98 protein-coding genes and 3 pseudogenes (1 of these 101 cut by a window edge) are annotated in these 115,343 nt (G+C 71.6%); 48 read left to right on the forward strand and 53 right to left on the reverse strand.

The window, feature by feature from the left end; genetic code table 11:
- Window positions 1-182 precede the first annotated feature (182 nt).
- Window positions 183-1,586, forward strand: a complete 1,404-nt coding sequence (gene sthA / locus ABZ823_RS19285; protein ID WP_361661337.1) for a Si-specific NAD(P)(+) transhydrogenase — start codon at window positions 183-185, stop codon at window positions 1,584-1,586.
- A gap of 176 nt (window positions 1,587-1,762) precedes the next feature.
- The gene (locus ABZ823_RS19290) at window positions 1,763-2,383 is read left to right on the forward strand and encodes an L-threonylcarbamoyladenylate synthase (RefSeq protein WP_361661340.1); all 621 of its coding nucleotides are present in this window, start codon (window positions 1,763-1,765) and stop codon (window positions 2,381-2,383) included.
- Window positions 2,384-2,430: 47 nt separating this feature from the next.
- On the opposite strand, the gene ABZ823_RS19295 is transcribed toward ABZ823_RS19290, so the two are convergent.
- Window positions 2,431-2,988 (reverse strand): hypothetical protein, encoded by a 558-nt coding sequence (locus ABZ823_RS19295; RefSeq protein ID WP_361661343.1) that lies wholly within the window; start codon window positions 2,986-2,988, stop codon window positions 2,431-2,433.
- A 174-nt stretch (window positions 2,989-3,162) separates the two neighbouring features.
- The gene (locus ABZ823_RS19300; RefSeq protein WP_361661346.1) at window positions 3,163-4,023 is read right to left on the reverse strand and encodes a universal stress protein; all 861 of its coding nucleotides are present in this window, start codon (window positions 4,021-4,023) and stop codon (window positions 3,163-3,165) included.
- 490 nt (window positions 4,024-4,513) lie between these two features.
- Between ABZ823_RS19300 and ABZ823_RS19305 the strand changes: the two genes are divergently transcribed.
- Both ABZ823_RS19305 and ABZ823_RS19310 read left to right on the forward strand, forming a co-directional pair.
- Complete coding sequence (locus ABZ823_RS19305) at window positions 4,514-4,969, forward strand: cyclic nucleotide-binding domain-containing protein (protein WP_361661349.1); 456 nt, start codon at window positions 4,514-4,516, stop codon at window positions 4,967-4,969.
- Window positions 4,970-4,979: 10 nt separating this feature from the next.
- On the forward strand, window positions 4,980-5,633 hold the full coding sequence (locus ABZ823_RS19310; RefSeq protein WP_361661352.1) for a CBS domain-containing protein: 654 nt from the start codon (window positions 4,980-4,982) through the stop codon (window positions 5,631-5,633).
- Window positions 5,634-5,701: 68 nt separating this feature from the next.
- On the opposite strand, the gene ABZ823_RS19315 is transcribed toward ABZ823_RS19310, so the two are convergent.
- From ABZ823_RS19315 to ABZ823_RS19340, 6 genes are all read right to left on the reverse strand, one after another.
- Entirely contained in the window at window positions 5,702-6,307 is a 606-nt protein-coding gene (locus tag ABZ823_RS19315; RefSeq protein WP_361661355.1) for a hypothetical protein, read from the reverse strand.
- 95 nt (window positions 6,308-6,402) lie between these two features.
- Entirely contained in the window at window positions 6,403-7,125 is a 723-nt protein-coding gene (locus ABZ823_RS19320) for a CBS domain-containing protein (protein ID WP_361661358.1), read from the reverse strand.
- Window positions 7,126-7,177: 52 nt separating this feature from the next.
- Window positions 7,178-7,852 carry a pyridoxamine 5'-phosphate oxidase family protein gene (locus ABZ823_RS19325; RefSeq protein ID WP_361661361.1) on the reverse strand — a complete coding sequence of 225 codons (675 nt, stop codon included), beginning with the start codon at window positions 7,850-7,852 and terminating at the stop codon, window positions 7,178-7,180.
- An 18-nt stretch (window positions 7,853-7,870) separates the two neighbouring features.
- On the reverse strand, window positions 7,871-8,938 hold the full coding sequence (locus ABZ823_RS19330; protein ID WP_361661364.1) for a zinc-dependent alcohol dehydrogenase family protein: 1,068 nt from the start codon (window positions 8,936-8,938) through the stop codon (window positions 7,871-7,873).
- A gap of 327 nt (window positions 8,939-9,265) precedes the next feature.
- Window positions 9,266-10,171, reverse strand: coding sequence for a universal stress protein (locus ABZ823_RS19335; protein WP_361661367.1), 906 nt, complete (start codon window positions 10,169-10,171; stop codon window positions 9,266-9,268).
- Window positions 10,172-10,195: 24 nt separating this feature from the next.
- Window positions 10,196-11,104, reverse strand: a complete 909-nt coding sequence (locus tag ABZ823_RS19340; RefSeq protein ID WP_361661370.1) for a universal stress protein — start codon at window positions 11,102-11,104, stop codon at window positions 10,196-10,198.
- A gap of 490 nt (window positions 11,105-11,594) precedes the next feature.
- On the opposite strand from ABZ823_RS19340, the gene ABZ823_RS19345 reads away from it, so the two are divergent.
- A complete protein-coding gene (locus ABZ823_RS19345; protein WP_361661373.1) occupies window positions 11,595-12,773 on the forward strand; it encodes an AI-2E family transporter in 1,179 nt (392 codons plus the stop codon).
- A 110-nt stretch (window positions 12,774-12,883) separates the two neighbouring features.
- Here the strand turns inward: ABZ823_RS19345 and ABZ823_RS19350 are convergent, their stop codons facing one another.
- The 10 genes from ABZ823_RS19350 to ABZ823_RS19395 form a co-directional block, all read right to left on the reverse strand.
- Window positions 12,884-15,004: a chorismate-binding protein gene (locus ABZ823_RS19350; protein ID WP_361661376.1), complete on the reverse strand. Its 2,121-nt coding sequence runs from the start codon at window positions 15,002-15,004 to the stop codon at window positions 12,884-12,886.
- Window positions 15,005-15,333: 329 nt separating this feature from the next.
- Window positions 15,334-16,413, reverse strand: coding sequence for a hydrogenase expression/formation protein HypE (gene hypE / locus ABZ823_RS19355; protein WP_361661378.1), 1,080 nt, complete (start codon window positions 16,411-16,413; stop codon window positions 15,334-15,336).
- A complete protein-coding gene (hypD, locus tag ABZ823_RS19360; RefSeq protein WP_361661381.1) occupies window positions 16,406-17,530 on the reverse strand; it encodes a hydrogenase formation protein HypD in 1,125 nt (374 codons plus the stop codon). Before hypD ends, hypE begins: the two co-directional genes overlap by 8 nt.
- Window positions 17,527-17,835 (reverse strand): HypC/HybG/HupF family hydrogenase formation chaperone, encoded by a 309-nt coding sequence (locus ABZ823_RS19365; protein WP_361661383.1) that lies wholly within the window; start codon window positions 17,833-17,835, stop codon window positions 17,527-17,529. The genes hypD and ABZ823_RS19365 overlap by 4 nt, the downstream gene beginning before the upstream one ends.
- A gap of 53 nt (window positions 17,836-17,888) precedes the next feature.
- Window positions 17,889-20,288 (reverse strand): carbamoyltransferase HypF, encoded by a 2,400-nt coding sequence (gene hypF, locus ABZ823_RS19370; protein WP_361661386.1) that lies wholly within the window; start codon window positions 20,286-20,288, stop codon window positions 17,889-17,891.
- Window positions 20,285-21,148 (reverse strand): hydrogenase nickel incorporation protein HypB, encoded by an 864-nt coding sequence (gene hypB / locus ABZ823_RS19375; RefSeq protein WP_361661389.1) that lies wholly within the window; start codon window positions 21,146-21,148, stop codon window positions 20,285-20,287. Before hypB ends, hypF begins: the two co-directional genes overlap by 4 nt.
- Before the next feature lie 3 nt (window positions 21,149-21,151).
- A complete protein-coding gene (locus ABZ823_RS19380; protein WP_361661392.1) occupies window positions 21,152-21,547 on the reverse strand; it encodes a hydrogenase maturation nickel metallochaperone HypA in 396 nt (131 codons plus the stop codon).
- 207 nt (window positions 21,548-21,754) lie between these two features.
- Window positions 21,755-22,300, reverse strand: a complete 546-nt coding sequence (locus ABZ823_RS19385; protein WP_361661395.1) for a hydrogenase maturation protease — start codon at window positions 22,298-22,300, stop codon at window positions 21,755-21,757.
- Window positions 22,297-23,592, reverse strand: coding sequence for a hypothetical protein (locus ABZ823_RS19390; RefSeq protein WP_361661398.1), 1,296 nt, complete (start codon window positions 23,590-23,592; stop codon window positions 22,297-22,299). The genes ABZ823_RS19385 and ABZ823_RS19390 overlap by 4 nt, the downstream gene beginning before the upstream one ends.
- Window positions 23,593-23,745: 153 nt before the next feature.
- On the reverse strand, window positions 23,746-25,506 hold the full coding sequence (locus tag ABZ823_RS19395) for an enoyl-CoA hydratase-related protein (RefSeq protein WP_361661736.1): 1,761 nt from the start codon (window positions 25,504-25,506) through the stop codon (window positions 23,746-23,748).
- 266 nt (window positions 25,507-25,772) lie between these two features.
- Between ABZ823_RS19395 and ABZ823_RS19400 the strand changes: the two genes are divergently transcribed.
- Window positions 25,773-28,586, forward strand: a complete 2,814-nt coding sequence (locus tag ABZ823_RS19400) for a SpoIIE family protein phosphatase (protein ID WP_361661400.1) — start codon at window positions 25,773-25,775, stop codon at window positions 28,584-28,586.
- A 117-nt stretch (window positions 28,587-28,703) separates the two neighbouring features.
- On the forward strand, window positions 28,704-29,552 hold the full coding sequence (locus ABZ823_RS19405; RefSeq protein WP_361661403.1) for a chitosanase: 849 nt from the start codon (window positions 28,704-28,706) through the stop codon (window positions 29,550-29,552).
- Window positions 29,553-29,561: 9 nt separating this feature from the next.
- On the opposite strand, the gene ABZ823_RS19410 is transcribed toward ABZ823_RS19405, so the two are convergent.
- The 3 genes and pseudogenes from ABZ823_RS19410 to ABZ823_RS19420 form a co-directional block, all read right to left on the reverse strand.
- Window positions 29,562-31,454 (reverse strand): DUF2264 domain-containing protein, encoded by a 1,893-nt coding sequence (locus ABZ823_RS19410; RefSeq protein WP_361661406.1) that lies wholly within the window; start codon window positions 31,452-31,454, stop codon window positions 29,562-29,564.
- Window positions 31,451-32,482 (reverse strand): hydroxyacid dehydrogenase, encoded by a 1,032-nt coding sequence (locus tag ABZ823_RS19415; RefSeq protein WP_361661739.1) that lies wholly within the window; start codon window positions 32,480-32,482, stop codon window positions 31,451-31,453. The genes ABZ823_RS19410 and ABZ823_RS19415 overlap by 4 nt, the downstream gene beginning before the upstream one ends.
- Window positions 32,483-32,658: 176 nt before the next feature.
- Window positions 32,659-32,808: pseudogene (locus tag ABZ823_RS19420) on the reverse strand (dehydrogenase); the annotation flags it as partial.
- A 225-nt stretch (window positions 32,809-33,033) separates the two neighbouring features.
- On the opposite strand from ABZ823_RS19420, the gene ABZ823_RS19425 reads away from it, so the two are divergent.
- The gene (locus ABZ823_RS19425) at window positions 33,034-33,774 is read left to right on the forward strand and encodes a DUF2071 domain-containing protein (protein WP_361661409.1); all 741 of its coding nucleotides are present in this window, start codon (window positions 33,034-33,036) and stop codon (window positions 33,772-33,774) included.
- A 30-nt stretch (window positions 33,775-33,804) separates the two neighbouring features.
- On the opposite strand, the gene ABZ823_RS19430 is transcribed toward ABZ823_RS19425, so the two are convergent.
- Window positions 33,805-34,245: a GNAT family N-acetyltransferase gene (locus ABZ823_RS19430; RefSeq protein ID WP_361661412.1), complete on the reverse strand. Its 441-nt coding sequence runs from the start codon at window positions 34,243-34,245 to the stop codon at window positions 33,805-33,807.
- Between the two features lie 44 nt (window positions 34,246-34,289).
- Window positions 34,290-34,712 (reverse strand): phage holin family protein, encoded by a 423-nt coding sequence (locus ABZ823_RS19435; protein WP_361661415.1) that lies wholly within the window; start codon window positions 34,710-34,712, stop codon window positions 34,290-34,292.
- Between the two features lie 259 nt (window positions 34,713-34,971).
- On the opposite strand from ABZ823_RS19435, the gene ABZ823_RS19440 reads away from it, so the two are divergent.
- The 9 genes from ABZ823_RS19440 to ABZ823_RS19480 all read left to right on the forward strand — a co-directional run bounded on the left by ABZ823_RS19440 (window position 34,972) and on the right by ABZ823_RS19480 (window position 41,711).
- The gene (locus ABZ823_RS19440) at window positions 34,972-36,195 is read left to right on the forward strand and encodes a hypothetical protein (RefSeq protein WP_361661419.1); all 1,224 of its coding nucleotides are present in this window, start codon (window positions 34,972-34,974) and stop codon (window positions 36,193-36,195) included.
- Entirely contained in the window at window positions 36,174-36,719 is a 546-nt protein-coding gene (locus ABZ823_RS19445; RefSeq protein WP_361661422.1) for a hemerythrin domain-containing protein, read from the forward strand. The genes ABZ823_RS19440 and ABZ823_RS19445 overlap by 22 nt, the downstream gene beginning before the upstream one ends.
- Entirely contained in the window at window positions 36,716-37,804 is a 1,089-nt protein-coding gene (locus ABZ823_RS19450) for a hydrogenase expression protein HypE (RefSeq protein WP_361661425.1), read from the forward strand. Before ABZ823_RS19445 ends, ABZ823_RS19450 begins: the two co-directional genes overlap by 4 nt.
- Window positions 37,805-37,839: 35 nt before the next feature.
- The gene (locus ABZ823_RS19455; RefSeq protein ID WP_361661428.1) at window positions 37,840-39,633 is read left to right on the forward strand and encodes a nickel-dependent hydrogenase large subunit; all 1,794 of its coding nucleotides are present in this window, start codon (window positions 37,840-37,842) and stop codon (window positions 39,631-39,633) included.
- A complete protein-coding gene (locus tag ABZ823_RS19460) occupies window positions 39,626-40,186 on the forward strand; it encodes a NifU family protein (RefSeq protein WP_361661430.1) in 561 nt (186 codons plus the stop codon). The genes ABZ823_RS19455 and ABZ823_RS19460 overlap by 8 nt, the downstream gene beginning before the upstream one ends.
- Window positions 40,183-40,773, forward strand: a complete 591-nt coding sequence (locus ABZ823_RS19465) for a DUF5947 family protein (protein ID WP_361661433.1) — start codon at window positions 40,183-40,185, stop codon at window positions 40,771-40,773. The genes ABZ823_RS19460 and ABZ823_RS19465 overlap by 4 nt, the downstream gene beginning before the upstream one ends.
- A 17-nt stretch (window positions 40,774-40,790) precedes the next feature.
- Window positions 40,791-40,997: a hypothetical protein gene (locus tag ABZ823_RS19470; protein ID WP_361661436.1), complete on the forward strand. Its 207-nt coding sequence runs from the start codon at window positions 40,791-40,793 to the stop codon at window positions 40,995-40,997.
- Window positions 40,998-41,056: 59 nt separating this feature from the next.
- Entirely contained in the window at window positions 41,057-41,200 is a 144-nt protein-coding gene (locus ABZ823_RS19475) for a hypothetical protein (protein WP_361661439.1), read from the forward strand.
- A gap of 289 nt (window positions 41,201-41,489) precedes the next feature.
- The gene (locus tag ABZ823_RS19480; RefSeq protein WP_361661442.1) at window positions 41,490-41,711 is read left to right on the forward strand and encodes a hypothetical protein; all 222 of its coding nucleotides are present in this window, start codon (window positions 41,490-41,492) and stop codon (window positions 41,709-41,711) included.
- A gap of 276 nt (window positions 41,712-41,987) precedes the next feature.
- On the opposite strand, the gene glpK is transcribed toward ABZ823_RS19480, so the two are convergent.
- Together glpK and ABZ823_RS19490 are read right to left on the reverse strand one after the other, a co-directional pair.
- The gene (gene glpK, locus ABZ823_RS19485; protein ID WP_361661445.1) at window positions 41,988-43,502 is read right to left on the reverse strand and encodes a glycerol kinase GlpK; all 1,515 of its coding nucleotides are present in this window, start codon (window positions 43,500-43,502) and stop codon (window positions 41,988-41,990) included.
- 40 nt (window positions 43,503-43,542) lie between these two features.
- Window positions 43,543-44,310, reverse strand: a complete 768-nt coding sequence (locus ABZ823_RS19490) for an IclR family transcriptional regulator (protein ID WP_361661448.1) — start codon at window positions 44,308-44,310, stop codon at window positions 43,543-43,545.
- A 142-nt stretch (window positions 44,311-44,452) separates the two neighbouring features.
- Between ABZ823_RS19490 and ABZ823_RS19495 the strand changes: the two genes are divergently transcribed.
- Window positions 44,453-44,881, forward strand: a complete 429-nt coding sequence (locus ABZ823_RS19495) for an ATP-binding protein (protein WP_361661451.1) — start codon at window positions 44,453-44,455, stop codon at window positions 44,879-44,881.
- Between the two features lie 47 nt (window positions 44,882-44,928).
- Here the strand turns inward: ABZ823_RS19495 and ABZ823_RS19500 are convergent, their stop codons facing one another.
- Both ABZ823_RS19500 and ABZ823_RS19505 read right to left on the reverse strand, forming a co-directional pair.
- A complete protein-coding gene (locus ABZ823_RS19500) occupies window positions 44,929-45,972 on the reverse strand; it encodes an amidohydrolase family protein (RefSeq protein WP_361661454.1) in 1,044 nt (347 codons plus the stop codon).
- A gap of 59 nt (window positions 45,973-46,031) precedes the next feature.
- A complete protein-coding gene (locus ABZ823_RS19505; RefSeq protein WP_361661457.1) occupies window positions 46,032-47,651 on the reverse strand; it encodes an FAD-dependent monooxygenase in 1,620 nt (539 codons plus the stop codon).
- A 263-nt stretch (window positions 47,652-47,914) separates the two neighbouring features.
- Between ABZ823_RS19505 and ABZ823_RS19510 the strand changes: the two genes are divergently transcribed.
- Complete coding sequence (locus ABZ823_RS19510) at window positions 47,915-49,192, forward strand: cytochrome P450 (protein ID WP_361661460.1); 1,278 nt, start codon at window positions 47,915-47,917, stop codon at window positions 49,190-49,192.
- 498 nt (window positions 49,193-49,690) lie between these two features.
- Here the strand turns inward: ABZ823_RS19510 and ABZ823_RS19515 are convergent, their stop codons facing one another.
- On the reverse strand, window positions 49,691-50,380 hold the full coding sequence (locus ABZ823_RS19515) for a TMEM175 family protein (RefSeq protein ID WP_361661463.1): 690 nt from the start codon (window positions 50,378-50,380) through the stop codon (window positions 49,691-49,693).
- A 262-nt stretch (window positions 50,381-50,642) separates the two neighbouring features.
- Window positions 50,643-51,050 (reverse strand): STAS domain-containing protein, encoded by a 408-nt coding sequence (locus tag ABZ823_RS19520; RefSeq protein ID WP_361661465.1) that lies wholly within the window; start codon window positions 51,048-51,050, stop codon window positions 50,643-50,645.
- Window positions 51,051-51,312: 262 nt separating this feature from the next.
- Between ABZ823_RS19520 and ABZ823_RS19525 the strand changes: the two genes are divergently transcribed.
- The 5 genes and pseudogenes from ABZ823_RS19525 (at window position 51,313) to ABZ823_RS19545 (ending at window position 54,760) form a co-directional block, all read left to right on the forward strand.
- The gene (locus ABZ823_RS19525) at window positions 51,313-51,618 is read left to right on the forward strand and encodes an alpha/beta hydrolase (RefSeq protein WP_361661468.1); all 306 of its coding nucleotides are present in this window, start codon (window positions 51,313-51,315) and stop codon (window positions 51,616-51,618) included.
- Between the two features lie 17 nt (window positions 51,619-51,635).
- A pseudogene (locus ABZ823_RS19530) lies at window positions 51,636-51,779 on the forward strand (alpha/beta hydrolase fold domain-containing protein); the annotation flags it as partial.
- A 216-nt stretch (window positions 51,780-51,995) separates the two neighbouring features.
- Window positions 51,996-52,793, forward strand: coding sequence for a LysR family transcriptional regulator (locus ABZ823_RS19535; protein WP_361661471.1), 798 nt, complete (start codon window positions 51,996-51,998; stop codon window positions 52,791-52,793).
- Window positions 52,790-53,725 (forward strand): serine hydrolase, encoded by a 936-nt coding sequence (locus ABZ823_RS19540; protein WP_361661474.1) that lies wholly within the window; start codon window positions 52,790-52,792, stop codon window positions 53,723-53,725. Before ABZ823_RS19535 ends, ABZ823_RS19540 begins: the two co-directional genes overlap by 4 nt.
- Before the next feature lie 282 nt (window positions 53,726-54,007).
- Complete coding sequence (locus ABZ823_RS19545; protein WP_361661742.1) at window positions 54,008-54,760, forward strand: NPP1 family protein; 753 nt, start codon at window positions 54,008-54,010, stop codon at window positions 54,758-54,760.
- A gap of 74 nt (window positions 54,761-54,834) precedes the next feature.
- On the opposite strand, the gene ABZ823_RS19550 is transcribed toward ABZ823_RS19545, so the two are convergent.
- The 3 genes from ABZ823_RS19550 to ABZ823_RS19560 form a co-directional block, all read right to left on the reverse strand.
- Entirely contained in the window at window positions 54,835-56,196 is a 1,362-nt protein-coding gene (locus ABZ823_RS19550; RefSeq protein ID WP_361661477.1) for an MFS transporter, read from the reverse strand.
- 130 nt (window positions 56,197-56,326) lie between these two features.
- Complete coding sequence (locus tag ABZ823_RS19555; RefSeq protein WP_361661480.1) at window positions 56,327-57,805, reverse strand: NAD-dependent succinate-semialdehyde dehydrogenase; 1,479 nt, start codon at window positions 57,803-57,805, stop codon at window positions 56,327-56,329.
- 209 nt (window positions 57,806-58,014) lie between these two features.
- Window positions 58,015-58,812, reverse strand: coding sequence for an IclR family transcriptional regulator (locus tag ABZ823_RS19560; RefSeq protein ID WP_361661482.1), 798 nt, complete (start codon window positions 58,810-58,812; stop codon window positions 58,015-58,017).
- Between the two features lie 224 nt (window positions 58,813-59,036).
- Here ABZ823_RS19560 and fae point away from each other — a divergent pair, with 224 nt between their 5' ends.
- From fae to ABZ823_RS19585, 5 genes are all read left to right on the forward strand, one after another.
- Window positions 59,037-59,600, forward strand: coding sequence for a formaldehyde-activating enzyme (fae, locus tag ABZ823_RS19565; protein ID WP_361661485.1), 564 nt, complete (start codon window positions 59,037-59,039; stop codon window positions 59,598-59,600).
- Window positions 59,597-60,709, forward strand: coding sequence for a mandelate racemase/muconate lactonizing enzyme family protein (locus ABZ823_RS19570; protein WP_361661488.1), 1,113 nt, complete (start codon window positions 59,597-59,599; stop codon window positions 60,707-60,709). The genes fae and ABZ823_RS19570 overlap by 4 nt, the downstream gene beginning before the upstream one ends.
- The gene (locus tag ABZ823_RS19575; protein ID WP_361661490.1) at window positions 60,706-62,226 is read left to right on the forward strand and encodes an aldehyde dehydrogenase; all 1,521 of its coding nucleotides are present in this window, start codon (window positions 60,706-60,708) and stop codon (window positions 62,224-62,226) included. Before ABZ823_RS19570 ends, ABZ823_RS19575 begins: the two co-directional genes overlap by 4 nt.
- A 74-nt stretch (window positions 62,227-62,300) precedes the next feature.
- Window positions 62,301-63,239 carry an NAD(P)-dependent oxidoreductase gene (locus ABZ823_RS19580; protein WP_361661493.1) on the forward strand — a complete coding sequence of 313 codons (939 nt, stop codon included), beginning with the start codon at window positions 62,301-62,303 and terminating at the stop codon, window positions 63,237-63,239.
- A gap of 31 nt (window positions 63,240-63,270) precedes the next feature.
- Window positions 63,271-64,455, forward strand: coding sequence for an iron-containing alcohol dehydrogenase (locus ABZ823_RS19585; RefSeq protein ID WP_361661496.1), 1,185 nt, complete (start codon window positions 63,271-63,273; stop codon window positions 64,453-64,455).
- A 99-nt stretch (window positions 64,456-64,554) separates the two neighbouring features.
- On the opposite strand, the gene ABZ823_RS19590 is transcribed toward ABZ823_RS19585, so the two are convergent.
- From ABZ823_RS19590 to ABZ823_RS19600, 3 genes are all read right to left on the reverse strand, one after another.
- Window positions 64,555-65,964: a M1 family metallopeptidase gene (locus tag ABZ823_RS19590; protein ID WP_361661499.1), complete on the reverse strand. Its 1,410-nt coding sequence runs from the start codon at window positions 65,962-65,964 to the stop codon at window positions 64,555-64,557.
- A 34-nt stretch (window positions 65,965-65,998) separates the two neighbouring features.
- Window positions 65,999-69,883: a Pls/PosA family non-ribosomal peptide synthetase gene (locus tag ABZ823_RS19595; RefSeq protein ID WP_361661502.1), complete on the reverse strand. Its 3,885-nt coding sequence runs from the start codon at window positions 69,881-69,883 to the stop codon at window positions 65,999-66,001.
- A 549-nt stretch (window positions 69,884-70,432) separates the two neighbouring features.
- Window positions 70,433-70,810 carry a helix-turn-helix domain-containing protein gene (locus ABZ823_RS19600; RefSeq protein WP_361661505.1) on the reverse strand — a complete coding sequence of 126 codons (378 nt, stop codon included), beginning with the start codon at window positions 70,808-70,810 and terminating at the stop codon, window positions 70,433-70,435.
- Between the two features lie 148 nt (window positions 70,811-70,958).
- On the opposite strand from ABZ823_RS19600, the gene ABZ823_RS19605 reads away from it, so the two are divergent.
- Window positions 70,959-71,609 carry an NAD(P)H-dependent oxidoreductase gene (locus tag ABZ823_RS19605; protein WP_361661508.1) on the forward strand — a complete coding sequence of 217 codons (651 nt, stop codon included), beginning with the start codon at window positions 70,959-70,961 and terminating at the stop codon, window positions 71,607-71,609.
- Window positions 71,610-71,641: 32 nt separating this feature from the next.
- Here ABZ823_RS19605 and ABZ823_RS19610 read toward each other — a convergent pair whose 3' ends face one another.
- From ABZ823_RS19610 to ABZ823_RS19620, 3 genes are all read right to left on the reverse strand, one after another.
- Complete coding sequence (locus ABZ823_RS19610) at window positions 71,642-72,550, reverse strand: DMT family transporter (RefSeq protein WP_361661511.1); 909 nt, start codon at window positions 72,548-72,550, stop codon at window positions 71,642-71,644.
- A gap of 452 nt (window positions 72,551-73,002) precedes the next feature.
- The gene (locus ABZ823_RS19615) at window positions 73,003-73,611 is read right to left on the reverse strand and encodes a hypothetical protein (RefSeq protein WP_361661514.1); all 609 of its coding nucleotides are present in this window, start codon (window positions 73,609-73,611) and stop codon (window positions 73,003-73,005) included.
- Between the two features lie 504 nt (window positions 73,612-74,115).
- On the reverse strand, window positions 74,116-77,493 hold the full coding sequence (locus ABZ823_RS19620; RefSeq protein WP_361661517.1) for a pyruvate carboxylase: 3,378 nt from the start codon (window positions 77,491-77,493) through the stop codon (window positions 74,116-74,118).
- Between the two features lie 145 nt (window positions 77,494-77,638).
- On the opposite strand from ABZ823_RS19620, the gene ABZ823_RS19625 reads away from it, so the two are divergent.
- Together ABZ823_RS19625 and ABZ823_RS19630 are read left to right on the forward strand one after the other, a co-directional pair.
- The gene (locus tag ABZ823_RS19625; RefSeq protein WP_361661520.1) at window positions 77,639-77,953 is read left to right on the forward strand and encodes a hypothetical protein; all 315 of its coding nucleotides are present in this window, start codon (window positions 77,639-77,641) and stop codon (window positions 77,951-77,953) included.
- 104 nt (window positions 77,954-78,057) lie between these two features.
- A complete protein-coding gene (locus ABZ823_RS19630) occupies window positions 78,058-78,798 on the forward strand; it encodes a DUF4142 domain-containing protein (RefSeq protein WP_361661523.1) in 741 nt (246 codons plus the stop codon).
- A 115-nt stretch (window positions 78,799-78,913) separates the two neighbouring features.
- On the opposite strand, the gene ABZ823_RS19635 is transcribed toward ABZ823_RS19630, so the two are convergent.
- The 4 genes from ABZ823_RS19635 to ABZ823_RS19650 form a co-directional block, all read right to left on the reverse strand.
- Window positions 78,914-80,383 carry a glycosyltransferase 87 family protein gene (locus tag ABZ823_RS19635; RefSeq protein ID WP_361661526.1) on the reverse strand — a complete coding sequence of 490 codons (1,470 nt, stop codon included), beginning with the start codon at window positions 80,381-80,383 and terminating at the stop codon, window positions 78,914-78,916.
- Window positions 80,380-81,138 carry a class I SAM-dependent methyltransferase gene (locus tag ABZ823_RS19640; RefSeq protein WP_361661746.1) on the reverse strand — a complete coding sequence of 253 codons (759 nt, stop codon included), beginning with the start codon at window positions 81,136-81,138 and terminating at the stop codon, window positions 80,380-80,382. Before ABZ823_RS19640 ends, ABZ823_RS19635 begins: the two co-directional genes overlap by 4 nt.
- A gap of 110 nt (window positions 81,139-81,248) precedes the next feature.
- On the reverse strand, window positions 81,249-81,932 hold the full coding sequence (locus tag ABZ823_RS19645) for a DUF2064 domain-containing protein (RefSeq protein ID WP_361661528.1): 684 nt from the start codon (window positions 81,930-81,932) through the stop codon (window positions 81,249-81,251).
- Window positions 81,929-82,657: a glycosyltransferase family 2 protein gene (locus ABZ823_RS19650; RefSeq protein WP_361661531.1), complete on the reverse strand. Its 729-nt coding sequence runs from the start codon at window positions 82,655-82,657 to the stop codon at window positions 81,929-81,931. Before ABZ823_RS19650 ends, ABZ823_RS19645 begins: the two co-directional genes overlap by 4 nt.
- Window positions 82,658-82,770: 113 nt before the next feature.
- Here ABZ823_RS19650 and ABZ823_RS19655 point away from each other — a divergent pair, with 113 nt between their 5' ends.
- Entirely contained in the window at window positions 82,771-83,490 is a 720-nt protein-coding gene (locus tag ABZ823_RS19655; protein WP_361661534.1) for a response regulator transcription factor, read from the forward strand.
- Window positions 83,480-84,592 (forward strand): HAMP domain-containing sensor histidine kinase, encoded by a 1,113-nt coding sequence (locus tag ABZ823_RS19660; RefSeq protein ID WP_361661536.1) that lies wholly within the window; start codon window positions 83,480-83,482, stop codon window positions 84,590-84,592. The genes ABZ823_RS19655 and ABZ823_RS19660 overlap by 11 nt, the downstream gene beginning before the upstream one ends.
- 200 nt (window positions 84,593-84,792) lie before the next feature.
- On the opposite strand, the gene ABZ823_RS19665 is transcribed toward ABZ823_RS19660, so the two are convergent.
- Window positions 84,793-85,845, reverse strand: a complete 1,053-nt coding sequence (locus ABZ823_RS19665) for an NAD-dependent epimerase/dehydratase family protein (RefSeq protein ID WP_361661539.1) — start codon at window positions 85,843-85,845, stop codon at window positions 84,793-84,795.
- A gap of 554 nt (window positions 85,846-86,399) precedes the next feature.
- On the opposite strand from ABZ823_RS19665, the gene ABZ823_RS19670 reads away from it, so the two are divergent.
- Complete coding sequence (locus tag ABZ823_RS19670) at window positions 86,400-87,200, forward strand: CAP domain-containing protein (RefSeq protein WP_361661542.1); 801 nt, start codon at window positions 86,400-86,402, stop codon at window positions 87,198-87,200.
- 164 nt (window positions 87,201-87,364) lie between these two features.
- Window positions 87,365-88,162: an SAM-dependent methyltransferase gene (locus ABZ823_RS19675; RefSeq protein WP_361661545.1), complete on the forward strand. Its 798-nt coding sequence runs from the start codon at window positions 87,365-87,367 to the stop codon at window positions 88,160-88,162.
- 1,547 nt (window positions 88,163-89,709) lie between these two features.
- Here ABZ823_RS19675 and ABZ823_RS19680 read toward each other — a convergent pair.
- Complete coding sequence (locus ABZ823_RS19680; protein WP_361661548.1) at window positions 89,710-90,087, reverse strand: DUF2267 domain-containing protein; 378 nt, start codon at window positions 90,085-90,087, stop codon at window positions 89,710-89,712.
- 508 nt (window positions 90,088-90,595) lie between these two features.
- Window positions 90,596-91,594, reverse strand: coding sequence for a hypothetical protein (locus tag ABZ823_RS19685; RefSeq protein ID WP_361661551.1), 999 nt, complete (start codon window positions 91,592-91,594; stop codon window positions 90,596-90,598).
- Between the two features lie 778 nt (window positions 91,595-92,372).
- Between ABZ823_RS19685 and ABZ823_RS19690 the strand changes: the two genes are divergently transcribed.
- Window positions 92,373-93,593 (forward strand): metallophosphoesterase, encoded by a 1,221-nt coding sequence (locus ABZ823_RS19690; RefSeq protein ID WP_361661554.1) that lies wholly within the window; start codon window positions 92,373-92,375, stop codon window positions 93,591-93,593.
- Between the two features lie 288 nt (window positions 93,594-93,881).
- On the opposite strand, the pseudogene ABZ823_RS19695 reads toward ABZ823_RS19690, so the two are convergent.
- Together ABZ823_RS19695 and ABZ823_RS19700 are read right to left on the reverse strand one after the other, a co-directional pair.
- Window positions 93,882-94,926: pseudogene (locus ABZ823_RS19695) on the reverse strand (zinc-binding dehydrogenase).
- A 130-nt stretch (window positions 94,927-95,056) separates the two neighbouring features.
- Window positions 95,057-98,203 (reverse strand): cytochrome P450, encoded by a 3,147-nt coding sequence (locus tag ABZ823_RS19700; protein ID WP_361661749.1) that lies wholly within the window; start codon window positions 98,201-98,203, stop codon window positions 95,057-95,059.
- A 297-nt stretch (window positions 98,204-98,500) separates the two neighbouring features.
- Here ABZ823_RS19700 and ABZ823_RS19705 point away from each other — a divergent pair, with 297 nt between their 5' ends.
- The 9 genes from ABZ823_RS19705 to ABZ823_RS19745 all read left to right on the forward strand — a co-directional run bounded on the left by ABZ823_RS19705 (window position 98,501) and on the right by ABZ823_RS19745 (window position 106,250).
- A complete protein-coding gene (locus ABZ823_RS19705; protein WP_361661557.1) occupies window positions 98,501-99,220 on the forward strand; it encodes a TetR family transcriptional regulator in 720 nt (239 codons plus the stop codon).
- 358 nt (window positions 99,221-99,578) lie between these two features.
- Window positions 99,579-100,199 carry a TetR family transcriptional regulator gene (locus tag ABZ823_RS19710; protein ID WP_361661560.1) on the forward strand — a complete coding sequence of 207 codons (621 nt, stop codon included), beginning with the start codon at window positions 99,579-99,581 and terminating at the stop codon, window positions 100,197-100,199.
- Window positions 100,200-100,376: 177 nt separating this feature from the next.
- On the forward strand, window positions 100,377-100,676 hold the full coding sequence (locus ABZ823_RS19715) for a hypothetical protein (protein WP_361661563.1): 300 nt from the start codon (window positions 100,377-100,379) through the stop codon (window positions 100,674-100,676).
- 57 nt (window positions 100,677-100,733) lie between these two features.
- On the forward strand, window positions 100,734-100,865 hold the full coding sequence (locus ABZ823_RS19720; protein WP_361661565.1) for a hypothetical protein: 132 nt from the start codon (window positions 100,734-100,736) through the stop codon (window positions 100,863-100,865).
- An 86-nt stretch (window positions 100,866-100,951) separates the two neighbouring features.
- Window positions 100,952-101,092 (forward strand): hypothetical protein, encoded by a 141-nt coding sequence (locus ABZ823_RS19725; protein WP_361661567.1) that lies wholly within the window; start codon window positions 100,952-100,954, stop codon window positions 101,090-101,092.
- A complete protein-coding gene (gene istB, locus ABZ823_RS19730) occupies window positions 101,089-101,913 on the forward strand; it encodes an IS21-like element helper ATPase IstB (protein WP_361661570.1) in 825 nt (274 codons plus the stop codon). The genes ABZ823_RS19725 and istB overlap by 4 nt, the downstream gene beginning before the upstream one ends.
- Window positions 101,913-103,274, forward strand: a complete 1,362-nt coding sequence (locus tag ABZ823_RS19735; protein WP_361661573.1) for a GAF domain-containing SpoIIE family protein phosphatase — start codon at window positions 101,913-101,915, stop codon at window positions 103,272-103,274. Before istB ends, ABZ823_RS19735 begins: the two co-directional genes overlap by 1 nt.
- 155 nt (window positions 103,275-103,429) lie before the next feature.
- Entirely contained in the window at window positions 103,430-104,422 is a 993-nt protein-coding gene (locus ABZ823_RS19740; RefSeq protein WP_361661576.1) for an MASE1 domain-containing protein, read from the forward strand.
- A gap of 442 nt (window positions 104,423-104,864) precedes the next feature.
- A complete protein-coding gene (locus tag ABZ823_RS19745) occupies window positions 104,865-106,250 on the forward strand; it encodes an MFS transporter (protein WP_361661579.1) in 1,386 nt (461 codons plus the stop codon).
- 126 nt (window positions 106,251-106,376) lie between these two features.
- Here the strand turns inward: ABZ823_RS19745 and ABZ823_RS19750 are convergent, their stop codons facing one another.
- The 4 genes from ABZ823_RS19750 to lnt all read right to left on the reverse strand — a co-directional run bounded on the left by ABZ823_RS19750 (window position 106,377) and on the right by lnt (window position 111,367).
- Window positions 106,377-108,302 (reverse strand): GAF domain-containing protein, encoded by a 1,926-nt coding sequence (locus ABZ823_RS19750; protein ID WP_361661582.1) that lies wholly within the window; start codon window positions 108,300-108,302, stop codon window positions 106,377-106,379.
- 68 nt (window positions 108,303-108,370) lie between these two features.
- Window positions 108,371-109,171 (reverse strand): 3-hydroxybutyrate dehydrogenase, encoded by an 801-nt coding sequence (locus ABZ823_RS19755; RefSeq protein WP_361661585.1) that lies wholly within the window; start codon window positions 109,169-109,171, stop codon window positions 108,371-108,373.
- A 54-nt stretch (window positions 109,172-109,225) separates the two neighbouring features.
- A complete protein-coding gene (locus tag ABZ823_RS19760) occupies window positions 109,226-109,705 on the reverse strand; it encodes an NUDIX domain-containing protein (RefSeq protein ID WP_361661588.1) in 480 nt (159 codons plus the stop codon).
- Between the two features lie 9 nt (window positions 109,706-109,714).
- Window positions 109,715-111,367, reverse strand: a complete 1,653-nt coding sequence (lnt, locus tag ABZ823_RS19765) for an apolipoprotein N-acyltransferase (RefSeq protein ID WP_361661591.1) — start codon at window positions 111,365-111,367, stop codon at window positions 109,715-109,717.
- Between the two features lie 218 nt (window positions 111,368-111,585).
- Here lnt and ABZ823_RS19770 point away from each other — a divergent pair, with 218 nt between their 5' ends.
- Window positions 111,586-112,659 (forward strand): O-antigen ligase family protein, encoded by a 1,074-nt coding sequence (locus ABZ823_RS19770; RefSeq protein ID WP_361661594.1) that lies wholly within the window; start codon window positions 111,586-111,588, stop codon window positions 112,657-112,659.
- A gap of 21 nt (window positions 112,660-112,680) precedes the next feature.
- Here the strand turns inward: ABZ823_RS19770 and ABZ823_RS19775 are convergent, their stop codons facing one another.
- Together ABZ823_RS19775 and ABZ823_RS19780 are read right to left on the reverse strand one after the other, a co-directional pair.
- The gene (locus tag ABZ823_RS19775) at window positions 112,681-113,226 is read right to left on the reverse strand and encodes a hypothetical protein (RefSeq protein ID WP_361661597.1); all 546 of its coding nucleotides are present in this window, start codon (window positions 113,224-113,226) and stop codon (window positions 112,681-112,683) included.
- Between the two features lie 99 nt (window positions 113,227-113,325).
- On the reverse strand, window positions 113,326-114,111 hold the full coding sequence (locus tag ABZ823_RS19780; RefSeq protein WP_361661600.1) for an aspartate/glutamate racemase family protein: 786 nt from the start codon (window positions 114,109-114,111) through the stop codon (window positions 113,326-113,328).
- A 57-nt stretch (window positions 114,112-114,168) separates the two neighbouring features.
- Here ABZ823_RS19780 and ABZ823_RS19785 point away from each other — a divergent pair, with 57 nt between their 5' ends.
- On the forward strand, window positions 114,169-115,343 hold the 5' portion of the coding sequence (locus ABZ823_RS19785) for a glycosyltransferase (protein WP_361661603.1). The gene runs 1 nt beyond the window's last position; the window shows 1,175 of its 1,176 coding nt (coding positions 1-1,175); its start codon is at window positions 114,169-114,171; the stop codon is cut by the window's right edge — 2 of its three bases fall inside, at window positions 115,342-115,343.

The following is a 115,343-nucleotide window of genomic DNA, read 5'->3' on the forward strand; positions in this document are numbered from 1 at the left end:
GGCCGCGGCGGGCGCCCGCCCCCCCCCCCCCCCCCGCTCCCGCTCCCCAGCCGGAGTGCCGCGGGCACGGCGCCCTCCGCCGGACAACCACCTCCCTGGAGGGCCAGTTCGGCAGATGTCAGGGCGGTCTGCCGTCAACTCCGCTCTTTCGGCCAGGGGGTCGGTGCTGTCAGACTCCGGACGTGCCCGACTTCGACATGCTCGTCATCGGATCCGGACCGGGTGGTCAGAAGGCCGCCATCGCCGCGGCCAAGCTCGGCCGCCGGGTCGCCGTCATCGATCACCCGGACATGGTCGGCGGGGTCTCCCTCCACACCGGCACCGTCCCCTCCAAGACCCTGCGCGAGGCCGTCCTCTACCTCACCGGTCTCACCCAGCGGGATCTGTACGGGCAGAGCTACCGGCTCAAGGAGGACATCACCGTCGCCGACCTGACCGCGCGCACCCGCCACGTGGTCGGCCGCGAGGTCGACGTCATCCGCAGCCAGCTCTCCCGCAACCATGTCTCCCTCGTCACCGGAACCGGCCGGTTCACCGACCCCCACACCGTCGCCGTACGAGAAGCGACCGGCGAGGAACGGCTGTTGACCGCGGAGCACATCGTCATCGCCACGGGCACCCGGCCCGCCCGGCCCTCGAGCGTCGAATTCGACGGTCGCTCGATCATGGACTCCGACAACGTCCTGGACCTGGAGCGGGTGCCCCGTTCGATGGTCATCGTGGGAGCGGGTGTGATCGGCATGGAGTACGCCTCCATGTTCGCCGCCCTCGGCAGCAAGGTCACCGTGGTCGAGAAGCGCCCCGGGATGCTCGATTTCTGCGACGTCGAGGTGATCGAGTCGCTGAAGTACCACCTGCGGGACCTGGCCGTCACCTTCCGCTTCGGCGAGACCGTCGCGGCGGTCGAACGACACCCCAAGGGCACCCTCACCGTCCTGGAGAGCGGTAAGAAAATCCCCGCCGACGCCGTGATGTACTCGGCCGGGCGCCAGGGCATGACCGACGGACTCGACCTCGGCAAGGCGGGGCTGACCGCCGACGCGCGCGGCCGGATCAAGGTCGACGAGCACTACCGCACCGAGGTGGCGCACATATACGCCGTCGGTGATGTGATCGGCTTCCCGGCGCTCGCCGCCACCTCGATGGAGCAGGGCCGCATAGCGGCGTACCACGCCTGTGGCGAGCCCGTGCACGAGATGACCGGCCTACAGCCGATCGGGATCTACACCATCCCGGAGATCAGCTTCATCGGACGGACGGAGGATCAGCTCACCGAGGACCGTGTGCCGTTCGAGGTCGGCATCTCCCGCTACCGGGAACTGGCCCGCGGGCAGATCATCGGCGACTCGCACGGCATGCTGAAGCTGCTGGTCTCTCCGGAGGACCGCACCCTGCTCGGGGTGCACTGCTTCGGCACCGGGGCCACCGAGCTGATCCACATAGGCCAGTCGGTCATGGGGTGCGGCGGCACGGTCGACTACCTCGTCAACGCCGTCTTCAACTATCCGACACTCGCGGAGTCGTACAAGGTCGCCGCGCTGGATGCGACCAACAAGATCCGGCAGATCGACCGGCTCAAGGACTGACGGCTCGCGGACCGGCGCCTCGCGGACCGGCCGCTGGAGGACCGGCGACTCGCGGGCCGACCTGTGGACCGGCGCAACGGCGGGAGCCGGGTCCGTTGCGCCGCGCGGATGACCTGTGCACCGGCCGATGGGCCCCCGCGTGGACAGCACGGCCCCTTCTGATCGAGACTCGGCGGGTGGCCAGGTACTTCGACGTTCACCCAGACAACCCGCAACCGCGCACGATCGGTCAGGTCGCCGACAGCATCCGCGACGGTGCGCTCGTGGTCTATCCGACGGACTCCTGTTTCGCACTGGGGTGCCGACTGGGCAGTCGCGACGGCATTGACCGTATCCGCTCGATCCGCCATCTCGACGACCGTCATCACTTCACGCTCGTGTGCCGGGACTTCGCTCAGCTCGGTCAGTTCGTGCACGTCGACAAGGACGTGTTCCGTGCGATCAAGGCATCGACGCCGGGCAGCTACACGTTCATCCTCCCGGCGACGCGCGAGGTGCCGCGCAAGCTGCTGCATCCGAAGAAGAAGACGGTCGGCGTCCGGATCCCCGACCACGTGGTGGCACAGGCGCTGCTGGACGAGCTGGGCGAGCCGATCCTGTCCAGCACGCTGCTGCTGCCGGGCGAGGAGGAACCGATGACGCAGGGCTGGGAGATCAAGGAGCGGCTGGACCACGTCGTGGACGCCGTGGTCGACTCGGGCGACTGCGGTACGGAGCCGACGACGGTCATCGACTTCTCCGGCGGCGAGCCCGAGATCGTGCGCAAGGGGGCGGGCGACACGTCGCGGTTCGAGTGAGGGGCGGGCGCACGGCGCCTCGTGGGCCGGGGCGGGCCCGTAGCGGGTCAGCCGGCCAACGGGTCCCCGAGCGCGTCCTCGCGCACAGGGTCGCCGTGCAGTCGGCGCAGCAGGGAGTCCCGGTGCAGTCCGGCGAGCGCGGCCAGCAGGTCCGGGTGGCGCAGCAGCGGAGCCGCGCGGCGGTCCCGCTCGCCGGGATCGGTGAGCCTGCGGAAGTCGAACGCCAGACCGGCCGCGTGGTCGCTGGAGTCCAGCGCGGTGACTGCTTCCCGGGCGAGGGACGGGGTGGCCAGCAGCGTGGCCGCCCAGCTCGCGACGACTTCGTCCACCCAGGTCCGCCAGCCCTCGTCGGTCTCGTCGGTCTCGTCGGCGGCCGCCGCATCGAATCCGGTGACCCACTCCAGGCGGGCGGAGCCGCCCGGCCCGACCAAGGCGACGAGGGCGGCGTCGGCCGCGGTGGGGTAGCGCAGCCAGGCGGCGACCATGACGGCCTGGGACGCCTGGGCCTCGGCCAGGGCGGCGTCCAGGGCTCCGCCGGTGCCCGGGTAGGAGCGCAGCAGCCACTGCGTGGTGGCGGTTATGACAGGGGACAGGTCGGCTGACATCCGCGTCACTCTACCCATCGGGCAAAAGTGGGGAAATGGTGCACATCACATCCGGGTCGGCCATCAGCGCAAAGCGCTGCCGGCGCACCCGCAGCGCGCGTCACCGGCCGAGCCCCGTCCGCTGCGACACGGCCTTGGAGGCATCCGTCCGTGTCATGCGTGCCGCGGCACGGTTCAGGTGTGCTGCGGCACGATCGCGACCGGGCAGTCCGCGTGGTGCAGCAGCGTGTGGCCGACCCGGCCGAGCTGAAGGCCGAAGTGGGCCTTCGCGCGCCGCGCTCCGATGATGACGAGGTCGGCGGCCGCCGAGCGCTTCAGCAGCACCGTGCGGGCCGGTCCCTCGACCGTGTCGGGCCGCACCCGGACGTCCGGGTGGGCGGTGGCCTGCTCGCGCAGCAGGATGTCGATCTGCAGCGACGCACGCTGCTCGTGCAGACGTACCGGCGTGTGGTGCTCGGTGGTCTCATGGGCCGGGCGGCGCCAGGCTCGTACGACGTCGAGGACGCACGCGCGTGCCTCGGCCTCGCGGAAGGCGAACCGCACCGCCTCGGCCGTCGAGTCGGGGTCCCCCGCCCCGAGCAGGATCCGCTCGTGCGCACCGGTCAGACCGGCCCGGTCGCCGCGGACGACGATCACGGGACAGTGCGCCCTCGCGGCCACGGCCAGCCCCACGGAGCCGAGGAGCAGGCCCTTCAGTCCTCCGCGGCCACGGGATCCGGTGATCAGGGCCGTCGCGCTCCGGGCCTCGTGCAGGAGCGCGGACACCGCGTCCTCGGGCAGGACGTCCGCGGAGACCGCCACCGCGGGGTTGCGCCGGCGGGCACACTCGGCCGCCCGGTCGACGACGTCCCCCACCCTCCTTTCGGCGGACCGGTGTTCGGCATCCGACGGTGACCCGCCTTCGTAGCGTTCCCACAAGGACCCGTACACCAGCCGGAGCGGCAGCCCGTGCCGGGCCGCCTCGTCCACGGCCCAGTCGACAGCGATGAGACTGGGCTCCGACCCGTCGACGCCCACGACCAGGGGTAGCTCCATCCTTCCCACCGCCTTCCGCCGGGCTGCGGGGGCACGCAGCACGGGAGCGTCTCCTTTCACCATCGCACCGCGGACGCCTCGGCAGGAGGGCCTGCGGGGTCCGCTTCCGGATGTACGGGCCTGCCGTCCAGCCCTGGCGGTTCCGTCGCTCGCGTGGTGTCCTGAAGGTGACGGGAAGGGCCCGTAAGAGACGCGGAGCAGCGGCCGGCGGCCGCGCACCACGCAATCAGGATCCGCGAGAAGCGGATGGGGTCCTTCCCGCCTCGTCATGGCGTGCCGGTGGAGCCGCCGGGTGGTCCGGACGGCTGGGGGCGGGCCGGGCCGAACGTCCCCCTGCCGGACCGCGCGGCCCGTTGCTCGGTGCGCGGTGCACTGCCACGCTGAAGACAAGGATTTCCCCGGTCTCCCGCAGGGCACGGGAGGAGGGCCGCTGCGCCGCGCGACGACTCGCCGACCGGCCCCGGCGACCGGAACGAAAGGACATGGAGCGATGACCTCTGCCACCACCATGACCGCGGCCCTCCCGGCCGAGCACCGCGAACGGCTGATGCAGATCGCCCGCCAGGTCTCGTTCACGGAGGGAACCCGCCTGTTCGAGGAGGGCCGGCACGCCGACCGGTTCTGGATCGTCCGCACGGGGACCGTGGCGCTGGACCTGCATGTGCCCGGCCGCCGGTCCGCCGTCATCGAGTCGCTCGGCCATGGCGAACTGGTCGGCTGGTCCTGGCACTTCACCCCTCATGTGTGGCAGATGGGCGCCGAGGCCATGACTCCGGTTCGGGCCTACGAGTTCGACGCCGTGACCGTGCGGGCGATGTGCGACGCGGACCCCGAGTTCGGCCGCTCCATCGCCACCTGGGTCGGCCGGGTCCTCGCCCACCGGCTGCACGCGGCCCGCACCCGGCTGCTCGACCTGTACGCACCGTACGGCAGCGGAGACCGCTGAGGAGGACACCGTGACCGGCAGCCCGCACGTGGTGGGCGACGTGATGACCCGCGCCGTCGTCGCCGTCGGCCCTGACGCCCGGCTGAAGGACATCGTCGGTCTCATGGACCGGTGGAGCGTCAGCGCCCTGCCGGTGGTGGAGGGCGGGGGCCGGGTGGTCGGAGTCGTCTCCGAGACCGACCTGCTGCCCAAGGAGGAGGTGCGGGACGGCAGCCCGGAACGGTACGCCGAGTGGCGCCCGTCGTCCGGCCCTGCCGAGGCGGCCGCGGTGACGGCAGGCGAGCTGATGTCCTCGCCGGCGATCACCGTCCGCGCCGGAAGCAGCCTCGCCCAGGCCGCGCGCATCATGGCCCAGCGCGGGGTCAAGCGGCTTCCGGTCGTCGACGACGAGGGCATGCTCGAAGGCGTCGTCAGCCGGGCGGATCTGCTCAAGGTGTTCCTGCGGCCGGACAACGACATCGCCGACGAGGTGCGGCGCGACATCGTCGACATCCTCTTCCCGGCCCCGGTGGAGCCCATCCACGTCATGGTCACCGAGGGCGTCGTCACCCTCACCGGGAAGGTCCGGGACACTCCCCTGATCCCGGTGGCCCTACGCCTGGCCCATACGGTCGAGGGAGTGGTCGACGTGGACTGCCATCTCTCCGGGACCGAGCGGGAGTGACCCGGCCCGCCCCCGTCCGCCCGGCAGCCCGCCCCCGTCCACCGGACCGCGCCGACCGCACGGTCCTGTCACCCGGTCGTCCCGCGCCACCGCGGGCCGACACGCTCCCACTCGCGGTCCCAGGCCTCCATGCGCCCGCGGTCCAGGCGCCCACGCAGCAGCCCTCCGCAGACGAGCACCCCGCCCGCGGCCCCGAGACCCGCCAGCGATCCCACGGCCGCGGCCTGCGCGCCCGCCTGATCCGCGGTGAGGGGCCTGGAGACGAGGCCGCCCGAGCGGTCCGTCCAGACGGTGACCGCGGCGCCCGCCCTCGTGTCGGGCCGCACCTTCACCAGGCCCGTGTGCGGCGAGCCGGAAGCGGTCCAGCGCGCCTGCGCCCACGCTGAGCCGTCGCCGTATTCGGACAGCGCCCGCGGGGTCCGGGCCGCGTCCTGTGTCAGCACGGCCCGGGCCATGTGGGACTCGGCGCGGTGCGCGGCGAGTGTCTGCTCGACGGCCCCCGCCGCCGTCCGGCCCCCGAGCACGCCGGTCAGGAGGACGAACGCCCCGGTGCCGAGGACGAGCCACGCCTCCAGCCGGTCGCTGCGGCGACGCAGCGGGTTGCGCCGCCACCGCCACAGCCACGCGCCCGCCCCCCTCGTGCTCCTCCTCCGGGGACGCCCTGTCGCTGCCATCGGCCGTCACCTTCTTGCGCGTTCCGCGAGAGCGGCGGTCTGCGCTAGCCCGGGGACAAGGCGCCGCGTCGGGGCACATCGCGCGAGCGGGTGCGTCATGTGACGCTGCCGGCGCCCCAGGCCCCGGGGACGACGTCCTCTCGGGGCAGGTCGGGATCGAGGTCCGGGCGGCGGGGGGGACCCGCGAGCGCGCAGTCCACGTCCACCACACCCTCGACGCCCCGCACCAGGCGGGTCACCACCGGCACCAGCATGGTGTCCGGAATGCGCCCGGTAAGTCTCACGACCCCGTCACGCACCTCCACACGGACGGGTTCCGAGGGGGCCGGGAACAGGTGGGCGACGATCTCGTCGCGGACTTCCTCGGCGATGTCGTCGTCCTCCCGAAGGAACACCTTGAGCAGGTCGGACCGGCTTACGATGCCGAGCAGCGCGCCGTCGTCGCTGACGACCGGCAGCCGTTTGACGCCGGCCCGGGCCATGGTCCGGGCGGCCTGGCCGAGTGTCGCGGTGGCTGCGACGGTGACGGCCGGGGCGGTCATCAGCTCCTCGGCGGTCACCGCCCCTGCCTTGACCAAGTCGGACAGGCGCTCCAGGCGGGCGTGCCGGTCGTGATCGCTGTCGCGGTACTCGTCCTTGCGCAGCAGGTCCGCCTCGGAGACGACGCCGACGACCCTGTTCTCCTCCTCCACCACGGGCAGCGCGCTGACCTTCCACTGCCGGATGGCCTTGACGATGTCCTTGAACGTCGCCGCCCGGCCCAGTGCGACGACCCTGCGGGTCATGACGTCGCTGACGAGGCACGGGGTGCCGTGCATGGTGTCCTCCGGTGGTGTGGGGGCGGGGACAGGGTGACGAGAGGCGCCCGGGTCATACGGCGATGCGGCGCCCGGTGAGGCTGAGCGTCTCGATACGGATCCACAGGTCCCGCTGCCCGCCCGCCCACGGCTCGCTGTACGCGTGGTCCTCGAGCCGTCGTACGGAGTCGGGATCCGTCACCGTGCTGGCGTGCCCACGTACCAGTACGCTCCAGCCCTGGCTGAACGCGGCGTCGATGCGGTCGACTTCGAAGGCCACCTGGGTTCCCGACGCCTGGGACGGCACGGTGCCCGGGGCGGCCCTGAAGACGACCGCGCCGTCGACGACGGTGTAGTTCACGGGAACGATCTCCGGCCCCGAGACGGTGGGCACCGCCAGGCGTCCCACGCCGTGGGACAAGAGCATGTCTCGGCACTCCTGGATGGTCATCTCGGTGAACTCCGGATGCCTTCCGCACTGTCCCAGGCCGGGCGGCAGCTCGACGTCGCCGCCGGTGAGCTCGAGCACCGTGGTCTCGAGCGCTCCGGCCAGCCTGAGCAGAGTGCTCACGCCCGGTGCGGCGGTGGGCTGCTCCTCCAGGTACTGAAGATAACTGGGAGCCATGCCCGCCCGGGCGGCCGCCTCGTCCCGGGACAGGCCGAGTTCCTCTCGCCGCAGGGCGAGCCTGCGCCCGAGGGCGCCCGCGGGATGGCCTTCCGTCGTGCTCGACGTTCCCTGTACGGCCATGGCCCGTCACTCCCTTTCTCACGCCGCCGGGACGGCGACGACTTCGTGCTGCTGCCCGCCGAGCACCACCTTGAGTGCGCCCGTGTCGGCGCCCCGGCCGAAGACGTCGTAGGCCTCCTCCATCCGGTCCAGCGGGAAGGTGTGTGTGACCAGGTACGAGGTGGGCAGCCGGCCGGCGGCCGCCATCCGCAGCAGCGTGGGCGTGGAGTAGGTGTCGACGAGACCGGTGGTGAGGGTGATGTCCTTGCTCCAGAGCTCCTCCAGATGCAGGGTCACGGGCTTGCCGTGGACACCGACGTTGGCCACGTGTCCGCCGGGGCGCACCATGCGCGTGCACAGCTCGAAGCTCTCCGGCGCCCCGACCGCCTCGATGACCACGTCGGCGCCCAGGCCGTCGGTGAGGTCCGATATCAGCTCCTGGGCCTGCCCGCTGTCTGCCAGGGCGTCGGCACCCAGCTGTTTCGCGGCGTCCAGCCGGGTGGCGGCCGGATCCACGGCGACGATGCGTTCGGGGGCGAACAGCCGGGCCGTGGCGATCGCCGCGAGTCCGATGGGCCCGGCACCGACGACGGCGACGGTGTCCCCGGGGCGTACGTGCCCGTTGAGCACGCCCACCTCGTACGCGGTGGGGAAGATGTCCGCGAGGAGTACGGCGTCCTTGCTGTCCACGGTGCCGGGCAGCGCGTGGAGGGACAGGTCGGCGTAGGGGACCCGGACGTATTCGGCCTGGGTGCCGTCGATCAGATGGCCGAGGACCCAGCCCCCACCGCCGCGGCACTGGCCGTACGTCCTCTCCCAGCAGTAGCCGCATCGCCCGCAGGCGGTGATGCAGGAGACCAGGACGCGGTCGCCGGGCCGTACGGTGTGCACATCTCCGGCGGTCTCGACGATCTCGCCCACCGCCTCGTGGCCCAGCACCGTGCCGGGGCGGGTCTCGGGTACGTCGCCCTTGAGGATGTGCAGGTCCGTTCCGCAGATGGTGACGGTGTCGACGCGCACGATCGCGTCGGTGGGGTCCTTGATGCCGGGATCCGGGACCTCCTCCCAGGCGGCCTGTCCGGTGCCGTGGAAGACGAAGCCCTTCATGGTGGTCCTTCCTTCCTCCCCCCGGGCCGTCCGCGATCCGGGGACTCGGCGGAAGCTGTGGGGCCGGACACCGACAGGATGCCACACATGCCCTCTTTATCCAGCTTGTCCGATTCTCTCGGGATCCGCTCGGGGCCCGCCCTCCCAGATCACGCGGGCCTCGGCGCCGTCGTCGATCCCACGAACTGCGCGCCCTGGACGCCCACTGGCGGGCCGGCAACGGTCTCGCCGCAGGGCCAGATTCATCTGATGGCCAACCCGCAACTGACCGAGGCCCTCAGGATGTGCGTGGCCGGGGCGCGGACTGCGGACGCCGCCTGGGGCATGTCATTCGTGTGCGACGACGGCGACGGGTGCGGTGGCGTGACGCAGGACGGCGTGGGTGACGGAGCCGATACGGGCGCCGAGCGGGTTACGGCGGATCCGCCGGCCCACCAACACCAGCGACGCCTCCCGCGAGGCGTCGACCAGCAGAGGGGCGGCCGGGCCCGTACGGGAGCGCTCGACCACCTCGACCGCGGGGTACTTCTGCCGCCACACACCCAGTACCTCACTCAGCTCCAGGGCCTGCTCCCGCGCGTACTCGCCGCTCGGGTCGTTGCCGGCGACCGCGTCCGCGCCGGAGCCGAAAGGCGGGTTCCAGCCGTGCACGACGTACAGTGCGGCGGATCGGCGCGCGGCCTCCTCGAAGGCGAACCCGATCAGCGACGCGCCCGGGCGGCGGGTGTCGAGCCCCAGCACCACGGGACGGAACGGGGCGGCCGCGGACGGGATGCCCACGGGATCCATCTCGTGCTCGTCGGCCGCCTGCTCCCCGGCGCGGACCAGGATCACCGGCCGTACGGCGCGAGCCACGACGGCCAGCGACACCGAGCCGACCAGGAATCCGCCGACTCCGCCCAGCGCACGCGAACCCAGCGCGAGCAGCTCGGCGTCCTCGGCCGCTTCCAGCAGCACCTCGGCAGGCCGTCCGACCAGGTGCTCGGCGGTCACCTCGACTCCGGGGTGCCGCAGCCGAAGGCCTTCGGCAGCCTCGCGGGGGATCCTCTCGGTCCAGTGCTGCTGTGTCTCGATGCCGAGGAGCGGTGCCCGCATCAGGGGGTCGGGTACCGGTTCCCAGACGTGGACCAGCGTGAGCGGCAGGCCGCGCAACTTCGCCTCCCGGGCCGCCCACTCGGCGGCGGCCCGGCTCTCGGACGAACCGTCGAGGCCTGCGGTGACGGGGCGGGGCACGATCTACACCTCCCTGAATCCCGGTCAGGCGTGCGGGACGACGGCGACCGGGCAGCGGGCGTGGTGGAGCAGCGCGTGGGTGACCGCACCTATGTGCGAACCCAGACGGGCCTTCTGTGTCCGGCGCCCCACGACAAGGAGGGAGGCACGCGCGGAGGCCTGGACCAGTTCGGTGGCTGCCCGCCCCTCGGCGACGGTCTCGGTCACAGGGACCCGGGGATACTTCTCGCACCAGGGGCGCAGCGCCGCCACCAGGATGTGTTCCCGCTCGGCTCGCGGTTCCCCGGCGTCGGCCGTGTCCAGCCGGCCTTGGGCGGCGTGGTCCGGGGCCGCGCCGATGGCGTGGATCACGCGCAGCCCGGTGCCACGGCGGCGTGCCGACTCGAAGGCGAACCCGAGCAGGTCGTCAAAGGGGTGCTCGGTGTCCAGTCCGAGGAGGACGTCGCGGTAGGGGGTCTCCGGGATCTCGTCGGGCGAGACGCCGTCCAGGGCGGGCAGGTGCTCGTCCGCGAAGGTGTCGCCGGCGCGGACGAGCACCACGGGGCGCGGTGACCGGGCGAGGACACGCTGGGACACGGACCCGAGCGCGAACCCCGCGATGCGGCCGAGGCCCCGGGATCCGAGCACCAGCACCTCCGCCTCCTCGGCGGCCGCGAGCAGGGCGGTGACCGGGGAGTCGTACAGCAACACGTCCTCCACACGCAGCCCCGGGTGTGCGGCACGCACGCTGGCTACCGACCGTCGAAGGGCACGCTCCGCGACACGGCGCCGCGTGGTGTCCGCGGGCACGGAGAGAACCTGCCCCGGCTGCCCGGTCCACACGTGCACGAGGCGCAGCCCCGCGCCACGGCGCAGGGCCTCCCGAGCGGCCCAGTGGGCGGCCGCGAGGCTCTCGGCCGTTCCGTCGACTCCCGCGGTGACATGCTGAGCCATGGTGCGCACCTCCAGCGCATGGCCTGGACCGGCCCGAGGGCCGGGCCGGGGGCCGGATGGTCCATGACCGGGGCGGGAGCGCGGGCCCGCACCGAAGAGCGTCGGCTTCTCTGCCACCGGGAGCACTCCCCCGAGGACCAGCATGCGCCGCGCGCCGCGTACCGACCACCGGGACAGGCCGATGTGACGGCTCGCCGGTACAGCCGGGCCGGAGCTCTACCTGCCGGAGCTCTACCTGCCGGAGAGGACGGTCAGGAACCGCATCTCCCGGCTGCCGGACGAGCTCGGCGTGCAGCGCCGGATGCAGGCCCTGGTCCTCGCCTCCCGGCTCGCGACACCGGAGTCCGGGGTGACCCCCTGGCCAGAATGGCCGGAAACCGGCCGCACCCAGGGGGCGCCACCGTGGACCGGGCGCGTTGCACCCCGAGGCGTGGCCGTTTTGCACTTAATGTGCTCTACGGGTAGTCACCATCAGGACGCAGGAGGTGTGGTGGCGCATACGGGCGGCCCGGCGGACAAGCCGGGGCGAGGGCGCGGGGCGCGTGGCGTCGTGCTGGGCAGCCGACCCTCGCACACCGTACGCGCCCCCCGGCGCGCCCCGGCCGCCCCCGCCGCTGCGGCCGAACGCACGGTGCCCTGGCTGCGCGTCGCCGCCGCCTACGCCTGGCGCCTGATCCTGGTCGGGGTCGTCGTGTACGGCGTCTTCACCATCCTGGGACGCTTCCAGCTCATCGCCGTGTCCCTGTTTCTCGCGCTCGTCATCACCTCCGTCCTGCGTCCCGTCGCCGACCTGCTGAACCGGTGGATCCCGCGGGGGCTGACCGTCGCCGTCGTCCTCGTCGGCAGCATTCTCGTCCTCTTCACCGTCCTCGCCCTGGTGGGCAACGCGGTGGCGGGCGAGTCGGCGAAGCTGGTCGACGAGTTCCACGGCGGCATCCGGGAGATCCAGCGGTGGCTCGAACGCCCCCCGTTCCGGCTCAGCCCGCGCAAGCTCTCAGGTCTCCAGCAGCAGATCGCCTCCTATGTGTCCTCCCACCAGGCGAAACTGATCAACAGCGCCGTCAGCGGCCTCGGCAGGATCGTCGAACTGGTCACGGGAGCTGCGCTCGCACTCTTCTCCTCGGTGTTCTTCCTGCACTCCGGCGAGCGCCTGTGGCGCTGGACGCGAGACCAGTTGATGCCCCGGAACGCGCGAGAGGCGTGGGACCGGGCGGGGCACACGGCCTGGCGGACGTTCGCCGGGTACACCCGGGGCATCATCATCGTCGCCGCCACCAACGCCGTACTGGTGGGCATCGCCCTGGTGGTGCTGCGCGTGCCGCTGGCGCTGCCGCTCACCCTGCTGGAGTTCGTCGCCACGTTCGTGCCGCTGGTCGGCTCACCCATCGCGCTCGCCGTGGCCACGGTGGTCGCCCTCGCCGGCCGCGGTCCGCTCACGGCCGCGGCCGTGCTCCTGCTCATCGTCGTCATCGGCCAGATCGAGGGGCATGTGCTGCACCCTCTCGTGATGAGCTGGGCCGTCCGTCTGCATCCGCTCGTTGTCGCCGTGTCCGTCCTCGGGGGCAGCATCGTCGCGGGCGTGATCGGGGCCGTCGTGGCCGTCCCCTTCATCTCCGTCGTCTGGGCGGTGACGCAGGCGCTGCGCCGCCCCGCACGGGGCGGCGGCTGAGAGTCGCGTCGGGGCCGGTCACCACGCTCCCCACCGGACCCGGTGGCGGCGGAGCTCCCCGGTCGCGGTACGAGGCAGCGACGGCACCGAACTGACACCCGTGGCGGTGGTCATCGGGCCGCCTCCTCCTCGGCGGCCGGCGCGGCGGTGTGCGCGCGGTAGGCGCGCATCGAGGCGGCGGTCTTCAGCAGCATCTCCTCGTACTCGGCGGCCGGATCGGAGTCGAGGACGATCGCGCCGCCGGCACCCAGGTGCATCAGGCCGCCGGCCAGGACGGCGGTGCGGACGACGACGCCGAGGTCGGCGGCCCCGCTACAGCCGAGGTAGCCGAGGGCCCCGGAGTAGACGCCCCGGGCCTCGGTCTCCAGCGCGCCGATGATCTCCATGGTGCGCAGCTTCGGTGCGCCGGTCACCGAGCCGCCGGGGAAGCAGGCGCGTACGCAGTCCACGGCGTCCGTGCCCTCCCGCAGCCGGCCCTCGACGGTGGAGACCAGCTGGTGCACGGTCGCGTGGGTCTCCGTGGCCATGAGCCGGGCGACCCGTACCGTGCCGGTCTCGCAGACCCGGCCCAGGTCGTTGCGGAGCAGGTCGACGATGATCAGGTTCTCGGCGCGGGTCTTGTCGTCCACGGCCAGCGAGTGCCGCAGCCGTGCGTCCTGCGCCGGGTTCTCACCGCGCGGTGCGGTGCCCTTGACGGGGCTGGCCTGGGCGATGCCGTCCCGGGTGATCCGCAGGAAGCGTTCGGGGGACGCGCAGGCCACGTCGAGGTCCCCGAACCTCAGGAAGGCCGCGTACGGGGCCGGGTCGACGCGGCGCAGCACCCGGTAGAAGCCGGGGACGTCGTCAGGTGCGGGCAGCCGGGCGGCGTTGGTCAGGCAGATCTCGTAGCTGGTGCCGGCCTGGAGCGCACGTCGGCAGGCCTCGATGTCCGCGAGATAGGTCGTACGGTCGCGCACCAGCCAGGGTTCGGCCGCGCCCGGCTCGGGTTCGTCGGGGGCGAAGTCGGCGGCCGGCTCTCCGGAGGAGACGAAGGTGAGCTGGGCTGTCGCGCTGTCGAGCCAGTCGGCGGCCTCCCGGCTGGCACCCGGGGTGTCCTCCGCCACGCACACCGCGTAGGTGGCTCCCTCCTCGTGGTCCACGGCGATCAGCCGGTCCGCGAACAGCCAGCAGGCGTCGGGGGTTTCGGCCCGGTGCCGGTTCGGCGAGCCGCAGTCGGCCTTGGTCTCGTAGCCGAAGTAGCCGACGTAGCCACCGGTGAAGTCGAAGGGAAGGCCGGTGGCGTCGACGTGACGGGTCGCCAACTGCCGTTGGAGATAGTCGAAGACGTTCGCGCGGACCCGGCGCACCGGCCGTCCGGGCCGCTCGATCTCGCAGACGCCGTCGTCGGCGTCATAGCGCACGAACTCGGCGAGCGGGCCGGTGCCGTCCCCGAAGAAGGAGAAGCGGGCGAGGCCGGGCTCGACGCGTGAGCTGTCCAGCCAGAAGGCCCGGGGGGAACCGGCGCACATCCGGGCGAAGGCCGCCTCGGCGTCGACGGCCGTGGCGAGTCGGCGGTAGTGCAGCCGGTGGGCGGGACGCACGGCGCGACGGGGGCGGGGGACGGTGGCCGCGGACGGGGGGCTCGTGGTGTTCTTCCTACGGGGCCCGCGGGCACGCTCGGCGGTCAGATCGCGGAAGTTGACGAGCATGCGGTGGCCGTAGTCGGTGAGCACCGACTCGGGGTGGAACTGCACGCCCCACAGGGGCCGGGTGCGGTGCCTGAGGCCCATCACGACCCCGTCCTCGGCCCAGGCGGTGGCCTCGAGGGTCTCGGGCAGCGGCTCGGCGACGGACAGCGAGTGGTAGCGCACCGCGGTGAAGTTCTGCGGCAGTCCCTGGAAGAGGTCCCGGCCGTCGTGCCGGACCGTGGACAGGTACCCGTGCCGGGGCCGCGGCGCGGGCATGACGCTGCCCCGCTCCCCCACCGCGATGCCCTGATGGCCGAGACAGACCCCGAGCACGGGTATCGCGGACAGGGCGATCACTCTCGCGGCTATGCCGAAGTCCCGTGGCTCGGCCGGATGTCCGGGCCCGGGCGACACCACCACGTTGTCGAATTCCGCCAGGTCCGCCAGGGCGGCGGCGGGGGCGTCATTGAGGACGACCACCGGTTCCTCGCCGTTGACCTCGGCGATCAGCTGGAACAGGTTGTACGTGTAGGAGTCGTAGTTGTCGATGAGCAGGGTCTTCACCCGCCCACCTCCCTCGTGTCGTTCTCGGGCCTGCCCGGGGGCCGCCGCGCGCTCGTCCACTGCACGGCCCGCTCCCCAGGTGGACGTCCGCCTCGCGGCCCGGCACCGCCCGATGAGCGACGGCGGCGGTAACGGGATCGCTGAGGTCACACCGTCGAGTACGCAGGGACGGCGGACCACGTTCAAACCCCCGGGCTCCCCCGCCCCCCAGAGCCCCGGCGCGGCGGCCGACTCCTCCGTGTCCGCCTCCGGGGGGCGGCTCCCCGTCGCCGCGTACTTCAGGGTGCGGTGCGCGGCCGGGCGCCGGAGGGCGCCCGGGCCGTGCGGACTCAGCAGATCCTCGGCAGTTGCTCCCCGATCGGCAGGTCGACCACCCGGGTGCCGCCGAGGCCGGTGCGGGCCACCACCATGCCCGGGTGGTCCGCCACCGTCTCGCCGACGATCCTGGCCTCCGCGCCGAGCGGATGCGCCCGCATCGCGTCCAGTACGGCGTCGGCATGGCGGCGCGGTACGAACGCCACGAGCTTGCCCTCGTTGGCCACGTACATCGGGTCCAGGCCGAGGACGGCGCAGGCGTTGGCGACGGCCGGCGGGACGGGCAGCTCGCGTTCGGTGATGACGACACCGGTGCCGGAGGCGGTCGCGATCTCGTTCAGTGCGGCCCCCAGCCCTCCCCGGGTGGGATCCCGCAGCACGTGCAGGTCCGGGGTGACGGCGAGCATGGCGTCGACCAGGGGGCCGAGGGCCGCGCAGTCGCTCTCGATCTCCACGCCGAACTCCAGGCCCTCGCGGACGCTCATGATCGCCACCCCGTGGACACCGATCGGACCGCTGACGATCACGACGTCGCCGGGGACGACCCGCTGCGGCCGCAGGTCGACGCCTGCCGGGATCAGTCCGATGCCGGCCGTGTTGATGAAGATGCCGTCGCCGTGGCCGGCCTCCACCACCTTGGTGTCGCCCGTCGCCACCTCGACCCCGGCGGCCCGTGCCGCCGCGCCGAGCGCCTCGGCGACCCGGGCGACCGTCTCCAGTTCGACGCCCTCCTCCAGGATGAAACCGCAGGAGAGGTACGACGCCCGGGCGCCGCTCATGGCGAGGTCGTTGACGGTGCCGTTGACCGCGAGGTCGCCGATGCTGCCGCCGGGGAAGAACAGCGGCCGCACCACGAAGGAGTCGGTGGAGAACGCCAGGCGCAGCCCGCCCAGCGACAGCGCGGCGGCATCGCCGAGTTGCGCCAGCGCGTCTCCTCCGTAGGCGGGCGCGAAGACGTCCCGGACCAGCTCCGCGGAGAGCGCGCCGCCCCCGCCGTGGCCCATGACGACGCGGGACTGGTCGCGCAGCGGAGCGGGACAGGTCCAGGCCGCCGGGTCCACGGACGGCATGCGCAGATCGGTGGTGTCAGACAACGGGGGTCGCCTCCCGGGCCGCGGGGGTGATGTCCAGGCGCCGGTAGAGGTAGTACGCGGCGCAGGCGCCCTCGCTGGAGACCATCGTGGCTCCGAGCGGGGTGCGCGGGGTGCACAGGGTCCCGAACGCCTCGCACTCGTGCGGTTTGATCAGGCCCTGAAGGACCTCGCCGCTGCGGCACTCGGCGGGTTCGCGGGTCCGGATGCCCTCGACCGAGAAGCGGTGCTCGGCGTCGTAGTCGCGGTATTTCGGGGAGAGCCGCCAGCCGCTGCCGGGGATCACGCCGATGCCGCGCCAGGCGCGGTCGGTGACCTCGAAGACGTCCTCCAGCATGGCCTTGGCGGCCGGGTTGCCCTCGGCGCGGACGGCACGCGGGTAGGCGTTGTCGACGGTGTGTTCGCCGCGTTCCAGCTGGGCCACGGTCCGCCGCACCCCCTCGAGGATGTCCAGGGGCTCGAACCCGGTGACCACGATCGGGACGCGGAAGCGCTCCGCCAGTTCGGGGTACTCGTCCACGCCCATCACACTGCACACGTGCCCCGCGGCCAGGAAGCCCTGGACGCGGCAGCTCGGGGAGCCCATGATCGCCTCGATCGCGGGGGGCACCCGCACATGGGACACGAGCATGCTGAAGTTCCGGATGCCGAGCCTGCGGGCCTGGTGGACCGTCATCGCGTTGGGGGGCGCGGTGGTCTCGAAGCCGATACCGAAGAACACCACCTCCCGGTCCGGGTTCTGCTGGGCGATCCGCAGTGCGTCGAGCGGGGAGTAGACGACCCGGACGTCCCCGCCCGCGCCCCGCACCTGGAACAGGTCGCGCCCGGTGCCGGGCACGCGGAGCATGTCGCCGAAGGAACAGAAGACCACCCCGGGGCGGGAGGCGATCTCCAGTGCCTTGTCGATGACCTCCAGCGGGGTCACGCACACGGGACAGCCCGGACCGTGGATCAGTTCCACCTCCTCGGGCAGCAGTTGGTCGATGCCGTGCCGGATGATCGAGTGCGTCTGGCCCCCGCAGACCTCCATCAGCGCCCAGGGCCTGGTCACCGTGGCCTGGATCTCGTCGAGGAGCCGGCCTGCCAGCTCCGGGTCCTGGAATTCGTCGATGTACTTCACTGACGGGTCTCCTCGCGCCCGGGCGGGAGCGTTCCGTTCGCCTCCGCCGCCATTTCCCAGGGGTCGCCGAACTCCTCTTGCAGCATGCCGAGGGTTTCGAACAGTTCGAGCGTCTGCTTGGCCGACTCCTCGTCGAGGCGCTGGAGGGCGAAGCCGACGTGGACGATGGCGTACTCGCCGACCTGGATGTCGGGCAGGTACTCCAGGCACACCTCCTTGACGACACCGCCGAAGTCGACGGTGGCCATCCGGGTGCCGTCACGTTCCTCGATCTCCAGCACTCTGCCGGGTACCGCCAGGCACATGGGCCTCTCCTCGCTGTGGATGGTGCGTCGCCCGGCGCTGCCGGGACGGTCGGTCAGTCGGGGGCCCCGGCCCCCTCCCCCGCTCGAGCGGCCACCACGAGCTGGCCGAGGGCCAGGCCGCCGTCGCCGGGGGGCACGAGGTGGTGGCGCAGCACGGTGAAGCCGTCCGCGCTCAGGGCCCGGGCGCACGCCGAGGAGAGCAGGGAGTTGAGGAACACGCCGCCGGTGAGGGCGACCGTGTCCACTCCGTGCCGCTCCCGCGCCCGTACGCATATGGCGTGCACGAGGGCGGCGACGGCCCGGTGAAAGCGGACCGCGACCAGCTCCGCCGGTGCGCCCGCGCGCAGATCGTCGACGATCTCCGCGATCAACGGCGCCGGATCCGCCCGCACCGGGCCGCCGTCCCGCTCCGGCGGTCCGACGGCGAACGCATATGCCGTGGTGTCCCCGGCGGGTGCCCGCAGCGCGGCGGCCTCCAGTTCGACGGCGGCCTGGGCCTCGTAGCGGGACCGGTGACGGACACCCGCCAGGGACGAAACGGCGTCGAAGAGCCGGCCCATGCTGGAGGTGGGGACACAGTTCAGGTTCCGCTCCAACTGACGCCGCAGCACGCGCAGTTCGTCCGCCGGGCAGGCGGCCGCGCTGGGCAGGTCGGCCGACCAGTCGATCCCCGCCCGGCGCAGCTGCGCGAGGGCCGTGCGGTACGGCCGGTGCACCGCCGCGTCGCCGCCGGGCAACGGCGCGTACGCCAGATGCCCGAACCGGGTGAAGCCGTCGTAGTCGGCGAGCAGGAACTCCCCGCCCCACACCGCTCCGTCGTCGCCGTAGCCGGTGCCGTCGAAGGCGACGCCGAGGACCGGCTCGCTGCCGTCGAGCCCGTGTTCGGCCATCGCGGCGGCGACGTGGGCGTGATGGTGCTGGACGCGGACGACGGGGCGGCCCGCCGCGTTGCGGGCGGCCCATCGCGCGGAGCGGTAGGCGGGATGCCGGTCGGCGGCCAGGAGCCGCGGCCGCACCGGGGTGATCGACTCCAGTTGGGCCACGGCGCGTTCGAAGGCCCGCTGGGTGGCGAGGTCGTCCATGTCGCCGATATGGGCGGACAGCCAGGCCCGGCGGCCCGCGCCGAGGCAGAAGGCGTTCTTGAGGTCTCCGCCGACGGCGAGAGCCGGGGGCACCTCGAGGGGAAGGGGCAGCGGCAGCGGCGCGTAGCCCCGGGCGCGGCGAACGATGAGCGGCTGCCCGTCGCACAGGCGCACCACGGAGTCGTCGCACGGCACATGGATCGGCCGGTCGTGCGTGAGCCAGGCGTCGGCCAGGTGGGCCAGGCGCTCGAGCGCCTCCGCGTCGTCGGTGACGATGGGTTCGCCGGAGACGTTGCCGCTGGTCATGACGAGCAGCCGGGGGCCTTGGGGGTCGCCGGGCAGGCCGAACAGCAGATGGTGCAGGGGGGTGTACGGCAGCATGACGCCGAAGTCGGGGCTGCCGGGCGCGACGCCCTGGGCCGGCCACGGGGCGTCGGGGACGGGCGGGACGTCCGTGCGGCGGCGCAGCAGCACGATGGGCCTGATGGTGCCGGTGAGGAGGGCGCGCTCCTTGGGAGCGAGCCGGACCAGGGGCTCGATGTCCTCGACGCTCGCGGCCATGACCGCGAACGGCTTGTCCCCTCTGGCCTTGCGGTGCCGCAGCCGGGCGACGGCGGCGGGATCGGTGGCGTCACAGGCGAGGTGATAGCCGCCCAGGCCCTTGACCGCGAGGACGGCGCCGTCCGCCAGGAGCCGTCGGGCCCCGGCGATCGGATCCCCTTCCGGGACCGGGCCCGGCGGTCCGTCTCCGTCCGCCCGGCGGACGAGCAGTTCGAGCCGCGGCCCGCAGGCCGGGCAGGCGACCGGCTGGGCGTGGAAGCGGCGGTCGGCCGGATCGGTGTACTCGCGGGCGCAGTCGGCGCACATCGGGAACGCGGCCATGGTGGTCTGCTCGCGGTCGTAGGGCAGGCCGGTGACGATGGTGAACCGCGGGCCGCAGTGCGTGCAGGTGACGAACGGGTGGCGGTGGCGCCGGTCGTGGGGGTCCGCCAGTTCGCCGAGGCACGCGGCGCAGGTGGCCGTGTCCGGCGGGATGAGGGCCCGCGTGGGTCCGTCCGCCGTGGAGGCGAGGATGGTGAAGGCCGGGTCGCCGGTGGCGGGGACCTCCTGGTGGTGGACGGAGTCCACGCGGGCCAGCGGTGGCGCGTCCACGGCGATGCGGTCGCAGAACCGGGCCACGGCCGAGGGGTCGCCCTCGACCTCCACCACGACGCCCTCGGGGTTGTTCGTCACGTGCCCGGCCAGGTCCAGGGCGGTGGCGAGGGCATGGACGTACGGCCGGAAGCCGACGCCCTGCACCACGCCTTGGACGGTGACCCTGCGGCGCAGCGACGTGCGGACCGCGTCGGTCGTCGGGGGCCGACCGCTCACGAGCGGGGCTGCGCCATGGCGGCGGTGCCGTTCGTGTGGTCGTCGGCGTGGCCGGGGGCGCCGCTGGTGTCGTCATGAGCGGGGCCCATGCCGTCGCCCGGGTGGCCGGGCGCGTGGCCGGTGTGGTCATGGCCACTGTGGGCGCCCGTGTGGTCATGGGTGTGCTGGTGCGGCTCGCGGGCCATGACGGGTGTGTGGACGGGGGCGCCGGCCGCGGCCGAAAGGGCCCGGTCGAGCAGAAGACCGACCCCCAGGTCCCGGCGGGCCGAGGTCAGCAGCACCTCCACCCCTGGATTGACCCGCTCGACGTTCGCGCGGAACGTCGCCTCGTCGAACCCGACCGCCTCGGCGATGTCCATCTTGGTGACCACGACCAGATGGGCCAGTCCGAACGCGGTGGGGTACTTGAGGGGCTTGTCCTCTCCCTCGGTGACGGAGGCGAGCACCACGCGCAGCGTCTCCCCCAGGTCGTAGGAGGCCGGACAGACGAGATTGCCGACGTTCTCCACGAACAGCAGCCGGACCGGGGTGGGCAGCCACCCCTTCAGGTGTCCGGCGAGCATCCCGGCCTCCAGGTGGCACAGGCCGTCGGTGAGGACCTGCTTGACGGGGACGCCCGAACGGGCGAGCCGCGCCGCGTCGTTCTCGGTGGCGAGGTCGGCCGTGAGCGCCGCGACCGGCACGGCCCGGTCCCGGGCCTCGACCAGTTCGCGTTCCAGGAGTGCGGTCTTCCCGCTGCCGGGGCTGGAGAGCAGATTGACGACGGTGGTGCCGCGGGCCGCGAGTTCGGCGCGCAGGGTGTCCGCGGCCCGGTCGTTCTTGGCGAGTACGGCCTGCTGAAGGTCGACCACACGGCACATGGTTCAGCGCTCCTCGGGAGTGGGTTCGCGGGTGGGTGCGGGCGTCCGGCCGTCCTCCCACCGCACGCCGACGATCTGGAGTTCACGGCCGGACAGCAGGTCGGTGGTGCCCCCGTCGCAGCGCGGGCAGCTCAGCAGCGGCGGCATGCCGACGGCCCATTCGTGCGCGCACGGTGCGCAGCGGGCGCGTCCGGGCACGAAGTCGGTGACCAGTTCGGCACCCTCGAGCACGGTCCCGGCGCAGGCCAGTTCGAAACAGAAGGACAGGGCGTCGGGCACGACCCCGGCCAGCTCGCCCACCTGCAGCCGTACCTCACGCACCGCCGTGACGTCACCGGAGCGCTCTGCCGCCTCTTCCACCTGGCCGATCACCGCCAGCGCGATGGACATCTCATGCATGGGTCTCCGTCCCGGCGGGAGGCCGGGGAGTCGCCCCGTGGGACGGGGCGTGCGCGGCCCGCCGACGTCCATTAGAGGTGTGGCCCCGGCGCCTCATGGCCCGGCACGCCGGTGCCGCCGGGACGGATACGCCGTTCGCCGCAACGGCCCGACGGTGGCGGCCGGACGGGGACCGGGCGGGCGCGCACGGCCGGCGGGCCGGTCGGGTCAGAGCGTGGCGTCGTCGACCAGGGCCTCGGGCGAGGGGCCGCCCGTCGCGTCGGGCTGCAGCAGCTGTTCGATCAGCCGGACGGCCCTGGGCACCGCGTCGGACACCGCGGGGCTGAGGCCGATGCGCTCCTCCACGGAGGCGGGCTCACACCCCACCACCAAGGTGCGCCGTGGCGGTTGCCCGCCCGTTCCGGCGCAGAGCGTGCCCAGCAGGGCGAGGACGGCGTCGGGGGTCATCTTGTGGCCGTCCATCGGCGCGCCGGGCACGCCGCCCGCCGCGACCTCGTCGTGCTCGATCACATACAGGGTGCCGGGCTCCCCGCCGCGCGCGGTGGCGTCGACCAGGAGGAGCGTGTCGTAGCCGTCGAGAACCTGGTAGGCGAGGTGCACTCCGCGGACCCCGATGTCCAGGACCTCGACGTGTCCGGGCAGCCGGCGTCCGCTCAGCGCGCGGACGGTCTCCACGCCGAAGCCGTCGTCCCCGAGGAAGACGTTCCCGATGCCGGCCACCAGGACCCTGCCGTCGACGGTGTCAGGGCTCATTCCTCGTCCTCCAAGGGGATCACCTCGTCGGTCCGGAAGTAGAGGAAGCTCCCCTGCGCTCGCCGGATGTCGGCGCCCGGGTCGTCCTCCAACGTCACCGCGAGGTGCACCGAGCCGTCCACGTCGTGCAGCACGGACTCGACGGTCGCGGTGCGGCCGCGCAGGAACAGATCCTGCGCGTCGGTGCGCCGCAGGCCGGGGTGGAGCCGCACCCGGCTCCCGGCGCTCACCGGCCGGCCGTCCACGACGACCTGGTCGGAGGCCGGGTCGTCGGCGGCCCCGCCCGCCGGGCCGCACCTGGTGTCCGGACGCACGACCCCGTACTCGTCGGGGAAACCCTCGGCGGGAGCGGCTTCCTTCACCGCGCGCACACCGCTCGGGCCGAGGATCCCGTCGACCCCCGTGGCCGTGAACGGCGCAGCGGGGTGTTCAGGGGAGACGGCGGGATGGTCCCCGAGGATGACGGGCGAGGACAGCACCACGTCCGGGGCTCCGGGTTCGCCGGCGAGGACGGGCCAGGTGTGCAGATTTCGGCAGGAGGCGCTCGCGGCCTTCGCCCATTCGGGCGGATCGGTCATCGACAGGAACGACCCGGCGCTCAGCCCCAGCAGGAGGTGGGTGGCCACCAGGGATCGGGGGAGCGCCGCGCTCCGGCCGGCGGCCTCGTCGTCCGCGGGCGCCCAGGGGCTGGTGTTCTCCACGACGGCGGTCAGCCGCATGACCGGGAAGGGGCCGTCGAGCCGACGTGCCGACAGCCGCAGCGCGCCGCTGATCTCCTCGTACCGGCGCAGCAGGCGGCCGACGACCCGGCCGTCCTCGGCGAGCACCGGCTCGCTCTCCTCCCTCGCCGGGCGGGCGAAGGTGAGCGTGACCCCGTCGCCGTCGACGAGTTCGGCCGGTGTCACGACCGCTTCGACGCGCTCCTCGGTGCCCTCGTCCCGGGGGACGAGCCCACGGTCCCCGGTCAGGAGCTCGGGAACCGTCGTGAAGGTGCCGCCGGGGTCGGCCCGCTGGACGGTGCGGCGCCGGACGCGCAGGAAGCGCAGTTCCACCGCCAGGGTGGCGCCCGTTCGGGGTTCCATCAGGCACTCGGTGTGCTGGAAGTCGTACTCCTCGCGGCCGGCGCCCCAGGCTGGGGGTACGAGGACTCCGGACTGCCGGGGCAGCCCGTGCCCGGCGGAGGAGCCCCGGTACGGGTGGAGCGCACAGCCCTCGAAGAGGACGGCGTCGGCCACCCGCCGGGCGAGGGCGAGGCGTGCCTCCGTCTCCGGGGCGAACACGGTCACGCTCACGGAGCGGTCCTTTCGGGCGTCGGCGGGCCGCTCAACGCGGCGCGGGGCGGCGGCCCTCGCCGCCGAGTCGGCGGTCTTCGGCACGAGGACGGCGGTCTTCGGCAGCGGGGCCGGGGAGAGACCGCCGATCTCGGGCCGTGCGGGGTCCTGGCGTCATTCGCGTGGTCGTGGGGTGGAGACCTCGGCGGGCGCCGCGGTCGCCGTGCCCTGGGACACGGGCGGATCCGCCGCCGTCAGGGGGCTTGCGGCGACGGCGAGATGCGCAGGCGTGCACGAGGGTGTCTCCTTGCGGACGAACGCCTGCCGCAGTGCGTGGTAGGGGGCGTCCGGGTGGTGGAAGATCCGGTGCATCCTGGCCAGCTCCCGTTCCCTGAAGACGGCCAGCGGCTCCTTGCTCTGCTGGTGGTCCAGTTCCGCCTTCTTTCCCGCGATCCGGGACCGCGTTCCCGGGTGTTTCGCGAGCCGGGCCGCCAGTCGGCCGACCTCCGCCGTGAAGTCCTGCGGCCCGCACTCGACGACCTGGTCGACGAGTCCGAGGCCCTGGGCCCTCGCGGCGCTTATCGGCAGGGCCTCGTGCAGGATCCGGTCGGCCACCGTGGCACCGACGCGACGGGGCAGCGTGTACGTCCAGTACTCGGAGCCGTACAGGCCCATCAGCCGGTAGTGCGGGTTGAGGACGCAGCCGGCGCGGCACCAGACCTCGTCGGCGGCGAGGGCGAGCATCACGCCGCCCGCCGCGGCATTGCCGCCGAGGGCGGAGACGACCAGCCGGTCCGTGGTCGTCAGGACCGCCTCGACCAGGTCGTCGATGGCGTTGATGTTCGCCCAGGACTCGGCGGCGGGGTCGTCGGCGGCCTCGATGACGCCCAGGTGGATGCCGTTGGAGAAGAAGTCGCGCTGCCCGCCCAGCACCAGGACCGAGGTGGGGCGCCCACAGGCGGCCCGGTAGGCCGCCAGCAGGCGCCGGCACTGGGTGGTGCTCATCGCGCCGCCGGGAAAGGCGAACGACAGGAAGCCGACGCCACCCTCCTCGCGGTACCGGATGTCGCTCCAGGCGGGCCACGAGGCGTCCGGGTCCACGGGCAGATCGGGCAGCGGGGGCAACCGCTCGCCGAGGGCCCGCACGGCGGGGAGTTTGACCGGGCGTGGCTGCCCCGGAACGCGCCGACGGCGCAGTTCGGGGATCCACACGGCACCGTCCCTGGTTGCCCGGCAGATCGCCCCGGCCCTGGTGGCGAGCACTTCGCCGGGGGCGCCGCGCAGTCCCTCCTCGGGATGGCCGCCGTGCAGGTACCACTCCTCGCCGAACAGCATGTCTAGCACGCCGGGCTGGGAGTCGGCGGCACGCAGTTTCCGCACGACTGTCGCCGTAGCATCGGCGTCCCAGTCGATTCGCCGGACGCTCTGGTCGAGGTACGGGCGGCTCGGCGCCGGACCCTGCGCGCGGGGGGTGTAGGTCCCGGAGGCGAAGCGCTCCACGGCCAGCAGAACGGCCGCGAGGGCCGCGTCGGCGATCTCGCCCCGGTACAGGTCGCTCTTGGACACCGGCGGTACCGGACACGCGACGGATGCCCACACGGCGCCCGCGTCCATCTCCTCCTCCGCCTGAAGCACCGTCGCGCCCCACCACCCGGCTCCCTCCAGGATCGCCCAGTCCAGGGAGGACGGCCCGCGGTCGCCGACGGGCCCCGGGTGGACGATGAGGCATGGACAGGAGGTCCACACCTCCCGGGGAATCGCAGTCTTCAGCATCGGCGCGACAACGAGCTGCGGCGCGTGCCGCCGTACGCTGTCCGCCAGGGGGACGCCCGGAAGGGCGAGTTCCACCGCCACCGTGTGGCCCCGGTCGCGCAGTTCGGCGTGGACGCGCTGGGTGAGGCTGTTGAACGCGGTGGCCACGAGCAGGATGTGCACGGCGGACTCCCGGCGGACGGTGCGGGCGGAGTTGCCCGGCCGACTGCGATCGTGGGCCACGGCCGTTCCCGGGTATCGCAGACTGGCTGCGAAGTCACTCGAAAGTGGGCGTGGCGCCGCCACTCGGCGGCGACAGCCGCCTTTGCGTCGTGCGCGCGCCGCGCCCGGCCGGCGCCGGGCTCCTGGCCGTCTCGTGACCGGGGAACACGGCATCACCGCGTGTGATGCCTCTCGCCTCCCCCGGCCCGGGAGTGTAGACAGGGCACATGGCCCGACTCCTGGGTCGAACCGGCACCCGGTCGCCCCGTCGCCCCAGCGGTCTGCGCATCCCGTGCACCCCGCGCGTACACAGCCGCGCCGACCTGGCGCCCGCACCGGATACCTCGCGGACACCGCACCCGCCGCCCGCCGGGCAGCAGCGGAAGCCGGGTCGGCGGCGCCCGGGTGCCCTCGCGGCGCTGCGGTCGGCACTGACCGGACGCAGCGTGGCCGGAGAGGTCTTCGTCCTGCAAGTGGTCATCGTGCTGCTGCTGGTCGTGACCGCGGTGGCGGCGCTCCTCCTTCAGGTGCGACGTGACACCGCGCAGGAGGCGCGCAACCGTTCCCTCGCCGTCGCCCAGGCGTTCGCCAACGCGCCGGGGACCAGCGAGGCACTGACCGGTCCCGATCCGACGGCCGTGCTGCAGCCTGCCGCCGAGGCTGCCCGTAGGACGGCGAAGGTCGACTTCATCGTCGTCATGAACGACAACGGGATCCGCTATACGCATCCCGTGCCGGACCGCATCGGGAAGCAGTTCGTGGGGAACATCCAGCCCGCGCTGGCCGGGGACACCGTGACCGAGGAGGTCGACGGCACCCTCGGCCGGCTGGTGCAGGCCGTCGTCCCGGTCAAGTCGGCCCAGGGCGGGGTGGTGGGCCTTGTGTCGGCCGGTGTCACCACGGAACACGTGGGCGGGCTCGCGGACCGGCAGCTGCCGCTGGTGCTGGCCGCCGCGGCCGGCGGGGTGGGCCTGGCCACGGCGGGGACGGCGCTGGTCAGCCGGCGGCTGCTGCGCCAGACCCATGGCCTCGGGCCGGGCGAGATGACCCGGATGTACGAGCACCACGACGCGGTGCTGCACTCGGTGCGCGAGGGAGTGATCATCCTCAGCGGCGACGGCCAGCTGCTGCTCGCCAATGACGAGGCGGAGCGTCTGCTCGACCTGCCCGACGACGCCGAGCGGCGGCACGTGACCGATCTCGGCCTGCCGCCCGACACCGCCGAGCTGCTGGCCTCCGGGCGGTTCGCCACCGATGAGGTACGGCTGGTCGGGGACCGGCTGCTGGCCATCAACCAGCGGCCCACGGACCGGGAGGGGGGCCCGCCCGGGAGCGTGGCCACCCTCCGTGACTCGACGGAGCTGCGGGCCCTGTCCGGCCGGGCCGAGGTGGCGCGCGAGCGCCTGACCCTGCTGTACGACGCCGGTGGGGCCGTCGGGACGAGCCTGAATGTACGGCGCACCGCCGAGGAGCTCGCGGAGCTGGCCGTACCCCGGTTCGCGGACTTCGTGACCGTCGATCTGTTCGAGCCGGTCCTGGACGGCGAGGAGCCGGAGGCGGGGACCGATATGCGCCGCACCGCGTCCAGCGGGATCCGCGACGACGCCCCCCTCTACCCGGTGGGGCAGCGGATCCGGTTCGTGGCGTCCTCCCCGCAGGCCCACAGCCTGCGCAGCGGCAGGGCCATGCTGGAGCCCCGGCTCGGCGAGGCGCCGGGCTGGCTCGCGCAGGAGCTGGCACGGACCACTGCGGTCGTGCGGTACGGCATCCACTCGCTGGTCACCGTGCCCGTGCGGGCGGGATCGCTCACTCTGGGCCTCGTCAACTTCTGGCGCTCCGAGAAGCCCGAGCCCTTCGACGCGGAGGACATGGCCCTGGCCGAGGAGCTGGTGGCCCGTGCCGCGGTCGCCATCGACAACGCGCGCAGGTACACGCGCGAGCACAGCATGGCGGTGACGCTTCAGCGCAGTCTGCTGCCGCGGAGGTTGCCCGAGCAGGGCGCCCTGGACATCGCCTACCGCTACCTTCCGGCATACGCCGGGGTGGGCGGCGACTGGTTCGACGTGCTGCCGCTGTCCGGTGCCCGGGTCGCGCTGGTGGTGGGCGACGTGGTGGGCCACGGTCTGCACGCGGCGGCCACGATGGGACGGCTTCGCACGGCGGTCCACAACTTCTCGGCCCTCGACCTGCCGCCCGACGAACTCCTCGGCCTGCTCGACGAACTGGTGGCCCGCATCGACCAGAACGAGACGGCCGAGGAGGCGAGCGCCCCCGTCACGGGCGCGACGTGTCTCTACGCGATCTACGACCCGGCCACCCGGCGCTGTGCCATCGCCCGCGCGGGCCACCCGCCGCCGGCTCTGATCCGGCCCGACGGCTCTGTCCACTTCCCCGACGTGCCGGCCGGTCCTCCGCTGGGACTCGGCGGTCTGCCGTTCGAGACGGCCGACCTGGAGCTCCCGGAGGGCAGTCGGCTCGTTCTCTACACGGACGGGCTCATCGAGGACCGCTACCGGGACATCGACGCCGGGCTGGAACTGCTGCGCGCCGCCCTGGCGGAGTCAGGGCCGTCGCCCGAGGACACGTGCCGGGCCGTCCTGGACGCCCGGCCGCGGCCCCGGACCTGCGACGACATCGCGCTGCTCGTGGCGCGCACCCGGGCCCTCACGTCCGACCAGGTCACCGAGTGGGAGGTGCCGATGGATCCGGCGGCCGTCGGGGACGTGCGCGCTTCGGTGACGCGGCAGCTGGCGGACTGGGGTCTTGAGGAGCTGACGTTCACGACGGAGCTGATCCTCAGCGAGCTGGTCACCAACGCGATCCGTTACGGCAGTGAGCCCGTCCGCGTACGGGTGGTGCGCGACCGCAGCCTGATCTGTGAGGTCTTCGACGGCAGCAGCACGTCCCCCCATCTGCGCCACGCCGCCATGACCGACGAGGGCGGACGGGGCCTGTTCCTCGTGGCGCAGATGGCCGAGCGCTGGGGGACCCGCTACACGCCGAACGGCAAGGTCATCTGGGCGGAGCAGCCGCTGCCCTGAGGCGGGGCGTCTTGTTCGACCCTACGAAGCTTGCGTTTGACGGGTACCCATCACCCTCGGCATCTGATAGGAAACCTTCCTATCAGTGCAGCCACCCCCCACCCCTTTGGAGTCCCCGTGGTGCATCGCTCCCCCGACACGGCAGGCCAGGCCGGCACGTCCCGCCGAACCGTTCTCGCCCTCATCGGGGCGTCCCTGGCAGCCGCGCCGCTGCTGAACTCCCCGTTCGCCTCGGCGGCCCCCGCGGCCGCCGAGGCCGTGGGGCTCGACGACCCGGCGAAGAAGGAGATCGCCATGCAACTGGTCTCCAGCGCGGAGAACTCCTCCCTGGACTGGAAGGCCCAGTACAAGTACATCGAGGACATCGGCGACGGTCGCGGCTACACCGCCGGCATCATCGGCTTCTGCTCCGGCACCGGCGACATGCTGGACCTGGTGCAGCTCTACACCGACCGCAAGCCCGGAAACGTACTCGCCAAGTACCTGCCCGCCCTGCGCCAGGTGAACGGCAGCGACTCGCACGGGGGCCTCGACCCGAACTTCCCCAAGGACTGGCGCACGGCCGCGCAGGACAAGGTGTTCCAGCAGGCGCAGAACGACGAACGCGACCGGGTCTACTTCAACCCCGCCGTCCAGCAGGGCAAGGCGGACAGGCTCGGAGTGCTCGGGCAGTTCACGTACTACGACGCCATCGTCATGCATGGCGACGGTGACGACCCGACGAGCTTCCGCAACATCCGCAAGCGCGCGCTGCGCACGGCGAAGCCGCCGGCGCAGGGCGGCACCGAGGTGGCGTACCTCAACGCCTTCCTCGACGCGCGGGTGTGGGCCATGAAGCAGGAGGAGGCCCACAGCGACACCAGCCGGGTCGACACGGAGCAGCGGGTCTTCCTGCGCAAGGGCAACCTGAACCTCGACCCGCCGCTCGACTGGAAGGTGTACGGGGACAGCTACCACATCGGCTGACCCGGGCGCCTACCGCAGCAGGGTCACGGTCAGCGGCCGGAACCCCACCACCGACCGTGCGCCGTCCCCGGCCCATGTCACCTCGACGCCGTCGTCGCCGGCCACCACCGCGGCGACGGCGTCCGCCGGCGGCGCGGGCCGGGCTTCGGCCGTGAGAGCAGCCAGGCACACGTGCACCGAGGTGCCGCCTGCCGGCCCGCGCAGCCGAGGCACCCTGGCCCAGCGGGTGTAGGCCGTGCCCTGGGGCGCGGGCACCCGCTCGACGCCCTCGTCCCAGCCGTACAGCCCGTGCAGCACCGACTCGACGGGCTCCTCCGGGCCGGTGGCCCACCCCGTGTGGGTGACGCGAGTGCCGTGCGGGGCTCCGACCACACGGTGGATCCGCAGCTCATATCGCCCCCGGACCACCGTCACGCTCTCCACGCGCAGGCCCGGCAGCATCGGCGGTCCGGCGACGAAGACCGGGCGGTGCCAGGACGCCGCCCACCCCCAGCCCTCCCCGTCCCCGGCCCCCAGAGGGTGGATGAGGCGTCGTACGCCTGCCCGGCCGTTCACATCGACGGACAGGTGGTTGTCGGCGACGTTTCCAGCGGCCGTGGGTCCGGTGCGGGTCGAGTAGGCCTGGCGCCCGTAGTGCGGATCGTCCTCGGCCGCCGACTCGCCCTCATGGGGGCGGACATGGTGGCTGCCGTGGTTGTGCAGCCGTACGATCCCGTCCGCGCCCGTCGTCTGCACGAGCAACCCCGGGGCCGGGAGGGCGAGGACCCGGTCGGCCCCCTCGGCCGGCGCGGGCTCCTCCCGGTCCGTCCACAGGGGATGGGCGGGGGGTGCCAGCAAGGACACGAAGGCCTTCGAGGCCCAGTACGGGGATGCCGGACCCGAGTAGCTCTGGAGGGTGGCGTCGTGGGGACCGTGCCAGCCGAGGCCGAGCAGCCCGTCCTCCGTCAGCGCGCCGCGGTCCAGGAAGTAGCGGAGACTGCCGCTGGCCAGGCGCCGGGACGCGCCGGGGGTCAGCGGGGTGTGACCGGTCAGGGCACCCAGGCCGACGGCCGCCGTGGCCGCGAACCGGTACGTCAGCGAGCGGCCGAAGTGCATGGGCGCGCCATCCGCGCCGAACATCAGCGAGAAGCCGTCGAGATGCTCCCGCAGCCGGGCTCCGTGGTGGGCGGACCGTTCACCGTCCCCGGCGAGGTGGGCGTCGAGCAGCGGATACAGGTGCAGAGCCCAGCCGTTGTAGTGGTCGAAGGCACGGCCGTCGCCGTCCGCGTACCAGCCGTCGCCGCGGTACCAGCCCTCCAGCAGGTCCAGCGCGCGCCGCCGGGCCGCGGCCGTCTCCGCGTCCCCGCGGCCCACCGACTCCAGGAACCCGGCGACCGTGAACGGGAAGAGGTACCAGTTGTTCGGCGCGGGCGTGTGCCGCAGCGCCCCGCGCAGCCAGTCCTCCGCCCGGTCCTGGACGCGCGCGTCGAGGTTCTTCCACAGCCAGGGAGCGGTCAGCCGCAGTCCCAGCGCGATCGACGCGGACTCCACCATCGGCTGGCCCCGCACATCGTGGTCGAGGATCAGCGGCCAGGACTCGGCGTCGTCACGGCCGGGGGTGAGGGTGCCGGCGGCGAGACCGCCCGCGTACCGCTCGAGGCGGCCGTGCGGGTCTGCGCCGCCGGCGCCCGCCACCCGGAAGGCGGCGGCGAGGAACGTACGGGCGTAACCCTCCAGACCGTCCGAGCGCACGCCCGAGCATGAGGGCCGTCCGGGCAGGTGGAGCAGGGCGCCGCCCGGTGTGCTCCAGCGCCAGGCGGACGCCAGCAGCCCGTCGGCCACGGCCTCCCAGTGGGCCCTGGTATACCCCGTGTGGGGGCTCGACTCCCGTTCCTCCGGGGGCAGTTCGAAGGGGATGCTCATGCCTGGAACCCCAGCCTCTCACGTCGTACGGGGTGCAGGAATCCGGCGCCTGACGCCCAGCGCGCGGTCTCGGCGACGGCGAGGTCGGCCAGCCGGCGCCACTCGTTGCCCTGGGACCCGGCCAGATGCGGGGTGATGACCACGTTGTCACAGTCCCACAAGGGGTGTCCGGGGGGCAGCACTTCGGGGTCGGTGACATCGAGGACGGCGCGGACGCGACCCGCCACGACCGCGTCGGTCAGCGCGTCCTGGTCGATGATCGCCCCGCGTGCGGTGTTGATCAGCACGGCTCCCGGGCGCATCGCCTCGATCAGGCGCCGGCCGACCAGACGGCGGGTCTCGGGCAGCAGCGGGGTGTGCACGCTGACGGTGTCGCCCCGCGCGAACAACTCGTCCAACTCCACCCGTTCCACGCCCAGTTCAGCGGCATCCGCATCCGTGACATACGGGTCGTACAGGAGCACGTCGATGTCGTGCGGGCGCAGCAGCTCGATGACCCGGCGGCCGATGAGCGACGCGGACAGGATGCCCACGGTGCGGCGGTGGTTGCCGACGGTGCGGGGCGTGCGCAGCCACGCGTCACGGGTGCGGGTGGCGCGGTAGTCGCGGGCGCGTTCCAGGATGTTCTTACCGGTGATCAGGATCATCGCGAGGGTGTACTCGGCGACCGGGAGGGCGTTGGCGGCGGCCGCGGAGGACACCTCGATGCCACGCTCCCAGCACGCCTCGGTGATGTGGTGGCGAACGCTGCCCGCGGTGTGCACGACCGCGCGCAGCCGGGGCGCCGCCTCGAGCACGTCCGGGTCGAGCGGGGGGCAGCCCCAGCCGGTGACCAGGAGGTCGACGTCGGTGAGAACGGCCCGGGCCGCCGGTGTGGTGAGGTCGTCGAGGACGGGCGGCGGGGCGAGGTCGCAGATCGCGGCGAGGGCGTCGAGCGTCTCGGGGTCGAGGACGGCCGCGGCGGCCTCCCGGGACATGGCGAAGGCGGTACGGGGGCGGAAGCCGGGACCCGGCGTGGCGACGGTCATCGGGGAGACGGTCATCGGGGTGCGGAACTCCTCACTGGGTCGGCGGGCCGGGTTGCGCGACCGCACCTGCGGTCGGTCCGCTGCGCCGGAAAGGCGCTGCGGCAAGGCGAGGGCGAGTGGGCGTGCGGTGGGCGGCAGTTCGCCGTTCGGGCGTCCGGGTTGCCGGAGAGGGGGCGTCAGGCGTCCAGGTCGTCCGCGTAGTGGCGGAAGCCATGGCGCTCCCTGTGCAGGTCCCACAGGGTGGCCGCCAGTGCGGCAGGGTCCTTTCTTGGGTGGCCGGGGATGATCGCGCCGGGGACGACCAGCTGGGCGACGTCGTGTCCCTCTCGGCCGAACCGCCGCGCGACGGCGGCGCCGAGGCCGGGCCCGGCTCCGACGATCGCGATGGTGGTCACGGTCTTGCCTCCCAGCCCTTCCACGTCTTCTGTTTCTTCCCCAGCGGTGCCCTCTCTCACTCACTGCACTCACTGCGACCTCGCTCGCCGCCGTCCGCAACGCGGAGGTGCCTCGGCGCGCCGGGGCGCCGCCGACCGGGCGCGTAGCCTGGACGCATGGTGGCGAGAACCTCCGAGCACCATGTCGTCCTGCCCGTGGCCGAGGCCCGGTGGCTGAGCCAGACCTTCGTCCACTGGCCTTACGAGCCGCGGATCGTGCAGGACCTGCTGCCGTCGGGCCTCACCGTCGACACCTATGAGGACGCGGCGTGGATCGGTTTCACGCCCTTCGTCATGTCGGCCCTGCGACCCGGCGGCCTGCCTCCCGCCCGGTGGTGCTTTCCGGAAACCAACCTGCGCACCTACGTACGCCGCCCCGACGGTCTCGACGGCCTGTGGTTCCTGTCCCTGGAGGTCGGCACGGTCGTCATGCTGGCGGCCCGTGCCATCGGCGCGCCGTACCACCTGGGCGCCCTGACCGTGCACTTCGAGTCCGGCACCGTGCGGTACACCGGGGTCCGCCGCGGGGGTTTCCCGGCCTACGGCCTTACCGTCCGCCCCGGCGCACCGGTCGTCCCCGGCGCCCGGGACATATGGCTGACCTCCCGGTGGCGTGCCTTCACCCGCACCGGCCGCGTGCTGTGGCGGACGGAGGTCGACCACGAGCCCTGGCCGTTGTACGGAGCCGATCTGCTGGACCTCCGCCAGTCGCTGACGACGGCGGCCGGGCTCCCGGCACCGTCCGGCCCCCCGATACTGCACTTCTCGCCGCGTGTTCACGGCGTACGGTTCGCACTGCCACGCCCCCTGCGCGGTCGCCCCGCCGCAGCCGGTCCGCGCCTGCCCGCCGCGAAGTGACGACGGTCCCCCTGGCGGGGCAGGTCATCGTCAAGTCAGCTTTTTGTACATGTGGACGTCCTCGGCTCCGCCGGGGATCCCCGGCGTCCTGCCGGTCTCGACGTATCCGTGGCGCTGGTAGAACGCCGGGGCCTGGAAGGTGAACGACGACACGCACGCGCGGTCGCAGCCGCGCCGTCGTGCCTCTTCCTCCGCGGCGAGAAGGAGCTTGCTTCCCCAGCCGTCCCGTCGGCTTTCCTCGCGGACCCAGAGCATCTCGATACCGAGCAGTCCACCCCATGTCCAGGCGGACAGGCCCCCGATGAGCTCGCCGGTGTCATCGACGGCCTTCACCGACAGCGCGCCCTGATCGGCTTCGGTGGTGCCGGTCGCGGGGTAGTTGACCTCGTCCAGTCCCCTGGACAAGCGCTCGTCGAGTTCGGAGTCGCGGTGGCCGACGCTCAACCTGCCGCCCATGTGGTCATGCCGCATGCCGCCGAGTGTGGCACACGTACCAACCCAGAACCGCCCGGTCCTTAGGGGGTGCCACCCCGGCCAGTGATGTCCGGTCCGCTCGCGACGGCCTCATCCGCCTGTTCGAACGCCTTCGCGGACGCCTGGACCCCGGCGCGCACGCGGTCGCGCGCGGCTGCCCCCAGGGCCACGGCCCCCGCCGCATAGGCACAGCCCAGCACGGCCGATGCGCGCGGACCGGGCAGTTTCGACTCCAGCGCCCGTAGCGCGGTCTCGTGCGCCGACCACAGCGCCAGGACTCCGCACACACCGGCGGCGCCCAGCAGCGCGCCTCCCGCGCCGATCCGCCGCACGGCGGCCCTGACCTCACTCTGCACCGCGAGGATCTCGTGACGGACCAGCTGAGCGGTGTCCTGGGCCAGCCGCGCCGCCGCATCGCCGACTCGGGCCCTGCCCTCCGACGGGTCGTCGCCTTGCACGTGCATCGCTGCCGCCTCCGTCTCACTGCGCAACCGGGGGCCGGGTCCGTCGGCATCGGGGCCGGCGGCCGGAGTCCATCTCCCGCAGTACCCCCGCACGCCGTACCGACACGGTCTTGATCGGCGGTGGCCCCGGATCCGGGTTCCCCGCGACGGCGCCGGACCCGCCACTCACCCATATGCACCTAATGCGCGCATTGCGCGCTAAAAGGTGTGATCGTTGTAAACCAATGGAATCAAGGCATTCCGTCAGTGAGGAGCGACGGTGGGCGACCCTGACCACAGGCGCGGGAGCGCACGAGATGCGGGTTCCGCGTTCGAGAAGGCGTGCGCGGTCGCCGACGCCGTCCTGTACGAGGGTTATCTGCTCTACCCGTACCGGAGGTCCTCCCCCAAGAACCGCGTGCGCTGGCAGTTCGGCATCCTCGCGCCCCGCGCCTGGGCCGAGGCGCACGGCCCGGTGGCGGCCGGCCTCTCGGGGTCCGTCGAGTCCTGGCGGCAGCAGACCGAGTGCCTGCTGCGGGCCGGACCCGATGCCGTCGTGCGGGTGCGCGTGCGCTATCTCCAGACGCAGGCACGGAGCGTCGAGCAACGGACCGAGGACGGCCGCCATGTGCCCGTGGACCGGCTGGAGGCCGGCGGCAGCGTTCATCTCGCCTTCGACGAGGCGGTGCCGCAGGAGAGGGACCTGGTCGTTCCGCTCGCGGACCTCCTGGCGGCGGACCGGGAGTTCGACGTCGGCGCCCCCGGCGGTGAGGAGACCGAGCACCTGCCCGGAGGCGTAGGACGCCTGGTGCGCCTACGCCGTCCCGTTCAGGCGCGGACGACGCTGGGCGCCGAGCGGCTGCCCGGTCCCGGCTCCCTGTACCGGCTACGGGTGCGGACGGAGAACACCGGCCGGTCGACGCCCGCCGGTGCGCGGCGCGACGAGGCCCTGGGACATGCCCTCATCGCGGCGCACACCCTCATCGGCGGGGCGGGGCTGAGCTTCGTCTCCTCCATCGACCCGCCCGAAGACGTCGCGGTGTTCGCACGCGACTGCCGCAATCTGCACACCTTCCCCGTGCTCGCCGGCGAGGAGGGATCCGACGGCCTCGTACTGTCGTCGCCGATCATCCTGCCCGACCATCCGCAGGTGGCGCCGGAGAGCCCCGGTGACCTGCACGACGCGGCGGAGATCGACGAGATCCTGACCCTGCGGACGCTGCTGCTCACGGACGACGAGAAACGGGAGGCACGCGCCACCGACCCGAGAGCCGCCGGGATCCTCGACCGGGTGGAGACCATGCCGCCGGAGGTGTTCGCACGGCTGCACGGAGCCATCCGCTCCCTGGCCCCCGCCGCGTCCGGCCAGGTGTCCGCCGCTTCCCACGGCGACGGCGGGGCGGGAGACGGCGGCGCACCGCGCCCGCACGTCACCGCACCGGCCGGGCAGGCGACCGCCGTCCCGGACCAGGAAGGGGCGCCATGGACGCCATCGAGTTGCTGATGCATGACCACCGGATGGTCGAACAACTGTTTCGCGATTACCGCGCCGCCGCCACCGGCCGGCAGCGCCGGGCCGTGGTCGAGACGCTGATCCGCGAGCTCTCCCGGCACGCCGCGATCGAGGAACTGATGTTTTATCCGCTGGCCAAGAAGGTCCTGCCGGGTGGGATGCAGGAGGTCGAAGAGCACCTCGCCGAGCACATGGCGGCCAAGCAGACGCTTCTGGCCCTCGACAAGCTGTCCGTGGACGACCACCGCGAGAGAGAACTCGTCGAGCAGTTGCGCCAGGAGATCGAGGAACACGTGCACGAGGAGGAGAGCGAGCTGATGCCCGGACTCCGCGATGCCGTGTCCCAGCGGGATCTGGACCGGCTCGGGGAGCTCCTCGCCCAGGCCAAGCAGACCGCGCCGACCCGACCGCATCCACACGCACCGGACGAGCCTCCCGCGCTGTCGCTCGCCGGACCGGTGGCCGCGGCCTACGACCGACTCCGGGACCGACTGCAAGGGAGGCCGAGGACATGACCGTCGAAAGCGGTACCACGGAGGTCAGCCAGCAGCCCACCAGGGCTGAGGACAGGCAGGGGTTCGACGAGGTCCACATTCTGTGGATCTCCGAGGGCATGAGCTGCGACGGCGACACCATTTCGATGACGGCGGCGGGCCAGCCGGGGATCGAGGACATCGTCCTCGGACTCGTCCCGGGCCTGCCGAAGGTGAACCTGCACAACAAGGTCCTCTCCCCCAGCCTGGGCGGCGAGGACTTCCTCGCGCCGTTCCGGGCGGCTGCACGCGGCGAGCTGAAGCCGTTCGTCCTGGTCATCGAAGGTTCGATCCCCAACCAGAACATCATCGAGGGCGACGGCTACTGGACCTCGTTCGGAAACGACCCGGAGACCGGCAACCCGCTCACCCTGAACTGGTGGATCGACCACCTCGCCCCCAAGGCCTGGGCGGTCGTCGCCGCCGGTACGTGTGCCACGTTCGGCGGGATCCACGCGATGGCGGGCAATCCCACGGGCTCGATGGGCCTTGTCGACTACCTGGGCTGGGAGTTCAGGTCCCAGGGCGCACTGCCGATCGTCAACGTGCCGGGCTGCCCGATCCAGCCGGAGAACTTCATGGAGACGCTGACCTGGCTGCTGTACCACGCGGCCGGGTCGGCACCGCCGCCCCCGCTGGACCACATGCTGCGCCCGCAGTGGCTGTTCGGCAAGACAGTGCACGAGGGGTGCGACCGCGCCGCCTACTACGAGCAGGCCGACTTCGCCAGGGACTACAACTCGCCCAAGTGCCAGGTGAAGGTGGGCTGCTGGGGTCCGGTCGTCAACTGCAACGTGCCCAAGCGCGGCTGGATGGCGGGCGTGGGCGGCTGCCCCAACGTCGGGGGCGTCTGCATCGGCTGCACTATGCCCGGCTTCCCGGACGCGTTCATGCCGTTCATGGACGAGCCGACGGGCGCCACCTTCTCGTCGGCCCTCATCCGGCCGTACGGAGCCGTGATCCGCAGGCTGCGCGGCCTCACCAACATCGCCGTCAACCGAGAGCCCAAGTGGCGTCATAACAAGGCCGAGTTGACCAGCGGTTACGACCCCTACTGGCGTCCCTGAGACGGGGCGAGCAAGAGAGCGAGGAAGGCTCGGACATGACGGCAACCGAGGCGCGGGGCGCGAAACGCAAGCCCGCGCAGATCGTGGACATGTCGTGGGATCCGATCACCCGGATCGTCGGCAATCTCGGCATTTACACGAAGATCGACTTCGCCAACCGGGAGGTGGTGGAGTGCCACAGCACTTCGTCGCTCTTCCGGGGCTACTCCGTCTTCATGAGGGGCAAGGACCCGCGGGACGCGGGCTTCATCACGTCGCGGATCTGCGGAATCTGCGGTGACAACCACACCACCTGTTCCAACTACGCCCAGCAGATGGCCTATGGCGTCAAGCCGCCGCCGCTCGCCGACACCATCGTCAACCTGGGCGAGGCGGCCGAATACATCTTCGACCACACCATTTTCCAGGACAACCTGGTCTTCGTGGACTTCTGCGAGGCGATGGTCAAGACCACGAACCCGAGCGTCCTGGCCCGGGCCGAGCGCACCGAGGCCCGTAACGGCCGCATCCACGGCTATCGCAGCATCGCGGACATCATGCGCGCCTTCAACCCCTTCGAAGGCGAGGTGTACAAGGAGGCGCTCAAGGTCAGCCGGATCACCCGGGAGATGTTCTGTCTGATGGAGGGACGCCATGTCCACCCCTCCACGCTGTACCCGGGCGGGGTCGGCACGATGCCACAGCCCACCACGTTCACCGACTACCTCTCACGGCTGCTGCGGGTCCTCGACTTCGTCAAGATGGCCGTCGCGATGAACGACGACGTCTTCGACTTCTTCTACGAGGCCCTGCCCGGCTACGAGGAGGTGGGCCGCCGCCGGATCATGCTCGGCTGCTGGGGCGCCTGGCAGAACCCGGACGTGTGCGACTACCGCTACGAGACGATGAGCGAGTGGGGCCGGGCGATGTACGTCACCCCCGGCATCATCGTGGACGGCAAACTCGTCACCAACGACCTCGTGGACATCAACCTCGGCATCCGGATCCTGCTGGGCAGTTCGTACTACGAGGACTGGGTGAACGAGGAGCCGTTCGTCACCCGTGATCCGCTCGGCAACCCCGTCGACATGCGCCACCCGTGGAACCAGACGACGGTGCCGATGCCGCAGAAGCGCGACTTCGACGGCAACTACAGCTGGGTGATGAGCCCGCGCTGGTACGACAAGAACACCGGCGACCACCTCCCCCTGGACACCGGTGGCGGACCCCTGGCGCGTCTGTGGTCGACCGCGCTCAACGGGCTGGTCGACACGCCGTACGTGAAGGCCACGGGGCACAGCGTGCGGATCTCGCTGCCGAAGAGCGAGAAGCTGCCGGAGATGACGCTGGAGTGGAAGATCCCCAAGTGGAGCAACACCCTGGAACGCGACCGGGCCCGGCCGTACTTCGTCGCGTACGCCGCCGCCATGGCCTTCCAGTTCCTGGAGAAGGCGATGACGGCCGTGCGCGCCGGTGAGACCAAGGTCTTCGAGAACTACGAGGTGCCTGACGAGGCGATCGGCTGCGGCTTCCACGAAGCGGTGCGCGGTGTGCTCTCGCACCACGTGGTGATCAAGGACAAGAAGATCGCGAACTACCACCCCTACCCGCCGACTCCGTGGAACGGCAGCCCCCGGGACATCTACGGCACCCCCGGCCCGTACGAGGACGCCGTCCAGGGCCAGCCGATCTTCGAGGAGAACGGCCCGGACGACTTCAAGGGCGTCGACATCATGCGCACCGTGCGCAGCTTCGACCCCTGTCTGCCCTGCGGTGTCCACATGTACCTCGGCAAGGGCAACACGCTGACCAAGCTGCACTCCCCCACCTATGGGGCGGCTCATGCCTGAGAGCCCTCAGACGGTGCGGCTCGACGAGGCGGCGGTCGCGGAGCGGCTGTCTCGCATCGACCGGCTGCTGGAGCAGGTCCAGGGCGCCCCCGGCCCGATGACCGGCGCGGCGATCGAGGCGGTGCAGGCCCTCACCGAGGTCTACGGCGAGGCCCTGGCCCGGGTGCTGGACGGTGCCGACGACCGTCTGGTCGACCGTATGGCCGGCGACGAACTCATCGGTCACCTCCTGGTACTCCACGGCGTCCACCCGGAGCCACCGGAGCGCCGGGCGGCGCGCGCCGTCGCCGGTCTGCGGCCGGCGGTGCGCGAGCGGGGCGGCGATGTCGAACTGGCCGCCGTGGAGGAGGGAGTCGCCCGGGTGCGCGTGTCCGCCAAGGGGTGCGGGACGTCGTCCGCCGCGCTGGAGGACGCGGTCCGCGAGGCCGTGCTCACCCTGGCACCGGAACTCTCCGGCGTCGAACGGGCGCCGGGGGACGAAGGGCGGCGGACCGCCTTCGTCCCGGTCGAGTCGCTCACCTCGCGTCCGGCGTCCGCCGGAGGGCGGCCATGACCTCCGGCGCGCTGGCCCGTGTCATCCGCTCCGCCGCCGAACGGCGACCGGACGCGGAGTTCTGCGATCTGTGCGGCGCCGAGGCCCCCTCGAGCCACCGCCACCTGTGGGACACCGGCGAGGAGGTGGTGCTGTGCGCGTGCCGGCCCTGCTCCCTGCTCTTCGTCCAGGAGGGCACGAGCGAGGGACGGTACCGGCTGGTGCCACGGCGCAGGGTGCGTCTGCCCCCGGTGGACACGCAGGGGCTCGGCGTCCCGGTGGGGCTGGCCTTCTTCGTGCGCCACGCCGACGACACGGTGAGCGCGCACCTGCCGAGCCCCGCGGGAGCCACCCGATGGGAGGCGGACCCGGCGGCCTGGCGCGACGTCGTCTCCGGCTGTCCCCAGCTCGCCACCCTCGAAGCGGACGTGGAAGCGTTGCTGGTGAACACCGCCCACTCGGCGATGGAGCACTGGATCGCTCCGGTCGACGACTGCTTCCGGATGGTGGGCATCGTCCGACGGGAGTGGCGGGGCCTGTCCGGCGGCAGCCGGGTGTGGCCCGCCGTCGAGCAGTTCTTCGCGGAGCTGACCGAACAACCGCAGTAACCGGCAAGGAGCAGACGATGGGAAGGATCCGTGTAGGCAAGCCGCAGGTGAGTCCCGATACGCCTCGGCACGTCACCGGGCTGCACGAGGGCAACAGGGGCCCTCACAAGCGGCAGACCGGCCACCACAAGGACGGGACCGCCGACGCGCGCCGCTCGACCGGGATTCACTGGAAGGCGCACAACGCGATCACGAAGACCATGCCGAACCTCCCTCCGGGATGACACGGCATCCACGGCCGCGCCCGGTCCGGGCGCGGCCTCCCAGACGAGAGGAGTTGGGTATGACGGCCAAACGAGTGCTGATCGCCGAGGGGCTGGTGCTGGGCGCCGTGGCGCTGACGCTGCTCGCCAGGGAGATGCCCGGCCTGGTGCGTGAGGTCAGGATCTGGCGGATGGTGGGGGTCCGAAGCGGCCCCCGGCACTGACGCGCCGCCAGGCTCCCGAACGTCACGACGGACCGCTCCCGGCACGTCTCACCGTGCCGCGAGCGGTCCGTCGGCATGCCCCGAGCCGAGCGGGCGCCGTCGCCGAGTGGGCGCCGCCGCCGTGCGCGGGTGGGCGTCCCGCACGTCGCCGGGACGGGTGCCGCGTCATCTGCCGGGCGGAATACGCGAATTGCGCGGCTCCGTCCCCCGAATGGCCCTCTCCGCCCCGCGCGGACGGCTCGGGCGGGGTCTCCTGGAAGGGGAGAGGCATCCGTCAAAGGAGCCGATCATGTATGAGATGTGTGCGGGCCCCGAGAAGCCTGGTGGCGTGCTGGTGTGGCACGTCATGGTCAAGCAGTCCACAACCACCCTGTGTGGCCAGCGACTTGTGGAGGCAGTGGATGCGACCGGCGCCCAGCACGCCGGCCACTGTCCGGCGTGCATGACGTCGTTCGCGAAGCTGATGACGGCCCCACCCGAGGCCGGTCCCTCGGCCGTCCCGACCCGCTAGCGTGTTCCGAAAGTCCCGTCGTCCGCCCGAAGGGGCCGCGGCGGGACGTCCTCCGCGAACAGCACCAGGACGGCGCCCCGGCGGCGGAGCAAGTGGCGACCGGGGCCACCGCGACGGCACCGGGGAGGGGAAGAGTACGGCGTGCTTCGGCTGGCGGCGGGCCGGCTCCTCCCGGGATCCGGGCTCGAGCAGGGCGAGCGTCCCGGCGTGCGCGCCCAGCCCGTCCACCGCCCCTTCGGCCCCGCTCACGCGGCCTCGGCGCCCCGGCGACGTGTGTCACCCGCCCTTCGGGGGCCGCACCCAGCCCAGGGAGCGCTCGACGGCCCGCTTCCAGGACTCGTACTCCCACTCCCGCCGCTCGGGATCCATGTCCGGCAGCCACTTGGCGGCCACGTGCCAGTTGCGGCGCAGGACCTCCAGGTCCGTCCAGTAGGCCCCCGCGAGCCCGGCGGCGTACGCGGCGCCGAGGGAGACCGTCTCGGCGACCATCGGCCGTACCACGGGCACGTCGAGCACATCGGCCAGGAACTGCATCAGCAGGTTGTTGGCCGTCATGCCCCCGTCCACCTTGAGCTGCTTCAGGGCGAGCGAGGAGTCGGCGTTCATGGCGTCGACGACCTCCCGGGTCTGCCAGCCGGTGGCCTCCAGTACGGCCCGGGCCAGGTGGCCCTTGGTGATGTAGGAGGTGAGACCGACGATGACGCCGCGGGCGTCACTGCGCCAGTGGGGTGCGAACAGGCCCGAGAACGCGGGGACGATGTAGCAACCGCCGTTGTCCTCGACGGTGCGCGCCAGGGTCTCGATCTCGGGCGCGCTGTTGATCAGCCCCAGTCGGTCGCGGAACCACTGGACGAGCGAGCCCGTTACCGCGATGGGGCCCTCCAGGGCGTAGACCGTGGGCTGGTTCCCGATCTTGTACGCGACGGTGGTGAGGAGTCCGTGCCGGGAGCGTACGAGATCGGTCCCGGTGTTCATCAGCAGGAAGCTGCCGGTCCCGTAGGTGCATTTCGCCTCGCCCGGCGAGAAACAGGTCTGTCCGAACAGGGCCGCCTGCTGGTCGCCCAGAGCGGCCGAGATGCGCACGCCGGGGAGCAGCGAGCGGGCCTCGCCGTAGATCTCGGCCGACGACCGGATCTCCGGCAGCATCGCTCGCGGCACCCCGAAGAAGTCCATCAGCTCCCGGTCCCAGGTCAGGGTCCGGATGTTGATGAGCATGGTGCGGCTGGCGTTGGTGGCGTCCGTGATGTGCAGGCCGCCGTCCGTGCCGCCGGTGAGGTTCCAGATCAGCCAGGTCTCCATGGTGCCGAACAGCACCTCGCCGTCCCGGGCGCGGCTCTCCAGCCCGTCGACGTGGTCGAACAGCCAGCGGATCCGGGGCGCGGAGAAGTAGGTCGAGGGAGGGAGTCCGCAGCGTTCGAGGAAGAACTCGTCCCCCGGCCGGTCCCTCAGTCCCTCGACCAGTGGTGCGGTACGGACGTCCTGCCACACGATCGCCCTGCCGAGCGGAGCGCCGGTTCGTCTGTCCCAGAGCACCGTGGTCTCCCGCTGGTTGGCGATGCCGATGGCGGCGATCTGACCGGTGTCTACACGGGTGTTCGACAGTGCTTCCGGCACGATGCGCTGCAGGTTGCGCCAGATCTCCACGGCGTCGTGCTCGACCCAGCCGGGCCGGGGGAAGTACTGCTGGTGCTCCCGCTGGGCAACCGACACCAATCGGCCCCGGTGGTCGAACAGGATGCAGCGCGTGGATGTGGTGCCCTGGTCGATGGACATCACATACCGTTCAACCATGATCGGGCCTGCCTTCCGATGCGTCGTGGCGGTGCGGGACCTACCAGCGGGCCGCGCCGAGATCTCTGGAAATCGCCCGTGAGGCCTCCCGTAGCAAGGTGATGAGGGCCGGCTGTGGCCGGTCCTGGGTGTCACAGATCCGCTCGACCGGCCCCGATACCCCGATCGCTCCCACGACGAGGCCGCCCTGCCCCCGGATCGGCGCGGCGGCCCCGGCTTCGCCCATGCTCATTTCCTGCACCTCGGCGCCCCAGCCGAGGTCCCGGATCTCGGCGAGCGACCGGTTGAGGTCGTCGGGGTGGATCAGGGTGTGTCGGGTGTACGCCTCGAGACCGGCTTCCAGCAGCGGGTCGACGGGGGCCGCACCGAAGGCCAGCAGGACCTTGCCGAGTGAGGAGGCGTGCAGCGGCAGCAGTGTGCCCACGTCCAGGGTCTGGAGGGTGTCGTCCGGGCGGAAGACGTGATGGACGACGAGCACCCTGCCCTCCAGGGGCGTGCCCAGCCGGACGGCCTCCCCGCTGCGGGCGGCCAGGGCGTCGGCCCAGTTGATGGAGCGGGAGCGCAGCTCGTTGACGTCCAGGTAGCTGGTGCCGAGGTGCAGCAGCGCGGCTCCGAGCTGGTACTTTCCCGTGGCTTCGTCCTGTTCCACGAAGTCCACGTGTTGCAGGGTGCGCAGAATGCCGTGGGCGGTGCCCTTGGCCAGTCCGAGCGACGCCGCGACCTCGCCGAGTCCCAGGCGTCCGGGACCACCGGCGAGCAGGCGGAGGATCGCCGCCGCCCGTTCTATGGATTGGACCGGGCCGGCCATGAAGCGATCATAGTCCGGTATGCAGCGATTCAGCATGCCGTTCGGTAATGCCGACCGCCATTCATTGACGCCGGGCGTTTGTCTCCCTAACGTGCGCTGACGTCCGGTTTCCGTCCGGCCGTGCTACCGGAGAGGAGGGCACATGACAGTCGCGCAGCTCTCTGCCGCGTCTCGCGAGGGCGTCGCATACGTCTTTTCCTTGCCCTACGCCCCCAGAGCCGTCTCTGCCGTACGGCGACGCGTGCGCTCGGTTCTCACCATGTTGAATCTGCCCGCCGATGCCGCCGAGAACGTGCTGCTGGTGGTGTCGGAGCTGCTCACCAACGCGCTGGTGCACGCGCTGCCTCCGGCGACACTGCGGCTCACCCAGGTGCTGGTGGACGGGGACTGCGCCGTGCGGGTCGAGGTGACCGACAACGGGCCTGCCAGGCCGTCGGGGCCGCCGGGGCGGCCTGTGGACCCCGACGAGCACGGCCGGGGCCTCGGCATCGTGACCACGCTGTCGGCGCGGTGCGGCGTCCATGTGCGCCCGGGCGGCACCTGCCGGTGGGCGGAGGTGCCCGCCGGGTGAGCGCGGTCGGCGGCGCTCGTGCGCGGACGTCGCGGCCGCTTGGGCGCTCAGGCGCCGCCGGGGCGGCCCGTAGCGAGCGCCGGCAGCAGCTGGTGGGCGTTGTCGCGGTTGATGCGGCGGCGCTGCTGATCGTCGAGGGCCGGGTCGTTGTCGAGCGCGGGTGCGGTGACCCCGGTGACCAGGTGGGAAGGGGTGGGGGGCCAGTCGCTTCCGTACAGGATCCGGGAGGGTCCCACGGCGGACAGCAGGCTCGGGGTGGCGGAGGGCGACATCGGTCCGGCGGTGTCGTAGTAGAAGCGGTGCAGATAATCGCGCACCCGGGCCGGCTCCACCTTCGGTGACAGATGGCGACTGAACACTTCCACACGGTTCGCGATGTACGGCAGGAACCCGCCCCCGTGGGGAAGGATGAAGGTCAGGTTCGGGTAGCGGTCCAGTGTCCCGTTGACGATCAGACTGACGGCCGCCCGGGTGGTGTCCATCAGGAAGTCGCACAGGAACGGCGGCACGCCCTCCAGCTCCGCGTCCCCGCCGGGAACCTCCATGGGATGGGTGCTGATCACAGCCGAGCGTTCGTTGAGTTCCGCGAGGATCCCGTCCTGGGACGGATGCCCGAGATACTTCCCTCGCACGCTGGTACGTGCACTGACCCCGACCGCCCCGAGCTCGTCCATGCCGTGGTGGACCGACCAGAGGGAAAGCTCCGGGCTGTCGAGGAATACGGGCGTGTAGAACGCGAAGCGATCGGGGTGGCTGCGGACGAGGTCGCTCGCGGATCGCAGGGCGACGCGCGCGCTCTCCTTGCGCGCCCTCGGTTCCTGGAGGCGTCCCAGCATGGCGACGGTGAGCACGCTGGTGCGAATGCCGGCCCCATCCATCAGCGCGAGGGCGCTGCCGAGGTCCCACCGCGTCCAGGGGGGCAGGTTCCCGCGCCGGATGACGTCGTTCTTCTCCGCCCAGTCGAGCCATTCCGGCGCGGTGTAGTGGTGATGCACGTCCACTCGTGCCCGGCGCGCGTCACCGTCGGCCGACGTGCTGTCGTCCTCGCCGGTCGCCGGTGCCGCGCCTGTGGCCGTCTGGAGTGCTGTCATGGGCGGGCCCCATTCCTGTGGTCGCGTCAGAACGGTTGCGCTTGCGGGCGGTGGGTCCTTCAGCGCCCGAGAACCTGACGAAGAACGCCGGTCAGCGTCTCTTCCCCGTCCGCCGGCCGGGCATCGGCCCGCCAGGCCACGAACCCGTCCGGCCGTACCAGCACGGCGCCTTCCGGTGTCGTGCCGTGCAGGGAGGCCCAGTCCGCGCCGTCGCCGGTGTCCAGGTCGAACTCGCTGCCCCCACCGACTGTGTACGCGTCCAGCGGCACGTTGAGTCGCGTGGCCACCGCGCGGGCGGCCTCGCGCCACGCCGGACGTCCGCAGAGCAGGACGAAGGAGCGCTCGTACATATCGATGGTGGACAGCCTCTCCCCCTCGCGTGTGACCCACATGTGCGGCGCGCGGGTGCCGGGCTCGGCGCGCAGGCACAGCTGGTCCGGGATGAGGGGCTCGTCCGCCGGCGCACCGACGACCGCGCCGGAGACGTACCGGTAGCCGAGCGCCGTGGTCATCAGGTCGGCGGCGTCGCTCGATGCCGTCCTGGCGGAGTAGCCGGGGTGCTGCTCACGGGCCGCCTGCACCGTGGCCCGTGCGCTGGTGACCTGGGCCACCGGCCGGCGTTCGGCTTCGTAACTGTCCAGCAGTGCGGGACCCGCCCAGCCGCGCAGTACCGCGGCGATCTTCCAGGCGATGTTGTGCGCGTCCTGGATACCGGTGTTGGAGCCGAAGGCCCCGGTCGGCGGCATCTCGTGCGCGGAGTCGCCCATGAGGAAGACGCGTCCCTCCCGGTAGCTGTTCGCGACACGGTCCGCCGCGTGCCAGGGTGCCCTGCCCGTGATCTCGACGTCCAGGTCACGCACGCCCGCCGCGCCCCGGATGTGCTCGATGCACCGGTCGTCGGTGAAGTACTCCATGGTCTGTCCGCGCTCGGGGAACCAGGGCACGTGGAACACCCACTGCTCCTCGTTGTCCACGGGCAGCAGCACTCCCTCGCCCGCGGGGTCGGTGACGTAACACACCACGAAGAGGTCGTCCCCCGCCACCTCACGCAGTTTCTTGCTGCGGAAGGTGACGCTGATGTTGTGGAACAGGTCCCCGGATCCGGAGTGTTCGATGCCGAGCCGCTGGCGCACCGGGCTGCGGGGGCCGTCTGCGGCGAAGAGGTAGTCCGCGGTCACCGTGCGGGTCTCACCGGACGTCCTGTCCTGCACGACGGCCTGCACCCCGTCGTCGTCCTGGCTGAAGGACAGCAGTTCCGTGCTGAAGCGCACGTCCCCGCCGAGGTCGCGGGCGCCGTCCAGCAGCACGGGTTCCAGATCGTTCTGGCTGCACGCGCAGCGGACCGTCGAGCACACATCGGCCTCGGGCGGCCTGCCGGTGATACGCGCCGAGAGCCAGCGCCGGTTCCCGCTGTGCAGCGTGTCCACCTGAAGGATCCCGTGGTTCCTCGACAGCGTGGCCGCGGCCTTCCGGATGTCCGGTTCGAGACCGGCGGTCCGGAAGAGCTCCATCGTCCGCATGTTGTTGCCACGGCCGCGCGGATGTGCGGACGTGGCCGCATGACGCTCGACGACACGATGCTGAATGCCGAGGCGTCCGAGGAAAACCGAGGCGGAAAGACCGACGAGCGATCCCCCGACGATCAGCACGGGCACATAGTCGTTCCCGCGATCTTTCATCGCGTGTTCTCCTCTGCGGTCGGATCTCCATAAGACGGCGGCCGAGGGCTTCCGCGGCTCGCGCCCTGATCTTTTGCCACGCCATCGCAAGCGATACGCAGCAATCACTCGTACAGCGGCAGGGTCTTCCGTCGTACGCCGGGAACGTGGCCAGTCGGGCGAATCGCGTTTACGGCCGGGAACCGACCGGGGAATGGTTGACCCGAAACTCGTAGACCTGCTGTCCCGTGGCCGGGGCGGGAGCCTTCAGAAAGGCCGAGAGAATGACTCAGCTCGACGAACGGGACACCACGGACGCCACACAAGAGGCGATCTCGGCGGCATCACGCGGCTCGGCCGCGTATCGCGCCAACCCCTATCCGGTCTACGCGCGCCTGCGCGAATCGGCCCCCGTGTGCCCGCTGTCTCCCCCGCACGGGGTGGACACCTTTCTGATCACCCGGTACGACGACGCCAAGGCCGCCCTGACGGACCCGCGCATCAGCAAGGACATGTACGCCGCCATCGACGCGTACCACACCATTTTCGGTGACTCGTCCATCGCGCTCGACGACAACATGCTCTTCTCGGACCCGCCCAAGCACACCCGGCTGCGCCGCATCGTCAACAGCGCGTTCACTCCGCGTCGTATCGAATCCCTGCGTCCGCGCATTCAGCAGATCACGGACGAACTGCTGGCGCGCTGTGCCACTGATGCGCCCGTCGATCTGCTGCCGACCTTCGCCTTCCCGCTGCCGCTCATCGTGATCTGCGAACTCATCGGTATTCCCGAGGAGGAGCGGGACGACGTGCAGAAGTGGTGTGCCGTTGTGGCGCGTACCGGGTTCAGCAAAGAGGACAAGGAAAAGCTCGCGGTCGCCGAGGGGGCGCTGGGGGACTATTTCGCCGACCTCATCGCGCGAAAGCGCCGGGAAGCGACCGACGACCTCCTCGGCGCGCTGATCCGCACGCAGGACGAGCAAGGCGCCATGAACGACGGCGAGTTGCTGTCGACGCTGTGGGTGCTGCTCTTCGCCGGCCACAAGACGACCGCGTACCTCATCGGCAACGCCGTCTTCAACCTGCTGACCCATCGCGACCAGCTGCGGGAGGTCCTGGCCGATCCCGAGCTCCTGCCGAACGCGATCGAGGAGGTGATCCGCTACGAGGGCTCGGTGGAGAACGCCACGTTCCGGCATGCGCTCGAGGACATCACCATCAGGGACACGGTCATCCCCAAGGGCGCTCTCGTCCAGATCGCGGTGGCCTCCGCGAACCGGGATCCGGAGAAGTTCGAGGAGCCGGACACCTTCGACGTGAAGCGCCAGGGCATCCAGAGCGCCCACCTCGGCTTCGGCAGTGGTCCGCACTACTGCCTAGGTGCGCCGCTGGCCAGGATGGAGATGCGCATCGCGCTGACCACGCTGTTCGAGAGGTTCCCGGACATCGAACTCGCGACGCCCGCACACGAGGCGGAGTGGCTGAAGGTTCCCTTCCCGGCGTTCCGGGGCCTGGACAAGCTTCCCGTCGTCCTGGACCCGTCACGGCTCCTCGAGGGCTGAGGCAGGTGCGCGGATGCCGCCCGGCGGGGGGCCCGGAGGCGTCCAGTCGGGGGCTTCGTTCCCGGGCGTCCGTGATCCGCTGAGGTTCGGCGTCCGCGCCCACGCTGTAACCGTCCGGCTCCTACCGGCGGTCGGCCACGACCGCCGGTAGGAGCCGCCACTCGTGCGACGCCGCGCGGGCCCGCGCGGCGTCCTGCGGACTCTCTTCGGCCTGGCGGCACTGAGCTGTGCGAGCTCCTGCTCCCTGCCGACGAAGTCGTCGATGCCTCGGGGAGAGGTGCGCACTCCCACCGGGCTGTAGTCCGGGGCGCGTCCAGTGCGGGCGGCCGCCAGCAGCCGCTCCCGGTCGGCGTCGGACAGACCGAGGCCAGCGGCGAGCGCGGCCACCGTACGCCGCTGCGGAGCCCTCCGGCCGCCGCGTTCCAGCTCACCGATGCCCCGGACCGGCCCCGGGCCCGCGGACGGCGCGGCGGACGACGAGGACGACCGGGGTGAGCCCTATGGCCGCTCGCCGTGGTGGTCGCGCCGGCGGTCCCCACCGCCCACGGTGGGCAGACCCTCACTGGTCACGAAGTAGAACACGGGGAGGACGACGAACACCGCGAGGGCCAGCAACGGTGTCACCAGCACCCCGAGCACTCCCGCGAGGGCGTAGGCCATCGCCCCGGCCCACGAGCGCAGCAGGCCGTGGCGCACATAGGTGGGTTCCACATCCTGGGCCAGCAGTTCGGGGCACCAGGCGAGCCGCTGGTAGAAAGCGACCCAGCTCAGGCACATCGCCGCGGCGACTCCCGCGTACAGGGCCACGGCCACCCGCGCGTCGGCGCCCGCCGTGTCGGCCCGCAGCGCATCGGCTACCACGCCCGTGGGGAAGGAGAGCGCCCCGGTGGTGAACAGCAGGAACAGGTTGGCCGCGTGCAGTGCGCGGTCCATGCCGGCGATGCGGACGAAGGCCTGGTGGTGATTGAGCCAGATGACCGCCACGTAGCTGAAGGAGGCGAAGTAGCCGAGGTAGGCGGGCCATTGCTCCAGCAGGGCGCGGCCCAGGCCGCCCGGCTTGTGGGGCGGGCTGCTGAGGCCGAGCACCAGGAGGGTGACGGCGATGGCGAACACACCGTCGCTGAAGGCTTCGGCTCGCGTGGTCTCTGAGCGGGAGAACTTTCCTCCGCGTATGCGGGGACCGGGCACATCGGCTCCAGACGGGGTCGATCACTGGGGCGGTTGGGTACCCGCGCAGCGGGACGATACCTGTTCCGCGCGCGCAACGTCGTCCGTGCGTGCGCCGGTGGAGGACTGCGACCAGGCTTTACGATCCTTGTGGCCGACCGCTCGGCCCGGGACCGCGTGGGTTCCGAAGCAAGGAACGGGTGGGTACGTGGTGGGCCGGGACCCGGGCTTCGGGGCGTTGCCGCGTCGGCTGCGGCTGGAGGCCAGCAGAAACGCGGGGACACTACACGGTCCGGCAGACCTCACGGGGCCGTGGGAGCGTCATCGAAGACGTCCGGGAGTCGAAGAGGTAGTGCCGACTGCCGGCCTCCTGCGACGGTGCAGCGGTGGCCGGCTGGGAGGCCGTGACATTGAGCAGCTCGTCCGTGGAGGTGAGGCGGAAGATCCTCCTGTGGGTGGGAGCGCTGCACCGTACCCGCAGACACGCGTCCTCATGCTCCAGATACGTCAGCGTCCGCAGGAGGAGCTTGACGATGCTGGAGTCCATGAACTCCACACCGTCCAGGTCGACCTCCAGCAGTCCGCAACCTTCTGCGGCAAGCTCGCGCAGCATGCGCTCGAGCGGCGGGGCCGACGCGATGTCGATCTCGCCCAGCACGCTGACGGTGACGCGGTGACGCTCTTGGGACATGGCTTTCTTCCTGGGGTGTCGGGGTTCGGGTGGGGGCCGAGGTGAGCAAGGCGTGGGCACAGCGCCGGGCTCCACGACGAGGAGAAGCGGCAACCGCCGGGGCAAGCCGCACCCGCTGAGATCGCCCCACAGGCACGGACGACCGGAAGCCTCGGTGGAACGAGACCGCCGGTGCTCCGGGTGCCAAGCGGGGTGATACCGGGACCATGATGTCCCACGCAGCGTCAAGCGACTGTCGCCGACCTGCACTTCTCCTGGTCTCGTGGTGCACGGCCTCCCGTTCGGACGACGGCTCTCACCGGACGGGCAGACTCTGGACGATCTTCAGTCCGGGCCCGTCACGCTGCGGCCGGCCGACGTCGCCCACCGGGTCCTGCCGGTCGGACCCACCGGAAGCGTGACCGTGCGGGTCGTCCGTCCGAAGGGAAGCGCCGGGAAGCTCCCCGCGGCGATGCACATCCACGGCGGCGGACGGGTGCTGGGCGATGAGCACACGCACGACCGCCTGGTCCCTGAGACCGCGAACGACGCCCACGCCGCGGTGACCATCGTGGACTACACCCCGTAGCCCGAGCCCCGCTACCCCATCGCCATCGAGCAGGCGACACCGCCACACAGTGGGTGGCGCGCCACGGCAGCGCGATCAACGTCGACAGCTCCCGCATCGCCATCGCCGGAGACAGCGTCGGCGGGAACACGCCGGCTGCCGTGACGCTCATGGCCAGGGAGGCGGCGGCCCCCACCTGGCCGGGCAGGCGCTCCTCTACCCGGCCACCGACCCCGGCTTCAACACCGCTTCGTACCGGCAGTTCGCCGACGGCCCCTGGCTCACCCGCAAGGCCATGCGCACCCTCCCGGGGAAGGTTCACTCATCCGGGGCCAGGACGCCCGCGGGAAGGCACGACGACCGAGTTCGGTGTCCTTCTGCTGCCGTACGCCCAGGAGGTGCTGGACCGGGCCCGGCGGCTGCGGCACGTCGCGCGGTCGGCCCGGCAGTCGGCGGTACAGGCCGTGGGGGTGCCCGCCGACTGCGATCCGGCGGCGCTGGCGCGGGTCATCCGTGCCGGTGCCGAGCGCGGCACGACGCTCGGCGTGCGGGAACTGCCGCCGGATGAGCGGGTGGCGGGCCTGGCCGACGGGTCGCTGGCGTACGCGCTGGTCCGGGTGCCCCCGGAGCACGCCGCGCTCCGAGTGCCGCTCGGCCTGGCGTCCGCGCCGCCGCACATGCCGGACGGCATGTCCCCCGACCCGGCCGTGGCCCGGCGGCGGCCTGCACCGCGCCCGGTCCACCTGGAGGATCTGCGGCCCCGACGCGGGCGCGGCGCACCGCGCGGGCAGCACGCCTCGGTGCCGATCCTGACCATGGCGGAGGACCAGGTCCCCTACGCACAGGACCGGTTGCGTCGGGCGGCCGCACGCGCCGGACTGCCGGAAGCCCTGGTCCGTCCCGCCGGACCGGTCGCGACCGCACTCGCCGAGACACTTGCCGGCCGGGGGACGCTGCTGTGCGCCGAGCCGTTCGCGCGGCGGCACGGGGCGAGCTGGGCACCTCTGGGCGACGGGTCCCTGCACCGGGGTTACGACGCGAGCGCGGCCCCGCGTCAGCGGGAGGGGGAGGGTGTGCCGGGCTGGCTGGTCGCGCTGCTGGTGGCTGCGGTCGGTGCCGTGAGGGCCGGTTGGGCCACGGCAGCGTCGGACGCCGCGGGTGGGCAGGCCCCGTCGCGGCTGGCGGCGCGCGGATGAGCGCCCGCCCGGCGTGCCGCCCCGCCTGTGTCGCCGGTGACGGTGCCCTTCTCGATGTCGCCGAGGCGATCGCCGCGGACTGGGCGGCCCTCGGTGTCCGCGGATCGTTCCTGGCCCGCAGCATCGACACCGGCGAGCAACTCGGCTTCGACGTGGACCGGCCGGTACCCCTGGCCTCGGTGGTCAAGGTGCCGCTCGCCCTGGTCGCGCTGGACCGGATGGCGACCGGGGAACTCGACTCGGCACGGCAGGTGACCGTCGATCCGGCCACGAGCAGCGTCGGACCGACCGGGCTGGCGGCGTTCCGGCATCCCGCCACCGTGGCCGTCGGTGACCTCGTTACGCTGATGCTCTCGGTGAGCGACAATGCCGCCGCCGACGCGTTGTTCGACCTTGTCGCGGTGGAGGACGTCGACGCACGCCTGCGCGCCTGGGGGTGTTCGGGCCTCCGGGTGCGGCATCGGCTCAACCGCATGTACGAGTGTGCGGCCGGGGCCGCCGGCAATGACTTCTCCCTCGCCCTGGAGCTGGCCATCCGGGACGACCGCTCGGGGCGGCACACCATCGAGACGCTGGATCCGCCCTACGCCAACATCGGTACCGCCACGGCACTCGTCGACCTGCTGGAGCGTGTGTGGCGCGACGAGATCGCCCATCCCGGCGCCACCGCGGAACTGCGCCGGCTGATGGGGATGCAGGTGTTCACACAGCGGCTGGCGAGCGAACTGCGCGCGGACACACTGCGGGTGAGCGGAAAGACCGGGACCTTTCTCCATCTGCGACACGAAATCGGTGTGGTGGAGGCCGAATCGGGCGACCGGGTGGCGATGGCCGCGCTCACCCGGTCCGACCGCCGGGCCAACCTGGCACCGGACATCGACCTCGCGATCGGGATCGGCGCACGCCAGGCCTTCGAGGCGTTGCGCCGCTGAGGCGTTGCGGGCAGCAGCCGTAACCCTGCGTCGGGAACGGGGAGTTGGCGGACATGGCGGCGAGGGCGCGGAGTTCAGCGATCCGTGCGCCAAAGTTCAGTCCTCCGGCTCGCCTTACTGGTCTAGTCCTTGCAAGAATCTGGGCGCCCGGCCCACGCTCTCACCGGCGGACCGGGAATCGCTCCAATCCTCGTGTGCCCGCAGGGAGTTGACGTGCGCAACCTGGTACCCCCCACAGCGATCCGCAGGAGAACGACATCCGGCCCCAGGCCTTCGCGGCGGCTGGGCCGTTCCGCGCTCGCGAGCGCCCTGGCCGCCCTCGCGCTGGTCGTGGCGCTGCCCACGAACGCCGATGCGAGCGTTCTTCAGCTGCTGCCCCAGAACGCCGACGGCCTGGAGCAGACCTTCTCCCCCGCCTACGACTACGACGGCGACGGCTGCTACGCCACGGCTGCCATCGGCAGTGACGGCACCATCAACCCCGGTCTGCGGCTCGGCGGCGACGTCAACGGGCACTGCCACGACTACGCCCAACTCGCCAACGCGAACACGTACTCGCGCGAGAAGTGCAACAACGGCTGGTGCGCCGTCATGTACGCCAGCTACTTCGAGAAGGATCAGGCCACGCTCGGACCCGCGGCCATCGGTCACACCCACGACTGGGAGCACGTCGTGGTGTGGATCAGCAACAACCAGGTCCAGTACGTGTCCGTGTCGCAGCACACCAGCTACCAGGTGGCCGCGCGTTCGTCGGTGCGCTTCGACGGGACCCACCCGAAGATCGTGTATCACAAGGACGGGGTCTCCACCCACGACTTCCGCTTCGCCAACAGCAACGACGAACCGCCGGAGAACGCCACCGGCGGCTGGTTCTACCCCCGCCTGGTGGGCTGGAACGGCTACCCGGCCGGCTTCCGCGACAAGCTCCTGAGCGCCGACTTCGGAGCGGCCACGATCAAGATCAAGGACGGCGACTTCCAGTACGCGCTCGCGCACTCCATGCCGTCCGGGATCCCCTTCGACCCGAACGCCTGACACCGAACGCGCCCCTGGGGGCCGGCTCATGCCGGCCCCCAGGGGTGCCCGTGGTCCCCGTCCGCGGCGCCTGCTCAGGCGACGGGTTCGCGGGCCGTCCGGGCCGCCTTGGCCAGGTCCAGGTCCGTGGTCTCGGGCGCCAGGAAATGCGAGACCAGAGCGCCGACGGCGAGCACGCCCGCGCCGACGAACAGAACGAAGCGGGCACCGTAGCGGTCGAGGCCCATCGGGAGCAGGAAGGTGCCGACGGCAGCGCCCACGCGGCTCATGGCGGTCGCGAAGCCGACGCCGGTCGCACGCAGCGAGGTGGGGAACACCTCCAGCGGATAGACCGCGGTCAGCGCGCTGGAGGCCGCGTTGAGGAAGATGAAGAAGAGGAAGCCGCCCACGATGACCGGGGTGGAGGACGGCCACACGGCGACCAGCGCCAGGCAGCCGGCCGTGATCCAGAACGGCGGGATCAGCAGCCTGCGGCGGCCGATGCGGTCCACGACCAGGCAGCCCGCGGTGACACCGGCGACGGCGGTGAAGGAGTACACGAGCAGGGCCGCGACCGCGTTGTCGCCCATGTGGAGGGCCTCGAAGACCTGGGTCCAGAAGGTGCCGATCGCGAAGTACGGCAGCACGAGCGCCGCCCAGAAGACGCTGGCGAACACGGTGCTGCGCAGGTGGCGGCGGCTGAACAGGGCGCGGAAGCCCTCCCGCCCGGCTTCCGCGCGGTCGTCGAGTTCGGCGCTCACGTCGACCTCGATGCCGTACTTCGCGATGAGGGTCTCGGCCTCCTCGCGGCGGCCCTTGCTCAGCAGCCAGCGCGCGGATTCCGGGATGCCGCCGCGCAGCGACACGCACACCACGGCGATGACCGCGCTGCTGGCCAGGGACCAGCGCCAGCCGCCCTGGACGTCCGCGAACAGGGCGCCGACGACCGTGGCCAGCGCGTAGCCGATGTACCAGCTGATCTCGAGACTGGCCAGCAGCCTGCCCCGGCCCTGCTTCGGCGCGTACTCCGACAGCAGCGGCGCGCCGATGGCGTACTCGCCGCCGATCGCCACACCCATCAGCAACCGGATGAGGAAGAGCTGGAGGCCGTCGGTGACGAAGAACTGGAGCACCGAACCGACCAGGAAGATGAGCATGTCGGCGAGGAACACCGGACGCCGGCCGAACCGGTCGGCGAGCCGCCCGAAGAGCGGGCCGCCGACGAAGATGCCGATGAGCGGCGAGGCTCCGACCAGGCCCTCCATCACGGTGGACAGGTGGAGGTCGGTGGTCAGGGCCGCCATCGCCATGCCGATGCCGCCGATGATGTAGCCGTCGATGCCCTCGCCTATCTGGGTGGCCAGCTTCAGCTTGGTGTGGAGGCGGCGGCGTTCGCGCAGCAGCGCGGGGGTCGGCGGAGCGTCGAACTGTGGTTCGGTCGCAGGCGTCGTTGCCATGAGCGGTCCTTGTCTGTTCGGTGTCCGGGCCGGCCGGGGCGGAGCCGGGGACCGGGGCGGGGACGGGGCGTGGCAGGGAAGAGCTCGGGCAGGGGCGTGGGGACGTACGAGAGGGGCCAGGGGCCGGGGATCAGCCGGTGGGCCAGTCGAGGGCGATGTACTGCGTCTCCAGGAACGCCTCGATGCCTTCGCGGCCGCCTTCCCGGCCGAGGCCGGACTGCTTGACGCCGCCGAAAGGAGCGGCGGGGTCGGACAGCAGGCCCCGGTTGAGGCCGACCATGCCGGCCTCCAGGTTTTCGGCGATGCGCAGCGCGCGGGCGAGGTCGCGCGAGTAGACGTACGCGGCCAGGCCGTGGACGGTGGCGTTGGCGCGCACGAGCACCTCGTCCTCGTCGGTGAAGACGCTGAGCGGGGCGACGGGGCCGAAGACCTCCTCGTGGAGAATGCGGGCGTCGTCGGGGACGTCGGTGAGGACCGTGGCGGGGTGGAAGTGGCCGGGGCCGTCGGGGACCGTGCCCTGTGCGGCGATCTTCGCCCCGCGGGCGAGCGCGTCGTCGACCAGGGAGCGGATCTTGTCGACCGCCGCCTGGTTGACCATGGGGCCGAGGGTGACGCCCTCCTCCATGCCGGGGCCGGTGTGCACGGCGGCCATGGCGGCGCCCAGCTTCTCGGTGAACTCGGCGGCGACGTCGGCGTGGACGTAGAACCGGTTGGCGGCGATGCAGACCTCTCCGCCGCCGCGCATCTTGGCGTCCATCGCGCCGTGCACGGCGGCGTCGATGTCGGCGTCGGCACAGACGACGAAGGGCGCGTTGCCGCCCAGTTCCATGGTCACGTTGACGACGTTCGCCGCGGCCTGTGCGAGGAGCAGCTTGCCGGTGGCGGTGGAGCCGGTGAAGGAGAACTTGCGGATCCGCTCGTCGCCGAGCCAGGTCGAGACGACCTCGGGGGCGCGGTCGGTGGGCAGGACGTTCAGCAGTCCGTCGGGCAGTCCGGCCTCGGCGAGCAGGGCGGCCACCGCCAGGGCGGTGAGCGGGGTCTCGGGGGCCGGCTTGAGCAGGACGGGACAGCCGGCCGCGAGTGCCGGGGCGATCTTGCGGGTGGCCATGGCGGCCGGGAAGTTCCACGGCGTGACGAACGCGGTGACGCCGACCGGGTGCCTGCGCACGACGTGCCGGAAGCCGCCGCCGGGGGCGTCGCCGAAGGAGGAGCCGATGCGTACGGCCTCCTCGGCGAACCAGCGGAAGAACTCGGCCGCGTAGCCGACCTCGGCCGCCGCGTCCCGGTACGCCTTGCCGTTCTCCAGCACGATCAGGCGGGCGAGCGTGTCGGTGTGCTCCCTCATCAGCCGGAAGGCCTCGTGCAGGATCTCCGAGCGGCGCCGGGGCGGCGTCGTACGCCAGGAGGCCGCGGCGGCCCGCGCCGCCTCGACCGCGGCTCGGGCATCGTCGGGCCCGGCCGCGGACACCTCGCGCACGAGGTCCGCGGTGGCCGGGTCGTACACGGGAAAGGTCCGTCCGTCGGCCGCCGGGAGCCAGCGGCCGCCGATGAACACATCGCCCTCGGCGAGCGGGGCCTCGGCGATGGTGTCGATGCCGACGAGGTTCATGAGCTGCTCTTTTCTCCGTTCGGACTGGGCTCGTCCGGTGCGCGGTGAATTTACGAGCGCGCCATACGGGCGACAAGGCCACTCCGCCGGATCGCAACGGTGGTTGCTGTCAGGGCAACCCGGTGATCACCGCGAGCGCGTACGGGGCGGACGGGCGCCCGAGCCGGTACACACGTGTGGAGGGCAGCGGGTTCCTCCGCCGGGCCCGCTCAGGCAGGTCCGGTCCTGGCCGGTTGTGCGCGCCTGGGTTCCCAGCCCAGCAGTGCCGAGACCCGGGCCGCCGCCCGGGCCGTCGTACGGCCCGCGTCTTCCAGGCGGCCGCCGAGCCGGGCCTTGGGCGCGGAGATGTTGAGGGCCGCGACGACCCGGCCCCGGAAGTCGCGCACCGGGGCGGAGACTCCGACGAGTCCGGCCTCGAACTCCTCGCTGACGCGCGCGTAGCCCTGCCGCTTGGCTTCCTGGATGAGCCCCCACAGCTCGGGGACGGGCATCCGGCCGGTCGTGCCGAACCGGACGTACAGCTCGTCCGGAGTGGCGTCGGCCAGCAGCACGCGGCCGGCGGACGTCTGCCAGGCGGGCACTCCCCGGCCCTCCCAGCCGTGGACGCGGAAGGAGTGACCGGAGACCGACAGCAGAGTGAGGACCGCCTGGTCGCTGAGCACACACAGGTGGCTGGTCTCCTCCAGGTCCGCGGACAGGGCATGCATGACCGGCTCGGCCACGCGCACCAGTCGGCTCTCCGAGGTGCGGGCCACCAGGGAGAACAGGCGCCAGCCCAGGCGGTACTCGAGCGTGTCGGGGTCGCGCTCGACGATCCCCTCGGCGGCGAGGGCCTTCAGGACGCGGGAGACCTGGGATTTCTCGCGCCCCACGAGGTGGGCGAGACGCACGACGCCGAGGCCGCCGGCGGTCTGCGCCTCGTCCGAGGCGAGGGCCTCCAGCAGATCGATGTCCCGGCGCAGGCCATGCCCGCGCGAGGCCGAGGAGGTGTCCGTCACGCGCGTCATCCTAGGCCCGCCGTACGGCGAAGGAACCCCAGGTCAACCCTTGAGTTGTCGGTAGAGCAACCGGCATTTCGATTCCGGCGAGCGCCTTGCGAGGGGGTGGCGGCCGACCTAGATTCGCCGCATCGGGACGGATGAACTGCACCGAATGCGAGGTTCATCCTTCACTCCCGTCGCATCCGGGTTCCCCGTGGAATCCCCCCGCTACCAAAGGTCCAGGAGTTCCGATGCCCTCCCCCTTTGCCGCCACCGCGCTGATCGGCGAGTCCTTCGCCGGTGACGGCGCCAATGCGGCGCACACGAACATCGTGATCGGCCGCAAGGGCGGCCCGGTCGAGACGGCCTGGGCCACCTCGCTGGCCACGCCGAGCGCCGGACATGTGCCGTTCATGACGGTCGTGCGCCCGTCGGTGCCGGTCAGGCCGCTCACCCTGTTCGTGAACAAGGCCGTCGCCGGCAGCGATCTGCACGAGCGCGCCACATGGGGGAGCGCGCAGGCGGGCCTCGCCCAGGGCGTGCTGGACGCGGTGGCGCAGGGCCTCCTCCCGGCCGGGGAGGCCGACGACCTGCTGATCATCGCCGCGGTGTGGGTCAACCCGGCGGTCCATGACCTGGACGCCTGCTTCCGCAACCAGCGGGCCGCCGCGTACGGCGCGGTCCGCGCGGCCGTGACGGGGACGCCGTCGGTCTCCGACGCCCTGGCCGCGGCACAGGAGGGTCCGGCGAACCCCTTCTACACGCCCTCCGCCGAGGTACTCGCCGCGTCGGCGCCCGAGGCGGTCACCCGATGAAGATCACCGACATCACCTTGGACCGGCTCCGGCTGGAACTGGATCCGCCGTTCCGTGCCGCCTGGGACCCCGAGCCGCGCCGCCACTTCGACGCCACGATCGTCCGCGTGCACACCGACGAGGGGATCACCGGCATCGGCTCCGGCGACCTCATGGACGGCTTCGACACCTACAGGCATCTGTTCGTCGGCGAGGACCCGCTCGACATCACCCGGCACGTCAGGGCGATCGAGACCGCCAACTTCCACGGCGCCTACTACTGGCCGCTGGAGGCGGCCCTGTGGGACGTCATCGGCAAGGTGCACGGCCGCCCGGTCTCCGAGCTGTTCGGCAACGCGACCAAGGAGCTGCCCGCGTACGCCTCCTGCGGAGAGCTGAAGTCGCCGCAGGAGCGCGTCGCGACGGCGCTGAAGGTGCGCGAGGCGGGCTTCCGGGCCATGAAGATCCGCATCGACCGGGACCGCGTCGACGAGGGCGTCGCGGTGGTACGGGCCGTGCGGGAGGAACTGGGCGACGGCTTCGAGATCATGGTCGATCTCAACCAGTCCTGGCGGATGGCGGGCGACACGGCCGGTGCCTCCGACCTCGCCAAGACCCGCAAGATCATCGCCCGGCTCGCCGAACTCGACGTGTTCTGGGTGGAGGAGCCCCTGCCCTACGGGGACCTGGACGGCTTCAAGCGGCTGCGTGCCGAGAACCCGGGCGTGCGGATAGCGGCCGGGGAGATGCACCACTCCCCCACCGAGCTGCTGCGCTACCTCGAAGAGGACGCCCTCGACATCTACCAGATGGACGTGGTGCTCGCGATCGGCATGCACCGCGCCCGCACCCTGGCCGAACTCGCCCAGCTGAAGCACCGTCAGTTCACCCCGCACAGCTGGACCAACGGCATCGGCGTACTCGCCAACCTGCACGTCGCCGCGGGCGTCGGCGGCGGCCCCTTCTTCGAGTTCCCCTACGACCCGCCCGGCTGGACCCCCGAGCGCCGCGACTTCATGCTCGCCGAGCCCGTGGAGGTGAACGCCGACGGCTGCCTCGAAGTGCCCGACAAACCCGGCCTCGGCATCGAACTGGACGAGGACGCGATCGACCGCTGGAGGGTCAAGTGACCTGCACCATCGAGGACCTGCTGACCCGCTCCCACGACGAGTGGCGGGCCGCGGCCGACAAGCTCGCCTTCGAGACCCGCCCGTTCATCGACGGCACCTTCACCGACGCCACCTCCGGTGACAGCTTTCCGAGCGTGTCGCCGCGCGACGGCTCGGTCCTGTGCGAGGTGCAGGCCGCGTCCGCCGAGGACGTCGACCGGGCCGTCCGGTCGGCGCGTACCGCCTTCGAGGACGGACGCTGGCGCGACCTCGCGCCCAAGGAGCGCAAGCGTGTCCTGCTGCGCTGGGCCGATCTGATCCGTGCGAACGCCGAGGAGCTCGCTCTCCTGGACACCCTGGAGATGGGCAAACCCATCACCGAGTCGCTGCGCGTGGACGTGGCCAAGGCCGCCGAGACCATCGCCTGGTACGCCGAGGCCATCGACAAGACGTACGACGAGGTCGCGCCGACCCCGGGGGACGCCCTCGCGCTGATCACCCGGGAACCCCTGGGTGTCGTCGGTGCGGTCGTGCCGTGGAACTACGCCCTGCTGATCGCCAGTTGGAAACTGGGGCCCGCGCTCGCCACGGGAAACAGCGTGGTGCTCAAGCCCGCCGAACAGACCTCGCTGGCCGCGCTCCGGCTGGCCGCGCTCGCCACCGAGGCGGGGCTGCCCGACGGCGTCCTCAACGTGGTTCCGGGGCGGGGTGAGGTCGCCGGGCAGGCACTCGGCCGCCATCCGGACGTCGACAAGATCGCCTTCACCGGATCGGCGGCGGTGGCCCGGCTCTTCCAGGTGTACGCGGGTGAGTCCAACGGCAAGCAGGTCGCCGTCGAGGCGGGCGGGAAGTCTCCGCAGCTCGTCCTGGCCGACGCGGACGTCGAGGCCGCCGCCTCGGCCGTGGCCTGGGGCATCTTCTACAACGCGGGGCAGACCTGCAACGCGGGATCGCGGGTCGTCGTGCACGCCTCGGTGAAGGACCGGCTGCTGGACGCCGTACGCCGGATCACCGCCGAGACCTTCCGCGTCGGTGACCCGCTCGACCCGGCCACGGTGATGGGCCCGATCGTCGACGAGACCCAGCTCGCCGCGGTCCTCGGCTACATCGAGCGCGGCACACGGGACGGCGCGAGCGTGCTGCTCGGCGGCCGGCGCACGCTGGCCGAGACCGGCGGCAGCTATGTAGAACCGACCGTTCTCGACGGAGTCGACAACGCCTCCGTCGTCGGCCAGGAGGAGATCTTCGGGCCGGTTCTGGCGGTGGTGTCCTACGACGGCGACGTCGACGAGGGCGTACGGCTCGCCAACGAGAGCGACTTCGGTCTCGTGGCCTCGGTGTGGACACGGGACGTGACCGTGGCCCACCGCACCGCGAAGCGGCTGCGGGCCGGCACGGTGTGGATCAACACCTTCGACGCCAGCGACGTCATCACGCCGTTCGGCGGCTTCAAGGCCACCGGCGCGGGCCGCGACAAGTCCCTGCACGCGCTGGACGCGTACACCGCGCTCAAGACCACCTGGATCAACCTCGCCTGACCCCCACGACCCGTTCGGGTCGGGCATCCCCCTTCGTCTCTTCTTCTCTTCTTCCGACAGCAACGAGGACACTGATGAGGATCGGTTTCATCGGCCTGGGCAACATGGGACGGCACATGGCCCGCCATCTCATCCACGCGGGCCACCTGGTCACCGTGCACGACACCCGGCCCGAGGCGGCCGTCGACCATCTCGCGCTCGGAGCACGCTGGGCCGACTCCCCCGCCGACTGCGCACGCGACGCCGAGTTCCTGATCACCATGCTGCCGAACCCACGGATCGTCGAGGACGTGCTGCTGCGGGGCGGAGCGGCTCAGGCCCTGCCCGCCGGCGCGCTGTGGATCGACATGTCGACGTCGACGCCGGCGGCGGCGGAGCGCGTCGCGGCCGAGGTCCTGGACGCCAGGACCGTGCGCCGGCTCGACGCGCCGGTCAGCGGCATGGCCCGGGGCGCCGAGGCCGGCAGCCTCCAAATCTTCGTGGGCGGCCACGACGACGACTTCCACGACGCCCTGCCCGTCCTTCGGGCCATGGGCGACCCGGACCGCATCCTGCACGTCGGGCCGCTCGGCGCGGGCTATACCGTGAAGCTGATGATCAACCTGCTCTGGTTCAGTCATCTGGTCGCCACCTCAGAGGTCCTCGCCATGGGCGTGAAGGCCGGTGTAGACCTGGGGGTGCTGCGCAGCGCGCTGCTGGCGAGCCCGGCCGCCTCCCACTTCCTCGAGAGCGACATCATGTGCGTGCTCGCCGACGGCGACTACGACGACTCCTTCGCCATGGCCCTCGCCTGCAAGGACCTCGGGCTCGCCGTCGACCTTGGCCGCGACCTGGGCGTGCCCACCGAGCTGTCCGCCCTCGTCGAGCAGATCTACCGCCGCTCCAAGGCCCAGCACGGCGATCTCGCGGGCGAGATGAGCCCGGTCCGTCTCTACGAGACGCTCGCGGGGCAGGAGTTCCGCCTGCCTCACCCGATGGCGGCCGCGCCGGCCACCACGGCACTCACGGTCTGAACCGGTACGCAGCACTCAGGAGCCGCATCCCATGTCCTCTCCCCAGCGCGACAGCCTCGCGACCGCGTCGCTGAGCGTCGATCCCCTGTGCCGTGTCCTGTTCGGGCCCGGCCGCATCAACCTGCTTCCCGAGCTGGTCGCGGCGACCGGCCACGCCCGCGCGTTCGTCGTCACGGACCGGGGGCTGCGCGCGGCGGGTGTCGTCGAACGCGTCCTCAAGACCCTCGACAGCGCGGGCATCGAGTACGCCGTCCACGACGAGGTGGCGCCCAACCCGTCCACCGGCAACGTCGACGCGGGCGCCGCACGGGCCCGCGCCTTCGGCCCCGCCGCGGTCGTCGCGCTCGGCGGCGGTTCGGTGCTGGACGCGGCCAAGGGCATCTCCCTGCTGGTCGGCAACCCGGACGCGGTGGCCGCCGACGCCGACCATCTGTGGGAGGCGGCACAGGGGCTGCCGATCGTCGCCGTCCCCACCACCTCGGGCACGGGAGCGGAGACCAACGGCTTCGGCGTCATCGAGGACACCACGGCCTGCCGGAAGGTCTACATCGGTCACCCCTCGGTCAAGCCGCGCATCGCCCTCCTGGACCCGGAGCTGACGCTCGGCCTGCCCGCACCGGCCACCGCCGCGACCGGCATCGACGCCCTGGTCCACGGCATCGAGTCGCTCGCCTCGCGCGGCGCCAACCCGTTCTCCGTCGCGTACGCCACCCAGGCCGTGGCCATGGTGAGCCGCGCCCTGCCCGTCGCGCACAGGGACGGCTCGGACCTCGACGCGCGCGCCGAGCTGATGATGGGCGCGCACCTCGCGGGCCAGGCACTGACCCTGTCCGGGCTCGGCCTGGTGCACGGCATCGGTCACGCGATCACCGCGCACACCGGCACTCCGCACGGAGTGGCCCTCGCCGCCGTCCTGGAGGAGGTCATGGAGTTCAGCGCGCCCGCCGCACAGGGCGCGTACGAGCAGGTGGCCCGGGCCATGCGCCTCGCGCCGCCGGCCGACGGCGACTGGGCCGGGGCCGCCGTGTCGGCCGTGCGGGAGATCTCCGGGGCCCTGGACATCAAGCGGTCGCTGCGCGACCTGGGGGCCGGCCGCGCACTGCTGCCGGCCATCGCGGCCGGAGCGGTCGCCGACGCCGTGACCAAGAACGCGCCGCGGCTGCCGGACGAGTCCGAGGTGCTGGAGATCCTCACGCGGACGTACGAGCGCCCCTGACCCGTGGCCGGGCCGGCGCGCTACCGGCAGCGCGGCGGCCCGGCGGGGTTCCCGGGGCCCGGGAGCCGGGGCGCCCCGGGCCGTGCCCGTTCACACGGTTCACAGGGACCCCGCGTTGCTCGGCGGGTACGGCGGGCGCATCGGCACCGCAGCCGCCTGGGAGGGCAGCGGCGGCAGAGCCGTCTCCTCCACCCACGCCGTGAACAGATCGTCCAGGGACCGGCCCGCGCACCGGGCGGCGTGGGTGGTGAACGCGCCCGTCGTCACCACCCCGCCCCGGTGCGCGGCCGTCCAGCCGCGCAGCATCCGGTGGAACGCCTCCTCGCCCAGGGCGCAGCGCACCGCGTGCAGCACGAGGCCGCCGCGTTCGTAGAGGCGGTCGTCGAACATGCGTTTGCGGCCCGGGTCGGACAGCCGCAGGTCCTGGGGCAGCGCGGAGAGCTTCCGGTGTGCCGTCGCGGCGAGTTGGGCGGCCGTGGGGCCCCCGGACCGCTCCGACCAGAGCCATTCCGCGTACTTGGCGAAGCCCTCGTTGAGCCATATGTGCCGCCAGTCGGCGACGGACACGCTGTTGCCGAACCACTGGTGTGCCAGCTCGTGCGCCACCAGCCGCTCCGAACCCCTCGCGCCGTCCACGTGGTTGGAGCCGAACAGCGACAACCCCTGGGCCTCCACGGGGACATCGAGCTCCTCCTCCGTCACCACCACCGCGTACTCGCCGAACGGGTACGGACCGAAGAGTTCCTGGAACAGCTCCATCATGGCGGGCTGGCGGGCGAAGTCCCGGGAGAACTGCGGCAGCAGGGGCGCGGGGAGGTGCCCGTACTGCGGCACACCGTCCTCGCCCGGATCGCCGAGCAGGACCGTCTGGTACCTGCCGATGGCCAGCCCGACCAGATAGCTGGAGGTCGGTGCCGGCTGCTCGTACACCCACGTGGTCGTCGACGCCTTCGCCGTACGGGTCAGCAGGCGCCCGCCCGCCACCACCGAGTACGCCGACGGCGTGGTGACCGAGATCTGGTACGACGCCTTGTCCGCCGGGCGGTCGTTGCACGGGTACCACGACGGCGCCCCGACCGGCTGGCTCGCCACCAGCGCCCCGTCCTCCAGTTCCTCCCAGCCGAGCCCGCCCCAAGGGCTGCCGACCGGCTTCGGGTTGCCCGACCAGTGCACCTCGACGGTGAACGCGGCACCCGCCCGTATCGGCTTCGGCGGGCGGATGCGCAGCCGGCCTCCGCGGTGCGCGTAGTGCGGCGGCCGGCCGTCGACGCGGACCCGCCCGATCCGGAAGTCGGCGAGATTGAGCTGGAACTCGGTGAGCGGGGCCCCGCCCGCGATGGCGCCCAGCCGGGCCGTCCCGGTGAGCCGGTTGGGGCCGGGGCGGTAGTCCAGCGTGAGCTCGTAGCGGTTCACCCGGTAGCGAGGGTCGCCGTTGGCAGGGAAGTAGGGGTCCGCTTCCACCTTCTGCTGAGGGCTCACTGCTGCGTCTGCTCCTTGCGCTGTGCTCATATGCCGTGCCGCCCCGTCGTGCGCCCGAGGCGAGTCACGACGCTCGCTTCCGGGGACGCCATGCCTCGATCGGGTTGCCCAGCCAGCGGGTGTCGTCGGGCACCGACTCCGCCGCCATCACGAGCGAGGCGGGCCCCAGCGTGGTGCGGGCCCCGACCGTGCTGCCGGGCAGGACGATTCCGCCGGGACCCAGCGTCGCTCCCGCACGGAGGATCACAGTATCCGTCCGCAAGATCCGGTCGTGGAAGAGGTGGGTCTGCAACACACATCCGCGGTTGACCGTGGCACCGTCCTCCAGCGTCACCAGATCCGTCTCCGGCAGCCAGTAGCTCTCGACCCATACACCCCGGCCGATCCGGGCGCCGAGTGCGCGCAGCCACAGCGTCGTCAGCGGCGTGCCCGGCACCGCTCCCGCCAGCCACGGCACAGCCACGACCTCCACGAACGTGTCCGCCAGCTCATTGCGCCACACGAAGGAGCTCCACAGCGGGTGCTCCCCGCTCCGGTGCCGGCCCACGAGCAGCCACTTCGCCACGACGGAGACGGCACCGGCCGCCAGTCCCGCGGCGAGGAGCACCAGTCCGCACAGCGGCCATGCCCAGTCGCCCAGCGCGCTGAGCGCCGCGGCCGTCAGCACGGCGAGTCCCGCCGAGCAGAACACGGGAACGATCCGGCACATTTCCACCAGTGCGCGCGCCCACAGCAGCCCGGCCGGGGGGTCGTACGTACGGCTCTGGTCGCCGTCGCTGGCGGTGCGCGGCAGTTTCACGGGCGGCAGGCCCAGGTAGGAGCTGCCCTTCTTCGCCTTCTTCGGGGTCGCCGACAGCACCCCGACCAACCCGCCGTCCGGCACGCTCCGGCCCGGTGCGGTCATCCCGGAGTTCCCGAGGAACGCCCGGCGCCCGATCTCCGCGCGACCGATCCTCATCCAGCCGCCGCCCAGTTCGTAGGGAGCGGTCAGCGTGTCGTCCGCCAGGAACGCCCCGTCGCCGACCGTGGTCAGAGTGGGCAGCGCCAGTACGGTCGACACCTCGGCGCCCCGGCCGATCCGCATCCCGAGCAGGCGCAGCCACACCGGGGTGACCAGCCCGGCGTACAGCGGGAACAGCGTCTCGCGCGAGCGGTCCATCAGCTGGGTGACCGTCCAGGCCTGCCAGCCGATCCGGCTGTGCGTGGGATATGTGCCCTCACGCAGCCCGAGACTCGTCAGCCGTACGGCGATCACAAGCAGCAGCGCGTACGTCAGACCGAATGCGAGCGTGGCGGGAACCAGGGCCACGGCGGCTCCCCGCAAAGCCTCGCCGAGGCCGGCGGCCGGATCGACGAAGAGGTGCGCCACGAGGAGCGCTGCCGCCCCCGCCGGGACCGGCAGCACCGTCAGCGCGAAACCGCTGACGCCGTACATCGCCCGCCACCAGGTGCCGCGCCGAGGCCGCTCCTTGGGCCAGTTGCGCTTGGCCTTGCCGAGCTTGACGGCGGGCGCGCCCGCCCAGCGCTGGCCGGTGGGAACCTGCCCGGCGACGGCCGAACCGGGCGCCACCTCGGCGCGCTTACCGACCCGCGCGCCCGGGAAGAGCATGCTGCGCGTGCCGACGGCAGCGTGCGCACCCACCTTGACCGGGCCGATCTCCAGCCGGTCGCCGTCCAGCCAGTGGCCCGACAGGTCCACCTCGGACTCGACGGCCGCGCCCCGCCCCAGCTTGAGCATGCCGGTCACCGGCGGCAGCGAGTGCAGATCCGCGTCCGGGCCGATCTTGGCGCCCAGGGCCCGTGCGTAGCGCACCAGCCAGGAACCCGTCAGCGAGGTCGCCCCGGTGAACTCGGCGAGCCGTTCCGCGGCCCACAGCCGCAGGTGCACGCTGCCCCCGCGGGCGTAGTGGCCGGGCTTGACACCCCGCAGCAGCAGCCGGGCCCCGCCCGCCGCGATCGCGAGCCGCCCCGGCGGGCTGAACAGCAGCACCGCCCCGGCCGCGACGGCCCACCACGAGGCGGTCGGCGCCCACGGATAGGGGCCGAACCAGTGCAGTACGTTCCCGAGCGCGACCAGCGCCACGGCCCAGCGCAGCCCGAGCACCGTGAAAAGGGGGAGGAGCAGGAGGAGTTGGAGTACCCCGGCCCGCTTCGGAACCGGGGTGATCACGCGCTCGGCGCCGTCTTCCTGCGCCGACTCCTCCAGATGGCGGGCCAGCTTGCGCAGCGTCGGCTGCTGGTAGATGTCGAGGACGGCAGCGCTGGGGTAGCGGGTGCGCAGCCGGGTGGTGAGCTGGGCGGCGGCCAGGCTGCTGCCGCCGATCGCGAAGAAGTCGTCGGACGCGTCGGCCACCGGGATGCCGAGGACCTCGGTCCACTGTTCGGCGAGCCAGGCCTCGGTGCCGTAGAGCCGGGCGGCGGGGCCTTCCAGGTCCTTCAGCGGCCAGGGCAGCGCGTTGCGGTCGACCTTGCCGGACGTGCGGGTCGGCAGATCGTCGACCGGCGCGAGCAGCGGGACCAGTGCGGCGGGCAGTTCGGCGCGCAGCCGCTCGACGGCCGCCGCGTGGTCCCACCCCTCCTGGGTGACGACGTACCCGACCAGGAGCTGATTGCCGCTGCGGGCGGTCCGCACCGCGGCGGCGGCACCGGCCACCCCGAGCAGGGCCTGAAGCGCGGCGTCCACCTCGCCGAGTTCGATCCGCCGCCCGCCGAGCTTGATCTGCTCGTCGGCGCGCCCGAGGAAGATCAGCCCCTCGGGCTCGGCCCGGACGAGGTCCCCGCTGCGGTAGGCGCGCTCCCAGCCGAGCGACGGCAGGGGCGCGTACTTCTCCGCGTCCTTCTCGGCGTCGAGGTACCGGGCGAGCCCCACCCCACCGATGACCAGTTGTCCGCTCGCGCCCATCGCCACCGGCAGGCCGGCGTCGTCCACGACGGCGAGTTCCCAGCCGTTCAGGGGCAGTCCGATCCGGATCGGCTCCTCACCGGTGAGCAGCGCGGCGCAGGCCACCACGGTCGCCTCGGTCGGCCCGTAGGTGTTCCAGACCTCGCGTCCCTCGGTGACCAGCCGCTGTGCCAGTTCCGGCGGGCAGGCCTCACCACCGAAGATCAGCAGGCGGACGTCGTTCAGGGTCTCGGGCTCCCAGAGCGCGGCCAGGGTCGGCACGGTGGAGACGACGGTGATCTCCTGCTCGACCAGCCAGGGGCCGAGATCGGCGCCGCTGCGCACCTGGGAGCGCGGTACGGGCACCAGACAGGCCCCATGCCGCCAGGCCAGCCACATCTCCTCACAGGAGGCGTCGAAGGCCACGGAGAGGCCCGCCATGACCCGGTCGCCGGGTCCGATCGGCTCCTCCGTCAGGAAGAGGTCCGCCTCGGCGTCCACGAATGCCGCGGCGCTGCGGTGACCGACGGCGACCCCCTTGGGCTTGCCGGTCGAGCCGGAGGTGAAGATGATCCAGGCGTCGTGCTCGATGCCGGGACGGGCCGCGGGGGCGTCGGACGTGCCGTGGACGGTCAGCCGGTGTGCGGCGCCGACGACCGCGCGGACCTCCGCCTCCCCGAACACCAGATCGGCCCGCTCGTCCGGGTCCTCGGCGTCCACCGGGACGTAGGCGGCTCCCGTGGCGAGCACGGCCAGGATGGCCACGTACAGGTCGTTGGTGCCGGACGGGACGCGCACACCGACCCGGTCGCCGAGGCCCACCCCGGCGCCGGCGAGGCGGCGCCTGAGGGTTTCGACCTCGGCGGCCAGGGCCCGGTAGGTCAGGCAACGGCGGCCGTCGTCGAGGGCCGGCTCGTCGGGATGGGCCCGTACCGTGGCCTCGAAGACGTCCACGAGGGTGCGCGGTGAACCGGCGGGGGCGGCGGAGAGTCGCGCGCGATCGCCGGACTGCACACGCATCTCCTCGTCGGACAGCGCGAGTGCGGGGCCTTGCTCGAGGGCTGCCATCGGGTCCTCACGTGTCGTTCCCGGAACGTTCCGGGGCGCTGGTGGGCCCGAGGGATGCCAGGGGATCTTCCGGTCCAGCTCCAAACAAGCGGATGATTTTAGTACGAGGGGGGACACCTACCGGTCCGCCCGGACTCCGGAGGGCCACCCGGGGCACCCGGAAGCGGAGATTCCGGGGCGCTGACGTGGGGATGTGTCACCATGACGAGATCTACCCCACAAACAGGGGCTCCGGCCCTCGCCGGGCGCCAAGGGACGGCCGCAGACCGCCCACGCCGCCCCAGGCGAGACTGCCCCTTTCGCAGATGCGGCGGGCGACTTCGCGGAGCTTGACGTAGCTGCCGGCGGCATCGAAGCAAGGGCCTTGATGGAGGCACTGCTGCAACTGCCAGCGTGGCGTCGGGATGCGCCGCCTGCCTACCGTCTCACCGGTGCGGCCGGTGTCGCGCAGGAGCAGCGCGTCGCGTTCCGCGACCGGCCGCGCCGTTCCCGGGGGTGGAACTTGCCGAGAGCAGCAGGCTCTTCGCGTCGACAGCCGCCGCTTCGCCGTCAGGCGTCGCTTCGGGGCGTTTCCGTGCAGGGCGGGCCGTCCGGCAGATGCACCTTCGCCCACTCCCCCAGTTCCGTGAGCGCCGGCTCCAGCGCGGCCCCCGATTCCGTGAGCCGGTAGGAGACCCGCAACGGCGGACCCTCGTCGACCTCGCGCACGACGAGCCCCGCGGTGGCGAGTTCGGTGAGGCGGTCGGAGAGCATGCGCTCGCTGAGGCCGGGAATGGCACGACGCAGCGCGGCGAAGTTCGCCTGCTGCTCGACCAGTACGGCCACGATCTGGCCGGTCCAGCGCTTGCCGAGCAACTGGAAGACGCGGGTGATGCCGTCGTCCACCCGCTTGCACGCCTCGGTGCCGTGGCTCTGTTCGACCGTCATGCCTGCCAGGATACTGCGTGCCCGTATGGTGATGAAAAAAAGTAAGTACCTGTGCTATCTATAGTCGAGTACGAAAACTTAGCCCCTTGGGCGTCCGCATCCCGGCGGGCGCCCTCGGATCACCATCACCATCCTTGGGAGATCTCCGATGGCCACCCTTCTGCACATCGATTCGTCCGTGTTCCCGGCGTCCGCCTCCGCGTCCCGGGCGGTGACGGACACCTTCCGCAAGACCTGGGAGGAGCAGCACCCGGGGGGCGCGGTGATCTACCGTGACCTCTCCACCGCCCCGGTACCGCACCTCACCGCCGACGCCCACACCGCCGGGTTCGCCGACGCCGCCGCCCACACGCCGCAGCAGGCGGCCGCCTTCGCCGAGCGCGTGAAGCTGATCGAGGAGCTGGAGCGGGCGGACGCGGTGCTGATCGGCGCCCCGATGTACAACTACGCGATCCCGTCGACCCTCAAGGCCTGGCTGGACAACGTGATCCTGTTCGGCCGCACCGCGGGCGAGAGCCCCTCCGCCAAGGGCACGCCGGTCACCGTGGTCGCCAGCCGCGGCGGCTCCTACGCACCGGGCACGCCGAGGGAGCCGTTCGAGTACGTGCAGAACTACCTGACGGCGATCCTCGCCGACACGCTCGCCCTCGAACTCGAGTTCATCGTCCCCGAGCTCACCATGGCCCCGCAGAACCCGGCCATGTCCGAGCTGGTGCCCCTCTTCGAAGCCTCCCGCGAGCGCGCCCACCAGGCGGCGGTCACCAGGGCCAAGTCCCTCGCCGAGCGCCTCACCGCCTGAGCGGGCGGGATCGCGTGGAGGGCGGTTGTGTCTCAGTCCGCCCTCGCGTGGTGATGAGCCGCTGAGGCGGGCTCCTCTTCGGGCCGTGCTTCGTCCCCTCCTGGGTTGACGCACTCCATGAGGCACCGGGTGCGGGAGAGGGCGAAGACGCCGTAGCAGAGCAGGGCGACGCCGAGGAGCGCCGGCAGGAGCCACAAGCCGTGTCGCGGCGATTCGGCGTAGAGGACGACGCCGAGGCAGAAGCTGAGGGCCGCGTCGCCGAGCGTGAGGGCCGGCTGGGAAGCGATCAGCGGGCCTCCCTGCATGGCGTAACCCAGCAGGACGATGGAGAGCGAACCGGCGACAGCGAACCCGTAGGTCTGCCAGGCCAGGAAGAAGCCCGCCGCCCCCTTCTCGGACATGATGCTCATGGCGGACTTGACCAGCGCCGCGGTCAGCGCGTTACCGATCGCGGCCGCCGCGGCCAGGCAGGCCGCGCGCGCCAGTCCGTGGGGGCGGTGGAGCCCGGCCAGGACCAGCAGGGCACCGGCCCCGCCCACCACGGCCAGCGCCGGCACCCACCACAGTCCCGGGACCTGGGACCGCCCGCCGGAGGGGGCGGTCGAGAAGAGGCTGACGGCCAGGCCCACGAAGATGCACCCCACACAGAACCAGGCCTTGCGGGACACCCCCACACGGAAGACCACACTGCCGACCAGGAGAGCCAGCGGCAGCTCCAGGATGAACAGGGGCTGGACCGCCGCCAGGGTCCCCGCGTTCAAAGCCAGAGCCTGGAAGAGCGCGGCGAAGACGACCCCCAGAATGCCCGCGAACCAGACCGGGCTGCGCAGCAACTGCCCGACGAGCCCGAACCGATTGGGAGAGTCGGGCATCTGCACCGCCGCACGCCGTTGCAGCACGGTTCCGACCGCGTTGCTGCACGCGGCCAACACCGCGAACACGACCGCAAGAATCATCCAGCTCGCCCGCTTCCGTGCTCTGCACCGTCCACTGCGGGTACAGCGCTCCGGTCCCGCTCCCCAGTCGGTCCGGTTGCGTTCCACGATGGCACCCATCCGCAGTGGCTTCCATCGCTGCCCGGCGCGAGCGGACGGACGGCCGGATCTGTTCACCAGATTCGGCTCCGGCGATCTCTTGTGGAGCGGCAACCCAGCGTTACCCAACGGCAAGGACGGAGGCGGAAGGGAAGCTCCGACGGGTTGCGCGGGCAGGAATCCGTCGGCGACCATCACCGCCGTCAAGACGGCTGCTTGTCCCTGCGGGAGTGGCCGGATCAGTGCGCCGCGGACGCGGCAGCGGCGTAGGGTGCCCGTCCATGTCCATCGCTGAGTGCGCGGCGACCGTTGCGGCAAACGCTCCGGCCGGCCCGGCAGCGTCGCCCTGTGCGGACTGCTCACCGAGGTCCGCGAGCGCGCGTGACCGACCGGGACACCCGCTGGAGGATCACCGCACAGCAGATGAGGAACGCGATCAGGCAGCACCACAGTCCCAGTGCTTCCGAGCGGATGAGGCTTACGACGCCGTCAGTGAAGACGCAGTCGACGGCCGGAGGCAGAAGGCTGCGGTCCGTTCTCAGGATCTCGCCGGCGGGTGCGGACTGGAGATGACCCACCTGCCATGTGAAGCACTCGTTGTCGAGATCGACGGTCGACAGACCCATGAGCCGGTGGACCCTGGTCACCCAGATTGTGGCGGCAACAGCGGGCGCCAGGATCACGCCCGCCCTGGCCCAGCGCGCCGTGCGCGAGGGGCGGTCCGTCGCCCGAGCGACCGCGCCCGCCACCAGCAGCGCCGCCCCACACCACATCAGCCATCCGCCCACGGCCGTGGGGTGGCTGGGGCCGTACGTCGACGAGTCGGTCCAATAGCACGCGAGGCGCGGCGGGAACACGTCGACGCGGACGTGGGTCAGCGGGAAGTCGTCGTCGAGCGTTCGCCGACCGCACACGTCTACCGGCCGGGTCAGCGCGAGTCCGTACGCCAGTGTGTGTGCGTATCCCACAGCGCCTGTGACCACCCCCAGCACCGCCCATCGCAGGTGCCGTGGCGGACGGTGCCAGTGCCTCCATGCCACATAGGCGACCGCGCCGGCTGCCAACCAGACGCACAACGCCAACCACAGGCCCAGCCACGCGATCACACCCGCCCCCTCCGTCTCACTTCCAGACGGACGGACGGTGGCGGCGGTTCCCCGCATTCCGCCCCGTCAAAGACGCGCTGGTGGCCACGTCAGCGGGACGCTGCCACCGGGCGACCTGCGCGTGTACCCGAAAGATCCGCTACCCCACATCAAGATCATCGCTGCACAGGGCGGAAAGCGAAGCTCACCCCCTGCTGCGGGACCGGTGTCGCGTACGGCGGCACCGACCCCGCCCGGGCCCCGGGTCCCCCCGGGGGCCCGCCCGAGGCGGGTGCCGCCTTGGGCGCGTCTTCCAAAGTCCCGTCTGCCCGGCGATGCCTGGCACGCACGCTCGTTCCGGCGGACGACGGGACTTTCGAAACACGCCTACGCGATGACCATCAGCAGGTCGCCGCCCTCCACCTGCTGTACGGACTCGACGGCCAGGCGGCCCACCGTTCCCGTGACGGGCGCGGTGATCGCGGCCTCCATCTTCATCGCCTCGATCGTCGCCACCGTCGCCCCCGCCTCGACCTGGGCGCCCGGCTGCACGGCCAGGGTGACGACCCCGGCGAACGGTGCGGCGACGTGCCGGGGGTCGGACTTGTCGGCCTTCTCCGCGGGCGGCAGGTCCGAGGCGACCGAACGGTCACGGACCTGGACGGGCCTGAGCTGGCCGTTGAGTGTGGCCATCACCGTACGCATGCCCCGCTCGTCCGCCTCACCGATCGCCTCCAGTTCGATGAGGAGGCGTACGCCGGGTTCCAGGTCGACGGAGTGTTCCTCGCCGGGGCGGAGCCCGTAGAAGAAGTCCTTGCTGGGCAGGACCCCGGTGTCTCCGTAGGCCTCGCGGTGGGCCTCGAACTCCTTGGCCGGTCCGGGGAACAGCAGCCTGTTGAGGGTGGCCCTGCGGTCCTTGTCGAGCCCTTCGCGGTCCTCCTCGGTCAGTTCGGCGACCGGCTTGGCCTCGGCGCGGCCCTTGAGGGCCTTGCCGCGGAAGGGCTCCGGCCAGCCGCCGGGCGGATCGCCCAGCTCGCCGCGCAGGAATCCGACAACGGAGGCCGGGATGTCGTACGCGCCGGGCTCGGCGGCGAACCGCTCCGGTGTCACGCCCGCACCGACGAGGTGCAGCGCCAGGTCACCGACCACCTTGGACGACGGAGTGACCTTCACCAGGCGGCCGAGGATGCGGTCGGCGGCCGCGTACATCGCCTCGATCTCCTCGAACCGGTCGCCCAGGCCCAGTTCCCTCGCCTGCACCCGCAGATTGGACAGTTGCCCGCCGGGGATCTCGTGGTCGTAGACGCGCCCGGTGGGCGAGGCCAGGCCCGCTTCGAAGGGGGCGTAGATGCGGCGCACGGTCTCCCAGTACGGCTCCAGGTCGCAGGCCGCACGCAGGCTCAGCCCGGTCGGCCGCTCGGAGTGGTCGGTGGCGGCGACGATCGCGGACAGGGACGGCTGGGACGTGGTGCCCGCCAGCGAGGCCACCGCCCCGTCCACGGCGTCGGCGCCCGCGCCGATCGCGGCCAGATAGGTGGCCAGTTGCCCGCCGGCCGTGTCGTGGGTGTGCAGGTGCACCGGGAGGTCGAACTCCCGCCGCAGCGCCGTCACCAGCCGGGCGGCGGCGGGTGCCCGCAGCAGCCCGGCCATGTCCTTGACCGCCAGGACGTGTGCTCCGGCTTCGACGATCTGCTCGGCGAGCCGGAGGTAGTAGTCCAGGGTGTAGAGCTTCTCGGCCGGGTCGGACAGGTCGGCGGTGTAGCACAGGGCGACCTCGGCGACGGCCGTCCCGGTCGCCCGTACGGCGTCGATCGCGGGCCGCATCTGGGTGACGTCGTTGAGCGCGTCGAAGATGCGGAAGATGTCGATGCCGGTGCGGGCGGCTTCGTCGACGAAGGCGTCGGTGACCTCCGTCGGATAGGGGGTGTAGCCGACGGTGTTACGGCCCCGCAGCAGCATCTGAAGGCAGATGTTGGGCACGGCCTCGCGCAGCCGGGCCAGCCGCTCCCAGGGGTCCTCGGCCAGGAAGCGCAGGGCCACGTCGTACGTGGCGCCGCCCCAGCATTCCAGGGACAGCAGCCCGGGCAGGGTGTGGGCCACGACGGGGGCGGCGGCCAGCAGGTCCTTGGTGCGGACGCGGGTGGCCAGGAGGGACTGGTGGGCGTCGCGGAAGGTGGTGTCGGTGACGGCGACGGTGGGCGACTCGCGCAGCGCGCGGGCGAATCCCTCCGGACCGAGTTCGGTCAGCCGCTGCTTCGAACCGGCGGGCGGCCGTTCACCGGACGGCACGTTCGGCAGTTTCGTCGCGGGGTCGACCAGACGCGGGCGCTCGCCGTGCGGCTTGTTGACGGTGACGTCGGCGAGGTAGGTGAGCAGACGGGTGCCGCGGTCCGCGGAGTGGCGGGCGGTCAGCAGCTGCGGGCGTTCCTCGATGAAGGACGTGGTGACGTGGCCGGACCGGAAGTCGGGGTCGTCCAGGACCGCTTGGAGGAAGGGGATGTTGGTGGCCACACCGCGGATACGGAACTCGGCGACAGCGCGGCGGGCGCGCCGCACCGCGGTGGGGAAGTCGCGCCCCCGGCAGGTCAGTTTCACCAGCATCGAGTCGAAGTGGGCGCCGATCTCGGAGCCGACGAACGCGATGCCGCCGTCGAGCCGGATGCCGGAGCCGCCGGGCGAGCGGTACGCGCTGATCGTTCCCGTGTCCGGGCGGAACCCGTTGGCCGGGTTCTCACTCGTGATCCGGCACTGAAGGGCCGCGCCGCGGACGTAGATCCTCTCCTGGGACAGGCCGAGGTCGGCCAGCGACTCCCCCGAGGCGATCCGCAACTGCGCCTGGACCAGGTCGACGTCGGTGACCTCCTCGGTCACCGTGTGCTCGACCTGGATGCGCGGGTTCATCTCGATGAAGACGTGGCGGCCGTCGCGGTCGACCAGGAACTCGACGGTCCCGGCGTTGCGGTAGCCGATGGTGCGGGCGAAGGCGACGGCGTCGGCGCAGATGCGGTCCCGCAGCGCGGGGTCGAGGCCTGGAGCGGGAGCCAGTTCGACGACCTTCTGGTGCCGCCGCTGCACCGAGCAGTCGCGCTCGTAGAGGTGGATGACGCCGCCCTGGCCGTCGGCGAGGATCTGCACCTCGATATGGCGCGGGTCCACCACGGCCTTCTCCAGGAACACGGTCGCGTCCCCGAACGCGGACTCGGCCTCACGGGAGGCCGCCTCGATCGCCTCCCGAAGCTTCGCGGGCTCCTCGACCCGCCGCATGCCGCGCCCGCCGCCACCGGCGACCGCCTTGACGAACAGGGGAAAACCGACCTCCTCGGCGGCCGCGAGCAGTTCGCCGACGTCGGTGGAGGGACGTGAGGAGCCGAGCACCGGCACTCCGGCGGCGCGGGCCGCGGCGACGGCGCGGGCCTTGTTGCCGGTCAGCTCCAGGATCTCGGCGCTCGGACCGATGAACGTGATCCCGGCCTCCTCGCAGGCCCGGGCCAGATCCGGATTCTCCGAGAGGAACCCGTACCCGGGGTACACGGCGTCCGCCCCCGCCCGGCGCGCCGCGCCCACGATCTCCTCGACCGACAGATAGGCGCGCACCGGGTGGCCCTTCTGGCCGATCTCATAGGCTTCGTCGGCCTTGAGGCGGTGCAGCGAGCCGCGGTCCTCGTAGGGGAACACCGCCACTGTTCCGGCGCCCAGCTCATAGGCCGCACGGAACGCGCGGACGGCGATCTCGCCACGGTTCGCCACCAGTACCTTGCGGAACATCGACGGTCCCTTCTCATATGTGCGCCGGGTCGGGCGCCCGGAGAGCGTTGCCATGCCGATACCGGGCCGGGCCTGCACCCGGAGCGACCGGCCGGTCCATCACCTGCCCGCCATCGGTGGTCACCTATGCATCCTGGCGGCCGCTGTGACGACGGCGACACCGGCGTTGCCGGCAGACGAGCCGTTCGGCGAACCGAACCGCGCCCTGCGCCAGGCCGGCAAGATCGGTCACGCGCCGGCGATCGGCGGCGCGACAGCTTGCCGACCGGGAAACCTCGGCGCCCTGGACAACGAGGGGCCGAACGATGGCAGGATTTCGCGCATGGCCCATGCCGCGCAAGTGATCGCGCCGGGGAGCGTCGGGGCCGTGTCGTCCCACGGGCGCCGCCCAGGGGACGACACGGTGATCGCTCGTGCGGCGCCGCCGCCCGAATCGTCCCGTGAATCCCGCTCCCTGTGACGCAAGACACATAGGGAAAGCGCAAAGTGGTGCTCGCGCGGTGATCGATCCGTGTTCCGCTCCCGTACTCCTTGACGCACAACTCGTTCGCGCCTGGAGGCAGCATGCCCATATCCCGGAACATGGCAGGTACCGTCTTCGTGGCCGGTGCCCTGGGCCTGACCCTCACCGCCCTCGCCTACCCCGCCATGCTCGGTGTCCAGACCACATCCAGCTCCCCGGACCGTGTCATCGCCAACACCCGCTACGGGCCCCTCACCGAGGCGGATCGCGACTTCGTCGTCAAGGTGCGCTCCGCCGGGCTGTGGGAGTACCCGCTGGGCGAGATCGCCCTGAAGAAGGGCTCGACGCCCGAGATGCGGGAGGCCGGCAAGCACCTGATCGTCGGCCATGCCGGACTGGACGCGATGTGCCGCAAGATCGCCCCGGAGCTGGGCATCACCCTGCCCAACCAGGCAACCCCGCAACAGCAGCAGTTCGTGGCGACCTCGGACGCCCAGTCCGGCAAGGAGTTCGACTCGACGGCGGCCAACATCATGCGCGTGACCCACGGGCAGATCTTCCCGGCCATCGCGAAGATCCGGGCCACCACCAAGAACACCCTGGTGCGTCAACTCGCCGACCTGGCCAACGACACCGTGCTCGACCACATCACCGTGCTGGAGAAGACCGGCACGGTCAACTTCGACCAGGTTCTCTTCCAGCAGAGCACCCCGCCCAAGCTCCCCAAGGACCAGCTCACCCCGCCCCCGCCCCAGCCCGGCGCACCGATGGTCGTCCTCACCCCCCGCCCCGACCTGAACGTGAACACCGCCTCGCCCACGCCGAGCCCGGCGGTCGGCTGACGGCCGGCCGCCGTGAGGGGTACGCCTTCGCGGCCCGTCACCGGACACGGGTGACGGGCCGCGTCCTCGATCCGCGCAGGTGCCCGACCGGGACCGGCCGCGTCCTCGGTCAGCGTCAGGTGCCCGACCGGCACGGACCGCGGCGTCGCTCCGGAAACCGCCGTGCCGCGGCAGCGCGCAGGCAGGCCCCGAGCGCGACGCACACGGCGGCCATGCCGTACGCCCACGCCTGGAGGGGGAAGCCGGGCAGCAGCCGGCCGCCGAGGTAGAGGACGGTGCCGGCGACGGTCACGGTCAGCCATTCCCAGCGGCCGTCGAGGGCGACCAGGCCGACCACGAGGAGCGAGTACCAGGGGTAGCTGGGCGAGACCAGCAGCAAGGCGGTTCCGGTCAGCACCAGGGCACCGCGCCAGGGGCGGGCGGGGTCGCCGCGCCACCACACGGCCAGGGCGGTCAGCGTGAGCAGCACGATGACGGTCACTCCCGCGGCGGAGTCCGGCAACAGCAGCCGCAGCAGGGCGAAGCGGCGCACGTGCCCGGGATCGTAGCCCTCCTCCTGGAGGTAGCCGGGCAGGTAGCCCAGCACATGCGGGCCGGAAGCGATGACGTAGGGCAGGTAGGCGAGCGCGACCGCGGCGAGCAGGGCCGACACCACGCGCGCGAGCCGCGCCGGGCTGCGCTGACCGGACAGGGCGCCGGGCAGGAACAGAACGGGCAGCAGTTTCACGGCCGTCGCGGCGCCGAGGAGCGCGCCGCGGCGGGCGCCTGCACCGGCGGTGCCGAGGGCGAGCACGGCGAGCAGGACGCCCAGGGTGTCGATATGGGCGTTGTTGACGGCTTCGAAGGGGACGGCCGGGCACCACCCCCACAGGGCGGCGCGGGCCGGGGCCCGGCGCGGGTCGCCGCGCCGGCGCCCCACGGTGAGCAGGGCGAGGGTGGTGCCGAACGCCAGGACAGCGCCGCCGACTTGGACCGGTTTGTGGCGGCTGTGCGGTGGTGAGAGAACGTGCACGGCGAAGAACCAGCCTTCGGCGACGGGCGGGTAGATGGTGGGGACCGTAGGGCGGTTGATGCGGACGCACAGGCCGCTGTCCGTACGGGTCAGCCCCCACTCCCGGCAGGACCCGTCGGCGGGGAACAGCCAGTCGTCGCGCAGCTTGGCGAGTTCTGGTGCCGCGGGCGGGTGGGCGTACGGGGAGACCCCGGCGGCCTGGACACGGCCGTCCCAGGCGTAGCGGTACATGTCGTTGCTGGTGCGGGGCGGGGCGGCGAGCGCGGCCAGCGCCACGGCGGCCGCACCGGCCAGGACCAGAACGGTCGCGGCGCGGGCCGGGGCCTTGCGTACGGCCCATGCCGCGGCGGCGAACAGCGTCCAGGCGACGGCGTAGCCGGCCAGCAGACGGCCGGGGTCGCTCTCGTTGTCGCCCGCGCGCACGGTGCCGGCGACGACGGCGGTGAGTGCGGCGAGGAGAACCGCGGTGACAAGGACGCTGATACGGGCGGTGGTGGTGCGGTGCGCCGGCGCGGCGGGCTGACGGGTCGGCGGCTGGGGATGCCGGCGGTGCGGGGCGGTGGTGTCGCTCATGGGTGTTCGGGCCCTCCGGCGGTCGCGGGGTGCTCGTCGTGATGCCCGGGCTTCGGGCGGTGCAGTTCCACGAACGGACGGCCCTCGGCCGTCCACCGGCCGGTCAGGATCCACCCCGCGGTGTCGGCGGCACGCAGCAGGGCGTCGGTGCCGAGGCGGGCCCACGGGAAGGGCCGGCCGTGGCGGCCCTGGGCGTCCTCGACGCGGACGGTGAGGTGCTCGTCCACGTCGTGCGGGGCGGCCTCGGCCAGCAGTCGCCCACCGGGCGCGACCACGGCGCGGAGGCGGAGGAGGAGGGCGACCGGGTCCCCGCCGATACCGATGTTGCCGTCCATCAACAGGACGGTGCCCCAGTGGCCTTCCCTCGGCAGGCGTTCGAAGACGGACCGGCGCACGGCGGCGGCTCCGCGCTGCCGGGTCCGGGCCACCGCGGCCGGGCTGACATCCACGCCGAGCGCCCGAACGCCCCGGGCGGCCAGAGCCGCCACCAGTCGTCCCGGTCCGCAGCCGACGTCGAGAACGGGGCCGGTGCAGCGGTGCAGAACGCCGGTGTCGGCGGCGTCGGCGGCGACGCACCAGCGCTCGACGTCGAGCGGCAGCAGTTCCCCTTCTCCTTCGATGCCGTCGAGGCCGGCCGGTGGTGACAGGCGGCGCAGGTAGAGCGGGCCACGGCCGGTGCGCAGGGCGTGGGCGTAGGGGTCGTCCGTCCACGGTTCGCCTGGCTCCGTCGGCCTGGGCCGGTCGGCCGGGGGGATCCGCGGGGGGAGCTGGGCAGGCCGTGCGACCACGGTGTGCGGGTGCCGTGGGGCCGCGGTCTGCCTGGCCCATTCGGCGGGGGCGGCGTGCGCACCGCGAGCCGCGCCGCTCACCGACCGGCCTTTGCGAACGCGTTCACGGTGGCGGCGAAGCGCGACCCGGGCGGGCAGCACGCGGCGACCTCGGCGGCGTCGGCGGCGGTGTCCACGTCGCGCAGCTCCGGCAGGTCGCTCACGCTCAGGCCCGCCTCGGCCAGTCGGCGGCGCTGGATCGCCCCGGTGCGGTCGGTGGACATGGGCACGCCTCGCACGAGGCTCGCGGCGCGTGCCGGGTCGGCGAAACCCAGTGCCCAGAATCCGCCGTCCGCGGCCGGCCCGAACCAGGCGTCGTGGCCGTCCCGGCCGACACCCGCGACAAGGTCCACGGTCAGTTGGGGGGTGTCCATGCCGATCAGGAGGGCGGGTCCGCGGTCGCAGTGGGCGAAGGCCGTCGCGATCCGCTCGTCCAGGCCTCCGGACCCCTGGGGCACGATGTCGAAGCCGGGCGGCAGCCAGGGACCGGGAACACCGTCGGGAAGGTCGGGAAGGCCGGGACCGTCGAGAGCAAGGACGCGCCGCCGGGCGGGGATGTGAAGCACCATGTGCAGGGTGTCGGCGAGGGCGGCCTCTGCCAGGGCGGCCGCCTCCTGGGGTGTGTAGGGCGGGGTGAGCCGGGTCTTGACCCGCCCCGGGACGGGGTTCTTGGCGATGACCAGGATCGTGGCCGGCCCCGTGGCCGTAAGACGGGCGCTCATCGTCCGGCTCCCGGTACGGTCGCCGCGGTCACCGCGCCTGCGGCGGGCCGCTCGGCGAGTACGGCGCGCATGTCCCTTATCGCCTGCCAGGTACCGCGCCAGGTGCCGGTCACCTTCGAGCGGCCGGTGCGCGGGAGGTACGGCACGTCCGTCTCCGCCACCCGCCAGCCCGCGTCCGCCGCGCGGACCACCATTTGCAGCGGGTATCCGGAGCGCCGGTCGGTCAGGTCCAGTGCGAGCAGGGGCGCGCGGCGGGCTGCGCGCATCGGACCGAGGTCGTGCAGCCGTAGTCCGGTGCGCCGGCGGATCAGGCGGGCCAGTTCCAGGTTGGCCAGGCGGGCGTGTGCCGGCCAGGCGCGGCGTGTGACGGGCCTGCGGCGGCCCAGTACGAGGTCGGTGGAACCGTCGAGGACGGGTCCGACGACGGCGAGCAGCAGCGCGGGGTCGAGGGAGGCGTCGCAGTCGCAGAAGCAGACGACGTCGGCCGTGGCGGCCGTCAGGCCCGCGTGACAGGCGGCGCCGAAGCCGCGGCGCGGCTCGTGGACCACCTGCGCCCCGAGGGCGCGGGCGATGTCCGCCGAGCCGTCGGTGGAGCCGTTGTCGACCACGATCGCACGCCAGCCGGCGGGGACGCGCCTCAGCACCCACGGCAGGGCCTCGGCCTCGTCGAGGCAGGGAAGCACCACGTCCACGGGAGCGGGCGAAGAGGGGGATGTCTCGATCACCCCACTCACCCTACGAAGACAGAACGGACAAAAGGGATTTGGCGACCTTACGGATCGCTGACGTTCGCCGCCACGCGCGTGGACGGCCGAACCCCGGTGCGAGACTCGGTGGCGTGAAACGCGTACTCGTCGTGGACGACGACCCCACCGTCTCCGAGGTCGTCGCCGGCTACCTTGACCGGGCGGGCTTCGCCGTCGACCTGGCTGCCGACGGTCCCGCCGCCGTGGCCAGCGCCGCCGCCCAGCCCCCTGACCTGGTGGTGCTGGACCTGATGCTGCCCGGCCTGGACGGGCTGGAGGTGTGCCGCCGCCTCCGTGAGAACGGTCCGCTGCCTGTGATCATGCTGACGGCGCGCGGCGACGAGGAGGACCGCGTCCTCGGTCTGGAGGTCGGGGCCGACGACTACGTCACCAAGCCCTTCAGCCCCCGCGAACTCGTCCTCAGGGTGGAGTCGGTGCTGCGCCGCGCCGGAGCATCGGCCGCCGACCGGACCGCACCGGCCGAGTCCTGGCTGCGTGCCGGCCCCCTCGCCCTGAACCCCCGCGCTCGCCGTGCCATCCGCAACGGCAGCGAACTCGCCCTGACCATCCGCGAGTTCGACCTGCTGGAGTTCTTTCTGCGCAATCCCGGGCGGGCGACGAGCCGCGAGGAGCTGATGCGCCGGGTGTGGGGCTGGGAGTTCGGCGACCTGTCGACCGTCACCGTCCATGTGCGGCGTCTGCGCGAGAAGATCGAGCGCGACCCGGCACGCCCCCGCCTGATCAGCACCGTGTGGGGCAGGGGCTACCGCTTCGACGCTTCCCCGGCGGACGGAGCCGATGATGGCGCGTGACATTCTCCTCATCGCGCTCTACGCGGCCATCGGCGCGGCAGGCGCCGGGCTGCTCGGCACGGGGGCCCTGCGGCTGCTCCGCAACCGCTCGGTCGCTCTGTCGCTGGCCGTGGTCGCCACCGTGACGGTGGCGGCGATGCTCGCGGGCACCATGCTGGTGTCCTGGGCCATGCTCCTGTCCGACCACGACCTGTGGGTCGTGACGATGGTCTGCTCCATCGCGGCGGTCGTCTCGCTCGGGGTGGCACTGGCGCTCGGCCGCAGCGTCGTGCGCGGCAGCAGAGCCCTGGCGGAAGCCACTCGCGCCCTCGGAGACGACGGCCATTTCACACCGCCCGCCGCCGCTCTCACCGCCGAACTCGCCGAGCTGAGCGGCGAACTCGCCGCCACCAGCGCGAAGCTCGCCGCCTCCCGGGAGCGGGAGAGGGCCCTGGAGGACTCCCGGCGCGAACTGGTCGCCTGGATCTCCCACGACCTGCGCACCCCACTCGCCGGGCTACAGGCCATGGCAGAGGCCCTGGAGGACGGCATGGTCGACGATCCGAGCGTCTACCACGCCCGCATCCGCGCGGAAGTCGAGCGCATGAGCGACATGGTGAGCGACCTCTTCGAACTCTCCCGCATCCAGGCCGGCGTCCTGGCCCTGAACATCACCCGGATGTCGGTCTACGACCTCGTCGGAGACGCGCTCGCGGGCGTCGACGCCCTGGCCAGGGAGCACGGCGTACGGCTCGTCGGCGACGGCGTCGAGCCCGTCCCGGTCGAGGTCGACGGCCGCGAGATGTCGCGCGTCCTGGCCAACCTCCTCGTGAACGCGATCCGCCGGACACCCACCGACGGCACGGTCGCGGTCTCGGCCCGCCGGGAGGTGGACAGCGTCGTCGTCTCCGTGACCGACGGCTGCGGCGGCATTCCGCCGGAAGACCTGCCCCGCGTCTTCGACACCGGCTGGCGAGGCACCGATGCGCGGACCCCGCCAGCCGGAGCGGGTCTGGGCCTGGCGATCGTGCGCGGGATCGTGGAGGCACACCAGGGGCGCGCGGCGGTGTGCAACGTATCCGGCGGCTGCCGATTCGAGGTCCGTCTGCCCGCGGCCGCCTGAGAAGCCCACCGGCGCAAGAGCCGGCCCTGCGCGGGACTGCCAAGGCCGGACCCTTCGCCTTCGCCGGGCGAGACGGGAGGGCCGGACCCTTCGCCTTCCTCGGGCGGGACGGCAGGGCCGGACCCTTCGCCTTCCTCGGGCGGGACGGCAGGGCCGGACCCTTCGCCTTCCTCGTGGCCGGTATCCAGCCGCGGGAAAGGTCAGCCGGCCCGGAGCGGGGCCGTCGCGAACTCCGCCATTCCCTCCCGGAAGGCCACCTGCGGCTTCCAGCCCAGCTCCTCGCGCAGCCTGCGGGAGGAGGCGGTGATGTGGCGGACGTCGCCGAGCCGGTACTCCCCCGTGACCACCGGTGCCCGCCCGCCGTGCGCCTCGGCCAGGGCGGCGGCCATCTCCCCCACCGTGTGCGGCTCGCCGCTGCCTACGTTGTACGCCCTCGCGGTCCCCTCCGGCAGATCGAGCAGCCCGTCCAGCGCCGCGAGGTTGGCCCCGGTGACGTCCCGTACATGGACGAAGTCCCGCCGCTGGCCGCCGTCCTCGAACACGTGCGGCGCCTCACCGCGCTCCAGCGCGGACCGGAACAGCGAGGCGACGCCCGCGTACGGGGTGTCACGCGGCATCCCGGGCCCGTACACGTTGTGGTACCGCAGGGCGGCCATCCGCCCGCCCGCCGCGCGCGCCCAGGCGGCGGCCAGGTGCTCTTGCGCGAGTTTGGTGGCGGCGTAGACGTTGCGCGGATCGAGCGGGGCGTCCTCGGCCACCAAGCCGGGGGCGAGCGGCTCACCGCACGTCGGGCAGGGCGGTTCGAAGCGTCCGGCCTCCAGGTCGGCCACCGTGCGCGGCCCCGGGCGTACGACGCCATGCGACAGGCACTCGTAGCGTCCCTCTCCGTAGACCACCATCGAACTCGCCAGCACCAGACGCCTCACCCCGGCCTCGGCCATACCGGCGAGCAGCACCGCGGTGCCCAGGTCGTTGCAGCCCACATAGGCGGGGGCATCGGCGAAGTCCTTGCCGAGCCCGACCATCGCCGCCTGATGGCAGACGGCGTCCACACCCCGAAGGGCCTCGTCCACCGCCCCCGCGTCACGCACGTCCGCATGCCTGAAGTCCACCCCGTCGGGGATCGGCGGGGACGTGTGGTGCGCGGCGGGCAACAGCGCGTCGAGCACGCGCACATCGTGCCCGGCGCCGGTGAGGGCGGTGACGATGTGCGAGCCGATGAAGCCCACACCTCCGGTGACCAGGATCAACATGCCACCGACCGTACGGCCAGGGCCCCGCCCGGCGACCGCGCAGCGCCGGAATGTCAGGGGTTCGTAAGCCTTGCCGCCGTGGGGAACCGATGGGCGCGCATGCGACGGGCGAGGCCGTGAGCCCGACCGGACACAGAAGCCGTATTGCCGTGACATCCGCCACACCGCCCTCGGCAACTAGGCACCGCGCTTAGTAGATGCCGCTCCGGCGACATAGGCGACTTGTCCGGCTTACCTCGGATCCCCATCGTGCCGAGCTTTGCAGCACTTCACACGGTCGGCGTTCTCGCCATTTGCTCGCATAAGGGCCGTCACTGACGGGGCACCAGGCGTTTTGCGCAACCCACCCAGGCCGGATCGGCACGTTCTCCCACGCATCGCAAGGGCCGCCCTGCACTACGAAGCGCGGTAGTAGCCGAGCCCTTTGCACCCGTGTACAGCCCTCTCAAGAATGACGAGCCGCAGCACGTCTCCGCGGTCTCCGCGGTCCAGGGCGGAGCCTGCGCAGAGCCAGCCGCACAAGGGGCGTCCGCGATCATCGGGTGAGGACACGCATGGGCGAGCATCGTAAGAAGAAGCGTTACCGGCGAATACTCATCGCTGCCGTCGCCGTGTCGGCTGTGGGCGCGCCGCCCGTGGCCATGGCATGTGTCCACTGGCGGGACGGCGAAGAGAATCAGTCCCGCAGCGCCGACCAGCACGCGGCCAACGCTTCCTGGAAGAACGTCTACAGGAACTTCGACGGGAACCTCGGCGAGACCAGCGCACCCACTCCGTCGGCATCGCCCACTCCGACCGCCTCCGCGAGCACTCCGAAGAAGCCCGCGCCGAAGAAGCCCGCGCCGAAGAAGACGACCGCTGCGAAGAGGCCAGCCGCTCCGAAGCCCAAGGCGACCACGTCCAGCCCCGTCAAGGCCGCCGCCCCCGCCTCCGCGGCCCCCACCTCTGCGAGCACGCCGAAAGCCACCGCCACGGCGTCGGGCACCGTCGCTCGCATCGTGGAGCTCGTCAACGCCGAGCGCGGCAAAGCCGGTTGCTCGCCCGTGACCCTCAACACGACCCTGACCAAGGTCGCCCAGACACACAGCGAGGACATGGCGGCCCACCGGAACATGTCGCACACCGGGTCCGACGGGTCTTCGCCGGGCGACCGGATCACGCGCGCCGGCTACAGCTGGAGCACCTACGGAGAGAACGTCGCCTACGGTTACGACACTCCGGAACAGGTCATGGCGGGCTGGATGTCCAGCCCCGGCCACAAGGCCAACATCCTCGACTGCGCCTTCAAACAGATCGGCGTCGGACTCGCGCAGCCCGGCAGCTACTGGACACAGGACTTCGCGACCGCCAGGTAGGCGTCCGATCGGACTGCCACGCCCTCGTGGCGCAGAGACCCAAGCGCCGTCGGCGAACCGCTGATGCCGAGAACTGCGGCCACACCAAGGGTGGTTGATATGGGAGGCTGTCCAGGGTCGCCGGCGGGCAAGGGGGCCGTGGCGAGCGTCGAGTGGAGCGCAGTGTGAGACAGGACGGCTTCCGTGCCGAGGAGATCGACACCAGCAGGCCGCACCCTGCGCGGATCTACGACTATCTGCTGGGCGGCAAGGACAACTACGAGGTGGACCAACGGGCCGGCGACGAACTCGCCGCCGCCGCGCCCGAGGTGCGGATAGGCCTGCGAGCCAACCGCGCCTTCCTGCGGCGCGCCGTCCGCCATGTCGTCTCCAGCGGCGTCCGCCAGATCCTCGACATCGGCACCGGGCTGCCCACCTCCCCGAACGTGCAGGAGATCGCCCACGAGACGGCGCCGGACGTGCGCGTCGCGTATGTCGACAACGATCCGATCGTGAAGGCCCATGCGGACGCGCTGCTGAGCCGTTCCGGCACGACCAGCGTCGTCCTCGCCGACCTGCGCGACCCGCGGGCCATCGTGGACCACCCCGACGTCCGCCAGGTCATCGACTTCGACGAGCCGGTCGCCCTGCTCCTCGTCGCGATCCTCCACTTCCTGACCGACGCGGACAACCCCCAGCAGGTCGTCGCCACCCTGCGCGACGCGCTACCGTCCGGCAGCTTCCTGGTGCTGTCGCACGCCACGGGTGACTTCGCTGATCGCAGCGATGCACAGGCCGTCTACAACAGGGCCACCGCCACACTGAACCTGCGGTCCCGCACCGAGGTCGAGCGTTTCTTCACCGGCTTCGAACTGGTCGAGCCCGGCCTGGCCCAGGTCCCCTTCTGGCGCCCGGACACCCCGCCGCCGGCACGATCGGACGAGATCGGCTTCTACGGGGGCGTGGCTCGCAAGACGGGCTGACCCCGGATGGGCCGCGCCTCCCAGGCACCGCGGTGAGAGTACGAGTCTCGCTCCACGCGCCGCCCTCGACCCGGCAGCACGGATCGTGCCCTCCTCCTCGGACCGGGAGCTACCGGCCGCCGACGGGTCCGTGCCGCGCGGCGGAAAGCCGCGCGGTCGGACGTACATCCGCTGAACTCCATCGCCCCGAGCATGCTGGGCAGGGACAGCGTGGCTTCGAGGCGGGAGGCGCTGCCCGTCACGGTCATCTACCGGCTGCTCGGGCGTGTCCCGCGCGAGGACGAGCGCCTCTTCCGGGGCCGGCAGCGCATCAGCCTGAGCCTCGCGCTTTCACGAGGGGGACGTTCGCACGAGGTAAAGTGTGTAGTTTCGCTTTGCCCCGTCGACAAGGACATAGCCGCGAGCATTCGCATACGCACCCGTGCCGCCGGTGATAGCCGTTTTCCACGGCGGCGGAGTCCCTTGGCGTGTAACGGAGAGCGTATTCTGCCAGGTGACCTGTCCATTACCGAGGCTGTAACTGCCTGAACACAGCTGAGTGGTCGGATGCGCTGGGGTAGGATTCAGGGATCCACCGATCTGGGTGCACATTGTTGCAGAAAAGCCACCCTTGCCCCCGCTGCGGGAGATATTTTCGGTGATGAAAACCTGATTGCCTACTCCGGTTGCGCGATCTCCATCGTTGAGCCTCTTGCTTCCCGTCATCTTCCCGTGCAGATGGATTACTTCGTAGCTCCCCACTCTCTCGTCGCCCTGAGCATTGGAGCTTGAGGACGCAGCGGCATGGTATCCGATACCTGACACTGTGAGCACCGAAGCGGCCAGCAGACACCACTTTGAAGTGGTCATACTCGTTTCCTCTCTGATGGCGATTTCCTACTGCGATGCGAGCAAGCGTCACCGTATACGGTCTGAGCGACACGCAAACGCAATCAGTGAGGTTGCATTCTTCGTGTCGTAGCGGACTGACGGCTCAACACCCGTTGCGGTCTCACCCGGAGGCGTGCGTTATCCACGGGTGCCTCGGTAGCCGCCGTCCGCGACGACCGCGGTGCGTCCGAACTCTTCCTTGCCCCGGATATCTCCCATACCCGCCATCGTTGCGGTTCCGTACCAAGTCGACGAACTGACCTACGCTCTGCTGTGGGCCTGCTTGAAATCGGAACGACGCCCTTCCCGCCGACGAAGGCGCCGTCCACAGCGAACAGAATAGTCTCGACGTTACGCCGCCGCCTGTTCACCGAACTCCAGCCTTGACGAGCGCCGGCTCTTGTTCTGAGGGCTACTCCCACTAGATGAGGAACAGGAGGCAGCGGGCGCTCCCCAAGAGGCCCAGCTTGGTGCGCCGGTCGGCCTCCGCGACCCAGCGCACGTCCTCGCCCACCCAGTGCGCAGCGCATTGTGCACGTGTCCCCACCGGGCCATCCGACCGGGCGTGGGCATCCTCGCTCTCCACTCGTACGCCGCGCCATGCGGAACCGAAACGGAGGTCGAGCTCCAGGGCCGGACCTTCGGCCCTGGCACTCACCTCGCGTCGTGTCGGCCGCCTAGCCCCTGGCGCCGGCGAGCTCGCCGAACTCCGTGGGCAGCTGGGCCAGTACGTGGCGGAACTCGCCGTCGCTGACCGCGTCGCGGAGGGTGCTCAGTTCCGCACGCACTCCCTCGCGGGCCTCGTCCGGGCTCATGCCGGAACGCCGGCTCACTCGGTTGATGAACTCCTCCAGTCCGAAGCCCTCCGCTTCTGGGGTCGGGGCGATGAGGGGTGTCTTCAGCGGCTTGGGCAGCTCCGAGGCGAGATCGTCCGCCTCGCCCCGGGTGAGCCGCTCGGCCAGGGTTTCCAAAGTCGCGCGGGTGAGGGTCTCAGCCTTGTCCCGGGGAACATGGGAGCGCCGGGACACCGTGTCGATGAAGGTCTCGTAATCCATGAGCTGTCTCTCCTCGTGTTCCTGTCGCCCCGCTCCCGAACGGGGCGGATGACTCTCGTACGGGGAAGTGGGCCCTGGGGGTGCCGAGGCGGGAGGGAGACAGCGCCCACGGGGCCCGACCGGGTCGCATTCGGGCCACGTCCCGGCAGAGGGACGTTCGTTGCAGCAGTTGACGGTCGTCCAGGAAGTTCTCCCCGGACCCGGCGCCGGCCCCCACCACAACCGATGGCACAGCAGTCGTTCCCTGGGGGAGGACGGCCAGGGGCTGTGGGGTGCTGATGTGTGCCATGGCGCCTCCGCCTGCACATCGGCTGGAGTGTTCAGGACGTCTCAACGCTGTCCAGGTTCCAGCCACGGACGCCACTCATTCCTCCCCCCGGCGGTACCAAAGCGGAAGAACGCGGTAGACCTGCCAGTGCAAGCCACGACTCATGAGAAGCAGTGGTTGACACATTGCGACTGCGGCACCCCGCCGTGGTCATCCGGTGTGCTCCGCCGGGCATTGGCATCACCGACCGGGGCCGCCCCGTGGCGTGTCCATGCCTTCGTCCGGCCGTGCCGACCTCTCCTTGAGCTGCCGCTGACGTTCGCGCTGTCGTCGTCCGTAGGCCGCGTCACGTACCTGGTCGTCTGTTTCCAGACTGCTGCCGAAGGCGCCGCCGACCATCGCGATGGCGGTGATGAACCAGGACAAGTAGATGTAATCGCCCGCACCCACTGGGCGTCCGATGAATTTCTGAAGTACGGACGCGGCCAGCAACAGGAACGATACGGCGACCAGAACCCCGAAGAGAACAGTGGCCAGAACGACAACTGCGGACGCAACCGTGATCAGAGTGACCAGATTGTAGGGGTAGAAGGGATGGTGGCGGGCAGGCAGGTCACCGGGCCGTTCCCACAGTTCATGGTCGATGATGATCCATGCGGTCAGCGCCGACGCCGCCAGCGCCGTGATGACTGCGTGCTGCCACGTACCCAGCGCGGTAGCGAGATTCCACGTGGCGGTATTCATGAACAACACCGTCGCCGTGGCAAACACACCCGCCAGCCCGCGCGACAAGGAGCCGAACAACCGCCAGGGACGGTTGGCGTACACCATCCCGGCGACGAGGCGAACATGCCCGCGCAGACCGGGTACGACGTAGCGTCTTGGCATGTCAGAGGCGTCACCGGCGCTGGGTCCTGCCTGGTGAGGTAGGCGGCCGATGACCTCCGGGTGCTGCGGGGCGTCTTCCTGTGTGACGAACTGCCGGACGATGTCGACGATCGCCTGCCGAACCCGGCGACGGAGTCGTCGAGACCCCAGGGCGGGCAGGGAGATCACCGCGGCACGTTGCTCAGTGTCGATTTCCACGCTGATCGGGTGCAGCCTCGCTCGCCGTGGGAGGTCCGTGATGAAGACGGCGATGTCCCACTTGATGCCTTGCAGATGGCGGCTGACGGCGTCCGCGATGTCGGAGACGTCGACCTGCTCGGCACCGACCAGCGGAGCGGTGAAGGCGTCCACCACCCACTCAACCCGGCTGCTCACGGCCCGGGTGAGGTGTTGAGGCAAACGCGGCGCCAGAGCCCGAGCGATCTCTGAGGGCACGCCGGGATCGGCGACAAGGACCAGGCGTTGCCGGCCAGGTGGCGGCGGCGTCATCGTCCGGCACATCGGATATGCGGAGCTGCTCGTGTGCAACTCCGCCGTGACGGGGAGCCAACGACAGGTGCCGCCGCAACAGTGCTCGCCGGCTGCGTCGTCGCCCCAAGGGACGTGGGATAGCCCGTGGTCGGCGCGGCCTTCATGATCTTTACCTCTGCCACCAAGCTCACGCGGTCAAACGAGGAAGGGAGCGGAGTCGTTCAAAGGGACGCGCCCGCATGGCGACCGGTCAGTGCCCTTTCCGCTGCGGCTGCCCTGGACGTTGGCGCCTGCCGGCGCCCACCGAGGCTCGGGCCGACCATCTGAGCTGCGGGACCGGTTTCGTCACCAGGCGGTTGAACGAGCGGCTGTCCTGAGACACCGGGGCGCCGACGACGCCACTGGCCCTGGACGCGGCGGCCCGACTGCTGGCCGCCGTCAGCCTCACAGCCTTCCCGAACAACTATGCGGTCGGGAATCCGCTGCAACCCGGGCCGGGCCACACGGGGGCGGCGACGGTGCGCCGGACGGTGGAGTTCATCCATGCACACGCAGACCGGCCCATCACGCTGGGGCCGCACCCATGAACGCCCGTCCGGCAGCCCGAAGACGACCGGATACAGTGCGCGAGACGGCACCCTGGTCAGAGAGGGGCAGCGTGACCCACACCAGCAACACCCGACCCGCCGACAGCGAAGCGCAAGCTCCGCGGCAGAGCCGACTGCACCGCCTGATGCGCTACATCCCCCTGATCGCCCCCGTCCTGCTGTGGGCCGTGCCCTGCTGGGTTCTCCTGCACACCGGCCAGCACTGGCCGCTGCCGGTCACGCTGGTCGGCACCGCCCTGTTCGCCCTCGGCCTCGTTGGTATGCCGCTCGCGATCGCGCGCGGCCACGGCCGACGCCAGCAGGACCGGGCGGCGATCGTCGGTGACACCCTGCTGGGCACCAGCTGGGTTCTGTTCACCTGGTCCATTCTGCTCGGCGTCCCCTTGCGGCTCGCCCTGACCGTGGCCGGCGTCGACGAGAGTCAGGACCGGGCCCGAATCGTCACTTGGGCCGTCCTCGGCATAACCGCCGTACTACTCGCCTGGGGGTACGCCGAAGCCCGCCGCGTGCCACGCGTGCGCCGACTCGACGTGCGACTCCCACGGCTGGGTGCCGGGTTGGACGGCATTCGCGTCGTCCTCATCACCGACACCCACTACGGCCCACTCGATCGCGCCCGCTGGTCGGCACGGGTGTGCGAGACGGTGAACACCCTGGAAGCCGACCTGGTCTGCCACACCGGCGACATCGCGGACGGCACGGCCGAACGCCGCCGCGCCCAGGCCGCCCCACTCGGAGCCGTGCGGGCCACCCGGGCCCGTGTATACGTCACCGGCAACCACGAGTACTACAGCGAGGCCCAGGGCTGGGTCGACCTGATGGAGGAGCTGGGCTGGGAGCCGCTGCGCAACCGCCATCTGCTGCTCGAACGCGGAGGCGACACTCTCGTGGTCGCCGGCGTGGATGACGTCACCGCCGACTCCTCCGGCCTGGCAGGCCACCGCGCCCACCTCGCCGGAGCGTTGAACGGCGCCGACCCCGACCTACCCGTCCTGCTCTTGGCGCACCAGCCCAAGTTCATCGACCGGGCAGCAGCCGCAGGCATCGACCTCCAACTCTCCGGCCACACCCACGGCGGCCAGATCTGGCCCTTCCACCACCTCGTCCGCATCGACCAGCCGACCCTCGCCGGCCTCAGCCGCCACGGCTCCCGCACCCTCCTCTACACCAGCCGCGGCACCGGCTTCTGGGGCCCGCCCTTCCGCGTCTTCGCCCCCAGCGAGATCACCCTGCTCGTGCTCCGCTCCCCGCACGTGCCCACCTCGATGTAGCACTCGACGGGCCGACGCATCCACTTTGAGCAGTCCACGAGCCGAGGGATGCGGCGTCGACGCAGGACCAGACCCGTCTCGCCGAGGACAAGATCGGGACCGTTCCCGGGCCGACGAATCTGCCGGGACGTGCGGAAGAGTCGAGGCGCCTCCAGCAAACGGCCGACACGCGAGTGGCCCAGTCTGAGCCCGGCCAGGGCGAAAGACCGTGGGCGCCGGTACCCCCTCAAGCACCGGCGCCCACTCACCCCTGCCCAGAGGTGGTCTTGATGAATGTGTGTCGAGGTGTCAGGGAACCAGGATCAGACGGATCGGGTCGCCGATCTTGTTCTCCAGTCGGTTGACCGCGTCGGCGGCCTCGGCCAGCGGGAGGTGGTCGGTGATGGAGGGAGCCAGGTCGAGGCGGCCGCTGGAGGCAAGCTGCACCAGCTCGACGACGCCCTCGGGGGTGGCGCCGTAGTGACCGCGCACCTGCTTCATCATGTAGTTGAGGGTCAGGCCCTCGCTGATGGTGAGCGGCCTGGGCGTGATGCCCACCAGGATCAATGAGCCGCCCATGCCGAGCACGGAGGCGGCCTGCTCGCGGACGGCGGGCACACCGGCGCAGTCGAAGGCGAAGTCCAGGCCTTCCCGGCGGTAGCCGCGCGGACCTGCTCGGCGAAGTCGGGGGCGGCCGGGTCGAGCGCGAAGTCCGCTCCGAAGGACAGGGCGCGCTCGCGTGCGCTGGGCAGCGGGTCGACGGCGATGATCGGTGCGGCACCGGCCAGGCGGGCGACGCGGACGTTGTGCGCGCCGACTCCGCCCACGCCCCAGATGCCGACGGACTGGGCGGGCCGTACGCCTGCGGTGGCGACGACGGCGCATAGGGGGTGGAGACCGCGTCGGGAATGATCGCGGCCTGGTCGAACGGGAGGTTGTCGGGGATGGGTACGAGGGTCTCCTCCGGGGTGACCATGTACTGGGCCCAGCCGCCGTCGTAGTCGATGCCGGCGGTACGGACCTGGGTGCAGGGGCGGCGGCGCACGCAGCCCCCGCACTGGCCGCAGACCTTGCCGGCCTCGACGGTGACACGAGTGCCGACGGTCAGGGCCCGCTTGAGGTCGGGGCCGAGCGTGTGAATCACACCGGAGACCTCGTGGCCGACCGTGACCGCGTCGGACTCCAGGAAGAGCGGGGGGAGGGAACCGTCGAGCAGGTGGGCGTCCGAGAGGCACACGCCTGCGGCCTTGACCTCGACGAGCACCTCGCCCGGACCGGGCACGGGGACGGGGACCTCTTCCACGACGAACTTCTTCGAGTCCACGTAGAAGCGTCCGGCGAGCATGGTGTCCATGACGAACTGCTTTCTGTGAGTGGCACTCCGGCGGTTCGGGCCGCCGAGTGCCAGAGGATTTGCCGGGAGGGGTGGTGACCGGGAGGCGTGCGGGTCGACAGGTGCGCCGCACGCCTCCCGGCGTCTGGGGTCAGGCGAAGACGTCCTGCTGGTATCGCTCGTCGGCCTCCAGCTGGGCGAGCCACCGCTGGGCGGTCTCGTCGTCGGCGCCGGTCTTCTCGCGGTAGATCGCGGCGAGGGCCTCGCGTACGGCCGGCGCCATGCGGCGGCCGTCACCGCAGACGTAGATGTACGCGCCGTCCTGGATGGCCTGCCACACGCTGTCGGCGGTGTTGGCGATGGCGTTCTGCACGAACCGGGCCGGGTGGCCGGTCACCGCGGAGTAGGCGGTGTGGACCTGGGCGATCCCGGCCTGCTCCCAGTTCTGCATCTCCTGGCGGTAGAAGTAGTCGTGCTCGGGGTGGCGGCAGCCGACGAACACCTGGGACAGGCCGACCTGGGTGCCGGCCTCCTGCTGGTGGGCGCGCTCCTCCAGGAAGCCGCGCAGCGGCGCGATACCGGTACCCGGGCCGATCAGGATCAGCGGCGTGGCCGGGTCGGCCGGCGGCGCGAACGTCGGGGAGGGCACGCGCACGTAGCCGTAGACGACGTCACCCGGCTCCAGGCCCGCGATGTACGAGGAGCAGGTGCCGCGGTACTGTCCGTCGCCGGACAGGGCCGGGCCCTCCAGCAGGCCCACGGTCAGGCGCACCTGGCGCGGGTTGGCCTGCGGGGCGGAGGAGATGGAGTAGAACCGCGGACGGATCGGGGCCATCATGTCCAGGAAGGCGGCCAGCGGCAGCTCGACCGCCGGGAAGCGCTCCAGCAGGTTCAGCACCGAGACGCGCTTGCCGAGGATCTCCTTCTGGAAGAGCTCTTCGGCTTCCTCGGTGTCGGCGGTGTAGGCCTCCAGCTGCGGGCGGGTCCACGGGCACTGGGTGTACTCGGCCAGGGACCTGACCTGGGAGCGGGTGGCCACGTCCTGCAGCTCCACGAACTCGGTCAGCAGCAGCCCCGCAGTGACGGGCACGCCGACCGGCAGGTGGCTGCGGCCGCCCGCGGGCAGCTCCAGGCGCAGGACCTGGTCGCGGTCCACATCCAGCCGCGTGAGCGCACGGTCCACCAGAGCCGGCTCGTTCTTGGCGAAGACGGCCAGGTGGTTGCCGGTGTCGTAGGTGACGCCCTCGGGCAGCTCGATGGTGATGGACTTCGCGGCCGGTCGCGGCGGCTCGATCCGGAAGTCCCACAGGCCGGTCGCGTCGGCCACGAGTTCCTCGTTGGTCACCACGGTCAGCGGGTAGGCCTGCTCGGAGACGATCGCGGGGCGCACGTCGGCCTCGGTGAGGAGCTGGACCTCGTAGCGCGGGCCGGTGGCTTCGGAGGTGTCGGCGGCGTACTCCTCGGCCAGAGTGGCCCACAGGGTGTCCATCCAGCGGGAGGCCATGCCGTCGAAGTCACCGGCGGCGTCCGCGACACCGCGCTCGATGACGGGGGTGGCGCCGGCGGCCAGCAGACCCTCCTCGATCCGCTTGGGGAAGGCCTGGTAGGTGGCCACCCACTGGGTGTTGCCGGCGCCCAGCAGCGCGAACCGCACGTTCTTCAGGGAGCCTTCGGGCAGTCCTTCGGCGAGCAGGTCGTCGAAGCGCTGGGCGTTGTCGGGGGCCTTGCCGTTGTAGCTGGCGGCGACGACGACGAGCAGGCCCTCGGTGGGCAGGTTGTCGCCGAGCTCGTCCAGGCTGATCAGCGTGGTGCCGAAGCCGGAGCGCTCGCTGCGGTCGGCTATGGTGCGGGCCAGGTCCTCGGAGCTGCCCAGGCTGGAGCCGTAGGCGACGGTCAGGTTGACCCCGACTCCGCTGACCGCGGCCTGCGCCTGCGTGTCGTCGCTCTGCAGGTCCGCCACGCTGAACACGGTCCGCTCGCGCTCCCGACGGGAACGGACGACAAGCTCGAAACCGCCGGGCTTGCGCGTCAGCGCCTCCTTGATGTCCATCCTGTAGTCGACGGTGTCGGAGAACTTGAACTTCTGCAGCACCAGGGCCAGGGCCAGACGCGCCTCGGTCAGCGCGAACTGGCGGCCGATGCACGCACGCCGGCCGTTGCCGAACGGCTTGTACGCGTGCGGGTGCTGCTGGGCCCGGTTCTCCGGCAGCCACCGGTCGATGTCGAACTCGTGCGGCCGGTCCCAGGCCTTGGGGTGTGTGTGCAGCGGGCCCATCAGGATGTTGGTCTGCGTGCCCTGCTCCAGCTCGTAGCGGCCGCCGATGACGGTGTCCTGAAGCGGGGCCTTCATGATCTGCGGGATCGGAGCCCAAAGGCGCAGGGTCTCCTCCAGGATCCGCGGGATCACGTCCATCTTCATGATCGTGTCGTAGTCCGGGACCGTGTCGCCCGGCAGCAGGCGGTCCACCTCGGCGTAGGCCTGGGCCAGCACGTGCGGGTTGCGCATCAGCGAGTAGGTGGCGAACGACAGCAGACCGCTGGTGGTCTCGTGACCGGCGATCAGGAAGGTCACCACCTGGTCACGGACGTTCTCGTCGTCCAGCGGCTTGCCCGTCTCGGGGTCGATGGCCTCAAGCATGAGACCCAGCAGGTCGTTCTCACCGCTGGACTTCCCCTGACGGCGCTCCTTGATCACACTGTCGACCAGGTCGCGCATCAGCTGGATGTTCGCGCGGTACCGCTTGTCGTCGTCCTTGCGCTGCGCGGTCATCTCCGGTAGCTCCCCGGCGCGCCGCATCGACTCGGTCAGCGCTTCCAGCAGCGCGTTGAGGAAGGGGTGCAGTTCCTCCTTCTCGTAGGAGTTGAACCGGTAGCCGAATCCGGACAGGGCGATGGTGTCCAGCGTCAACCTGGTGTAGTCATCGGTGATCTTGACCGGCTGGCCTGCCTTGCTCTCCCACTTGCCCAGCAGGTTCTGGGCGATCTCGAGCATCTGGCCGAAGTAGCCCTTCATGGCCCGCTGGCTGAAGGCCGGCATAAGGATCCGGTGCGCCATGCCCCAGGCGTCACCGTCGTCCACCTCGTGGGCCGTGAACAGGCCCGCACCGGTGTAGTCCCGCACATGGGTCAGCGGCGGGAGGACCGGCTTGCCGAAACGGGTCTCGTCACTGACCTCCGTGATCAGGTCCGGGTCGTAGACGAACACGTTCTGCCGGCCGGCGATGTCCAGGCTGAAGATCCCCTCGGGGAACTGCTTCGACAGCTCAATGAAGTACGCGCCCGGGCCGCTGTCGGGGATCTGCGGCGGGTGGCCGAGCGAGGGACCCGCCCGGGGACCCGGTGGGGCGAACGTCGTTCATCGCGGAGTTCGTGGTCATTGGCTTGCTCCTTCGCAGGGAGGGAGATGGGCAGGAGCTGGTGCACCACGGAAACATACACCGTACGGAATTGATATCATACAACGTACGGAAAGCTCAAATCCAGGTCACGAGCGGGCGCCCGTGACCGAAGTCATAACCATACGATGTATGGAAATGTTAGCTTCCGCGGCATGGAAAAGGTGAGACGTCCCCCGCGTGGAACCCGGAAGAGAGACGTGCCTCTGACCGAGGCCGGGATCTACGCCGCCGCCCTGCGGCTCATCGACGAGAACGGGGTCGAGGCGCTCACCATGCGCAAACTCGCCACCACCCTCGACGCCAACCCGATGTCGCTGTACCACCACGTGCCGAACAAGGACGCCCTGCTGCACGGCGTGGCCAGAACGGTCGGCACCCGGTTCCGTACCGTCACGCCGGAAGACGCTCCCTGGCAGGAGCGCATCCGCCTGCTCGCCGCGGACTTCCGGACGCTGGCACACCGCCACCCCAAGCTGACGGCCTACTCGTTCGGCCAACCGGACTTCCTCCAGCCCGAAGACCCCTTCTGGACCGCGCTCACCGCGACACTGGACGCCGCAGGGGTGCCGCACTCGGAGACCCCGCAGATCGCCGCTCTTGTGTGCACCGTCGTCGTCGGCTTCCTCACCGCCGAACTCAACGGCGCGCTCCACCAGTGGGCGAACCTCCAGCGCTCCACACCCCCCTCCGGCGCGGACGAGCCGGCGAACGCGGGCCCTGACGAGGACGGGGTGTTCCGGCTGGTGCTGGACACGATCATCAGCGGCCTGGAGAACCGGCTCACAGCCGACCCTGCCGGCGAGGGCGACCATGAGCCCGCTCAGTACTCCCGGCGCGCCTCCGGACGCATCCCCCGCCAACTCCCCCCACTGGCCGCACTCCGCGAAGGAGAGCCCACGGAGGAATCTCGCCGCTGACCAGGCCACCGGACGGCGGCCGAGTCACGCCGCCCACACGAGAAGACCCCAGAACCTGCGTCTCGCGTCTGGGCGTCTCGCGTCTCGCGTCTCGCGTCTCGCGTCTCGCTGGAAGCGGAGGGCATACAGCTGTGGGGCTCATTCGGCTCGCTTCCGGCGCTCGCTGGCGGCGTACAGCCGTGGACATGCACGGATGGCGGGGTAGCGGCCGCGGCGGGAGCCACGTCGGAGGGCGTCGCTGTGGCGGGGCGTCGATCGTCAGCCCATCTGCCGGAGGCAGAGGCGCCCGTATGAGGCTGATACCGTACGGGGTATGAAAGAGCCGAGGCGTCCCCCGCGTGGAACCCGGAAGAGAGACGTGCCTCTGACCGAGGCCGGGATCTACGCCGCCGCCCTGCGGCTCATCGACGAGAACGGGGTCGAGGCGCTCACCATGCGCAAACTCGCCACCACCCTCGACGCCAACCCGATGTCGCTGTACCACCACGTGCCGAACAAGGACGCCCTGCTGCGCGGCGTGGCCAGAACGGTCGGCGCCCAGTTCCGTACCGTCACGCCGGAAGACGCTCCCTGGCAGGAGCGCATCCGCCTGCTCGCCGCGGACTTCCGGACGCTGGCACACCGCCACCCCAAGCTGATGGCCTACTCGTTCGGCCAACCGGACTTCCTCCAGCCCGAAGACCCCTTCTGGACCGCGCTCACCGCGACACTGGACGCCGCAGGGGTGCCGCAGCCAGAAATTTCGGAGACCGCCGCTCTTGTGTGCGCCGTCGTCGTCGGCTTCCTCGCCGCCGAACTCAACGGCGCGCTCCCCCGGTGGGCGAACCTCCAGCCCGCCGCCGCCGCTGCCGACGAGGACGGGCCCACGCATGCGGGCCCTGACATGGACCGCATGTTCCGCCTGATGCTGGACGCGATCGTCACGGGCCTGGAAAGCAGGCTCACAGCCGATCGCGACGGCCAGGACGCCGTCCATTGAGTCCGGTCGTGAGGCGTTGCAGTCGGCAACGGGATCGGGAGCCAGTCTGTACGACCTTGTGCAACATGCCGCTTTCGGCGTAATAGGCGGGTTGGACTGTTTGGCCGCGCCACTCTGTGCGGGTTGATCACGGTCGTGTCAGGAGACTGTGGGTGCACAGATCGCGTGAGTGGCTGTATGAGCGGATCCGCCGGGACAAGCTATCTTTCGGCGCCGAGGAAGCAGCGGCACACCGTCGACCGGGTGCTGCAGCGGCTGGCGGCCGAGCACGATTTCGAGCACGCCTCGTACTCCACGGTCCGGGACTACGTGCGCAGGTGGAGTTGGAGGCGAGGCAGGGGCGCCACCACCTGGAGGGGACGGTGGCCGGGAGAGGAGGCCGAGGTCGATTTTGCGGACCTGTGGCTGGACCTGGCCGGGCAGCGCCGTAAGTGTGTGCTGTTCCCGCTGCGGATGTCGTACTCGGGCAAGGCATGAGGCGTTCTGGGCCGCGGCCAAGAAACGTGCGGGGGAGCGGGAGGGCACCGCACCCGGATGCTGATCGAGGTGCTGCTGTTGCACCGGCAGCTGCCCGCGGATGCGGTGGTGGCGGGCATGGCCACTGCCTTGAAGGTCGGCTCCGTCAGCACCGACCTGGTGGCCATCGAGGCCCCCAAGGCCGTGTAATTGAGGAGGCGGAGGATGCCGGCGATGAGGCGGATGGCGACGGCGGGCACGACGAGCAGGCAGGCGAGGCCGCCTCTGCCGATGAGGTGGCCGGCACGAAGGTGATCTCGCTGCGGACGCGGCGGCTGCCGCCGGACGCGCGCACGGCGCTGCCGGACATGAGCAGGTACGACCGGCTGCTGAAGCCGGTGGCCACCCAGGCGCCGAGGAAGGGCACGAGCGCATGACCCCCACGAAGACCGCCGAGGCCACTGGGGAGCGGGTGGTGCCGGCGAGGATCCCGCTGCCGGGCGATCCGGAGGACGCGCTGATCGATGAGGCATGCCGCGATCTGCGGCTGCCCGCGTTCCGTGAGCGGTTCGTCGAGATCGCGGGCACCGCGCGGCGTGAGCAGGCGTCCTACAGGCACCTGCTGGAGCTGTTGCAGATCGAGGTCGCCGACCGGGAGGTGCGCCGGCAGCAGAGGCTGGTGCGGGCGGCGAAGTTCCCTCGGGCCAAACGGCTGGAGGACTTCGACTTCGAGAAAAACCCCAACGTCCCCCCCGAGCTCATCGGCGAGCTGAAGAACCCGGCCTGGGTGGCCGAAGGCCGCCCTCTGGTCCTGATCGGTGGCAGCGGCACGGGCAAGAGCCACCTCCTGATCGGTATCGGTACAGCGGTCGCCGAAGCGGGCCTGGTCCGCTACACCACGACCTCGGCCCTGGTGAACGAGCTCGCCGAGGCGGACGCGGCCAAGCGCCTGTCCGGTGTGATCGCCCGCTACAGCAAGGTCGACCTGTTGCGCCTGGACGAGTTCGGCTACCTGGACCTGGACAAGAAGAGCGCCAAGCTGCTGCTCCAGATCTTCACCGAGCGGGAGGAACACAAGGCCACCGCGGTGGCCTCGAACGCCCCGTTCAGTGAATGGGACAAGACCTTCACCGACCCCCGGCTGTGCGCGGCAATCGCTGACCGGCTCACCTTCAAGGGAACCCTGATCCAGACCGGCACCGAGTCCTACCGGCTGAAGGTCACCGAGAACGACTACCGGTCCACTGGGCGATCGTGATGGCGCGCGACGCGGAGGGCCAGGGGGCGAAGCGGCAGCCTCCCCCTGACCTGCTGGCCCGTCTGGACGCCGAACTGGGCCGGATCGACGAGCAGCTGAGGGCCCTGGCCGCCGCCAAGCACCGGATTCAGAGCCTGCTGGACGCGGTGGTGGCCATCACCCGGGAGCAGGAGTTGCACGCGGTGCTGCACCGCATCGCGACCACCGCCGTCGACCTGGTCGGCGCCCGCTACGGGGCACTGGGAGTACTTGACGACTCCGGCGAGTATCTCGCACAGTTCATCGCCGTCGGCCTGTCGGAACAGGAACGCGCGGCCCTGGCCGAGGTGGGGTTTCCGCGCGGCCTGGGCGTGCTCGGACACCTGATCCGCCACCCCGAACCCTTGCGGATCAATGACATCTCCTCCCACCCGGCCTCCGCCGGGTTCCCGCCCGGCCACCCACGCCTGCGCACCCTGCTGGGCGTCGCCATCAACGTGCGCGGTGAAATCTACGGCGACCTCTACCTCTCCCAGCGACGCGACGGACTCCCCTTCGACGTGCATGACGAGAACATCGTCGTCGCCCTGGCCAGCGCCGCCGGCATCGCGATCGACAACGTCCGCCTCCTCGAACAGGTCCGCGCCGGATCCGAACAGTTCCAGCGGCGTCTGCTGCCGGCGCTGCCCGACATGCGGCCCTTCGACGCCGCCGCGATCTACCGGCCCGCCGCCGAACCCCACCATGTGGGCGGCGACTGGTACGACGCCATCCTGCTTCCGGACGGCGCCGTGGCGGTCGTCATCGGCGACGTAGTCGGCCACGATCTGCACGCCGCGGCCGCCATGGCCTCTACCCGTCACATGCTGCGCGCTTTGCTGTTCACCCTGCGTACTCCGCCCAGCGCGGTCCTCACCCAGCTCGATCGCACGTTGGAGGCCATCACCGACAACCCCGTCACCACCACCAGCCTGGCGCGCATCGAACCCGCGGGGGCTGCCTGGAGGCTGCACTGGAGCAGCGCGGGCCATATCCCCCCTTTGCTGATCACCCCCGGCCGACGGGCGGAATACCTGTTCGCGGAGCCCGGACTACCGCTGAACGTCGACAGCGGGCAGCCCCGCCCCGACCGCACCCACCCCCTGCCCCCGGACACCACCGTGGTCTTCTTCACCGACGGCCTGATCGAACACCCCCACCACCCCATCGACGAGAGCCTGAACGAACTCGCCGAGCTCGCCACCACCAACGCAGCTCTGCCCCTGCAGGACTTCGTGCAGGCCTTGGCCGACCACCACCCCAGCGACGGGCACGACGACATGGCCGTCCTCGCCCTGCGCACTCCGCACTGGCGCCGCACGGGCCCACAGCAATACGGCTGAAGGCGCAACCCTTTGGGCACGGCCCCGGGCGGTCGCCCGAAGCAATCCCCACAGAGCACATGGCGAAAGGTCACACAGATGAGCGGCGGTGTGGTGGATCCGGCAGGGGCAGTGGACGAGGAACAACCGGGCAAGGCCGATGGGAAGACTTCCCGATGACTGCTGCGAGCCGCGACACGTTCCGGCGCGCCGGCAAGACAGCCCTGCAGATCGGCGCTGTCGCCGCACTGTATTACGCCTCGGGCAAGCTGGGGCTGCTCCAGCAGCTCGTGCGCGGCCAGGTCACACCGTTGTGGCCCCCGACGGGCATCGCGCTGGCCGGCCTGCTCCTGATGGGCCCGCACGTCTGGCCCGGGATCGCTCTCGGTGCCTTCCTGGTCAACATCCCACTCGGGCCATCGACCACCGCCGTGCTCGCGATCACGGCAGGCAACACCCTCGCACCCCTGTGCTCCTACGCCCTCCTTCGCCGTGCCGGGTTCCGCACCCAGATGAACCGCTTCCAGGACGCACTCGCGCTGGACTTCCTCGGCGCGTTCGCCGGCATGCTCATCAGCGCGACGGTGGGCAGCAGCACCCTGCGACTCGCTCATGCTCTGCCCGCCGGCGGGTTCTGGCCTACATGGTGGGTCTGGTGGACCGGCGACGCGATGGGTGTTCTGCTGGTCACGCCGGTGCTGCTCGTACTCCGCTCGGCGCGCTGGAAGGGCACACCACCATCCCGGTGGGGGGAGGGATCGCTGCTTGTGGCGGCCACCGTCGGCGTAGCGCTCCTCGAAACCGCCCCCGTGCCGCTGACCTTCCTTGCCTTCCCGCTGCTGACCTGGGCGGCCTTCCGCTTCCAGCACGCCGGAGCCGCGCCCTGCGCGCTGGTCGTCTCCACCTTTGTGATCGTTGCCGCCACCCGCGGGACAGGCCCATTCGCCGGTCATAGTCTGCTCACCAAGATGATCTCAGTACAGGCATTCAACGGCGCTGCCGCGCTGACCGCGCTGCTGCTCGCCGCAGCCATCACCGAGCGAAACCAGACCCAGGCAGAGATCGAACGGGCCTGCAGGCGACTTGCCGAGCTGGTGGCGAGAACCGCGCGGGACACCGGCGGCCCATCAGCACTTCCCGACGGCGACGAGCAGGAAGAAAACGGCTGACCCACTCGGCCGTCGTGATCAATCGACAGCACCGTCGTGGACAGGCGGCATCCCTCATCCACCGTGCGTCCCGGCCCGGCCCCATGCCGTCGAAAGACGCCATGAGAGACGGCGCAGGCAATGAAGGGCGTGCCCCTCACACCTGCGCTGCGCGCCGCCGCCGAAGCACTGGGCGCAGGGACCGTGAGGAGCGTGGTCAGCAGCAAGTCGGCACGGGAGCCAGCACGGCACCGTCAATCACCCTGAAATGCGCCTCTCGGACGGCACTCGTTTCCGCCGCTTGAAGCGGCCCAGCCACCCTTCCTTGAGCGGGCGTGGGTGGTGGCCGCACGCACAGCCGACCCCTGAACTATGTTGTCCCGCCACATGTGCGCCTGACCTGCATGTTTCTACGGTGTGCCGACACGTATCCGTCCCCACCGCACACGAGGAAGTGGCGCACATGGCCTCCGCAGCATCCGCTCCCCCGACACCGGCGAAGCTCCCACGCATCGTCGCAGCCAGCCTCATCGGCACCACCATCGAGTGGTACGACTTCTTCTTGTACGGATCCGCCGCCGCGCTCGTCTTCAACAAGCTGTTCTTCCCTGACTCCGACCCGCTGGTCGGCACCCTCCTGTCGTTCCTGACGTACGCGGTGGGGTTTGCCGCCCGTCCGATCGGTGCTCTGGTGTTCGGGCACTACGGCGACCGGCTCGGGCGCAAGAAGCTGCTGGTGCTGAGCCTGCTGTTGATGGGCGGGGCGACCTTCGCCATCGGTCTGCTGCCGACGCATGCGACGGTCGGTACCGCCGCCCCCGTACTGCTCACCACGCTTCGGCTGGTACAGGGGTTCGCGCTCGGCGGCGAGTGGGGCGGGGCCGTGCTGCTCGTCTCGGAGCACGGCGACGCGCGGCGGCGCGGCTTCTGGGCCTCCTGGCCGCAGACCGGCGCGCCGGCCGGGCAGCTCCTCGCCACGGGAGTGCTGTCCCTTCTGACCGCCGTGCTCTCCGACAGCGCCTTCGGGACCTGGGGGTGGCGCATACCGTTCCTCCTGTCCGGGGTGCTGGTGATCGTCGGTCTGTGGATTCGTCTGACGGTCGGTGAATCGCCCGTCTTCCAGCAGGCGTTGGCACAGGCCGAGGCCCGGAAGGCGGCCGTGGACACCGATGCGGAGAAGCTGCCGCTGGTGTCCGTCCTGCGTCACCACTGGCGGGACGTGCTGGTCGCGATGGGCGCGCGGATGGCGGAGAACATCAGCTACTACGTGATCACCGCCTTCATCCTCGTCTATGCCACGACCTCGGCCGGGGTGTCCAAGCAGACGGCCCTGAACGCCGTGCTCATCGCCTCCGCCGTGCACTTCGCCGTCATCCCGGCGTGGGGCGCGCTGTCGGACAGGATCGGCCGTCGGCCCGTCTACCTGCTGGGTGCGGCGGGGGTCGGCCTGTGGATGTTCCCGTTCTTCTCGCTCATCGACACCGGCGGCTTCGGCAACCTCCTTCTCGCCGTGACCGTCGGTCTGGTGCTGCACGGGGCGATGTACGCACCGCAGGCGGCCTTCTTCTCCGAGATGTTCGCCACCCGCATGCGGTACTCGGGAGCCTCCATCGGCGCGCAGTTCGCCTCCGTCGCGGCCGGCGCCCCGGCCCCGCTCATCGCCACCGCGCTGCTGTCGGACTACGGCAGTTCGACGCCGATCGCCCTGTATGTGATCGCGGCGGTCGTGGTGACGCTGGTCGCGGTGGGCGTCGCGAAAGAGACTCGCGATCGTGATCTGACCCGGGTCGACGACCCGGCGGACCTCGAGTCCGCGGGGACCCGGCCGGCGAACGCCCGTACCGCCTGATCCCCGGCCCCTCCCACCGGTCCCGTGCGTCGCGGCGTGCGGGACCGGTGTGCGTCCGGTTCGGCTTCGTGTGATCGGTTCGGCGTCCGGTGCGCCGGGGGTGCCGGCCGTCGGCGCGGCTGGGGGTCAGCGACCGGGCAGCGACGCCAACCGGTGCAGCCTCAGGGCCAGTTGTATCTCCAGGGCGCGAGCCGGGCTCTGCCAGTCGTCGCCGAGGAGCCGGCTCACCCGCTCCAGGCGCTGTGCCACCGTGTTCACATGGACGTGCAGCCGGTCCTTGGTGCGGGCCGGGCTCATCCCGGAGTCGAAGTAGGCGTCGAGGGTGCGGACGAGATCGGTGCCGCGCCGTTCGTCGTAGGCGACGACCTGGCCGATCGTGCGCTCGACGTACCCGGAGATGTCTCTGTCTCCGGCGAGCAGCAGTCCGAGGAATCCGAAGTCCTCGGCCGCGGCGCCGTCGCCCGCCCGCCCCAGCAGGCGCAGGGCCTCCAGACAGCGCTGCGCCTCCCTATAGGCCGCGGCCACCCTGTCCGGGCGGGTGGCGAGGTTCTCGATGGGTGCGGAGGCGCCGACGGTGACCGCCTCATGGACGGCGGTGCCCAGCTGGCGGGCGGTGCGGCGGGCGAGGTGCGTCGCGGTGCCGCCGCGCTCCAGGGGCAGCAGCAGGACCGTACCTCCGTCACGGATGGCTGCGAGTCCGTGACGGGTGGCCGCGAGGTGGGACGCGGCGGACCCCAGTCGACGGCGGGCGGCCGCATCCTGGTCGGCGTCGGCCGCCGTGCCGTCGAGGCGGGCGGCGAGCACGACATGCGTGGCGTCGAGATCGGCACGCAGCCGCGCGGCACGCTCGCGCAGGACCCGGGGGTCGCGGTCACGGACGTCGAGGAGATCGTCCAGCAGCTCGCCGCGGACGCGTTGTTCGGCCTCCGCCGCCGAGCGGCGGGCGAGCAGCAGCAGGGACGTGACCATCGCGGCGCGCTCGAGGGTGCGCTGGTCGACGGGGTCGAGCCGCGGATGGCCGCGCAGCACCAGGGCGCCGAGCAGTTCGCCGCCGGCGGCTACGGCGGCGACCCAGTCGTCCCCGTGCCGCACGGCATGGCCCTCGGCGCGGGACGCCTCCAGGGCCGCGTCGGGCGCGGCGTCCGCCTCGGCGAACTCCACCGTGCCGTCGAGGACTTGGGAGACCGCCGCTGCCACGTCGTGGACGCCCCCGCCGCGCAGGACGAGTTCGGCGAGCCGGTCGTGCACCTCGGAGGCCCGCTCGATGACGGCGCTGCCGTCACGGATGATCTCGTTGGCGCTCGCCAGCCGGTCGAGGGCCGAACGGGTCTCGGTGAGCAGGTTCGCGGTGTCGATGGCGGCGGCGGCCAGCGCGGCGAACGAGCCGAGGAGAGCGATCTCCTCCCGCTCGAAGACACGGGCGCGCCGATCGGCGGCGAACAACACCCCGATGACCTGCGGCCCGATCATCAGGGGCACGCCGAGGATCGCGACGAGCCCTTCGTCGCGGACGCCGGAGTCGATCGTCCCTGTGTGCTGGAAGCGGCCGTCCTGGAAGTAGTCGGGCGTCACATAGGGGCGGGCGGTCTGGGCGACGAGTCCGCCGAGCCCCTCGCCCATGCCGAGGCGCAGCTGCTGGAACCGCGCGGCGACCGATCCCTCGGTGACCCTCATATACGTGTCACCGGCGGCCTCGTCGTGCAGGGTCAGATAGGCGACGTCGGTGCTCAGCAGCGACCTGGCGCGCTGGACGATCGCCTGGAGGACTGCGTCGAGGTCACGCAGCCCCGCCAGGTCGTGGGCGGTCTCGAAGAGCGCGGACAGCTCCGCCTCCCGGCGGCGTCTGCCCTCCATCTCCGTACGCACGCGCAGCGCGAGCCGCTTCGCCTGTTCCAGCGCGTCGATGCGCTCGGGCGGCAGGCCCTCGGCGCGGGCGAGCAGCACCGGCTGCTCGTAGGCGTCGGCCGACGCGTCCCGGGCCAGGAGCTCCAGGAACGGGGCCTCGGCAGAGGTGCCGGGGCGTGCCGCGGACTGTACGTGATCGCGTGCCATGCCCCCAGGATGGCCCACCACAGGGCCGGGTCCACCAGCTCTGTGGACAACTCCTGGCATGTTCCCGCTCAGTGTGCCGTCCAGCCGCCGTCGAGAACCAGCGAGCTACCGGTGATGAAGGAGGCCTGTGGGCTGCAGAGATAGGCCACCGCCTCGGCGACCTCCTCCGGTTCGATGAGCCGCTTGACGGCCGTGTCCTGGAGCAGCACCTCGGACAGCACGCGCTCCTCGGGGATTCCGTGCGCCCTCGCCTGGTCCGTGAGCTGTTTCTCCACGAGCGGCGTGCGTACATACGCCGGGTTCACACAGTTCGACGTGACGCCGTGGGGGGCGCCTTCGAGGGCCGCGGTCTTCGAGAGCCCTTCGAGCCCGTGCTTGGCGGCGACGTAGGCCGACTTGAAGGCCGAGGCGCGCAGCCCGTGGACCGACGACACGTTGACGATACGGCCCCAGCTTTGGCCGTACATGTGGGGCAGTGCGCCGCGGATGAGCCGGAAGGGCGCCTCGAGCATCACGGTGAGGACGGTGTGGAAGACGTCGGGCGGGAAGTCCTCCAGGGGCCGTACCAGTTGGAGTCCGGCGTTGTTGACCAGGACATCGGTGCCCGCTGCGGCGAGTTCGGCCGCGTCGAGGTCGGTGAGGTCGAGGACGTGCGGCTCGATGGCGCCGTGCAGGCCGTCGGCCATGCCGGTGAGGGAGTCGAGGCCGGCGGTGTCCCGGTCGACCGCTCTCACCTTGGCCCCGGCGGCCGCCAGCCGCAGCGCGCAGGCGCGGCCGATGCCGCTGGCGGCACCGGTGACGAGGGCGGTGCGTCCGCCGAGGTCGAGCGAGGGAGCGTGGGAGGCCGACAGGGGGCGGGGCTCGGTCATGTGCCAACCCTAGGCAGCACCCCACCCATGCCGCATATGGTCAGCACCCATATCTCATAGGAGACTAGTGGGGTCGAACCATGTGGGTGCATCCGACAGTGCCTGCTTGATCCGCAGCAGGGCGAACTCGTTCAGGTCCGGTAGCGCGTCCACCGCGAACCAGCCCACCTCCAGCGACTCGTCGTCATTGACACGAGCCTCGCCGCCGACGGCGCGGCAGCGGAACGCGATGTCCATGTACTGGCACCGGTCGCCGTTCGCGTACGTCACCGGGGCCAGCGCCTGGACGAGGACGACCCGCTCGGCGACACACCGCACGGCCGTCTCCTCGTACACCTCGCGCACGGCGCAGGCGGCGGGCTGTTCTCCGGGCTCCGGTATGCCGCCGATCACCGACCACTTCCCGTTGTCGGCCCGGCGCCCCAGCAGGACCCTGCCGTCGTCGTCGAAGACCACGGCGGTGACGCCGGGGAGCCAGAGCAACTGATGGCCCGCGGAGGCGCGGATGGTCCTGATGAATTCGGGAGTAGCCATGGAGGGACCCTATCGGGCCGGTTCCGAGACCTCCGGGCCCTGAAGACGGACGTCCTGGACAGCGCGGTGGCGACGGCGCGCCGCGGAAGCCACCGCCCAGCCGAGACCGCCGACCGCGACGAGGACGAGCACCGCCTCGGGAAGCGCGCCGAGTCGCGTGGCGGGGGTCTCGGAGGAACGCAGCGGCACCTTCTGGACGAGCGAGTCGGCCACGAACATCCCGGTCCGCCGGGTGATCCTCCCGTCCGGCATGATGATCGCGCTGACGCCGCTGGTCACCGGGACGGTGACGGTCCGGCTGTGCTCGACCGCGCGCACCCGGGACATGGCGAGTTGCTGGTAGGTCATCTCGCTGCGGTCGAAGGTCGCGTTGTTGCTGGGCACCGAGATCAGCTGGGCGCCGTCCGTGACGGTGGAGCGCACCGTCCAGTCGAAGGCGGCCTCGTAGCAGGTGACCAGCCCGACCTTGGCGTCCGCCATGGTGAACACGCCCGGCTTGTGTCCCTGGCTGAAGTCCTGGCGCACCATCGCCGTCCAGTTCTCGTTGATGGCGCCGAGCAGCGGGCGCAGCGGGAGGTATTCGCCGAACGGCTGGATCTGCCGCTTGTCGTAGGCGTCGACCGGGCCCTTGTACGGGTCCCACAGGATCTGCTCGTTGTAGAGCTTGCCGTCCCGCTCGACGACACCGCCCACCGAGACGGGCGCGCCGATCGCCCTGACAGCGCCGCTGATAACCGCTGCCGCATCGGCGTTGGCGAAGGGGTCGATGTCGGAGGAGTTCTCGGGCCACAGCACCAGGTCGGGCCGCGGAGCCCGGCCCGACCTGACCTTCTCGGCCAGTCGCTCGGTCTCGCGCACGTGGTAGTCGAGAACGGCTCGCCGCTGGGCGTTGAACTCGAGCCCCGAGCGCGGCACGTTGCCCTGGATGACGGCGACGGTCGCGGTGCCGTTCTCGGCCTTGTCACTGACCAGGGAGCGCGCCGCGACGGCGCCGACCACGGGAGCCGCGACGCTCAGCAGGGCCGCAAGGGCAGCCCCGCGCCGCAGGGCACCGGCGTTGCGCCGTCCGTCCATGAGGACACGCACGATCTCGTGGAGACCGAAACCGCACAGCACGACGGCGAAGCCGAGCACGGGGGTGCCGCCCACCGCCGCGAGCGGCAGGAAGACACCGTCCGCCTGGCCGAAGGCGATCTTGCCCCAGGGGAAGCCGCCGAAGGGCACGCGCGCGCGTGCCGCCTCTCCCGCGATCCACAGGGCGGCCGCCCACACCGGCCAGGCAGGGAGCCGGGAGACCAGCGCGGTGCCCGCGCCGACGAGTGCGACGAAGACGGCTTCCACCGCGGCGAGCGCCAGCCAGGGGCCGGAACCGACCTCGACGCCGGTCCACACGAGCAGCGGCAGCAGGAAACCGAGGCCGAACAGGTAGCCGAGGCCGAGGCCCGCCTTCCAGGTGCGGTCGCGCAGGGCCCAGCCGAACACGGCGAAGGCCAAAAGGGCCAGCCACCACAGGCTCCGGGGCGGAAAGCTGACGTAGAGCAGCACTCCGGAGAGCACGGCTGCTGCGGCCGGAAGGAGGCGCTGTGCCCGGCGCGCACCACGGGGTGCGGCCTGGGGTCCGAGCTGTTCCGGCTCGCCCACGGGAGTTGCGGTGACGGTCACCCGGGGAGTCTACGGTGCGTGACCAAACCCCGGACAGCTCGGCCCACTCAGCACTCCACCCCTTCCGCCCATATTTATGCCTATTTATTCCACCCTCCTGCCGCAACGTTCCTGCGCAACTCGTCCACAAACCGGCGCATCACCCGTTATGGTGTGCGCGAGCCTCTGACGTGCGGCTGGACACGGCCGGGACGTGGGGCCCGTCACAGGGGGGCGGGGTGGGATCCACGGGGACGGAGTCCGCGGCCGGGGCCGCGGACGCGGAAGACGAGAGACGAAACGTTTCGGACGCGACGGGCGTCCTCCTTCTCGGTGCGTGCGCGGGTTGGTCGCTGGTCACGGCCGCCGCACACGGCGGGCGGCCCGAGGGCGTCCTGCTCGCGGTGCTGGCCGTCGCTGCCGGCTACTCCTCGGGGCGCATCCTCGGGGCTCTGCTGCCGGTGACCGCACCCGCTGTGGGCGCCCTCTCCGGAGTCGGGCTCGCGGTCGCCGCACCGTACGCGGTGCCGGGCCCGCAGCCCCTCGTACCACTTGGACACGGCGGTGCGCTCGCCGCGCTGCTGACGCTCTCCTCGGGAGCGGCGTGCTGTGCCGCGTGGGCGGCCCGGCACGCGGCGCCACGGTTCGCGCTGCGTGCGTCGGTCGCCGGGATCGCTGGGGTGGCGGCGGCGCTGGACTCGGCGCCGGGCCTCGTGGCGTCCATCGGTGTACTGCTGTACTCGCTCGCCGCGGACCGGACACGACGTCGCGCCGCGGTGCTGACCGCCTTCGCTCTCGTGGCCGCGCTGGTGACCGCGGCGACCTGGGCGATGGCCGGGAACGTCACGCCCGGCGCCCCCTCGGCCCTCCCGGAGGACCAACTCGGCGGGCACCGAGTCCTGCTCTGGCACGACGCGCTGACCCTGACCCGCGAGCATCCGGTACTCGGTGCGGGACCCGGACGCTTCGGCGAACTGAGCCCGGTGGCCACGCAGTCGGCCCTGCCCGACGCCAGGCCCCATTCCGCGTCCCTTCAGCAGGCCGCGGAGCAGGGCCTGATCGGGCTGGCACTTCTCACGGCGGTCTTCTGCTGGTTCCTTTACGCCCTGTGGCGCACACGGCGGCCCACGCCGGTCGCCCTTACGGCCGGCGCGGCGCTGACGGCGCTGGCGGTCATCGCATCGGTGGGCGACGCGCTGAGCTTCACCACGGTGACGGTGGGCGCGGGCCTGCTGGCCGGGATCGCGACGGCGCGCCCGCTCGGGGACGGCGAGGGGGCCGGACGGGCGCCCGAGGGGAGCGGGCCGCCCTGATGGGAGAGACCCGGGTTCCAATCAGTGCGTGGCGCCCGGCAGGCTCGGCTGGAGCCGATCCCGGATGACCCGTACCGCGGACTCGGCGTTGTCGACGGTGATCGTGAAGGTGTGGCCGTCCCACAGCCTCAGAACGACGCCCTCACCACGCCGTACGACGACGGCCGTGCCCTTCTCGGGCCGCCAGCGGTAGCCCCAGCCGCCCCACTGGCGTGGAGTGACCCGGGGGACGAACTCGGCTCCGGCGACGAGCGAGAGCGGGATACGGCGACGCGGCACACCGATGTGGCCGCAGCGCACCTCGAGACACTCCTTGTCGACCTTCACGGCTACATGCACGAACGCGAGCGTGCCGAAGAGGACCAGCAGACCGGCCGCGATACAGCCCACGACGGACATGACCAGTGGGACGATGCCGGACGACCAGGCGGAGTCGACGGCGAGCTGGATACCGAGCGCCATGCAGGCGGCACCGCCGAGCGCGGCGAGCCACTGGGCACGGTTCGTAGCGCGTCCGGTCCAGACCTCGGGCTGCGGGGCCCTGTCACCGTCGAGGTGGTCCCTCATGCCCTCGAGAGTACCCATGTTTCGGTACGCGGGCATGGTGTTGCGCAGCGTCACCGGTGCGGGTGACGGCCGGGGCTCGACCTGGCTCGGGCCCCGTCCTCACCGGGCCGTGCTGACCGCCTGCAGGAGCTTGCCCTCGTCGTACGCCAGCGCCGCCGCCGGAAGGGCGCCTTCGCGGCCGCTGAGCAGTACCGTCACGCCGGCGCCGGCGGTGGCCTGCGGGGCCACGTCCGCACCGATGCGGCGCAGCGCCTGTGCGGCGACGGCGCCGGCGGAACCGTGCAGAACGAGCGGCGGCCGGTCCGGCTGCTGCACGGCGGCGCGGATCCGGTCGGCGACCAGTTCGTAGTGAGTGCAGCCCAGGACCAGGGTCGTCACATCGGCCGGTGTGCGCGCAGCGGCTGCGGCGATGGCCGCGTCGATCGCCGTGTCGTCAGCCTTTTCCACGGCGTCCGCGAGCCCGGGACACGGGACCTCGGCGACCTCGACCCCGCCCGCGAACTCCCGGATCAGACCGCGCTGGTAGGGGCTGCCGGTGGTGGCGGGCGTCGCCCAGATGGCGACCGGTCCGCCGCCCGCCGCGGCCGGCTTGATCGCCGGGACCGTGCCGATGACCGGCAGGCCCGGTTCGAGGAGGACGCGCAGGGCGGGCAGGGCGTGCACGGATGCCGTGTTGCAGCCGACGATCAAGGCCTCGGGCCGGTGGGCGGCGGCGGCCTCGGCGACGGCCAGGGCCCGTTGGGTGACGTCCTCGGGCGTACGGGGCCCCCAGGGCATTCCCTCGGGGTCCAGCGAGAGCACGAGATCTGCGTCAGGCCGCAGACGCCGGACCGCCGCGGCGGCCGGCAGCAGTCCGATTCCGGAGTCCATCAGCGCGATCTTCACCCGGCAACCATAGACGATGGGCCGCGTTGGACCGCCCCGTGGGGCAGACTGCGACGGGTGACTGCCCTTGCGTGGATCGCCGTCGTATCACTGGCCTCCTGGTTGTGGCTGCTGCTCGGCCAGGGCTTCTTCTGGCGTACGGATTTGCGGTTGCCGCCGCGCCGGGAGCCGGAGTCGTGGCCGTCCGTCTGTGTCGTCGTACCGGCGCGGGACGAGGCAGCGGTCCTGCCCCGCAGCCTTCCGTCATTGCTGAGGCAGGACTATCCCGGACAGGCCGAGGTCATCCTGATCGATGACGGCAGCTCGGACGGCACCGGAGAGCTGGCCCGCACGCTGGCCGAGCGGTACGGCGGGCTGCCGCTCGCCGTCGACTCCCCCGGTGAACCTCCCGCGGGGTGGACGGGCAAGCTGTGGGCCGTGCGGCACGGAATCGCCCTCGCACGCACGCGTGCCCCCGAGTACCTCCTCCTGACGGACGCCGACATCGCGCACGCGCCCGACAGTCTGCGCGAGTTGGTGGCGGCGGCGCGCACCGGCGGTTTCGATCTGGTCTCGCAGATGGCTCGGTTGCGGGTCGACAGCGTCTGGGAACGGCTGGTCGTGCCCGCCTTCGTGTACTTCTTCGCGCAGCTGTACCCCTTCCGGTGGATCGCGGTACAGGGATCGCGGACGGCGGCCGCCGCGGGCGGCTGCGTGCTGCTGCGTACGGAGGCGGCCGAGCGCGCGCGGATTCCCGAGGCCATCCGGCAGGCCGTGATCGACGACGTGGCGCTCGCTCGGGCGGTCAAGGCAAGCGGCGGCCACATCTGGCTGGGGCTGGCCGACCGGGTCGACAGCGTGCGTCCGTACCCGCGGCTGCACGACCTGTGGCGGATGGTCTCGCGCAGTGCCTACGCGCAGCTGCGGCACAGTCCGCTGCTGCTCGTCGGAACCGTGCTGGGACTCACCGTCGTCTACCTCGTGCCGTCCCTTGCGCTCATCATGGGAGTGGTCAACGGCGACCTGGCGGCGATGGTGGTCGGCGGGCTCGCCAAACTGGTGATGACGGCGACGTACATCCCGATGCTGCGTTACTACCGCCAGCCGCTGTGGCTCGGGGTGCTGCTGCCGGTCACCGCCCTTCTGTACCTGCTGATGACGGTCGATTCGGCGGTGCAGCACTACCGGGGGCGCGGCGCGGCGTGGAAGGGCCGCACCTATGCCCGTCCCGACGCGGCGCTCGAGGAACAGTG

This window comes from Streptomyces sp. NPDC047079 (assembly GCF_040643755.1).
Classification (GTDB): Bacteria; Actinomycetota; Actinomycetes; order Streptomycetales; family Streptomycetaceae; genus Streptomyces.

Bases quoted from the DNA above. Each gene is read 5' to 3' on its own strand.
- ABZ823_RS19295 (WP_361661343.1), bottom strand. From the start codon at position 2,988: ATGTCAGCCGACCTGTCCCCTGTCATAACCGCCACCACGCAGTGGCTG.
- ABZ823_RS19300 (WP_361661346.1), bottom strand. From the start codon at position 4,023: ATGGAGCTACCCCTGGTCGTGGGCGTCGACGGGTCGGAGCCCAGTCTC.
- ABZ823_RS19305 (WP_361661349.1), top strand. From the start codon at position 4,514: ATGACCTCTGCCACCACCATGACCGCGGCCCTCCCGGCCGAGCACCGC.
- ABZ823_RS19315 (WP_361661355.1), bottom strand. From the start codon at position 6,307: ATGGCAGCGACAGGGCGTCCCCGGAGGAGGAGCACGAGGGGGGCGGGC.
- ABZ823_RS19320 (WP_361661358.1), bottom strand. From the start codon at position 7,125: ATGCACGGCACCCCGTGCCTCGTCAGCGACGTCATGACCCGCAGGGTC.
- ABZ823_RS19325 (WP_361661361.1), bottom strand. From the start codon at position 7,852: ATGGCCGTACAGGGAACGTCGAGCACGACGGAAGGCCATCCCGCGGGC.
- ABZ823_RS19330 (WP_361661364.1), bottom strand. From the start codon at position 8,938: ATGAAGGGCTTCGTCTTCCACGGCACCGGACAGGCCGCCTGGGAGGAG.
- ABZ823_RS19340 (WP_361661370.1), bottom strand. From the start codon at position 11,104: ATGGCTCAGCATGTCACCGCGGGAGTCGACGGAACGGCCGAGAGCCTC.
- ABZ823_RS19365 (WP_361661383.1), bottom strand. From the start codon at position 17,835: ATGTGCCTGGCGGTACCCGGCAGAGTGCTGGAGATCGAGGAACGTGAC.
- hypB (WP_361661389.1), bottom strand. From the start codon at position 21,148: ATGTGCCGTGTGGTCGACCTTCAGCAGGCCGTACTCGCCAAGAACGAC.
- ABZ823_RS19380 (WP_361661392.1), bottom strand. From the start codon at position 21,547: ATGCATGAGATGTCCATCGCGCTGGCGGTGATCGGCCAGGTGGAAGAG.
- ABZ823_RS19385 (WP_361661395.1), bottom strand. From the start codon at position 22,300: ATGAGCCCTGACACCGTCGACGGCAGGGTCCTGGTGGCCGGCATCGGG.
- ABZ823_RS19400 (WP_361661400.1), top strand. From the start codon at position 25,773: ATGGCCCGACTCCTGGGTCGAACCGGCACCCGGTCGCCCCGTCGCCCC.
- ABZ823_RS19410 (WP_361661406.1), bottom strand. From the start codon at position 31,454: ATGAGCATCCCCTTCGAACTGCCCCCGGAGGAACGGGAGTCGAGCCCC.
- ABZ823_RS19415 (WP_361661739.1), bottom strand. From the start codon at position 32,482: ATGACCGTCGCCACGCCGGGTCCCGGCTTCCGCCCCCGTACCGCCTTC.
- ABZ823_RS19425 (WP_361661409.1), top strand. From the start codon at position 33,034: ATGGTGGCGAGAACCTCCGAGCACCATGTCGTCCTGCCCGTGGCCGAG.
- ABZ823_RS19430 (WP_361661412.1), bottom strand. From the start codon at position 34,245: ATGCGGCATGACCACATGGGCGGCAGGTTGAGCGTCGGCCACCGCGAC.
- ABZ823_RS19435 (WP_361661415.1), bottom strand. From the start codon at position 34,712: ATGCACGTGCAAGGCGACGACCCGTCGGAGGGCAGGGCCCGAGTCGGC.
- ABZ823_RS19445 (WP_361661422.1), top strand. From the start codon at position 36,174: ATGGACGCCATCGAGTTGCTGATGCATGACCACCGGATGGTCGAACAA.
- ABZ823_RS19450 (WP_361661425.1), top strand. From the start codon at position 36,716: ATGACCGTCGAAAGCGGTACCACGGAGGTCAGCCAGCAGCCCACCAGG.
- ABZ823_RS19455 (WP_361661428.1), top strand. From the start codon at position 37,840: ATGACGGCAACCGAGGCGCGGGGCGCGAAACGCAAGCCCGCGCAGATC.
- ABZ823_RS19460 (WP_361661430.1), top strand. From the start codon at position 39,626: ATGCCTGAGAGCCCTCAGACGGTGCGGCTCGACGAGGCGGCGGTCGCG.
- ABZ823_RS19465 (WP_361661433.1), top strand. From the start codon at position 40,183: ATGACCTCCGGCGCGCTGGCCCGTGTCATCCGCTCCGCCGCCGAACGG.
- ABZ823_RS19470 (WP_361661436.1), top strand. From the start codon at position 40,791: ATGGGAAGGATCCGTGTAGGCAAGCCGCAGGTGAGTCCCGATACGCCT.
- ABZ823_RS19475 (WP_361661439.1), top strand. From the start codon at position 41,057: ATGACGGCCAAACGAGTGCTGATCGCCGAGGGGCTGGTGCTGGGCGCC.
- ABZ823_RS19480 (WP_361661442.1), top strand. From the start codon at position 41,490: ATGTATGAGATGTGTGCGGGCCCCGAGAAGCCTGGTGGCGTGCTGGTG.
- glpK (WP_361661445.1), bottom strand. From the start codon at position 43,502: ATGGTTGAACGGTATGTGATGTCCATCGACCAGGGCACCACATCCACG.
- ABZ823_RS19490 (WP_361661448.1), bottom strand. From the start codon at position 44,310: ATGGCCGGCCCGGTCCAATCCATAGAACGGGCGGCGGCGATCCTCCGC.
- ABZ823_RS19495 (WP_361661451.1), top strand. From the start codon at position 44,453: ATGACAGTCGCGCAGCTCTCTGCCGCGTCTCGCGAGGGCGTCGCATAC.
- ABZ823_RS19500 (WP_361661454.1), bottom strand. From the start codon at position 45,972: ATGACAGCACTCCAGACGGCCACAGGCGCGGCACCGGCGACCGGCGAG.
- ABZ823_RS19505 (WP_361661457.1), bottom strand. From the start codon at position 47,651: ATGAAAGATCGCGGGAACGACTATGTGCCCGTGCTGATCGTCGGGGGA.
- ABZ823_RS19510 (WP_361661460.1), top strand. From the start codon at position 47,915: ATGACTCAGCTCGACGAACGGGACACCACGGACGCCACACAAGAGGCG.
- ABZ823_RS19520 (WP_361661465.1), bottom strand. From the start codon at position 51,050: ATGTCCCAAGAGCGTCACCGCGTCACCGTCAGCGTGCTGGGCGAGATC.
- ABZ823_RS19540 (WP_361661474.1), top strand. From the start codon at position 52,790: ATGAGCGCCCGCCCGGCGTGCCGCCCCGCCTGTGTCGCCGGTGACGGT.
- ABZ823_RS19550 (WP_361661477.1), bottom strand. From the start codon at position 56,196: ATGGCAACGACGCCTGCGACCGAACCACAGTTCGACGCTCCGCCGACC.
- ABZ823_RS19555 (WP_361661480.1), bottom strand. From the start codon at position 57,805: ATGAACCTCGTCGGCATCGACACCATCGCCGAGGCCCCGCTCGCCGAG.
- ABZ823_RS19560 (WP_361661482.1), bottom strand. From the start codon at position 58,812: ATGACGCGCGTGACGGACACCTCCTCGGCCTCGCGCGGGCATGGCCTG.
- fae (WP_361661485.1), top strand. From the start codon at position 59,037: ATGCCCTCCCCCTTTGCCGCCACCGCGCTGATCGGCGAGTCCTTCGCC.
- ABZ823_RS19570 (WP_361661488.1), top strand. From the start codon at position 59,597: ATGAAGATCACCGACATCACCTTGGACCGGCTCCGGCTGGAACTGGAT.
- ABZ823_RS19580 (WP_361661493.1), top strand. From the start codon at position 62,301: ATGAGGATCGGTTTCATCGGCCTGGGCAACATGGGACGGCACATGGCC.
- ABZ823_RS19585 (WP_361661496.1), top strand. From the start codon at position 63,271: ATGTCCTCTCCCCAGCGCGACAGCCTCGCGACCGCGTCGCTGAGCGTC.
- ABZ823_RS19590 (WP_361661499.1), bottom strand. From the start codon at position 65,964: ATGAGCACAGCGCAAGGAGCAGACGCAGCAGTGAGCCCTCAGCAGAAG.
- ABZ823_RS19595 (WP_361661502.1), bottom strand. From the start codon at position 69,883: ATGGCAGCCCTCGAGCAAGGCCCCGCACTCGCGCTGTCCGACGAGGAG.
- ABZ823_RS19600 (WP_361661505.1), bottom strand. From the start codon at position 70,810: ATGACGGTCGAACAGAGCCACGGCACCGAGGCGTGCAAGCGGGTGGAC.
- ABZ823_RS19605 (WP_361661508.1), top strand. From the start codon at position 70,959: ATGGCCACCCTTCTGCACATCGATTCGTCCGTGTTCCCGGCGTCCGCC.
- ABZ823_RS19620 (WP_361661517.1), bottom strand. From the start codon at position 77,493: ATGTTCCGCAAGGTACTGGTGGCGAACCGTGGCGAGATCGCCGTCCGC.
- ABZ823_RS19630 (WP_361661523.1), top strand. From the start codon at position 78,058: ATGCCCATATCCCGGAACATGGCAGGTACCGTCTTCGTGGCCGGTGCC.
- ABZ823_RS19635 (WP_361661526.1), bottom strand. From the start codon at position 80,383: ATGAGCGACACCACCGCCCCGCACCGCCGGCATCCCCAGCCGCCGACC.
- ABZ823_RS19645 (WP_361661528.1), bottom strand. From the start codon at position 81,932: ATGAGCGCCCGTCTTACGGCCACGGGGCCGGCCACGATCCTGGTCATC.
- ABZ823_RS19660 (WP_361661536.1), top strand. From the start codon at position 83,480: ATGGCGCGTGACATTCTCCTCATCGCGCTCTACGCGGCCATCGGCGCG.
- ABZ823_RS19665 (WP_361661539.1), bottom strand. From the start codon at position 85,845: ATGTTGATCCTGGTCACCGGAGGTGTGGGCTTCATCGGCTCGCACATC.
- ABZ823_RS19670 (WP_361661542.1), top strand. From the start codon at position 86,400: ATGGGCGAGCATCGTAAGAAGAAGCGTTACCGGCGAATACTCATCGCT.
- ABZ823_RS19680 (WP_361661548.1), bottom strand. From the start codon at position 90,087: ATGGATTACGAGACCTTCATCGACACGGTGTCCCGGCGCTCCCATGTT.
- ABZ823_RS19715 (WP_361661563.1), top strand. From the start codon at position 100,377: ATGAGCGGATCCGCCGGGACAAGCTATCTTTCGGCGCCGAGGAAGCAG.
- ABZ823_RS19720 (WP_361661565.1), top strand. From the start codon at position 100,734: ATGCTGATCGAGGTGCTGCTGTTGCACCGGCAGCTGCCCGCGGATGCG.
- istB (WP_361661570.1), top strand. From the start codon at position 101,089: ATGACCCCCACGAAGACCGCCGAGGCCACTGGGGAGCGGGTGGTGCCG.
- ABZ823_RS19735 (WP_361661573.1), top strand. From the start codon at position 101,913: ATGGCGCGCGACGCGGAGGGCCAGGGGGCGAAGCGGCAGCCTCCCCCT.
- ABZ823_RS19740 (WP_361661576.1), top strand. From the start codon at position 103,430: ATGACTGCTGCGAGCCGCGACACGTTCCGGCGCGCCGGCAAGACAGCC.
- ABZ823_RS19745 (WP_361661579.1), top strand. From the start codon at position 104,865: ATGGCCTCCGCAGCATCCGCTCCCCCGACACCGGCGAAGCTCCCACGC.
- ABZ823_RS19750 (WP_361661582.1), bottom strand. From the start codon at position 108,302: ATGGCACGCGATCACGTACAGTCCGCGGCACGCCCCGGCACCTCTGCC.
- ABZ823_RS19755 (WP_361661585.1), bottom strand. From the start codon at position 109,171: ATGACCGAGCCCCGCCCCCTGTCGGCCTCCCACGCTCCCTCGCTCGAC.
- ABZ823_RS19760 (WP_361661588.1), bottom strand. From the start codon at position 109,705: ATGGCTACTCCCGAATTCATCAGGACCATCCGCGCCTCCGCGGGCCAT.
- ABZ823_RS19775 (WP_361661597.1), bottom strand. From the start codon at position 113,226: ATGAGGGACCACCTCGACGGTGACAGGGCCCCGCAGCCCGAGGTCTGG.